Annotated in this window: 93 protein-coding genes, 3 pseudogenes and 1 other annotated feature (1 of these 97 running past the window's edge); of the genes and pseudogenes, 81 read left to right on the top strand and 15 right to left on the bottom strand. The window is 39.0% G+C overall.

Annotated elements, in window-relative coordinates; translation table 11 throughout:
- From rplA to HMPREF3249_RS08775, 9 genes are all read left to right on the top strand, one after another.
- Positions 1–514, top strand: partial view of a 50S ribosomal protein L1 gene (rplA, locus tag HMPREF3249_RS08815; protein WP_003032116.1) — the 3' portion only. Its footprint begins 176 nt before the window's first position; 514 of the gene's 690 nt are visible here — the last part of the coding sequence; the start codon falls outside the window, past its left edge; the stop codon is at positions 512–514.
- A 235-nt stretch (positions 515–749) separates the two neighbouring features.
- Complete coding sequence (acnA, locus tag HMPREF3249_RS08810) at positions 750–3,419, top strand: aconitate hydratase AcnA (protein ID WP_059220510.1); 2,670 nt, start codon at positions 750–752, stop codon at positions 3,417–3,419.
- Positions 3,416–4,534 (top strand): citrate synthase, encoded by a 1,119-nt coding sequence (locus tag HMPREF3249_RS08805; protein WP_059220512.1) that lies wholly within the window; start codon positions 3,416–3,418, stop codon positions 4,532–4,534. The genes acnA and HMPREF3249_RS08805 overlap by 4 nt, the downstream gene beginning before the upstream one ends.
- Positions 4,521–5,723, top strand: coding sequence for an NADP-dependent isocitrate dehydrogenase (icd, locus tag HMPREF3249_RS08800; RefSeq protein ID WP_180363206.1), 1,203 nt, complete (start codon positions 4,521–4,523; stop codon positions 5,721–5,723). The genes HMPREF3249_RS08805 and icd overlap by 14 nt, the downstream gene beginning before the upstream one ends.
- 169 nt (positions 5,724–5,892) lie before the next feature.
- Complete coding sequence (gene pyrH, locus HMPREF3249_RS08795) at positions 5,893–6,633, top strand: UMP kinase (RefSeq protein ID WP_003025453.1); 741 nt, start codon at positions 5,893–5,895, stop codon at positions 6,631–6,633.
- Between the two features lie 3 nt (positions 6,634–6,636).
- Positions 6,637–7,194, top strand: a complete 558-nt coding sequence (frr, locus tag HMPREF3249_RS08790; protein ID WP_003028205.1) for a ribosome recycling factor — start codon at positions 6,637–6,639, stop codon at positions 7,192–7,194.
- Between the two features lie 352 nt (positions 7,195–7,546).
- The gene (cvfB, locus tag HMPREF3249_RS08785) at positions 7,547–8,401 is read left to right on the top strand and encodes an RNA-binding virulence regulatory protein CvfB (protein WP_003028203.1); all 855 of its coding nucleotides are present in this window, start codon (positions 7,547–7,549) and stop codon (positions 8,399–8,401) included.
- A gap of 81 nt (positions 8,402–8,482) precedes the next feature.
- Positions 8,483–9,520 carry a DNA polymerase III subunit delta gene (gene holA / locus HMPREF3249_RS08780; protein ID WP_059220516.1) on the top strand — a complete coding sequence of 346 codons (1,038 nt, stop codon included), beginning with the start codon at positions 8,483–8,485 and terminating at the stop codon, positions 9,518–9,520.
- A gap of 70 nt (positions 9,521–9,590) precedes the next feature.
- Positions 9,591–10,196: a superoxide dismutase gene (locus HMPREF3249_RS08775; RefSeq protein WP_022525198.1), complete on the top strand. Its 606-nt coding sequence runs from the start codon at positions 9,591–9,593 to the stop codon at positions 10,194–10,196.
- Between the two features lie 273 nt (positions 10,197–10,469).
- On the opposite strand, the gene HMPREF3249_RS08770 is transcribed toward HMPREF3249_RS08775, so the two are convergent.
- Complete coding sequence (locus HMPREF3249_RS08770; protein ID WP_059220519.1) at positions 10,470–11,831, bottom strand: bacteriocin secretion accessory protein; 1,362 nt, start codon at positions 11,829–11,831, stop codon at positions 10,470–10,472.
- Positions 11,832–11,841: 10 nt separating this feature from the next.
- A complete protein-coding gene (locus tag HMPREF3249_RS08765) occupies positions 11,842–13,992 on the bottom strand; it encodes a peptide cleavage/export ABC transporter (protein WP_059220521.1) in 2,151 nt (716 codons plus the stop codon).
- Positions 13,993–14,239: 247 nt separating this feature from the next.
- Here HMPREF3249_RS08765 and HMPREF3249_RS08760 point away from each other — a divergent pair, with 247 nt between their 5' ends.
- The 10 genes from HMPREF3249_RS08760 to HMPREF3249_RS08715 all read left to right on the top strand — a co-directional run bounded on the left by HMPREF3249_RS08760 (position 14,240) and on the right by HMPREF3249_RS08715 (position 24,212).
- On the top strand, positions 14,240–14,524 hold the full coding sequence (locus HMPREF3249_RS08760; RefSeq protein ID WP_059220523.1) for a bacteriocin immunity protein: 285 nt from the start codon (positions 14,240–14,242) through the stop codon (positions 14,522–14,524).
- A gap of 181 nt (positions 14,525–14,705) precedes the next feature.
- Positions 14,706–14,957 carry a hypothetical protein gene (locus HMPREF3249_RS08755; protein WP_022525199.1) on the top strand — a complete coding sequence of 84 codons (252 nt, stop codon included), beginning with the start codon at positions 14,706–14,708 and terminating at the stop codon, positions 14,955–14,957.
- 51 nt (positions 14,958–15,008) lie between these two features.
- Entirely contained in the window at positions 15,009–15,338 is a 330-nt protein-coding gene (locus HMPREF3249_RS08750) for a hypothetical protein (RefSeq protein ID WP_003028191.1), read from the top strand.
- 214 nt (positions 15,339–15,552) lie between these two features.
- A complete protein-coding gene (locus HMPREF3249_RS08745; protein WP_081317633.1) occupies positions 15,553–16,611 on the top strand; it encodes a serine hydrolase in 1,059 nt (352 codons plus the stop codon).
- A gap of 136 nt (positions 16,612–16,747) precedes the next feature.
- Positions 16,748–17,434 carry a Crp/Fnr family transcriptional regulator gene (locus tag HMPREF3249_RS08740; protein WP_003040250.1) on the top strand — a complete coding sequence of 229 codons (687 nt, stop codon included), beginning with the start codon at positions 16,748–16,750 and terminating at the stop codon, positions 17,432–17,434.
- A gap of 308 nt (positions 17,435–17,742) precedes the next feature.
- Positions 17,743–18,972, top strand: a complete 1,230-nt coding sequence (gene arcA / locus HMPREF3249_RS08735) for an arginine deiminase (protein ID WP_059220525.1) — start codon at positions 17,743–17,745, stop codon at positions 18,970–18,972.
- A gap of 23 nt (positions 18,973–18,995) precedes the next feature.
- Positions 18,996–20,012: an ornithine carbamoyltransferase gene (gene argF / locus HMPREF3249_RS08730; protein ID WP_003040268.1), complete on the top strand. Its 1,017-nt coding sequence runs from the start codon at positions 18,996–18,998 to the stop codon at positions 20,010–20,012.
- Positions 20,013–20,165: 153 nt separating this feature from the next.
- On the top strand, positions 20,166–21,113 hold the full coding sequence (arcC, locus tag HMPREF3249_RS08725; RefSeq protein ID WP_059220527.1) for a carbamate kinase: 948 nt from the start codon (positions 20,166–20,168) through the stop codon (positions 21,111–21,113).
- Between the two features lie 237 nt (positions 21,114–21,350).
- The gene (locus tag HMPREF3249_RS08720; RefSeq protein ID WP_021001459.1) at positions 21,351–22,853 is read left to right on the top strand and encodes a YfcC family protein; all 1,503 of its coding nucleotides are present in this window, start codon (positions 21,351–21,353) and stop codon (positions 22,851–22,853) included.
- Positions 22,854–22,877: 24 nt separating this feature from the next.
- Positions 22,878–24,212 carry a dipeptidase gene (locus HMPREF3249_RS08715; RefSeq protein ID WP_049533616.1) on the top strand — a complete coding sequence of 445 codons (1,335 nt, stop codon included), beginning with the start codon at positions 22,878–22,880 and terminating at the stop codon, positions 24,210–24,212.
- A gap of 142 nt (positions 24,213–24,354) precedes the next feature.
- On the opposite strand, the gene HMPREF3249_RS08710 is transcribed toward HMPREF3249_RS08715, so the two are convergent.
- Together HMPREF3249_RS08710 and queA are read right to left on the bottom strand one after the other, a co-directional pair.
- A complete protein-coding gene (locus tag HMPREF3249_RS08710; RefSeq protein WP_003037450.1) occupies positions 24,355–24,828 on the bottom strand; it encodes an arginine repressor in 474 nt (157 codons plus the stop codon).
- A 10-nt stretch (positions 24,829–24,838) separates the two neighbouring features.
- Positions 24,839–25,867, bottom strand: a complete 1,029-nt coding sequence (gene queA / locus HMPREF3249_RS08705; RefSeq protein ID WP_070867568.1) for a tRNA preQ1(34) S-adenosylmethionine ribosyltransferase-isomerase QueA — start codon at positions 25,865–25,867, stop codon at positions 24,839–24,841.
- 306 nt (positions 25,868–26,173) lie between these two features.
- On the opposite strand from queA, the gene HMPREF3249_RS08700 reads away from it, so the two are divergent.
- The 14 genes and pseudogenes from HMPREF3249_RS08700 to HMPREF3249_RS08635 all read left to right on the top strand — a co-directional run bounded on the left by HMPREF3249_RS08700 (position 26,174) and on the right by HMPREF3249_RS08635 (position 43,285).
- Positions 26,174–26,881 carry a glucosamine-6-phosphate deaminase gene (locus HMPREF3249_RS08700; RefSeq protein ID WP_059220529.1) on the top strand — a complete coding sequence of 236 codons (708 nt, stop codon included), beginning with the start codon at positions 26,174–26,176 and terminating at the stop codon, positions 26,879–26,881.
- 116 nt (positions 26,882–26,997) lie between these two features.
- Positions 26,998–28,371: a DUF1958 domain-containing protein gene (locus tag HMPREF3249_RS08695; RefSeq protein ID WP_059220530.1), complete on the top strand. Its 1,374-nt coding sequence runs from the start codon at positions 26,998–27,000 to the stop codon at positions 28,369–28,371.
- A 76-nt stretch (positions 28,372–28,447) separates the two neighbouring features.
- Positions 28,448–29,617 (top strand): MFS transporter, encoded by a 1,170-nt coding sequence (locus HMPREF3249_RS08690; protein ID WP_059220531.1) that lies wholly within the window; start codon positions 28,448–28,450, stop codon positions 29,615–29,617.
- Positions 29,618–29,911: 294 nt separating this feature from the next.
- Positions 29,912–30,898: pseudogene (locus HMPREF3249_RS08685) on the top strand (6-phospho-beta-glucosidase); the annotation flags it as partial.
- A pseudogene (celB, locus tag HMPREF3249_RS08680) lies at positions 30,892–31,188 on the top strand (PTS cellobiose transporter subunit IIC); the annotation flags it as partial. The pseudogenes HMPREF3249_RS08685 and celB, both read left to right, overlap by 7 nt.
- 88 nt (positions 31,189–31,276) lie before the next feature.
- Positions 31,277–32,302 carry a competence protein CoiA gene (locus tag HMPREF3249_RS08675; RefSeq protein WP_049533611.1) on the top strand — a complete coding sequence of 342 codons (1,026 nt, stop codon included), beginning with the start codon at positions 31,277–31,279 and terminating at the stop codon, positions 32,300–32,302.
- A complete protein-coding gene (gene pepF, locus HMPREF3249_RS08670) occupies positions 32,254–34,056 on the top strand; it encodes an oligoendopeptidase F (protein ID WP_059220533.1) in 1,803 nt (600 codons plus the stop codon). Before HMPREF3249_RS08675 ends, pepF begins: the two co-directional genes overlap by 49 nt.
- A 1-nt stretch (position 34,057) precedes the next feature.
- Positions 34,058–34,741, top strand: coding sequence for an O-methyltransferase (locus tag HMPREF3249_RS08665; protein ID WP_059220535.1), 684 nt, complete (start codon positions 34,058–34,060; stop codon positions 34,739–34,741).
- A gap of 106 nt (positions 34,742–34,847) precedes the next feature.
- The gene (gene prsA, locus HMPREF3249_RS08660; protein ID WP_059220537.1) at positions 34,848–35,786 is read left to right on the top strand and encodes a peptidylprolyl isomerase PrsA; all 939 of its coding nucleotides are present in this window, start codon (positions 34,848–34,850) and stop codon (positions 35,784–35,786) included.
- A gap of 138 nt (positions 35,787–35,924) precedes the next feature.
- Complete coding sequence (locus tag HMPREF3249_RS08655; RefSeq protein ID WP_180363204.1) at positions 35,925–36,494, top strand: LURP-one-related/scramblase family protein; 570 nt, start codon at positions 35,925–35,927, stop codon at positions 36,492–36,494.
- A gap of 54 nt (positions 36,495–36,548) precedes the next feature.
- Positions 36,549–39,167 carry an alanine--tRNA ligase gene (gene alaS / locus HMPREF3249_RS08650; RefSeq protein WP_059220539.1) on the top strand — a complete coding sequence of 873 codons (2,619 nt, stop codon included), beginning with the start codon at positions 36,549–36,551 and terminating at the stop codon, positions 39,165–39,167.
- Positions 39,168–39,619: 452 nt separating this feature from the next.
- The gene (locus HMPREF3249_RS08645) at positions 39,620–40,954 is read left to right on the top strand and encodes an SPFH domain-containing protein (protein WP_059220542.1); all 1,335 of its coding nucleotides are present in this window, start codon (positions 39,620–39,622) and stop codon (positions 40,952–40,954) included.
- Between the two features lie 49 nt (positions 40,955–41,003).
- Positions 41,004–42,089, top strand: a complete 1,086-nt coding sequence (locus HMPREF3249_RS08640) for a TFIIB-type zinc ribbon-containing protein (protein ID WP_059220544.1) — start codon at positions 41,004–41,006, stop codon at positions 42,087–42,089.
- Positions 42,090–42,106: 17 nt separating this feature from the next.
- Complete coding sequence (locus HMPREF3249_RS08635; RefSeq protein ID WP_049533604.1) at positions 42,107–43,285, top strand: TPM domain-containing protein; 1,179 nt, start codon at positions 42,107–42,109, stop codon at positions 43,283–43,285.
- 91 nt (positions 43,286–43,376) lie between these two features.
- On the opposite strand, the gene HMPREF3249_RS08630 is transcribed toward HMPREF3249_RS08635, so the two are convergent.
- The 5 genes from HMPREF3249_RS08630 to HMPREF3249_RS08610 form a co-directional block, all read right to left on the bottom strand.
- Positions 43,377–43,781 carry an ABC transporter ATP-binding protein gene (locus tag HMPREF3249_RS08630; protein WP_049533603.1) on the bottom strand — a complete coding sequence of 135 codons (405 nt, stop codon included), beginning with the start codon at positions 43,779–43,781 and terminating at the stop codon, positions 43,377–43,379.
- A gap of 62 nt (positions 43,782–43,843) precedes the next feature.
- Positions 43,844–45,082, bottom strand: coding sequence for an aminoacyltransferase (locus tag HMPREF3249_RS08625; RefSeq protein ID WP_049533602.1), 1,239 nt, complete (start codon positions 45,080–45,082; stop codon positions 43,844–43,846).
- 12 nt (positions 45,083–45,094) lie between these two features.
- Positions 45,095–46,309: an aminoacyltransferase gene (locus HMPREF3249_RS08620; RefSeq protein WP_059220546.1), complete on the bottom strand. Its 1,215-nt coding sequence runs from the start codon at positions 46,307–46,309 to the stop codon at positions 45,095–45,097.
- Positions 46,309–47,118, bottom strand: coding sequence for a sugar-phosphatase (gene yidA / locus HMPREF3249_RS08615; protein WP_059220547.1), 810 nt, complete (start codon positions 47,116–47,118; stop codon positions 46,309–46,311). The genes HMPREF3249_RS08620 and yidA overlap by 1 nt, the downstream gene beginning before the upstream one ends.
- Complete coding sequence (locus HMPREF3249_RS08610; RefSeq protein ID WP_059220549.1) at positions 47,108–48,427, bottom strand: HD domain-containing protein; 1,320 nt, start codon at positions 48,425–48,427, stop codon at positions 47,108–47,110. The genes yidA and HMPREF3249_RS08610 overlap by 11 nt, the downstream gene beginning before the upstream one ends.
- Before the next feature lie 208 nt (positions 48,428–48,635).
- Here HMPREF3249_RS08610 and HMPREF3249_RS08605 point away from each other — a divergent pair, with 208 nt between their 5' ends.
- Both HMPREF3249_RS08605 and HMPREF3249_RS08600 read left to right on the top strand, forming a co-directional pair.
- The gene (locus HMPREF3249_RS08605) at positions 48,636–49,022 is read left to right on the top strand and encodes a YwiB family protein (protein ID WP_059220551.1); all 387 of its coding nucleotides are present in this window, start codon (positions 48,636–48,638) and stop codon (positions 49,020–49,022) included.
- A 367-nt stretch (positions 49,023–49,389) separates the two neighbouring features.
- Positions 49,390–52,083: a cation-translocating P-type ATPase gene (locus HMPREF3249_RS08600; RefSeq protein WP_070867567.1), complete on the top strand. Its 2,694-nt coding sequence runs from the start codon at positions 49,390–49,392 to the stop codon at positions 52,081–52,083.
- An 85-nt stretch (positions 52,084–52,168) separates the two neighbouring features.
- Here the strand turns inward: HMPREF3249_RS08600 and HMPREF3249_RS08595 are convergent, their stop codons facing one another.
- A complete protein-coding gene (locus HMPREF3249_RS08595) occupies positions 52,169–52,459 on the bottom strand; it encodes a hypothetical protein (RefSeq protein ID WP_003040284.1) in 291 nt (96 codons plus the stop codon).
- Positions 52,460–52,655: 196 nt separating this feature from the next.
- On the opposite strand from HMPREF3249_RS08595, the pseudogene HMPREF3249_RS09565 reads away from it, so the two are divergent.
- Both HMPREF3249_RS09565 and HMPREF3249_RS08590 read left to right on the top strand, forming a co-directional pair.
- Positions 52,656–52,829 (top strand): annotated as a pseudogene (locus HMPREF3249_RS09565) (winged helix-turn-helix transcriptional regulator); the annotation flags it as partial.
- A gap of 151 nt (positions 52,830–52,980) precedes the next feature.
- The gene (locus tag HMPREF3249_RS08590; RefSeq protein ID WP_003039899.1) at positions 52,981–53,781 is read left to right on the top strand and encodes a DUF2785 domain-containing protein; all 801 of its coding nucleotides are present in this window, start codon (positions 52,981–52,983) and stop codon (positions 53,779–53,781) included.
- Here the strand turns inward: HMPREF3249_RS08590 and HMPREF3249_RS08585 are convergent.
- Positions 53,778–54,635: a metallophosphoesterase gene (locus HMPREF3249_RS08585; protein WP_059220554.1), complete on the bottom strand. Its 858-nt coding sequence runs from the start codon at positions 54,633–54,635 to the stop codon at positions 53,778–53,780. The genes HMPREF3249_RS08590 and HMPREF3249_RS08585 overlap by 4 nt on opposite strands.
- A 112-nt stretch (positions 54,636–54,747) precedes the next feature.
- Here HMPREF3249_RS08585 and HMPREF3249_RS08580 point away from each other — a divergent pair, with 112 nt between their 5' ends.
- The 4 genes from HMPREF3249_RS08580 (at position 54,748) to ftsX (ending at position 58,567) form a co-directional block, all read left to right on the top strand.
- On the top strand, positions 54,748–55,551 hold the full coding sequence (locus HMPREF3249_RS08580; protein WP_003040372.1) for a Cof-type HAD-IIB family hydrolase: 804 nt from the start codon (positions 54,748–54,750) through the stop codon (positions 55,549–55,551).
- Positions 55,552–55,755: 204 nt separating this feature from the next.
- Positions 55,756–56,851 (top strand): peptide chain release factor 2 gene (gene prfB, locus HMPREF3249_RS08575; RefSeq protein ID WP_100069422.1). Its coding sequence is split into 2 segments (ribosomal slippage): positions 55,756–55,827 and positions 55,829–56,851, totalling 1,095 coding nucleotides; the frame shifts between segments, so codons are not numbered across the junction.
- Positions 56,852–56,955: 104 nt separating this feature from the next.
- On the top strand, positions 56,956–57,648 hold the full coding sequence (ftsE, locus tag HMPREF3249_RS08570; protein ID WP_003025346.1) for a cell division ATP-binding protein FtsE: 693 nt from the start codon (positions 56,956–56,958) through the stop codon (positions 57,646–57,648).
- Positions 57,641–58,567 carry a permease-like cell division protein FtsX gene (ftsX, locus tag HMPREF3249_RS08565; RefSeq protein ID WP_003037328.1) on the top strand — a complete coding sequence of 309 codons (927 nt, stop codon included), beginning with the start codon at positions 57,641–57,643 and terminating at the stop codon, positions 58,565–58,567. The genes ftsE and ftsX overlap by 8 nt, the downstream gene beginning before the upstream one ends.
- A 92-nt stretch (positions 58,568–58,659) precedes the next feature.
- On the opposite strand, the gene HMPREF3249_RS08560 is transcribed toward ftsX, so the two are convergent.
- The gene (locus tag HMPREF3249_RS08560; protein WP_003040025.1) at positions 58,660–59,295 is read right to left on the bottom strand and encodes an MBL fold metallo-hydrolase; all 636 of its coding nucleotides are present in this window, start codon (positions 59,293–59,295) and stop codon (positions 58,660–58,662) included.
- A gap of 136 nt (positions 59,296–59,431) precedes the next feature.
- On the opposite strand from HMPREF3249_RS08560, the gene HMPREF3249_RS08555 reads away from it, so the two are divergent.
- The 7 genes from HMPREF3249_RS08555 to ezrA all read left to right on the top strand — a co-directional run bounded on the left by HMPREF3249_RS08555 (position 59,432) and on the right by ezrA (position 69,300).
- Positions 59,432–61,894: a bifunctional DnaQ family exonuclease/ATP-dependent helicase gene (locus HMPREF3249_RS08555; protein WP_059220556.1), complete on the top strand. Its 2,463-nt coding sequence runs from the start codon at positions 59,432–59,434 to the stop codon at positions 61,892–61,894.
- A gap of 121 nt (positions 61,895–62,015) precedes the next feature.
- A complete protein-coding gene (locus tag HMPREF3249_RS08550) occupies positions 62,016–62,996 on the top strand; it encodes a YeiH family protein (protein WP_059220558.1) in 981 nt (326 codons plus the stop codon).
- Positions 62,997–63,043: 47 nt separating this feature from the next.
- Positions 63,044–64,276: an FtsW/RodA/SpoVE family cell cycle protein gene (locus HMPREF3249_RS08545; protein WP_059220560.1), complete on the top strand. Its 1,233-nt coding sequence runs from the start codon at positions 63,044–63,046 to the stop codon at positions 64,274–64,276.
- A gap of 12 nt (positions 64,277–64,288) precedes the next feature.
- Positions 64,289–64,837, top strand: coding sequence for a DJ-1 family glyoxalase III (locus tag HMPREF3249_RS08540; protein WP_059220563.1), 549 nt, complete (start codon positions 64,289–64,291; stop codon positions 64,835–64,837).
- Between the two features lie 128 nt (positions 64,838–64,965).
- The gene (locus HMPREF3249_RS08535) at positions 64,966–65,529 is read left to right on the top strand and encodes an HAD-IA family hydrolase (protein ID WP_057489595.1); all 564 of its coding nucleotides are present in this window, start codon (positions 64,966–64,968) and stop codon (positions 65,527–65,529) included.
- Positions 65,530–65,541: 12 nt separating this feature from the next.
- Entirely contained in the window at positions 65,542–67,488 is a 1,947-nt protein-coding gene (gene gyrB, locus HMPREF3249_RS08530) for a DNA topoisomerase (ATP-hydrolyzing) subunit B (RefSeq protein WP_003025329.1), read from the top strand.
- Between the two features lie 87 nt (positions 67,489–67,575).
- Entirely contained in the window at positions 67,576–69,300 is a 1,725-nt protein-coding gene (gene ezrA / locus HMPREF3249_RS08525; protein WP_003028089.1) for a septation ring formation regulator EzrA, read from the top strand.
- A 218-nt stretch (positions 69,301–69,518) separates the two neighbouring features.
- Here the strand turns inward: ezrA and HMPREF3249_RS08520 are convergent, their stop codons facing one another.
- Positions 69,519–70,532, bottom strand: a complete 1,014-nt coding sequence (locus tag HMPREF3249_RS08520; RefSeq protein ID WP_049533592.1) for a lactonase family protein — start codon at positions 70,530–70,532, stop codon at positions 69,519–69,521.
- Between the two features lie 352 nt (positions 70,533–70,884).
- Here HMPREF3249_RS08520 and HMPREF3249_RS08515 point away from each other — a divergent pair, with 352 nt between their 5' ends.
- The 6 genes from HMPREF3249_RS08515 to budA all read left to right on the top strand — a co-directional run bounded on the left by HMPREF3249_RS08515 (position 70,885) and on the right by budA (position 78,015).
- Positions 70,885–71,541 carry a response regulator transcription factor gene (locus HMPREF3249_RS08515; protein WP_049533591.1) on the top strand — a complete coding sequence of 219 codons (657 nt, stop codon included), beginning with the start codon at positions 70,885–70,887 and terminating at the stop codon, positions 71,539–71,541.
- Positions 71,538–72,914: a sensor histidine kinase gene (locus HMPREF3249_RS08510; RefSeq protein ID WP_049533590.1), complete on the top strand. Its 1,377-nt coding sequence runs from the start codon at positions 71,538–71,540 to the stop codon at positions 72,912–72,914. Before HMPREF3249_RS08515 ends, HMPREF3249_RS08510 begins: the two co-directional genes overlap by 4 nt.
- Positions 72,915–73,063: 149 nt before the next feature.
- A complete protein-coding gene (locus HMPREF3249_RS08505) occupies positions 73,064–74,242 on the top strand; it encodes an AI-2E family transporter (protein ID WP_059220565.1) in 1,179 nt (392 codons plus the stop codon).
- On the top strand, positions 74,229–75,455 hold the full coding sequence (locus HMPREF3249_RS08500; RefSeq protein ID WP_081317640.1) for a tetratricopeptide repeat protein: 1,227 nt from the start codon (positions 74,229–74,231) through the stop codon (positions 75,453–75,455). The genes HMPREF3249_RS08505 and HMPREF3249_RS08500 overlap by 14 nt, the downstream gene beginning before the upstream one ends.
- An 82-nt stretch (positions 75,456–75,537) precedes the next feature.
- Entirely contained in the window at positions 75,538–77,202 is a 1,665-nt protein-coding gene (gene alsS / locus HMPREF3249_RS08495) for an acetolactate synthase AlsS (protein WP_059220569.1), read from the top strand.
- 93 nt (positions 77,203–77,295) lie between these two features.
- Positions 77,296–78,015, top strand: a complete 720-nt coding sequence (gene budA / locus HMPREF3249_RS08490) for an acetolactate decarboxylase (protein ID WP_059220571.1) — start codon at positions 77,296–77,298, stop codon at positions 78,013–78,015.
- A gap of 523 nt (positions 78,016–78,538) precedes the next feature.
- Here budA and fbp62 read toward each other — a convergent pair.
- A complete protein-coding gene (fbp62, locus tag HMPREF3249_RS08485; RefSeq protein ID WP_059220573.1) occupies positions 78,539–80,188 on the bottom strand; it encodes an Rqc2 family fibronectin-binding protein Fbp62 in 1,650 nt (549 codons plus the stop codon).
- A gap of 118 nt (positions 80,189–80,306) precedes the next feature.
- Positions 80,307–80,543: a binding site (T-box leader), on the top strand.
- A gap of 131 nt (positions 80,544–80,674) precedes the next feature.
- On the opposite strand from fbp62, the gene trpX reads away from it, so the two are divergent.
- The 3 genes from trpX to HMPREF3249_RS08470 are packed head-to-tail and all read left to right on the top strand — an operon-like array spanning position 80,675 to position 83,333.
- Entirely contained in the window at positions 80,675–81,679 is a 1,005-nt protein-coding gene (trpX, locus tag HMPREF3249_RS08480; protein ID WP_003028040.1) for a tryptophan ABC transporter substrate-binding protein, read from the top strand.
- A 32-nt stretch (positions 81,680–81,711) separates the two neighbouring features.
- Entirely contained in the window at positions 81,712–82,578 is an 867-nt protein-coding gene (locus HMPREF3249_RS08475; protein WP_003028041.1) for an ABC transporter permease, read from the top strand.
- Positions 82,575–83,333, top strand: coding sequence for an ABC transporter ATP-binding protein (locus HMPREF3249_RS08470; RefSeq protein ID WP_049533584.1), 759 nt, complete (start codon positions 82,575–82,577; stop codon positions 83,331–83,333). Before HMPREF3249_RS08475 ends, HMPREF3249_RS08470 begins: the two co-directional genes overlap by 4 nt.
- Before the next feature lie 15 nt (positions 83,334–83,348).
- On the opposite strand, the gene HMPREF3249_RS08465 is transcribed toward HMPREF3249_RS08470, so the two are convergent.
- Complete coding sequence (locus HMPREF3249_RS08465) at positions 83,349–83,690, bottom strand: hypothetical protein (protein WP_049533583.1); 342 nt, start codon at positions 83,688–83,690, stop codon at positions 83,349–83,351.
- Positions 83,691–83,777: 87 nt separating this feature from the next.
- Here HMPREF3249_RS08465 and HMPREF3249_RS08460 point away from each other — a divergent pair, with 87 nt between their 5' ends.
- From HMPREF3249_RS08460 to HMPREF3249_RS08345, 24 genes are all read left to right on the top strand, one after another.
- The gene (locus HMPREF3249_RS08460; protein WP_003025304.1) at positions 83,778–83,990 is read left to right on the top strand and encodes a YdbC family protein; all 213 of its coding nucleotides are present in this window, start codon (positions 83,778–83,780) and stop codon (positions 83,988–83,990) included.
- A gap of 196 nt (positions 83,991–84,186) precedes the next feature.
- Entirely contained in the window at positions 84,187–85,080 is an 894-nt protein-coding gene (locus HMPREF3249_RS08455) for an ABC transporter ATP-binding protein (protein WP_049513659.1), read from the top strand.
- A complete protein-coding gene (locus HMPREF3249_RS08450) occupies positions 85,077–86,291 on the top strand; it encodes an ABC transporter permease (protein WP_003028048.1) in 1,215 nt (404 codons plus the stop codon). Before HMPREF3249_RS08455 ends, HMPREF3249_RS08450 begins: the two co-directional genes overlap by 4 nt.
- A gap of 121 nt (positions 86,292–86,412) precedes the next feature.
- Complete coding sequence (gene rexB / locus HMPREF3249_RS08445; protein WP_059220576.1) at positions 86,413–89,685, top strand: ATP-dependent nuclease subunit B; 3,273 nt, start codon at positions 86,413–86,415, stop codon at positions 89,683–89,685.
- Positions 89,682–93,362, top strand: coding sequence for a helicase-exonuclease AddAB subunit AddA (gene addA / locus HMPREF3249_RS08440; protein WP_059220579.1), 3,681 nt, complete (start codon positions 89,682–89,684; stop codon positions 93,360–93,362). Before rexB ends, addA begins: the two co-directional genes overlap by 4 nt.
- A 520-nt stretch (positions 93,363–93,882) precedes the next feature.
- The gene (gene glgB / locus HMPREF3249_RS08435) at positions 93,883–95,793 is read left to right on the top strand and encodes a 1,4-alpha-glucan branching protein GlgB (protein WP_003028051.1); all 1,911 of its coding nucleotides are present in this window, start codon (positions 93,883–93,885) and stop codon (positions 95,791–95,793) included.
- 3 nt (positions 95,794–95,796) lie between these two features.
- Positions 95,797–96,939 carry a glucose-1-phosphate adenylyltransferase gene (locus HMPREF3249_RS08430; protein WP_057489607.1) on the top strand — a complete coding sequence of 381 codons (1,143 nt, stop codon included), beginning with the start codon at positions 95,797–95,799 and terminating at the stop codon, positions 96,937–96,939.
- Positions 96,929–98,068 carry a glucose-1-phosphate adenylyltransferase subunit GlgD gene (glgD, locus tag HMPREF3249_RS08425; RefSeq protein ID WP_003028053.1) on the top strand — a complete coding sequence of 380 codons (1,140 nt, stop codon included), beginning with the start codon at positions 96,929–96,931 and terminating at the stop codon, positions 98,066–98,068. Before HMPREF3249_RS08430 ends, glgD begins: the two co-directional genes overlap by 11 nt.
- A complete protein-coding gene (glgA, locus tag HMPREF3249_RS08420) occupies positions 98,065–99,495 on the top strand; it encodes a glycogen synthase GlgA (RefSeq protein ID WP_049533577.1) in 1,431 nt (476 codons plus the stop codon). The genes glgD and glgA overlap by 4 nt, the downstream gene beginning before the upstream one ends.
- A gap of 24 nt (positions 99,496–99,519) precedes the next feature.
- Entirely contained in the window at positions 99,520–101,916 is a 2,397-nt protein-coding gene (locus tag HMPREF3249_RS08415) for a glycogen/starch/alpha-glucan phosphorylase (RefSeq protein WP_049533576.1), read from the top strand.
- A gap of 331 nt (positions 101,917–102,247) precedes the next feature.
- Complete coding sequence (locus HMPREF3249_RS08410; protein ID WP_003025282.1) at positions 102,248–102,448, top strand: F0F1 ATP synthase subunit C; 201 nt, start codon at positions 102,248–102,250, stop codon at positions 102,446–102,448.
- A 39-nt stretch (positions 102,449–102,487) separates the two neighbouring features.
- A complete protein-coding gene (gene atpB, locus HMPREF3249_RS08405; RefSeq protein WP_003028057.1) occupies positions 102,488–103,201 on the top strand; it encodes a F0F1 ATP synthase subunit A in 714 nt (237 codons plus the stop codon).
- A 14-nt stretch (positions 103,202–103,215) separates the two neighbouring features.
- A complete protein-coding gene (gene atpF, locus HMPREF3249_RS08400) occupies positions 103,216–103,710 on the top strand; it encodes a F0F1 ATP synthase subunit B (RefSeq protein WP_003028058.1) in 495 nt (164 codons plus the stop codon).
- Positions 103,710–104,246, top strand: a complete 537-nt coding sequence (locus HMPREF3249_RS08395; protein ID WP_003028060.1) for a F0F1 ATP synthase subunit delta — start codon at positions 103,710–103,712, stop codon at positions 104,244–104,246. The genes atpF and HMPREF3249_RS08395 overlap by 1 nt, the downstream gene beginning before the upstream one ends.
- A gap of 15 nt (positions 104,247–104,261) precedes the next feature.
- Positions 104,262–105,767: a F0F1 ATP synthase subunit alpha gene (atpA, locus tag HMPREF3249_RS08390; protein ID WP_003028061.1), complete on the top strand. Its 1,506-nt coding sequence runs from the start codon at positions 104,262–104,264 to the stop codon at positions 105,765–105,767.
- 15 nt (positions 105,768–105,782) lie between these two features.
- On the top strand, positions 105,783–106,661 hold the full coding sequence (locus HMPREF3249_RS08385) for a F0F1 ATP synthase subunit gamma (RefSeq protein ID WP_003028065.1): 879 nt from the start codon (positions 105,783–105,785) through the stop codon (positions 106,659–106,661).
- 34 nt (positions 106,662–106,695) lie between these two features.
- Entirely contained in the window at positions 106,696–108,102 is a 1,407-nt protein-coding gene (gene atpD / locus HMPREF3249_RS08380; protein ID WP_003025268.1) for a F0F1 ATP synthase subunit beta, read from the top strand.
- A 10-nt stretch (positions 108,103–108,112) separates the two neighbouring features.
- Positions 108,113–108,532 carry a F0F1 ATP synthase subunit epsilon gene (locus HMPREF3249_RS08375; RefSeq protein ID WP_003028068.1) on the top strand — a complete coding sequence of 140 codons (420 nt, stop codon included), beginning with the start codon at positions 108,113–108,115 and terminating at the stop codon, positions 108,530–108,532.
- 100 nt (positions 108,533–108,632) lie between these two features.
- A complete protein-coding gene (locus HMPREF3249_RS08370; protein WP_018543445.1) occupies positions 108,633–108,863 on the top strand; it encodes a DUF1146 family protein in 231 nt (76 codons plus the stop codon).
- 38 nt (positions 108,864–108,901) lie between these two features.
- The gene (gene murA / locus HMPREF3249_RS08365; protein WP_003028071.1) at positions 108,902–110,182 is read left to right on the top strand and encodes a UDP-N-acetylglucosamine 1-carboxyvinyltransferase; all 1,281 of its coding nucleotides are present in this window, start codon (positions 108,902–108,904) and stop codon (positions 110,180–110,182) included.
- Positions 110,175–110,351 carry a DNA-directed RNA polymerase subunit beta gene (locus HMPREF3249_RS08360; RefSeq protein ID WP_003028073.1) on the top strand — a complete coding sequence of 59 codons (177 nt, stop codon included), beginning with the start codon at positions 110,175–110,177 and terminating at the stop codon, positions 110,349–110,351. Before murA ends, HMPREF3249_RS08360 begins: the two co-directional genes overlap by 8 nt.
- Before the next feature lie 98 nt (positions 110,352–110,449).
- On the top strand, positions 110,450–111,295 hold the full coding sequence (locus tag HMPREF3249_RS08355; RefSeq protein WP_049533575.1) for a DNA/RNA non-specific endonuclease: 846 nt from the start codon (positions 110,450–110,452) through the stop codon (positions 111,293–111,295).
- A 289-nt stretch (positions 111,296–111,584) separates the two neighbouring features.
- The gene (locus HMPREF3249_RS08350) at positions 111,585–113,321 is read left to right on the top strand and encodes an ABC transporter ATP-binding protein (protein ID WP_049533574.1); all 1,737 of its coding nucleotides are present in this window, start codon (positions 111,585–111,587) and stop codon (positions 113,319–113,321) included.
- Between the two features lie 9 nt (positions 113,322–113,330).
- The gene (locus HMPREF3249_RS08345; protein ID WP_049533573.1) at positions 113,331–115,100 is read left to right on the top strand and encodes an ABC transporter ATP-binding protein; all 1,770 of its coding nucleotides are present in this window, start codon (positions 113,331–113,333) and stop codon (positions 115,098–115,100) included.
- Positions 115,101–115,343: the final 243 nt, after the last annotated feature.

Here is a 115,343-nt window from a genome sequence, read left to right as displayed (position 1 = left end):
CCGTGGTGCAATGGTTCTTCCAAACGGAACTGGTAAAACCCAACGTGTGCTTGTTTTTGCACGTGGTGCAAAAGCAGAAGAAGCAAAAGCTGCTGGTGCAGACTTCGTTGGTGAAGATGACCTCGTTGCAAAAATCAACGGTGGCTGGCTTGACTTTGATGTCGTAATTGCTACACCTGATATGATGGCACTTGTTGGACGTCTTGGACGTATCCTTGGACCACGTAACTTGATGCCAAACCCTAAAACTGGTACCGTAACAATGGATGTTGCTAAAGCGGTTGAAGAATCTAAAGGCGGTAAAATTACTTACCGTGCTGATCGTGCAGGGAACGTACAAGCTATCATTGGTAAAGTTTCATTTGATGCTGATAAGTTGGTTGAAAACTTCAAAGCATTCCACGATGTGATTGCAAAAGCTAAACCGGCTACAGTAAAAGGAACTTACATGACAAATCTTACTATCACCACTACTCAAGGTGTGGGTATTAAGGTTGATGTTAACACACTTTAATTTAGAATCTAAAACTCTATCTTCGGATGGAGTTTTTCTTTTGATAAAATCAAAAGCGTTGGATTGATGAATTCATCGCTTTTTTATGCTTTGGATTTTTTGGCGAATACATATGTGAAATAGTAAGTAAAAACCGGTAATGTTATATTTTCTTACATATTTTTATAAAAACTATTGCATGAATTTTCGTAAAATTGTATAATATAAAATAATTATTCCTAGCGGGAGGTTTCTCATGGTAAGATACAAATCTATATTATATCAAGGAAATCAAGAATATAGCTATATTGATCTCGAAAAAGCGGCATTAGATATGGGTGGAAACTTAGACAGTCTTCCTTATTCTATTCGCATGTTATTAGAAAGTCTGTTGCGAAAAGAAGATGGTGATGCTGTAAGAAAACATCACATAGAAAATCTAATGCACTATCAAGCTGTTAAACCGAAAGGTGAAGTGCCCTTTAAACCAAGTCGTGTTATTTTACAGGACTTTACGGGAGTACCAGTTGTTGTTGACTTGGCAAGTATGCGCAATGCAGTTGTAACAAATGGGGGAGACCCAGAGCTTATCAATCCTGAAATTCCTGTGGATTTAGTTATTGACCATAGTGTGCAAGTTGATTGTTATGGCTGTGAGACTGCTTTGAAAGAAAATATAACAAAAGAATTTTCACGTAATAATGAGCGGTATGAATTTTTGAAATGGGCTGAGCAATCTTTTGATAATTATCGTGCAGTTCCACCTGCAACTGGGATTATTCACCAAGTTAATATTGAATTCCTTAGTGATGTTGTTATTGAAAAAGACGGCATGCTTTATCCAGATTCAATGTTTGGAACAGACAGTCATACAACAATGATCAATGGAATAGGGGTTCTTGGTTGGGGAGTTGGAGGAATTGAAGCAGAAGCTGCTATGTTGGGAGAAGCCTCCTATTTTCCGATTCCAGAAGTGATTGGTGTACACTTAGTTGGGGAATTGCCCAAGATTGCAACGGCAACAGACTTAGCTTTAAAAGTAACGCAACGATTACGACAAGAAAATGTAGTTGGAAAATTTGTGGAATATTTTGGGGAAGGACTAGCAACACTTAGTTTGGCAGACCGCGCAACAGTTGCAAATATGGCGCCAGAATATGGAGCAACCTGCGGTTACTTTCCTATTGATGAAGAGACACTTCGTTATATGCGACTAACAAATCGGAAAGAAGAACATATTGCGTTAACGAAGCTCTATGCTCAAAAGAATCATCTATTTTATGATGAAAAAGTGGAGCCAATTTATTCAAAAGTTGTTGAGATTGATTTATCCACCATTGTTCCAAGTATTTCTGGTCCCAAACGGCCACAGGATTTAATTGAATTGACAAATGCTAAGCAAGAATTTCAAGCGAGTCTTATCCGAGAAGCGGGTGTTCGAGGTTTTGGTTTGCCGAGAGAGGAATTGAGGAAAACAGCGACGGTATTGTTTGACGATTATGAAGAAGAAATTAAAACGGGTCATGTCGCTATTGCAGCAATTACTAGTTGTACCAATACCTCCAACCCATATGTCTTAATGGCGGCAGGCTTAGTAGCTAAACATGCTGTGGAAAAAGGATTGCGTGTTTCAAAGACAGTCAAAACATCACTTGCACCAGGCAGTAAGGTTGTTACGGCCTATTTGAAGGAGAGTGGTCTCCAAGTCTATCTGGACAAATTAGGTTTTAATGTTGTTGGATATGGCTGCACCACTTGCATTGGCAATTCTGGAAATTTGTTACCAGAAGTGGCAAAAGCAATTACGGATACGGATTTACTTGCTAGTGCAGTCTTATCAGGTAATCGGAATTTTGAAGGACGAATCAATCCTTTGGTTAAAGCAAATTTTTTAGCCAGTCCGCCACTGGTGGTCGCTTATGCTTTAGCTGGGAATACAAATATTGATTTAACAAGTGAACCGCTTGGATATGATAGAAATGGACTACCTGTTTACTTCATGGATCTTATGCCAAATCATGATTTGGTAGCAGATTATGTACAAAAATACGTTACCAGTAGTTTGTTTAAAAAAGAGTATGAGCATGTTTTTACTGATAGTGAAAAATGGAATCAAATTCCAACGACAAAATCGAAAATCTATCACTGGAATCAAGCTTCTACTTATATACAAAATCCTCCTTACTTTGATGGCTTGGAAGATGATACAAGCATTCAACCGTTGAAAAATCTAGCTGTTTTAGCAAAATTTGGAGATACAATTACGACAGACCATATTTCTCCAGCAGGAAATATTGCTAGAAATAGTCCAGCAGCATCATATTTAGAGGAACATGGTGTAAGCTATCAAGACTTTAATTCTTATGGTAGTCGTCGCGGGAATCATGAAGTGATGATGAGAGGCACCTTTGCCAATATTCGGATAAAAAATGAACTAGCAGCTGGAAAACTTGGTGGTTATACAAAGTATAAGGGTGAACTGATGCCGATTTATGAGGCTGCTATGTGTTATAAGAAAGAAAAAGTGGATACGATTATTTTGGCAGGTCGCGATTATGGTATGGGTTCTAGTCGTGATTGGGCAGCTAAAGGAGCAAATCTTTTGGGTGTTAAAGTGGTTTTAGCTGAAAGTTTTGAAAGAATTCACCGCTCCAATTTAGTCATGATGGGCATTCTTCCTCTTCAATATTTGGACGGCGAAAATGCTCAAAATCTTGGATTAACTGGAAAAGAAACGTTTGATATTCAATTGCCGAAAGAGCCACAGGTAGGGCAAATCATAACGGTTATTGCAAAAGAAGGCGATCGAATCACACGATTTAAAGCACGTCTTCGTTTTGATGCAGACGCGGATATTCGTTATTATGAAAATGGAGGGATTTTACCAATGGTGGTTAGAAAGAAATTGCAAGAGGTGAAACAATGACACAAAGCAATGGTTTAAAAGATACGATTGCCTGTGAGACTCGTATCAGTCAGATTATAGATGATACTCTTTCTTATGCAGGCTATAATATTTCCGAATTGATGGAGAATAATGCAAGTTTTGAAGAAGTCATTTACCTACTTTGGAATTTGCGTTTGCCAACTCAGATTGAATTGAAACATTTTGTGAACGATTTACGTGCCAATTATGCCATTAGTGATGCGGTGGAACAATGTATTCTCATCCAATCGCGCAAGCATCTGCATCCAATGAGTGTATTGCGTTCTACAGTTAGTCTTTTAGGAGTTTATAATATCCATGCCGAAGAGACGTCTCTAGAAGCAACTTATGAACAAAGTATTCAATTGATGGCTAAGATTCCAACGATCATTGCAACATTTACAAGGTTGAGATTGGGACAAACTCCGATTGAACCGAGAAAAGATTTAGGATTTGCGGCGAACTTTTTATATATGCTAAATGGGCAGGAACCAACAGAATTAGAAATTCAAGCTTTCAATCGTGCTCTGGTTCTTCATGCAGATCACGAGCTAAATGCTTCAACTTTTGCAGCGCGGGTATGTGCTTCCACTTTAACCGATATTTATTCTTGTGTGACGGCGGCAATCGGCGCTTTAAAAGGGTCACTTCATGGAGGAGCCAATGAATGCGTCTTTGACATGTTAAAGGAAATTAAAGCAGAGGGCGATACGAATGCATATTTGGATCGAAAATTAGCCTCACATGAAAAAATCATGGGCTTTGGTCATCGTGTTTATAAAACACAGGATCCTCGTGAAAAATATTTGCGAGAAATGGCAGAGGAATTGACAAAGGGGACAGAAAAAGAAATTTGGTACCAGATTTCAGAAGAAATCGAACGTTATATGAAGCACACCAAGCATTTAATACCGAATGTAGATTTTTACTCAGCAACGGTTTATCATGTTTTAGGTATTGACAGTAGTATCTATACATTGATTTTTGCAATGAGTCGGGTATCTGGCTGGATTGCTCACATTCAAGAGCAACGCAAAAATAATAAGTTGATTAGACCTCGCTCTCATTATGTTGGCGCTCAAAATTTACATTATATTCCTATTGGGAGGAGATAAAATGGCAGAAAGAATTCGTCTTGTGAATAAGCAGTTGCTAGTTCCTGATAATCCCGTTGTCCCTTACATCGAAGGTGATGGAATTGGGCATGACATTTGGGAAAATGCACAGCTTGTCTTGGATAAAGCAGTGGAGATAGCTTATAAAAGCAGTAGAAAGATTTTTTGGAAAGAGATATTGGCGGGAGAAAAAGCCTTTCGTTTGACAGGAGAATGGTTGCCAGAAGAGACTTTAACGACAATCCAGCATCATTTAGTTGCGATTAAAGGTCCTCTTACAACTCCTGTTGGTGGTGGCATTCGTTCTTTAAATGTTGCCTTGCGTCAAGAACTAGATCTCTACGCTTGTGTACGTCCCGTACGGTATTTTGCGGGCGTTCCTAGCCCACTACGACATCCTAAAAAGACGAATATGACAATTTTTCGTGAAAATACCGAAGATATTTATGCAGGAATTGAATGGGAAGGTGAGTCTGATGAGGCTCAACAAGTGATACAATTTTTACAAAAGGAAATGGGAATTGATAAAATTCGTTTTCCGAAGACGAGTGCTATTGGCATTAAACCAATTTCACGCCAAGGAAGTGAACGGTTGATTCGTGCAGCGATCCATTATGCTCTATCTGCCAATGTAAAAAACGTAACTCTGGTTCATAAAGGGAATATCCAAAAATTTACAGAAGGTGGTTTCAGAAAATGGGGCTATGAGCTTGCAGAGAAGGAGTTTGCAAAGGAATTAGCAGCTGGGAAATTGATTGTGACAGATGTGATTGCAGATAATTTTTTACAACAAATTCTATTAAATCCTGAAAAATTTCAAGTAGTAGCTTTGACAAATTTGAATGGAGATTATGTTAGTGATGCTCTGGCTGCTCAAGTTGGCGGCATTGGTATTGCTCCTGGAGCTAATATCAATTATGAAACAGGTCATGCTATTTTTGAAGCAACGCATGGAACGGCTCCTGATATCGCAAATCAAAATAAAGCAAATCCTTGTTCACTCTTGTTGTCTGCCTGCATGATGTTTGATTACATTGGGTGGTCCGAAGCTGCGCAAGTTATTATAAAAGCGATTGAAAAAGCGTTAGCACTTCAAAAGATGACAGATGATTTTGCTAGTCAGATAGAAGGTGTTCCTGCGCTTTCAACGAGTGATTTCACTCAGGTTTTATTAGATTTTTTAGCTTAGGTTCTGATTTTTACACATGAAACAAATCGTGGGACTCTATCTTCGGATGGAGTTTTTTAAATCCTGTGAGTGTTACTTTTTCCTCGAAATTTTTATTTTTTACAGAATTTGACTATATAAAAATCTCAAAATATGGTAAAATAGTACAGATAAAATAAGGAGAATAAAAATGGTAGCCCCGAAATATAAACGTATTTTAATCAAATTATCAGGTGAAGCTCTTGCTGGTGAGAAAGGGATCGGAATTAACATTTCAACCGTTCAAAAAATGGCAGAGGAAATCAAGGAAGTACATGATTTAGGTATTGAAATCGCCCTTGTTATCGGCGGTGGAAATCTCTGGCGTGGAGAGCCTGCGGCAGAAGCAGGAATGGATCGTGTGCAGGCTGACTACACAGGAATGTTAGGAACAGTCATGAATGCCTTGGTTATGGCGGATTCACTTCAACAAGTGGGGGTGGATACGCGCGTACAGACAGCGATTGCTATGCAGCAAGTAGCAGAACCTTATATTCGTGGACGCGCTCTGCGACACTTGGAAAAAGGACGTATCGTTATTTTCGGTGCTGGAGTTGGTTCTCCCTACTTCTCAACAGATACAACAGCTGCCCTTCGCGCGGCTGAGATTGAAGCTGATGCAATTCTTATGGCAAAAAATGGTGTAGACGGCGTTTATAACGCTGATCCTAAGAAAGATAAGACTGCGGTGAAATTTGATGAATTAACCCACCGTGACGTGATTAACAAAGGCCTTCGTATCATGGATTCAACAGCTTCAACTCTTTCAATGGATAATGACATTGACCTTGTTGTCTTTAATATGAACGAACCTGGTAATATCAAACGCGTTGTCTTTGGTGAGCAAATTGGAACAACCGTTTCAAATAATGTAGAAAAAGAAGAGGAATAATTTATGGCAAATGCAATTGTAGAAAAGGCGAAAGAAAGAATGACACAATCACACCAAAGTTTGGCGCGTGAATTTGGCAGCATTCGTGCTGGTCGTGCGAACGCCAGCCTTTTGGATCGGATTTCAGTTGAGTATTATGGAGTGGAAACTCCACTCAATCAAATCGCGTCTATCACGATTCCTGAAGCGCGTGTCCTTTTGGTGACGCCGTTTGACAAATCTTCTATCAAGGATATTGAGCATGCACTCAATGCTTCTGACCTTGGTATTACTCCTGCGAGTGACGGTACAGTTATTCGTTTGGTTATTCCTGCTTTGACAGAAGAAACTCGCCGTAATCTTGCTAAGGAAGTGAAGAAAGTCGGCGAAAATGCTAAAATTGCTATTCGTAATATCCGCCGTGACGCCATGGATGAAGCTAAAAAGCAAGAAAAAGCAAAAGAAATTACTGAAGATGAATTGAAAACACTTGAAAAAGATATTCAAAAGGTGACAGATGAAGCAGTTAAGCATATTGATGAAATGACTGCCAGCAAGGAAAAAGAATTGATTGAAGTGTAAGCTTTTCTCTATATGTAGTAAAAAATAGAAAGCAAAGAGAATGGGACAGAAATCAGTCGTTTCCTAGAAACTTGATTTTGTCGTCCCATCTCCGTAAAGTCGAGTAGGGCTGTAAAAGTTGATTGATCAATGAGTTAGAGCTCACTCAGTAGTGATTGATTAGGCACTAAAGTGCCATTAATTGTGTATGGGAAACTCTAGTTGACTAAAGTCAACATAGTTTCTCCAAACTACTGCGTCTTAGAAATGATAACTATATAAACAAAGGAAGCTGAACACTTTTGTTCCAGCTTCTTCTTTTGAAGTGGGAAGACATGTTTCATATCTACTTCAAACGATAGAAAGATAAAAAATGAATACAAATCTTGCAACATTTATAACAGGTCTTGTAACCGATGAAAATGATCGTTTTTACTTTGTCCAAAAAGACGGGCAAACGTATGCTTTAGCTAAAGAAGAGGGTAAGCATCAGTTGGGCGAATCGGTCAAGGGCTTTGCCTACAGCGACATGAAGCAGAAACTTCGCTTGACGACTCTTGATGTAACAGCGACCCAGACGACTTTTGGCTGGGGAACAGTGACTGATGTTCGCAAGGACTTAGGTGTTTTTGTTGACACAGGACTTCCAGATAAGCAAATTGTAGTGTCTCTTGACATTTTGCCAGAAATAAAAGAACTTTGGCCTAAAAAAGGCGACTGCCTCTATATTCGTCTGGATGTAGACAAAAAAGATCGCATTTGGGGGCTTTTAGCCTACCAAGAAGATTTCCAGAAATTAGCTCGTCCAGCTTATAATAATATGCAAAATCAAAATTGGCCGGCTATTGTTTATCGTTTGAAGTTATCTGGAACCTTTGTCTATCTGCCTGAAAATAATATGCTGGGCTTTATCCACCCCAGCGAGCGTTACACAGAGCCGCGTTTAGGTCAGGTCTTGGATGCGCGTGTCATTGGTTTTAGAGAGGTGGATCGGACTTTAAACCTTTCGCTCAAACCTCGCTCTTTTGAGATGCTGGAAAATGACGCCCAGATGATTCTGACTTATCTGGAGACCAATGGTGGCTTCATGACCCTCAATGATAAGTCAGCTCCGGAGGACATCAAGGCTACTTTCGGTATTTCCAAGGGACAGTTTAAGAAAGCTCTTGGTGGACTCATGAAAGCTGGTAAGATTAAGCAGGATGTGACTGGGACGGAGTTGGTTTGAGATACTAATCTATCTTATTTTTAAGATTTTTGATAGAATAAAAGGTATGTTAGAAAAGAAACCTCATAAAAGGAGGTCATTGTGTTAGCGATTGAAGAGATTAAAACAGTAAATGTGACAAATTTACCTAATCTGACAATTTTGACTGGTGATGATACAGGGCAATTTGAATTGATGAAATCACAATTTTTACGTCAAATTCAATATGATGCTGCAGATTTAAATATGGCTTACTTTGATATGAAAGAAGCCGTTTATCCAGATGTGGAGATTGATCTAGTGAGTTTGCCCTTCTTTTCTGAAGAGAAGATCGTCATTTTGGATCATTTTTTGGATCTGACAACAACTAAAAAACGCTATTTGACGGATGATGAGCTAAAATCTTTTGAGCAATATTTGGAGAATCCTGCAGATACAACGAAATTGGTCATTTTTGCAGAAGGGAAGTTGGACAGCAAACGACGAATTGTAAAGCTGCTCAAACGGGATGGCAAAGTGTTTGAAGCAAGTGAGCCCAAAGAACAAGAATTACGCACCTACTTTAGTAAGCAAGTTCAAGAACAGGGGTTAGAACTTCGTTCGCAAGTTTTAGAAGAATTGCTTATTAAGTCTGGTTCCGATTTTAGTGAAATTAGTAAAAACTTAGCTTTTTTAAAGGATTATAAAAAAGATGGCATCATTACAAGCGATGACATTGCTGAAGCAATTCCAAAAACTTTACAGGATAATATTTTTGATCTTACCCAGATGATTTTGCAGCAAAAGGTAGATGCAGCGAGAAGCTTGGTACGAGATTTGACCTTGCAAGGTGAAGACGAAATCAAGTTGATTGCGATTATGCTGGGACAGTTCCGCATATTCACACAAGTGAAAATTCTCTTTGAAAATGGACGTAACAAAAGTCAGATTGTAGCGGATTTGTCCAGTTATTTGGGACGAAAGGTGAATCCTTTTCAAATCAAATATGCTTTGCGTGATGTGCGTTCTTTACAGCTTGATTTTCTGAAAAAAGCACTTGCTTGCTTGATTGAAACAGATTACCAAATCAAGTCTGGAGTTTATGAGAAAGGTTACCTCTTTGACTTGGCTTTATTAAAGATTGCTACCCACAACTTATAAGCAAATAAGTTGAAAATTTTGTTGGTCTACGTTATCATTTTCATATAAAATGAAAAAGGGGAACAAACCAATGGCAATTATTTTACCTGATCTACCTTATGCTTACGATGCTTTGGAACCATATATTGATGAAGAAACGATGCACTTGCATCATGACAAACACCACAATACTTATGTCAATAATGTAAATGCGGCTCTGGCAAAACACCCTGAAATCGGTGAGGATTTGGAGCAACTTTTGTCAGATGTAGAAACCATTCCAGCGGATATTCGTCAAGCTGTTATCAATAACGGTGGTGGTCATCTCAACCATGCTCTTTTCTGGGAATTGATGACACCAGAAAAGACAGAGCCGTCAGCAGCATTAGCAGCAGACCTTGAAGCAACATTTGGTTCATTTGAGGACTTCAAAGCAGCATTTACAACAGCTGCGACAAGTCGCTTTGGTTCAGGTTGGGCTTGGCTAGTGGTCAATCCAGACGGCAAATTAGAAGTGACTTCAACTGCTAATCAAGACACACCAATCTCTGAAGGAAAGACACCAATTTTAGGAATTGATGTTTGGGAACATGCATACTATGTGAAATACCGCAATGTTCGTCCAGATTACATCAAAGCCTTCTTTTCAGTCATCAACTGGAACAAGGTCAATGAATTGTACGTAGCAGCAAAATAAGGTGTGCAATGAGATAGAAAAAACGAATCTGATAAGGTTCGTTTTTTCTGTTATAGTAAAATTACCTATAAATTTTTTCCAAATAAAACCAGATTTGTTGTTTGAGGAAATTCAGAGAATGATTGTTTGTTCTGTCAATCACGCCAAAAACGAGATAATGATTTTTAAATAATAGCTCATAATCAATATTTTCTCCGACAATAATAATTTTTCCTCTTTGTAAAATGTCTTATCATATAAGACAATCTTCTGATGAGTAAAATCCTTAAACAGTCATTCGACATTATTGAGCAGTTTATCTTTGTAGTAATGAAAGAATGATTTTTTCGCAATGACACTCGTTACTCGTCCTTGCAAACCGTACTTCAAGATCTGGCTATCTTTTTTAGATACGGAAGCTTTTGCAGTGATTTTAAACAGGTTTCCCTGTTTTGTTTCAGTAGCAGAAGTGTCAATGCTATTAATTTTACCGATAATAGTGATTGTCTGATTTCCAATTTTTTCTAAGATAAGTCGGGAAGTTTGTCCCTTTTTTAAATTGGTCATATAGGCTGAAGGCACGTAATAGGTGATAAGAACTTCTTTTGTTTTCGTGATATCTGGATAGATCTGAGCAATTTCCGTTCCTTTGGGGAGTAAAGACTTCCCTTTGAGCGCACTGCTGATATGAAGAATCCCTGTTTCGGGAGCAGTCAGTTGATTATTTTGAAGTTGAGCATTTGCTTGGTTCAATTGATTTTGCAAATCGGTAATTTGGGTCGTAAGGCTTGTTAACTGTTGGTCTGCTGTTTGGATAAATTGTGTGCGAAGCACCTCAATTTTAGTCGAAAGGCTATTGTCATAGGTTGTTGCAGTTCCAGTACCAGCTTTTTGAATCTTTAGATTGGCTAGGGAAGATTTGAGGTTGGATATATTCGTATTAATCTGAGATAGGTATTGATTTGTAGTTGACGGATCAGGTTTGACTTGATATTCATTTTTATATAGGTTAAAGGTTGCTTGATGAGGATTATTTTGGGGCAAATTTGAAGCGTTGCTAGAAATGGCATGATACAGTTCATGATAATCATTCATTTGTTTTGTTAATTCGTTCATTTGATCATCAATAGCAGCAATCGTATGGTTGGTTAAAGAAGCTTGTTTACTGACTTCGATATTGCTTTTTGAAATTCCTAATGATAGATCCTGCGATTGCTTGATAAAATTGTTAAAAGTATTAGCATAGCCAAATTCATCTTCACCCGAAAAAAGATTTATCCCTTGATGCAAACTCGATTTAAGTGTTTCTATGCCAACTTTTTGTCGTTGATAAGTTGCAAGTTGAGTTTTAATAGCTGTTTGTTGAGAGACTTCCATATTTTTTGCATATTGAACCAACAACTCTCCTTTGGTGACGGTCTTATTTTCAGCTAAATGATTGGTCAGAACCGTATTGTCACTGGTTGACTGAATCATGGCAATGACTTTCGTTGGTGTGATTTCGCCAATGGATTTGACAGTCACTTCTTTTTGCCCGACAAAGGAAAAGAGGACAAGAAATAGAACGAAGAATGCCAAAGGCAGAATGAGAACAGTCGCAAAGTTGTGGTATCTTCGATGATAAAATTCTGCACTTTTAAACAGATTGGGATTCATAATTTACTCCTTATTTATTAAATAGATGATAATAAAAACCTTTTCTTCCTATCAATTCAGTATGAGAACCAGTTTCAATCACTTTTCCTTGGTCGAGGACAATAATCTGATTTGTACGCTTTGAAATGCTGAGACGATGAGCAACAAAAATAATGGTTTTGTCGGGTAATTTCATGAGATTATCAATGACCTTTTTCTCTGTTAAAACATCTAATCCACTCGTTGCTTCATCTAAAATGAGAATAGGAGATTTCGTCAGCAGAGCGCGTGCAAGTGCAATTCGTTGCTTTTGTCCACCAGATAATCCAGCTCCGTCAGACAATTCTGTCTGGTATCCCAGAGGCATTTGTTCAATGTCTGAGCGGATTTCTGCAATTTCACAAGCACGAAGAATGTCTGATTGAGAAACTGCTTGATTGGCTCCTAATGTGAGGTTTTCTAGAATGGAACCGCTAAAGATGTAAGCTTGCTGAGGCAGGTAGTTGATATATTGCCGAAGAACTTTCCTGTCAATCGTCTTGAGTTCATTTCCATTGAGGCGAATTTGCCCTTGATAAGGCTCATAAAAATGAACAATCATCTTAGCAAGTGTTGTTTTTCCCGAACCGCTGACGCCGACAAGACTAATTTTATCTCCCTTCTTGATAGTCAAACTAATATCTGATAAAGTATCTCGTCCAAAGCCGTATTTATAGGAGACGTTATGGAAAGTAATGTCTCCAGCTAAGAATTTTTTCTCCGTAAGGACTTGCTTGGTTTTGAATTCGGATTCTACCAGATAAACTTCATTCAGTCGATGATTGGCAACTTTAGCTGATTGCAGTTTGGTTTGAAGATTGATGATACTTTCAAGCGGACTAGTAAAGTATGAAAGGAGAGCATTGAAAGTAATCAGCTGACCAATTGAAATCTTTTGAGACATGACTAAAGAAGCTCCAACCCAGAGAATGACCACATTCAAAATAAATTGTGCTCCTTGTTTGAGTGCTGTCTGCATAATAGAATATTTACTTAATTTGAAAGTCTTATCCAGATAATCAACAAACTCGCTATCAATCTTTTGGTAACGGCTTTCTTCGCTGGTTAAAGATTTAATGGTTTCAATTCCGTTGATATCTTCGATAATGGCAGAATTTACCATAGCATTGCTTTGCATAACATCGTTATTCATTTTTTCAAAAGGCTTCATAAAAGCAAAAATAATGAGAGCGTAGATAGGAATTGCAAGCAAGGTGAGTAAAAAGAGATTGGCATTTTGCAGTAAAAGAATACTGCCGACAATCATCACAATGGACAAATCAAGAAAGAGAGACAGGATAGTTGAAGCTAGAGCATCAATAATGGAGTTGGCATCTGTAAAACGAGAAATAATCTCCCCAGTGCGTCTCGTCGCAAAAAAGGACATTGGTAATTCAAAAATATGCCGAATATAAGACAAAATCACATCAATTGTTAATCGTTGACTGAGAACTGTTAGCAGGTAGTCTCTTGAAAAACTCATCATTTGCTGTAAGATGTAGGCAATGATAAGCCCAATTGAAATAATCCCAAGAGTTGATTTCATCTGATTTGGGATGTATTCGTCCAAAACACCTTGCAGATAATAGGAGCCCACAATGTTGATGAGGGTCACGAGCAAACTAGCTAAGACAATATAAAAAATCAAAGAACGCTGTTTAAAGATGAGTGGTAAAAAGCTAGCAAGCCCGTTCTTCTTATCCTTATGAGGTTTATAGCTAGGTTTCGGTGCGAGAAAGATAGCAACACCAGTCCAATCTTTTACAAATTGTTCTTTGCTAATCTTAGTTATTTTGACAGTTGGATCAGGATCACCGATAAGCAAGTGCTTTTTCTCGTTTTTATAAACGACATAATAGTGCTGAAGATTGCCATTCTTGTTGACATGTACGATGAAAGGATAGGGAAGCTCTTCTGTATCAAACAATGTCATGTCTGCTTGGATTGGTCGGGTTTCAAAGCCCATTTCTTTTGCTGCTTTGACAATTCCAAGTGCAGTTGTCCCTTCTTTGTCTGTCTTTGCGAGCTCTCTCAAGTGTGCTAAAGAATAATTTGAATCATAGTATCTAGCAATGGAAGCCAGAGCAGCAATACCACAATCTCTAGCATCTATTTGCGGAACAAATGATTTTTTAAAATTCACTATAATGTTTTCCTTTCGTTTTGTAATGTTATTTTCTCAAAAAGCGCAAGAAAAAGAGCATTTTAATCTTAAATGGTCGTTCTGATGTCTTAAATGATTAAAAAATACCATTCAAGATGTCAAAGCTACTGTTTAAGAATTTAATATTTACAAAACCAAGAAAATGGTTATACTTAAATTATGTTCAAGATAATTTCAATTGAACAATTTTAAAAGTCAATTTTATAAATTGAAAGAGGAAAATCTGATGGTAGAGATAAACTGGTTTTCAGGTGGCAAAGAGAGACGAGATGAAGCAGTCACTATTATTGACGAGCTGCTTTCAAATTTGACGAATCCCGATTTGAAGAAAGTCTTGTTATCTTATCGTGAAGAGTTGAAAAAGCAGGAAATAGCAACTCCATTTATATTAAGTCGTATGAATCTTGCTCTTTCTCAAAAGCTGATTGAGAAGAATATTCGTTTATCAGAGGTTCAGTCTAATCAGTTGAAGAGATTAAGAGGTTTATCAAATATACGGTATATATTTTAACCTAGCTAATACAAACCTATATAAAAATGTATTAGAACACGAATAATAACTTTTTCATTGCTTCATATAGACAGTTTGATTTGTAACAATAAATAGCAATCTCTTAGTGATATGATTAATTACGTCTGTGAAATGATGTACTGGAAACGTAAAAGATGAGATGATTAGAAAGTAGGAATATATGACTTATTTAAAGAAACTACAACTATGGATTTTAGGTGGCTTAATAGGAACCTTGCTTTTAGACTATTGGTCACACGATTTAAAGCAGCTTTATGCTATTGTTGCGACTTATGTGATGAGTTCAGTCTATACATTTATCTGCATAAAAATATTGAAGTTTAATGAGAGGCTCACATTGCTGTCGGCTGTTATGTTGTCGGTTGTAGTGATGATTGTTTGCTTATATTTTTTACCTCAATTTATCCTATAAAAATGGAAGACTTTTATTAAGGTAAGAATAAATCAAAAAGTGGAGAATACCATGAAAGCAATATATAAAAATCAAGTAGCTGATGTTTGGAAAATTGGCAAAGAAACTGAACAGCCTGATTGGGTGAAAGAAGCTTTTGCTAAAAATTATTTATATTGGTTGGATGATCATCTTCGGATTTTAATGGCAGGACTAAATCCTTCTACGCTAGAAAATTTAAAAATTGGCGCACTTGGAACAGTAGGCGGTGGATTTGCTGGTTATGGCATGTATGTGCTAGGGTATATTGATGATTATTTGGATGTAACCAATCACCGAGTCGTCTCTCAAAAAACATTTGAAAAAGAGTATCATGTTCAAGAAAATTTTAAAATAAATTGATTTTTTATCACTTTTTAGCAGACTAGCTGAGATAGTTTTACCATTCAGGGGATCAGAGCTATCATTTGGGATTTTTTTAAATGAACTAGAATTATTAGTTTATACTGTATATATACAATAAAGGAAGTTGAAAATAGTTAATGATTCTGTTTATCATATCTTGTTATTTTTTTATTCTTCCTATATAATGAGGTATATAAGTTAGGAGAAGTGCGTGAGTAAAAAGACAATAATTCTTTGTTTGATTGGTTGCTTTATGATATGTGGTGTGTTGGTGTTAAGTGCTGTGCACTTTGGGCAAGCTAGAAAGCCACATCATACGAAGGTAGCTAAAAGTTACACAGTTAGTCAAGAAAAGAAAAAAAGTTCGTCAAAAGAGTCGAAACCAGCAACTACTCGTGTTCCAACAAAAAGTATGGAAGAAAAGCAGAAAGTCATGGAAGCTGATTTGCCGGTAATGGGAGCTTATGGTTTGTATTATGATTATGCCAATCTAAATTTGGTTCAAGTCGTACAGGCGTATCTAGATGAGATGGGAATTGATCATTCACAAGTTGCATTTTCTTATAAGGATTTAACGAGTGGGCAAACCTATGCTATGAATGAGACGCAGCCGATGACAGCAGGCTCAACTTACAAATTGCCATTAAATATGTTGGTCGTTGATGAGGTAGAAAAGGGAAATTTATCACTAACCGAGCGGTTTGATATTACACATACTCGCTATGAATATATCGGTGAACACAATAATTACGTAGCGGCATTTAATGGGACAATGAACATTCCTGAGATGCAGGAATACTCTCTTCTCTATTCTGAAAATACACCTGCTTATGCTTTAGCGGAACGCTTAGGTGGCTTGGATAAAGCCTATACGATGTATCAGCGCTATGGAAAAGGAAAGGGCGAGATTAAGACAATCAACCAACAGAATCAAACAACGACGGATTATTATATTCAGGTTTTGGATTACCTTTGGAAACATCAGGAAAAGTATAAAGATCTTTTGTATTATATCGGTGAATCTTTTCCAAACGAATACTATAAACGATATGTAAGAGACATTCCAATCTACCAAAAGCCAGGTTATGTTGCAGAGGCATTAAATGTAGATGCAGTTGTGTGTGAGGAAAAGCCTTATTTGATTGCCCTTTATACAGCAGGATTGGGAGGAACGACTTCAGAGAGTGATGAAATCAGTGGTGTTGGTATTACGCAAGTTGGGCAATTGGCCTATGTCATCAATGAATGGCATCGAGTGAATATGAATTAAGATACATATATTTATGTGGCAAAGGACACGTTGTAAAAAGAACAAATTTCAGAAAAATGTAAGGGCTCTCTTTAAGATTGAAGCCCTTTTGTGTTATAATAAGAGCAGAATGTAAAAAAAGGATCACAAGGATATCATGATTAACAAAGAGCATTATCGTTACATTAGGGAACATCCTGCTTTTGAAAATTTACCAGTTGAATATTTTGATAAAATAGCGGTTGAGATTCAATTTCGTAAAGTACCAAAAGGACAAATTATTTTCTTTTCTGGAGACAAACGAGAGCGACTTTTTTTGATTTATAAAGGCTATGTTCGGATTGAACAGTACGACCAGACAGATTCATTTAATTACATTGATTATGTGAAAGAAAATACCATGTTTCCTTATGGTGGTATGTTTGAAGATAAAGATTATCATTATTCTGGGATTTCTGTGACAGATTTAGAATACTTTTCGATTCCTGTTGACTTGTATGAATATTATTCTAAGCAAACTATAAAGCAAACGTTATTCATTACACATAAGTTATCGAATATTTTGCGTTTCCATGAATTACGCTTGCGAAATTCTGTTTTAGCGAGTGCGACAGAGCGAGTTATCCAAGCGATTTCTATCTTGTGTATTGATTTTTGCCAAGATAGAGATGATATTCCTTTTGCACTTAGTATGAAAGAACTAGCTAAACTAGGTGCAACTACTCGTGAAACAGTTAATCAAGTGTTGAAAAAATTAACAGAAGAAAACATTATTCAATATCATCGTAAGAAACTTATCTTTTTGAATAAAGAATACTTTTTAAAATATTTTGAAGATATGTAATGCAAAAGAGGGCGAATTGTAGTAGAAAACGCAATTTCTTGCCCTCTTTTTCATTTAGACAAATATGAGCTTAAGAATTTGATTAATTTCTAAAAAATAATTATTCATAAAACCAATAAAATGCATAAAATATTTATAGAAAGCGTTTTATTTTGAAATAATATTAGAATTTCTTTTAAAAAAAGCAAAGGATTTGGCATTTTGAATGTACAATTGATTGTGAAAGCGCAAACAAAAGATATTACAATATAACATGTAAATAGAACTTAAGGAAACTTAAGTCACAAAGAAAAAGAGGAGGACATAAGATGTCTACACATCCTATTCATGTTTTCTCAGAAATAGGAAAACTGAAAAAAGTTATGCTACATCGTCCTGGTAAAGAGTTGGAAAACTTGATGCCGGATCACTTGGAACGTCTGCTTTTTGACGATATTCCATTTTTGGAAGACGCTCAAAAAGAACATGATGCTTTTGCAGACGCTCTTCGTAAAGAAGGTATTGAAGTTCTTTACCTTGAAAAGTTGGCCGCTGAATCATTGACTTCTCCAGAAATTCGTAACGAATTTATTGAAGAATATCTTGATGAAGCAAATATCCGTGGGGCACAAACCAAAGTTGCCATTCGCGACATTCTTCATGGTATAGAAGACAACCTTGAATTGGTTGAAAAGACAATGGCAGGTTTCCAAAAAGCAGAATTGCCAGAAATTCCTGAAGAAGCTAAAGGCTTGACAGACTTGGTAGAATCCGACTATCCATTTGCTATTGACCCAATGCCAAACTTGTACTTCACACGTGACCCATTTGCTACAATTGGTAATGCTGTGTCATTGAACCATATGTACTCAGATACACGTAATCGTGAAACACTTTATGGTAAATATATTTTCAAATACCATCCAGTATATGGTGGCAATGTTGAATTGGTTTATAACCGTGAAGAAACAACTCGTATCGAAGGTGGAGATGAACTCGTTCTTTCTAAAGATGTCCTTGCAGTAGGTATTTCACAACGTACAGACGCAGCATCTATTGAAAAACTTTTGGTCAATATCTTTAAGAAGAATGTTGGCTTTAAGAAAGTGATTGCATTTGAATTTGCTAATAATCGTAAATTCATGCACTTAGATACAGTCTTCACAATGGTTGACTATGACAAGTTCACGATTCACCCAGAAATTGAAGGCGACCTTCGCGTTTACTCTGTTACTTATGAAAATGAAAAACTTCATATTGCAGAAGAAAAAGGCGATTTGGCTGAATTGTTAGCTAAGAATCTTGGTATTGACAAAGTTCATTTGATTCGTTGCGGTGGCGGAAATGCTGTTGCAGCTGCTCGTGAACAATGGAACGACGGTTCAAACACTCTTACAATCGCTCCAGGTGTGGTAGTGGTATATGACCGTAACGTTGTTACCAACAAGATTCTTGAAGAATATGGACTTCGTTTGATTAAGATTCGCGGAAGTGAATTGGTTCGCGGTCGTGGTGGACCTCGTTGTATGTCAATGCCATTTGAACGTGAAGAACTTTAAGATTAGAAAGAGGAATAATTAGAATGACAAACTCAGTGTTCCAAGGACGCAGCTTCTTGGCAGAAAAAGATTTTACACGTGCAGAATTAGAATACCTTATTGGTTTAGCAGCTCACTTGAAAGATTTGAAAAAGCGCAATATTGAACATCACTATCTAGCAGGTAAAAATATTGCTCTCTTGTTTGAAAAAACTTCAACTCGTACTCGTGCAGCTTTCACAACAGCAGCGATTGACCTTGGTGCTCATCCAGAATACCTAGGAGCTAATGACATTCAGCTTGGTAAGAAAGAATCTACTGAAGATACAGCTAAAGTATTAGGACGTATGTTTGATGGGATTGAGTTCCGCGGATTCAGCCAACGCATGGTAGAAGAATTAGCAGAATTCTCAGGTGTCCCTGTATGGAATGGTTTGACAGACGAATGGCATCCAACTCAAATGCTTGCTGACTACTTGACAGTTCAAGAAAACTTTGGTCGTTTGGAAGGCTTGACTCTTGTCTACTGTGGTGACGGACGTAACAACGTTGCAAACAGCCTTCTTGTAACGGGTGCTATCCTTGGTGTAAATGTTCATATCTTTTCTCCAAAAGAACTCTTCCCAGCTGAAGATATCGTGAAATTGGCAGAAAGATATGCGAAAGAAAGTGGCGCACATGTCTTAATTACTGACAATGCAGATGAAGCTGTTAAAGGTGCAGATGTCCTTTACACAGACGTTTGGGTATCTATGGGTGAAGAAGACAAATTCGCAGAACGTGTAGCCCTTTTGAAACCTTACCAAGTAAATATGGACTTGGTTAAGAAAGCTGACAATGAAGATTTAATCTTCTTGCACTGCTTACCAGCTTTCCATGATACAAATACTGTCTATGGTAAAGATGTTGCTGAAAAATTCGGCGTTGAAGAAATGGAAGTAACTGACGAAGTATTCCGCAGCAAATACGCTCGCCAATTTGACCAAGCTGAAAACCGTATGCATACTATTAAAGCAGTTATGGCAGCAACCCTTGGTAATCTTTATATTCCAAAAGTATAATTTAAAACCAAAACCGTTTACCAACAGCTATGAGGGCTGCGACTAATAGCTTTAGTCCAGTCCTCATTTTTAATAGTGCTCGTTTCTATTGTTATTACTAAATACTAAAATAGAAACATAATACAAGAATAACTCTAAGGAGGCTCATTATTTATGGCAAATCGGAAAATCGTTGTGGCTTTGGGAGGGAATGCCATCCTTTCATCTGATCCGTCAGCAAAAGCACAACAAGAAGCATTAGCAGAAACAGCAAGTCATCTTGTAAAATTGATTAAAAATGGTGACGACTTGATTATCACTCATGGAAATGGACCGCAAGTTGGAAATCTTTTATTGCAACATTTAGCGGCAGATTCTGAAAAAAACCCATCGTTTCCGCTTGATTCGCTCGTTGCAATGACAGAAGGAAGTATCGGCTACTGGTTGCAAAATGCTCTTCAAAATGCTTTACGTGAAGAAGGTATTGAAAAAGAAGTGGCTTCTGTTGTGACACAAGTCGTGGTTGACAAAAATGACCCAGCTTTCACAAATTTGAGCAAACCAATCGGACCATTCTACACAGAAGAAGAAGCAAAAGCAGAAGCTGAAAAGAGTGGAGCTACTTTCAAAGAAGATGCTGGACGTGGCTGGAGAAAAGTGGTTGCTTCACCAAAACCAGTTGGAATCAAAGAAATTGAAACCATTCGTACGCTTATCAATGCTGGCCATGTCGTTGTGGCTGCTGGTGGTGGCGGCATTCCTGTTATCAAGGAAGACAATGGTCATCTTGCAGGCGTAGAAGCAGTAATTGACAAAGACTTTGCTTCACAATGTCTGGCTGAATTGGTCGAAGCAGATCTTTTCATTGTTTTGACAGGTGTCGACTATGTTTATGTCAACTACAATAAGCCAGATCAAGCTAAGTTGGAGCGTGTCAATGTAGCTCAATTAGAAGAATACATCAAGCAAGAACAGTTTGCACCAGGAAGTATGTTGCCTAAAGTGCAAGCAGCTATTGCCTTTGTAAATGATCGACCAGAAGGCGAGGCTGTCATTACTTCTCTTGAAAACTTAGGTGCTTTAATTGAGTCTGAAAGCGGAACGATTATTGAAAAGGGATAACAGAGTGTTATCATTTATAGGTTTAAGACTGTAATAAAACTTTTTAAAACAATGTTGGTGTTTCCTATTTTTAGATTTGCTTTCTTTTGATCTATTTTACTGTTGTGAAATGATAATTTTTTTGGAAATTACTAGTTTTTTCCAGATGAATATGTTAAAATATAGTCAAAGGAAGCGCTTTCTGAAAATGGGATTCGGTTAAATTTTTACAATTTGTTACATTTAGGAGGAAAACAAATGAGTGAAAAAGCAAAAAAAGGGTTTAAGATGCCGTCATCTTATACCGTTTTGATGATTATCATTGCCATTATGGCAGTATTGACCTGGATTATTCCAGCTGGTCAATATGATGCTGATAAGTCTGGTAATCTAATTACAGGAACCTATAAGACTGTTGCTCAAAATCCGCAAGGGATTTGGGATGTCTTAATGGCTCCAATTCGTGCTATGCTTGGGAAAGAACCAACTTCAGCAGCAATTGATGTTGCCTTCTTTATTCTGATGGTTGGTGGTTTCCTTGGTGTTGTCAATGAAACAGGTGCCCTTGATGTAGGGATTGCTTCTATCGTGAAGAAGTACAAAGGCCGCGAAAAGATGTTGATTTTAGTCTTGATGCCTCTGTTTGCTCTTGGCGGATCCACTTATGGTATGGGTGAAGAAACCATGGCTTTCTATCCACTTCTTGTGCCAGTTATGATGGCAGTAGGATTTGATAGTTTGACCGCGGTAGCTATTATCCTTCTTGGTTCTCAAATTGGATGTTTGGCTTCTACTCTGAATCCATTTGCTACAGGTATAGCTTCTGCGACAGCAGGTGTAGGTACTGGTGACGGTATCGTTCTTCGGTTAATCTTCTTTGTTGTGATGACAGCTTTAGGTACTTATTTCGTATATCGTTATGCAGATAAGATTCAAAAAGATCCTACAAAATCTTTGGTTTACAGTCATCGTGAAGAAGATTTGAAGCACTTTAATGTAGATGCAGTTGCTAATGTAGAATCCACTCTTAGCAAGAAACAAAAACAAGTGTTGGTACTCTTTGTCTTGACCTTTGTTCTCATGATTATGAGTTTCATTCCATGGACAGACTTGAAGGTAACTATTTTTGAAAGTTTCAATAAATGGTTGGTTGGACTTCCGTTCATTGGTAAGATTGTTGGTAGTTCAACATCTGCTTTGGGTACTTGGTACTTCCCAGAAGGGGCAATGCTCTTTATGGTAATGGGTATCATCATTGGTTTTGTTTACCGCATGAAAGAAAGCCGCTTTATCACTGTCTTTATCAATGGTGCGGCTGATCTTCTAAGTGTTGCGCTTATCGTAGCTGTTGCTCGTGGTATTCAAGTTATCATGAACGACGGTATGATTACAGCTACAATCCTTCACTGGGGTGAAGTAGGACTGAAAGGTCTATCATCTCAAGTATTTATCGTATTGACTTACATTTTCTATCTGCCAATGTCATTCCTTATCCCATCAACATCTGGTCTTGCCAGTGCAACAATGGGTATCATGGCACCTCTTGGAAAATTCGTCAACGTTCCAGCAAGTTTGATTATCACCGCTTACCAATCTGCTTCTGGTCTTTTGAACCTTGTTACTCCAACATCTGGTATCGTTATGGGGGCACTTGCTCTTGGACGTATTGATTTGGGTACTTGGTGGAAATTCGTTGCAAAATTGGTTGCAGGAATCTTTGTAGTAAGTATTCTACTTCTTATTTTAGGAACGTTCTTATAATAGGAAAATAACGAGGTGTTCTTTATGAAACAATTTTTAACTGAAGAAATTAAGTCTGATTATTTAGAATCGCTGAAAACAATCGTTTCCTACCCATCAGTTCTTAATGAAGGAGAAAACGGAACACCTTTCGGACAATCTATTCAAAACGTCTTAGAAAAAATGCTAGAGATCACTAGGAGTTTAGGTTTTAAAACTTACATTGATCCTCAAGGCTATTATGGATATGCAGAAATCGGTCAGGGAGAAGAACTCCTGGCCGTTCTCTGCCATTTAGACGTTGTTCCTGCGGGAGATTTGTCTGATTGGGAAACTCCTCCATTTGAAGCGACGATAAAAGATGGTTGGATACATGGGCGTGGGGTTCAGGACGATAAAGGTCCGTCCCTAGCTGCACTTTATGCTGTTAAAGCACTGATGGATGCGGGTGTGACATTTAACAAACGGATTCGTTTTATCTATGGTACAGACGAAGAAACGCTGTGGCGCTGTATGGCTCGTTACAATGAGCTAGAAGAAACAGCAACACTTGGTTTTGCGCCTGACTCATCTTTTCCATTAACCTATGCCGAAAAAGGATTGCTGCAAATTAAATTGCATGGTCCTGGTTCACAAGCGCTTGCTATCGAGGCAGGAGAAGCCTTTAATGTTGTACCTGCAAAAGCAAGCTATACGGGAAATTTAGCAGATTCGTTAGAAGCAGAGTTAAAAAAAGCTACATTTGAATATGAACGGTCAGGCGATACAGTCACTGTCATCGGTGTTCCTAAGCATTCAAAAGATGCGGCTGAAGGAGTGAACGCCATTGTACGTTTGACTACAGGACTAAATCCGCTTGTTCAACACTCTGCCATTCAATTTATCGCTGAAGTAGTTGGGGAAGATGCCACAGGCAGCCGCTTGTTTGGTGAAATTTCAGATGAGCCTTCAGGAACCTTGTCCTTCAATATCTCTGGATTAACCATAAATCCAGACAAGTCTGAAATTCGGATTGACATGCGGATTCCAGTTCTTGCAGACAAAAATAAATTAGTACAAGAATTAAGCCAAATTGCTGAAAAATATCAATTGCGTTATGAAGAGTTTGACTATCTTGCACCATTATATGTGCCGCTTGATAGTGAATTGGTCAGCACGTTAATGGCTGTCTATAAAGAAAAAACCAATGATGACAGTCCTGCTGTATCCTCTGGTGGTGCTACATTTGCTCGCACCATGCCAAATTGCGTGGCCTTTGGTGCACTTTTCCCTGGTGCTTTGCAAACAGAACATCAAGCTAATGAACGAACTGTGATTGAGGATTTGTATAAAGCAATGGATATCTATGCTAAAACGATTTATCGCTTAGCTGTAGAATAGTTAGAAGAAAGTAGAAGTGAGAATGAACTTGTAAATTGTACAAGAATTCATTTTTCACCTGGCTAGTAGTTAATTATTAAGACAATACGGTATTACTAACTAAAATAAAGCTACGACTGGATAAAAATCCAGCCATAGCTTTTTAATCTTTACTAAAGAAGAACGGGGGTGCAAATTGTTTTAATTTGTTAAAACAGTCTTGTGCTTTTTGATTGTCCTCGCAGATAATCAAGCAGACATCATCACCGCAGACCGTTGCGACAATTTCGGAAAATTCTAGAGCATCTAAGATAGAGCCGAATGATTGTGCCAATCCAGGAAGAGTTTTCATGACAACTTGATGTTGAACAGGACGCAACATAATCAAGGCATCTTCCATATAGAGACGCAGCCGTTTTTCCCAGCGTGAAGGTGCCATGCTATTGATAATATAATAAGAAATATCTGCTTCGTGTACTTTTACTAAGTTCAAAGCTTTAATGTCTCGAGAAAGTGTGGATTGCGTCACTGTAACGCCATTTGCTGAAAGCAAATCTTGTAATTCTTGTTGTGTGTGAATTTTTTTCTCTAGGACAAGCGAGCGAATGAGTCGATGACGACTTTCAATTTTATTCATATTTCACCTATTATTTTATAAACATGGCATCGCCAAAACTGAAAAAGCGATATTTTTCATCAATGGCATGCTGATAAGCAGAGAGCACTAATTCTCTGCCCGCAAATGCTGAGACGAGCATGACAAGAGTGGACTTAGGTAAGTGGAAATTGGTAGAAAAGGCATCCACCACTTTCCAATCATAACCTGGTTTGATAAAGATATTGGTCCAGCCAGAGTCAGCTTTGATTTCCCCATTAAATTTTGAACCGATTGTCTCCAGTGTACGGATAGAAGTTGTTCCAACTGCAACGACACGATGTCCACTAGCTTTAACTTGTCGAAGCGTGTTAGCTGCCTCTTCAGACAATGTATAGAATTCTGAGTGCATCTCGTGTTCGTCTACATTATCTACAGAGACAGGACGAAAGGTTCCTAGCCCGACATGAAGCGTCAGATAGACTAATTTCACACCTTTGGCTTCAATCTGAGCCAGCAGCTCTTTGGTAAAATGAAGCCCGGCAGTAGGAGCAGCAGCTGAGCCATTTTCTTTAGCATAAACAGTCTGATAGCGCTCACGGTCTTTTAGCTTTTCATGAATATAAGGCGGTAAAGGCATTTCACCGAGACTTTCAAGCACTTCTAAGAAAATGCCTTGGTAATGGAAACGTACAATTCGTCCGCCGTGTTCTAATTCTTCTAAAACAGTTGCTGTTAAGCGTCCGTCGCCAAAAGATATAGCTGCTCCGACTTTTAAGCGCTTGGCTGGCTTCGCTAGCACTTCCCAATCATCCCCTGCGATGTTTTTCAACAGTAGTAATTCAACATGTCCGCCTGTTTCAGGTTTTTCACCATGAAGGCGTGCTGGTAAGACGCGCGTATCATTCATAACCAAAGCGTCTTCTGGATTTAATTGGTCGATAATGGCATCAAAGTGAGTATCTTCCATTTGACCAGTTTCGTGATTGACTACTAAAAGGCGGGAAGCATCTCGCTTTTCTAAAGGTGTTTGTGCGATTAACTCTTCTGGTAAATGAAAGTCAAAGTCAGCAGTATTCATACATTCTCCTTAAGCTGTAAATAAAATCCATAATGAATAACAAGAAGCAATAAGTGGCAGGCACATGAGTAAAATACCTAAAATCAGTAAGGTATAATGCCACATTCGCTTGGTTTTGAGAAGGAGTGCAGTTATGACAAAAGCAACTCCTAACAAAAATAAACAGAATAAATAGACTAACATTCTTCTATTATAACACGATTTTTCTTGCAAACAAGCTCGTACTCTTTAAAAAGGAATAAATTCTCTTGACAAAAATTGGTCTATACCATATAATGTAATTAAGTAAAGAAAAGGGGGTTAGCGATGAGAATTATTCAAGTGGAAAATCAAGTAGACGGTGGTAGAGTAGCTTTTGAATTATTAAAAGAAAAATTAGCGAAAGGAGCTAAAACGTTAGGCTTAGCGACAGGTAGCAGTCCTTTGAGTTTTTACGAGCAAATTGTTGAAAGTGATCTTGACTTGACAGATTTAACAAGTGTGAATTTGGACGAGTACATCGGGCTAAGTGGAGAAAATCCTCAGTCATATCGCTATTTCATGCAGGAGCATTTGTTTGATAAAAAACCATTTAAGGAAAGCTTCTTGCCAAATGGTGTTGCAGAAAATGCGGAAACAGAAATCAAACGCTACAATCACGTTCTGGCAGAGCATCCTGTTGATTTGCAAATTTTAGGAATTGGCACAAATGGTCATATTGGTTTTAATGAGCCGGGAACGAGTCTTGACAGTACGGTTCATGTAGTGGATTTGGAGCAATCAACCATTGAAGCCAATGCTCGTTTCTTTGACAAGATAGAAGATGTGCCAACTCAAGCTTACTCAATGGGCATTCAAAATATTCTCAATGCAAAGTCCATTATTTTATTTGCTTATGGTGCTTCAAAAGCAAAAGCGATTGCAGGAACCGTGGAAGGACCGATTACAGAAGAACTACCAGGAAGCGTCCTTCAAAAACATGAAGATGTTGTCATTATCGCAGATAAAGAAGCTTTAAGCATTTTGAAAAAATAAGCATCTATTTCCTATCTAATTTTTAGGTAGGTTTTTTGACATTTTGGAAAAAGTTCGTTATCTTATGAATAAAGTGTGTTATACTAGAAGATAAGTGAAAACTTAGGAGGATTCTAGTGAAAAAGCTGTTAGCTATTATTTGTCTTTTTGTGTTGTATGTGGGAGTAACTGCTGCTCGCGCAGATGAGTTGGTTGATATGGCACAAAAAATGTATCCAAACGAGAAGATCAATCCAATCAATCGACCTAAATCGTCCTTGATTGTAGATGCTAATACGGGAAACATTCTTTGGCAAGACAATATTGATGAAGTTCGTGATCCTGCCAGTATGAGCAAATTGATGACCTTGTATTTAGTTTTTGAAGCAATTCAGCAAGGAAAGTTGAGCGAAAATACAGTTATCAAAGCAACACCACGTGATGAAGCAATTGCCAAAATTTACGAAATTTCCAACAATAAAATTGTGGCAGGAGTAGATTATACTGTTTCTGAATTGATTACGATGACAGCTGTTCCATCTTCAAATGCGACAACTGTCATGTTAGCCAATTATTTATCTAACAATGATCCAGATACATTTTTGGATATGATGAATGCCAAGGCAAAAGAATTGGGTATGACCAATACAAAATGGTTCAATGCTAGCGGAGCTGCAGCTGTTTCTTTCAAAGGCTTGTATACTCCACAACGGTATGATAACAACGCAGCTAATCAGACAACAGCGCGCGATTTAGCCATTTTAGGATACCATTTCGTCAAGAATTATCCAAATATTTTAAATTACACCAATAAACCAGTCGTAACGGTGAAAAAGGGAACGCCGTATGAAGAAACCTTTGAAACCTATAATTACTCACTTCCCGGTGCCAAATATGGCATCGAAGGCGTCGAAGGTTTAAAGACGGGGTCAAGTCCACGAGGAGCTTTTAATTACATCGCAACGATTAAACGAGGTAATCAGCGTTTGATTAGTGTTGTCATGGGAGTTGGAAATTGGGCTGATCAAGATGGAGAATATTATCGTCACCCATTTGGGAATGCTTTGATCGAAAAAGCCTATGCTGATTATGAATATAAAAAAGTTTTTAATGCTGGTGAGCGAAAAATCAATGGAAAGACCTATAAATTATCAAAAGATTTCTATGCCACAGTGAAAAAAGGAACTGCAGCAAAAACGGTTGTGGAAAATGGAGTATTGAAAAACGAGAATGGTTTGGAACAACTTTCTTCGCTCATTTCGAACGGAGAACATGTTACAGAAAAAGGAAGAACAACTAAAAACAGTACAGCTAAGTCAACTGTAAAAACTGCAACAGCAAAGTCTAGTGGAAAAAGTTTGAAGCGATTCTTTTTAGATTATCACATTCTGGTCGCAGTTCCGTTGCTCATTCTTTTGCTCATTGTCGTTTTTGAAGCAACGAAACGTAAGCAAAGAAGAAAACAGCGTACAACTAACGATACACAGCTATCTCGTCGTCAGAAACGTTAATCACTCATTGCAAAATAGAAAGCTCGATTGATTTATCCAATCGAGCTTTGTCACCTTTTTAGGGAGAAGGAAAATCATGTTTAGGAAATTTCAGAATAGCTATTTCGCTTATTTTTTAATGTATAATTTTTATTTTTTATCGTACTCATTGTTTTCAACTTTAATTTCTGTTTATATGTTGGATAAGGGGTACTCAGCTAGTCAAGTTTCACTTGTTGTCTCTGCCTCATTCTTTTCTTCTATGATTGTTCAGCCACTCATGGGGATTTTAAACGATAAGATTGGCATTAAAAAAGTGACCATTTATAGTTTTCTTCTGATTAATATAGCTGCAATATTTTTTATGCAAGCCAATAATCTTTTATTGTTGACAGTCTGGTATAGTGCTGTTTTAATGTTGGTCAATGGAGTCAATCCTGTTATGGATGTGTTGGCTGCTAGAAGCCCTTATACTTATGGGAAAATCCGTATCTGGGGTACTTTTGGTTATGCAATGGGCTCACAATTAGCAGGATTGATTTATAAATTCATCTCACCGCAAGCAATTTTCATCGTGTTTATCGGTATGATGTGTGTGAGTATTCTTGGGGTATTTGGGATTGACCCAAAACATAATCAAGGTTCAAAAAAAGCCACACAAATGAAAAATGACTCTTCTATTGGGAAAATTTTCAAAAACAAAACATATTTGTTTTATCTTCTTATCGTGGCACTCTATTCTGGAGTTGGAAATACAGGGCATACATATATCCCTTCTATGCTAGAGCATAGCGGTTTAAGTGTTAATATGGCGACAACTGTGGTAGCTATTTCTGTAATTTGCGAGTCGCCATTGATTTTCTTTTCTTATCTTTTTATGGATAAGGTTCCAATTAAAAAATTGCTCTATATTCCTTTGGGAATTTTGCTTTTACAGTATGTGATTTATGGATTGGATTTGGGGCTTACTTCCAAGATTCTCTTAACTTTAATGTCAAAGCATGCTACAGGTATGTTGTTGATTATGGTGACTTTGAAGATTGTCGCTAACATAGTAGATGAGAATTATTTGGTCACAGCTATTGCTTTGGTGCAGACAGCGCGCAATTTGGGAACCATTCTTATTCAAAATATTGCAGGAGATATTATTGATAAATCTGGCTATGAAATGATGAGTTTTTTCTTAGCTGGTGTAATGGTTCTAGTGCTTGTTTTAGCTTTCTTTTTGAAAGTACCAAACAAGTCAAATCAGAAATTGTTTGGTTAAGAGAAGTATAAAGGGACTGGATTTTTTCCAGCCCCTTTATTAAGTACTTTGTTACTTTTGATGTTTGAATGAAAAGAGGCATGTACAGATAATGGAATCAATAGCTCGATAGATAGCTAAAAATGATAGTCTAATAGTAAAAGGTGATATTAAATCAAGGGAAGTTCCGTTTATTAAAGTCTACCTATAAATACGAATCTATCATTTTTCCGCATTATTGTGGCAAAAATATAGATTTTAAAAGCGCTTTCTTAGATGTATAATGAAAATATCAAAATCAGGAGGACTTTAGATATGTCAACTTTTAAAGATGGATTTCTCTGGGGTGGAGCTGTTGCGGCACATCAACTGGAAGGTGGCTGGTAGGAAGGTGGAAAAGGTATCAGTGTGGCGGATGTTATGACCGCAACTCGTCACGGAGTGCCTCGGGAAATTACCCCAGGGGTCCTAGAAGGCAAGTACTATCCTAACCATGAGGCCATTGATTTTTATCATCGTTACAAGGGAGATATTGCTCTTTTTGCAGAGATGGGCTTCAAGTGTTTCCGGACTTCTATTGCCTGGACGCGGATTTTCCCTAAAGGAGATGAAATAGAGCCTAATGAAGCTGGTCTGCAATTTTATGATGACCTTTTTGACGAATGCCTCAAGTATGGTATTGAGCCTGTTATCACTTTGTCTCACTTTGAAATGCCTTATCATTTGGTAACTGAGTATGGTGGCTGGAAAAACCGTAAAGTGATTGACTTCTTTGTACGCTTTGCAGAAGTTGTTTTTGAGCGTTATAAGGATAAAGTCAAATACTGGATGACTTTCAATGAAATCAACAACCAAGCTAATTATCAGGAAGATTTTGATCCCTTCACCAACTCCGGGATTGTTTATAAAGAAGGCGATGATCGCGAAGCAATCATGTATCAGGCTGCTCACTATGAGTTAGTAGTTTCTGCGCGTGCAGTTAAGGTTGGTCACGAAATCAATCCTGACTTCCAAATCGGTTGCATGATTGCCATGTGCCCTATTTATCCGGCTACTTGTAATCCAAAGGATATTCTTATGGCTATGAAAGCTATGCAGAAGCGTTATTACTTTACAGACGTGCATGTCTTTGGTCGATATCCTGAGCATATTCTCAAATACTGGGAAAGAAAGGGAATCAAGGTGGACTTTAGCAAGCAGGATCAGGAAGATTTGCTGGCGGGCACTGTTGACTATATTGGCTTTAGCTACTATATGTCCTTTGCTATTGACTCCCATCGGGAAAATAATCCTTACTTCGACTTGTATATAATCCAATATTGACCGTTCCATTTATTTTGGCTCCCATCGTCTCTGCTTCGATTGGTTACTGGTCTGTTCAACTTGGACTAGCTGGTAAAGCGATTGCCCAAACACCATGGCCAACACCTATTGGTATTGGAGTATACGTTGGTTCAGGTGGTAATATTGGTGCCTTTGTGGTTGCACTTATCTGTGCTCTGGCTGCCTTTGTAATTTGGTATCCATTTATTAAGATGTATGATACTAAGTTGTACAAAGAAGAAATGAACGGTGCTGAAGCGATTCAATAAATTTGTTTCCCCTTATAAAAGATTTGAGAAACTTTTTCGGAAGTTTCTCTTTTTTGCGAATAATTTCAGTAAAAGGGGAAAATAATTTATGCTAATAGCTTGTCAGGAAAATGGGAACCTACTAAATGCTGTGGAAGATACGGTAAATCCGCTGGATAAATTTCTCTGTCCAGCTTGTTTGGAGGCGGTCCGTTTTAAAAAAGGAAGAGTCATGCGACCGCATTTTGCTCATATTTCTTTAAAAGACTGTCATTTTTATACGGAAAATGAAAGCGCAGAACACCTGAATTTGAAAGCTGCCTTGTTTACTTGGGCCAGAAAGTCTAATCATGCAGTTCAAGTGGAAGCGTATTTACCTAAATTGCAACAAATTGCAGATCTGTTAGTAGAGAAACAGATTGCGCTTGAAGTTCAATGCAGTTCGCTGAGTCAAAAGCGCTTAAAAGAGCGTACGGACAGTTATCATCAGCACGGTTATCATGTTCTTTGGCTATTAGGAAAGAAACTTTGGCTGAAAGATTCTTTAACTAATTTACAAAAAGATTTTCTTTATTTCAGTCAAAATATGGGCTTTTATCTGTGGGAATTGGATGATAAAAAGCAGGAGATTCGGCTCAAGTATCTGATTCACGAAGATTTGCATGGTCGAGCTCAATATAAGGTCCAGTCTTTTCCTTTTGGTCAGGGCAGCCTTTTGACTGTTCTGCGAACGCCCTTTCAACGGCAGGAGATGACCAGTTTTTTAGCAAAAGAGGATAAAAATATTTGCCGTTATGTTCGTCAACAGCTCTATTATCAACAACCTAAATGGATGAAATTACAGGCAGAATTGTATCAAGCGGGTGATAATTTATTGACTAAAACGGCTAGTGACTTTTATCCGCAGGTTCAGCCTGTTCGTGCCAGCTCTTTTTGTCAGATTTTTCAAGACCTCACACCTTATTACCAACAATTTTCAGCTTATTATGAAAAAAATAAAAATCTCCAAATTCTCTATCCCCCAGCTTTTTATGCAAAGATTTTTGGCAATATTTATGATAGAATAGGAAGGACGGAGGAAATTTTATGGCAAAACAAAGAAATGAAATTGAAGAAAAATACACTTGGGACCTAACAACGATTTTCCCAACAGATGAAGCTTTTGAGGCAGAGTTAAGTCAAGTTTCAAAAGAATTAAAAGGAGCCAGCAGCTTAGCAGGTCATCTTTTGGATTCGGCTGATAGCCTTTTAAAAACAACAGAAATCCAATTGGACTTAATGCGTCGCATAGAAAAGCTCTATTCCTATGCTCACATGAAAAATGACCAAGATACGCGCGTGGCAAAATACCAAGAATACCAAGCCAAGGGTATGGCTATTTATAGTGAATTCGGACAGGCCTTTGCTTTCTATGAACCAGAATTTATGGCAATCACAGACGAGCAATATCAGACTTTCTTAACTGAAAAGCCTGAATTGCAAATCTATCAGCACTTCTTTGATAAGCTACTGCAAAAGAAACCTCATATCCTTTCTCAGCGTGAGGAAGAATTGTTGGCAGGTGCTGGTGAAATCTTCAGTGCTGCGGGTGATACTTTTGGAATTTTGGACAATGCCGATATTGTCTTTCCAACCGTACACGACGAAGAAGGAAATGAAGTGCAATTGACGCACGGAAATTACATTAGTTTAGTGGAGTCGAAAAATCGTACAGTCCGCAAGGAAGCTTATGAAGCGCTTTACAGCGTCTATGAGCAATACCAACACACTTATGCTAAGACACTCCAAACGAATGTTAAAGTTCATAATTATAATGCCAAAGTTCGTAATTTTTCTTCTGCGCGTGAAGCTGCTTTGTCTGCTAACTTTATTCCAGAAAGTGTTTATGATAGCTTAGTGTCTGCGGTCAACAAACATTTGCCACTCTTACATCGCTATATTGCGCTACGTGCAAAGATTTTAGGTCTTTCTGATTTGAAAATGTACGACCTCTATACACCATTGTCAGAAGCAGATTACAAATTTACTTATGAGGAAGCCTTGACGAAAGCAGAAGAAGTCTTAGCTATCCTTGGAGAAGATTATCTAAGTCGAGTAAAAGAAGCCTTTTCAGATCGTTGGATTGATGTTTATGAAAACCAAGGCAAGCGCTCTGGGGCTTATTCTGGTGGTTCTTACGATACCAATGCTTTTATGTTGCTCAACTGGCAAGATACGTTGGACAATCTTTTTACGCTGGTTCATGAAACTGGTCACAGCATGCATTCCAGCTACACTCGTGAAAATCAGCCGTACGTTTACGGAGATTATTCTATTTTCTTAGCTGAGATTGCTTCTACGACCAATGAAAATATCCTTACGGAGAAATTATTGGAAGAAGTAGATGACGATCAAACCCGCTTTGCGATTCTGAATCATTTCTTGGACGGTTTCCGTGGAACTGTTTTCCGCCAAACTCAGTTTGCCGAGTTTGAACATGCCATTCACAAAGCTGACCAAGAAGGTCAAGTCTTGACGAGTGAATTTTTGAATGATTTGTACGCAGGTTTGAATGAAAAGTATTATGGTTTGACGAAAGAGGACAACCCACAAATTCAATACGAATGGGCACGGATTCCGCATTTCTACTATGATTACTATGTTTTCCAATACTCAACCGGTTTCTCAGCTGCTTCTGCCTTAGCTGATAAGATTGTTAACGGAACGCAAGAAGATAAAGAGAAGTATCTCAACTACTTGAAAGCAGGAAATTCTGATTATCCGCTAAATGTCATTAAAAAAGCTGGTGTAGATATGGAAAAAGAAGACTATCTCAATGCTACCTTTGCAGTCTTTGAGCGTCGTCTTGATGAATTTGAAGCACTCGTAGAAAAGTTAGGATTGGCATAAAATGGTCGAATCCTATAGTAAAAATGCTAATCACAATATGCGTCGTCCCGTTGTCAAAAAAGAAATCGTCGATTTTATGCGGACACGGCAAAAACAAGTTTCGGGCTCTTTAAAAGAGCTCGAAACTTTTGCTCATGCAGAAAATATTCCCATTATTCCTCATGAAACAGTTGCCTATTTTCGTTTTCTATTAGAAACTTTACAGCCAGAAAAGGTTTTGGAAATTGGAACAGCCATTGGCTTTTCAGCTCTTTTAATGGCAGAACATGCACCGCAGGCTCAAATTACAACGATTGATCGCAATCCAGAAATGATTGCTCTTGCTAAAGCGAACTTTGCTAAGTTTGATAAGCGCAAGCAAATTACATTGCTGGAAGGTGACGCAATGGATATTCTTCCTAGTTTGAAAGATTGCTATGACTTTGTCTTTATGGACTCTGCTAAGTCCAAATACGTTGTCTTTCTGCCGGAAGTTCTGAAGCGCCTTGCTTCAGGAGGGATTATCATCATAGATGATGTTTTTCAGGGTGGTGATATAGTGAAAGACATTAAGGAAGTGCGTCGAGGTCAACGAACTATTTATCGAGGGTTGCACCAATTATTTGATAAAACACTAGATCAACCTGACTTGACTGCAACTTTGTTGCCTCTTGGTGACGGCATTCTAATGATTAGAAAAGAATGAGATTCTTAATATTTTCCTAAACTTTCAAAGTTTTTAGGAAAATTTAAGATATTAAATCTATTTTATGGTACAATAAGAAAGTGAATTAAAAAAAGGAGTTTTCATAATGAAGAAAAAAATTCTAGCAGGAGCTATTACGCTTTTGTCAGTTGTAACATTAGCGGCGTGCTCGCAAGCTGGTGGTAAAGATATTATCACAATGAAAGGAAATACAATCACTGTCAATGATTTCTATAACAAAGTGAAAAATAATGCAGCCGCTCAACAAGTACTTCTCAATATGACCATTCAAGAAGTTTTTGAAAAGAGCTATGGTAAACATGTTACAGAAAAAGAAGTCAATGAAACGTTCAATAAGAGTAAGAGCACTTACGGAACTGCTTTCCAACAAGTATTGGCAAGAGCAGGATTGACGGAAGATACTTATCGTGAACAAATCAGAACCAATAAATTGGTCGAATATGCTGTCAAAAAAGCAGCTGAAAAAGAATTGACAGATGCAAATTATAAAAAAGCATACGAATCTTATACACCAGAAGTGACTGCTCAAATCATCAAAGTGGATAACCAAGACAAAGCAAAAGAAATATTGGAGAAAGCAAAAGCCGAAGGTGCTGATTTCGGACAGATTGCCAAAGAAAATTCTACAGATAAGAAGACAAAAGATAAGGGTGGCGAAGTGAAGTTTGACTCGGCTTCAACAGATGTTCCAGATGCTGTTAAAAAGGCTGCTTTTGCTCTTGAAGCAAACGGTATTTCGGATGTTATCACCGTTAAATCATCAACCTATTCTTCAAGTTATTACATTGTGAAACTAAATAGTAAGTCTGAAAAATCAGCGAATTGGAAAGACTATAAGAAACAACTGAAAAATGTTATCTTGACACAAAAGCAAAATGATCGAACCTTTATCCAAAAAATTGTTGCCAAAGAATTACAAGCAGCCAATATTAAAGTGAAAGATCAAGCTTTCCAAAGTCTATTCTCACAATATGTCAAGTCAGATAGCAAATCAACATCTAGTTCGTCATCTTCATCAAAATAAGTTGACGAAAAGCTCATAAGTGAGTATAATAGGACTATTGAGAATTGATTTTTGACCTCTTAGCCCAGAGAATTGGCGGTGCTGCAAGCCATGTAAGAACAAAAATCATGCTACTCAAAGAAAAAAATTGCATACATAATGAGAATGACAAGTTCATTGAATGAAGGTGGTACCGCGGTTTTTCGCCCTTCGTCTAGTGGACTTGTCTTTTTGCGAGGGATCGTCATGAAGACCTATCTTGTAAAACAAAAATTTCGCTTTGGTGGTGAGAAGTTTGACATCAAAGACGATCGTGGAAACATTGATTATCAAGTAGAGGGGAGCTTTTTAAAAATTCCCAAAACCTTTACGATTTATGATGACAAGGGTGAAGTAGTCAGCCAAATTCAAAAGACTGTGCTAACCTTCTTACCTCAATTTGAAATTCAATTGCGCAATGGTTCGAGTTTTTATATCCGTAAAAAGCTTACTTTTTTACGAGATAAATATGAATTTGATAACTTAGGTCTGCGCATCGAGGGGAATATCTGGGATTTGGAATTTCGTCTGCTGGATGCGCAAGGACAAGTGATTGCAGAGATTTCAAAAGAGCTCTTGCACCTGATGTCCACTTATCAAGTTGTAATTTATGAAGATGCCTATGCTGATTTAGTCATCTCTTTGTGTGTGGCTATTGACTATGTAGAAGCTTTTGAAAGTAGTTCTTAAAACTCACATGGGCAATAGAAAAATAAGTTTGAGAAATGTTTTAAGGAGAAGAAAATGAAACAATTATCAAGTGCTCAAGTACGCCAAATGTGGCTAGATTTTTGGGCTTCAAAAGGTCATGCTGTCGAACCGTCTGTTAGTCTAGTACCAGTCAATGACCCAACCTTGCTGTGGATTAATTCTGGGGTTGCAACGTTAAAGAAGTATTTTGATGGGACTATTATTCCAGAAAATCCACGGATTACCAATGCGCAGAAAGCGATTCGGACGAACGATATTGAAAATGTCGGAAAAACAGCGCGGCACCATACCATGTTTGAAATGTTAGGAAATTTTTCTATTGGTGATTATTTCCGTGATGAAGCGATTGAATGGGCTTTTGAGCTCTTGACTAGTCCTGACTGGTTTGATTTTCCAAAAGACAAGCTTTACATGACTTACTATCCAGATGATCATGATTCTTATAATCGTTGGATTTCAGTTGGTGTCGATCCAAGCCATTTGATTCCAATTGAGGACAATTTCTGGGAAATTGGGGCAGGACCTTCTGGGCCCGATACAGAAATCTTCTTTGACCGCGGGGAAGCATTTGATCCTGAACATCAAGGACTTCGTTTACTTGCAGAAGATATTGAAAATGATCGTTACATTGAAATTTGGAATATTGTTTTGTCTCAATTCAATGCTGATCCAGCTGTTCCACGAAGTGAATACAAGGAGTTGCCTCACAAAAATATTGATACGGGTGCAGGCTTAGAGCGTTTAGTGGCTGTCATCCAAGGGGCAAAAACAAATTTTGAAACAGACCTCTTTATGCCGATTATTCGTGAAGTAGAGAAATTATCTGGTAAGAATTACAATCCAGACGGTGACAATATGAGCTTTAAGGTCATTGCAGACCATATCCGCTCTCTGTCATTTGCTATTGGGGACGGCGCACTTCCAGGAAATGAAGGGCGGGGCTATGTTCTGCGTCGTTTGCTCCGTCGTGCTTCGATGCATGGTCAAAAATTAGGGATCAATGAGCCTTTCCTTTATAAACTCGTTCCAACTGTTGGAAAGATTATGGAAAGCTATTATCCAGAAGTGCTTGAAAAGCAAGATTTTATCGAAAAAATCATCAAAAGTGAAGAAGAATCCTTTGCTCGCACGCTTCATTCAGGTCAACACTTTGCACAAAGCATTGTAGAAGAGTTAAAGGCAAAAGGACAGTCTGTTATTTCAGGAACGGATGTCTTTAAACTGTATGATACTTATGGTTTCCCAGTAGAATTGACCGAAGAAATTGCTGAAGAAGCTGGTATGACAGTAGACCGCGAAGGCTTTGAAGCTGCCATGAAAGAGCAGCAAGAACGCGCACGGGCTAGTGTTGTTAAAGGTGGATCTATGGGCATGCAAAATGAAACCTTGCAAAACATTACAGCTGAAAGCCACTTTAACTATGAAAAAGAGGCTTTATTTGCGAAGTTGGTTGCGATTGTGGCAGCTGACGAAGAAGTTGAAGAAGTTTCAACTGGGAAGGCTTACCTTGTTTTTTCAGAGACACCATTTTATGCTGAAATGGGGGGACAAGTGGCAGACCATGGACACATTTTTGACTCTGAAGGTCAACTCATTGCCCAAGTTGTAGATGTTCAAAAAGCCCCAAATGGACAACCGCTCCATACGGTAGAAGTGGTAGCACCACTCACGCTAAACCAAGAATATAAGCTTGAAATTGACCACAATCGTCGTCATCGTGTTATGAAAAATCACACAGCGACACACTTACTTCATGCGGCTCTTCACAATGTTTTAGGTAAACACGCAACGCAAGCAGGCTCTCTTAATGAAGTAGAATTTCTTCGCTTTGACTTCACTCATTTCCAAGCAGTTACAGCAGAAGAACTACGTCGCATTGAGCAAGAAGTCAATGAAAAAATCTGGGAAGCCATTGACATCAAAACGATTGAAACAGACATTGATACGGCTAAAGAAATGGGAGCAATGGCTCTCTTCGGTGAAAAATACGGCAAAGAAGTTCGTGTGGTGACAATTGGAGATTATTCTATTGAGCTGTGTGGTGGTACTCACATGAAGAATACTTCTGAAATTGGTCTTTTTAAGATTGTCAAAGAAGAAGGAATTGGCTCAGGAACTCGTCGCATTCTTGCGGTAACCAGCAAAGAAGCATTTGAAGCGTATCGTCAGGAAGAAGATGCTTTGAAAGCTATTGCAACGACATTGAAAGTCCCACAAATGAAAGAAGTATCACGTAAGGTTGAAGCCTTGCAAGAACAACTTCGCCAATTGCAAAAAGAAAATGCTGAGCTGAAAGAAAAAGCCGCCGCCGCTGCTTCAGGTGAAGTCTTCAAGAATGTTCAGGAAGCTAATGGACACAGCTTTATTGCCAGCCAAGTTTCTGTATCTGATGCGGGTGCTCTACGCACTTTTGCAGACACTTGGAAACAAAAAGACTATTCAGACGTTCTTGTCCTTGTGGCAGCCATTGGTGAGAAAGTGAATGTTCTTGTGGCTAGCAAAACAAAAGATATTCACGCTGGCAATCTAATCAAGGAACTTGCTCCAATCGTAGCTGGTCGTGGTGGTGGTAAACCAGATATGGCTATGGCTGGAGGAAGCAACCAAGCAGCTATTCAAGAATTACTTACAGCTGTTCCTGAAAAATTGTAATGTCATATTACTTTAAGCGAGATAGATCTGTGCTTGTCTCTACAAGGATTTCAAAAAATGAAATCTAAGAGAGTTGCATAAAAATCATACAAAAAACGAACAGTTTCGATTTTCTGTTAGTCAGACCGTCGGAATTATTCGTTTTTTTATTTGTACGATTAAGTCATGGTGTTTTATAAAGACTTTTTGACTGAAAAAGATAGTTATTCCAATTTCCTTACGATTCACTTATATTTTTGATAGTTACAATTTTATAAAAATATGGTAAAATGGTTTTGAAGATAAAGCGCTTTCATACAGCTAATCGTGTTGCGATAAAAAGACAGATATTGCTAGTTAGCGTATGATTTTTTGTAAAAATTCACAAATTTATGACAAAGGAGATGATGTCGTTTAGTAGTACAGTTTAAGGTAGCGGGAACATGTTTTTTAAAGAGAGAAAGGAGATTCTTATGGGACTCATTAAAGCAGGAATTGGTGCCGTAGGCGGCGTATTGGCTGATCAATGGAAAGAATTCTTTTACTGTGATGCCATGGACAAGTCTGTCATGGTGGTCAAAGGACAAAAGCAAGTATCTGGACGTTCATCCAACACGAAAGGTAACGACAACATTATTTCGAATGGTTCTGGAATTGCTGTTGCAGACGGTCAGTGTATGATGATTGTCGAGCAGGGAAAAATTGTTGAAGTCTGTGCCGAGCCTGGTCAATTCACTTATGACACGTCTAGCGAGCCTAGTATTTTTACAGGTAATTTAGGCAATTCCATTAAGGAAACTTTTAAACAAATTGGAAAACGTTTCACTTATGGTGGTGATACAGGCAAAGATCAACGTGTTTACTATTTCAATACAAAAGAGCTGATTGATAATAAGTTTGGCACACCAAACCCAATTCCATTTCGTGTGGTGGATTCAAAAATCGGCTTAGATGTAGATGTTTCTGTCCGTTGCTCTGGTGTTTATTCTTATAAGATTGCAGACCCACTTCTTTTCTATACCAATGTCTGTGGCAATGTGGAAAAAGAATATTTGCGTGAAGAGTTAGAATCACAACTGAAAACAGAATTTATCAGTGCTCTTCAACCAGCATTCGCTGCATTGTCTGATTTAGAATTGCGACCAAATCAAATCGTTAGCCACAATACAGAACTTGAAAATGCCATGAATGAAGCGCTCTCTAGCAAATGGGGAGAACTGCGTGGCTTGAAAGTCATTAGTGTAGCTCTTGGTTCAGTAACTCTTCCAGACGAAGATGCTGAAATGATTAAGCAGGCTCAACGTGTGGCTATTATGAAGGATCCAACCATGGCAGCGGCTACCTTAGTTGGTGCGCAGGCAGATGCTATGAAAGCAGCGGCTGAAAATCCAGGTGGTGCGATGACTGGCTTTATGGGAGTAGGAATGGCAGCGGGCGCAGGCGGTATGAATGCTCAAAATCTTTTTGCGATGGGACAAGAGCAGGCCGCTAGTCAGCAAACGCAAACAGCGAGTGCAGCCTCTCAAACCCAAACTACTACGGATAAATGGACTTGTCCAAATGGACATGAAGCTTCAGGTAAATTCTGTCCTGAATGCGGTTCACCAAAACCTGTGAGTGACAGCTGGACTTGTACTTGTGGGACTATCAATAATGGTAAATTCTGTTCAAACTGTGGTCAACCGAAACCAGAAACCCGCCGTCAATACCGTTGCAGCAATTGTGGCTGGCAACCAGAAGATGCTTATAATCCACCTAAATTCTGCCCTGAATGTGGCAATATCTTTGATGAAAATGACCTTGTTTAAAACTTTTCTAACTATCTCATAGTTCGATGACAGTAGAAAGGAGATCATCATGGCTGATTTACAAGAATATAAATGTCCAAATTGTGGTGGTGCTCTTGAATTTAATAGTTCAATTCAGAAAATGAAGTGTCCTTATTGTGATTCCGAATTGGATATGTCAAGTTTGAAGGAATTGGATGAACAATTAAAAACCCAGACCGATGAAAATATGACTTGGAGTACGCAAGCTGGTGGTGAATGGGATACAGGCGAGATTGATCAACTGTCAGTTTATGTCTGTAAATCTTGTGGTGGTGAAATTGTTGCTGACGAGTCAACAGCAGCCACTTCCTGTCCATTCTGCGATAATCCTGTCGTTATGATGGGACGTTTTGCTGGTGATTTAAAGCCAGATTATGTGATTCCATTCAAATTAGATAAAAAGGCAGCAAAGGCGAGTCTGAATAAGCATCTCATGGGGAAACGTCTCTTGCCAAAAGTTTTTAAAGACCAAAATCATATTGATGAAGTAAAGGGGGTTTATGTTCCATTCTGGCTTTTTGACACAGAAGCAGATGCGGATGTTCATTATAAAGCAAGCAGGATTAGAACATGGAGTGATAGTGAGTATGACTATACCGAAACAAGCTATTTTTCAGTTATTCGTTCCGGTCAGTTAGCGTTTGAACATATCCCAGTAGACGGTTCAAGTAAATTGGATGATCAATTAATGGAATCCATTGAACCCTTTGATTTTTCAGAAGCTGTTGATTTTCAGACAGCTTACCTAGCAGGATACCTAGCAGATAAATATGATGTCGGAGCCGAGGAGAGCATTACTCATGCTAACAACCGTGTCAAGCAAAGCACGGAGGAAGCCTTTGAAGACACAGTTACGGGGTTTTCTACTGTTACCCCAGAATCTTCGAATATTCGCTTGATAAATGGTTCAACTAAGTATGTTCTCTATCCAGTTTGGCTCTTAAATACGACTTGGAAGGGCAAAAAGTTTGTCTTTGCGATGAATGGTCAGACTGGTAAATTCGTCGGAGATTTGCCCTTAGACAAGCAAGCTTATAGACGTTGGCTAATTGGACTGGGCGTGGCGGCAAGTTTAGTTAGTTATGCGGCTGTATGGATGATTCACTTACTGTAAGAAGGGAGGATAAGATTATGTTGAAGAAATTCATAATTTTACTGACAACTCTTCTTCTCTCCTTTCTCATGATTGGGACTGTCTGTGCAGAAGAAACCAACTATATTCGTGATGAAGTCTCAGCCTTTTCAAGCAAGGAAATAACAGAGATTAACAAAGCGGCTAAAGCTATTGAAGAACAATATCATTTTAAAGTTTACTTTTTGGCAGCAAAATCAGTAGGTGAAGGTGGTATTTTGGCCTATGCTGAAAAGGTTTATCAAGAATCTGCAGGCACAGCTGAAGGTATTCTCCTTGCTGTTGATAAAGAAAAAAATGAATGGATCCTATATTATGCTGGAAACGCTAAAGAAAAGCTAGGCGCAAAGAGTGATGACATACTTTGGCAAGCTTTTGATAGTGGGAAAAACAACTATAGTGGTGTTCGATATTATCTCAATAAGGTAGTCAAATTGCTAGATACATCAGCTAATAAATTACTTGTAGATGATGCTGATTTGCTGAAGCCAAAGCAAGAAAAGGCCCTGTTAGCAAAGCTCAAAGACATTAGTCAGCGCCAAAAATGCGATGTCGTTGTTGTGACCGTCAAGAGTCTGGAAGGAAAGAGCGCCCAAGACTTCGCAGATGACTACTTCGACTACAATGGCTACGGTCAAGGAAAAAACCACGATGGGGTGCTTTTCTTAATCAGTATGGCAGAACGGAAGTGGCATATTTCAACGACGGGCTACGGCATCACTGCTTTTACCGATGCTGGCTTAGACTACCTATCAAAGCAGTTCTTACCTGATTTAAAAGATGGTGACTACAATGCTGCTTTTACAACCTACGCTGAGCAGTGTGATGATTTCCTCACTCAAGCACGAAAAGGACAGCCTTATGATGTAAAAAATCTCCCTAAGGAGCCCTTAAGTTGGTACTGGATTCCAGGAGCATTGGCTATCGGCTTTGGTCTCGCCTTTCTCATCGTAACAGGAATGAAAGGTCAGCTCAAATCTGTTTATTATAAAACCGGAGCCGCTGATTACATCAAGAAAAATAGTCTCCAGATTACCAATGCTCAAGAATTCTTCCTCTACTCAAATGTAGATAAGAAAGCAAAACCGGAGCCTAGCAGCTCCAGTGATTCTGGGGGTAGTAGTACACATACATCTTCCTCAGACAGAAGTCACGGGGGTAGTGGCGGAAGTTTTTAGATGGATAATAGTGGAAGTTTAAAAAGGTCAGGATAGTTATGCTGGCCTTTTTATTACACTTTATTTTACAACGGGGCGAATTTTAAAATTTTCAAACGATGTTGTCCACAATAATTTTATTTCTAGGGGAATTCAACGAGGAATGGTAAAAACTATCAATTTGCTTTACATCATTTTCCAAGTCAGAAAGAATATCTTCATTTGACAGTTGACTTTTATACAAAAAAGTAGCAAACATCTTTCCTTTTATATTCGTATTGAAGTCTGCAATGATTTTTGCATAGAAATAGCGTTTGCCTGCCAAACCTAAGACAATCAGCATATTTCCAAGAATTCCCAACATCAAGATTTGCCAGAGAATTTTTAGATTTTTCGTTTGAAAATTATCAATAATCATCCGAACGAGCGTTGGGTTTAAAACTGAATCAATCCATGTCGGCACGATAAACAGAAAGTAAATCGCTAGTAGTTTTTTTGAAATAAATCGTTTCAGCATATTTGATAAGTCCTATCTAAAATACGAATATTTAAAAACTCTCAAAAAGCTGTTTGAGAGTTTTAAGCGCGCCGTAGCAGTTTTTTAATCAAACTGAGAATTTTAAATTTTAATGGCTGTGGATAATAGCGGAAAGTGCCCATTTTACGAACAATGTAACCATTGAAGTTTTGTTTGAAACGGAGAACGCCGTCAGACCCGTCGAAAATTCCAGTAATACCAAGAAAATTATAAAAAGGAATACCTCGCTTGATAGCTTCTTTCATGACGTATTCTTGGAGAAGCGCTGGAGCATAAAATTTGTTAAATTCAGGATAGGAACCACTAAAGAGGTAAGTTGCCTCTTGTGGTGTGTACAGGAAAAGGCTGCCTGCAAGAACTTGGTCTTCTGTTCCATATTTATCTATCAATTCTTGCGCTTCGGCTTTGCGTGTTTCAAAACTTTCAAATTGGCTAGAGAATTCACGCAGTTGATTGTGTTTTTTCTCTGACTGAGGATTTTTTTCTAAATCCGCTTTTAATTTTTGAATTTTTTGTTTTAGTTTTTCTTGATCATGTTGCAGATGTTGCAAATAATCTTGAAAATTAAGCGTTGCAATCATGAAGTCCGCTTGATTGCCAAAAGCATCATAGAAATCTTGATAATAATCTAATGATTTATCGCTATATTCACGACGTTCGGAGGTGGCAGAAGTGATTTCCTTGAAAATATTTAATTCGTCTCTCTTCAATTTTTTTAGTTGAATGCCGAAAGTATTCGCTTTTTTGACGGTTGATTTGCCATTTTTGCTGAAGGATTTGATGAGGTCTTTTTCGGTAAGACCTGCCAGATCTTTGACATAGTGCCAATCAGGTTCGCCACCTGGATAACCTGTCTGCAAGCCATCAAATTCATAACCTAAGTCTGTCAAATCTTTTATCAATTCTGTTTTTTCGAGCGAAGTAGGCTGTCCATTGCTGTCAAATGTTTGATAAGTTTCATAAGGTTTGACAACTAGCTCTAAAGCACCATTTTCTTTGGCATAGGTCTTGAGTTCACGGTAAAAGTGTTGCAGGTCGTGAGGATTTGTTGAAACAGGACCGCAATTGATTTCCATGTGAAGTCCGCCTGTCATGGGCATACTGTAGAGCACAGCTGAAACAGTCACTTCATCAAGTTCATTTGTGTGACCGACATATTGGCAAGTAAAACCGCGTTTCGCTAAGAGCTTTTCCATTTCTACTGTTTGCATAAAAGAACGTTGAGCGCAAGACGCGCTATGGTTTACAAATTCTTCCTGACTAAGTTGTCTGAATGTCATACGATTCCTTTCTTAGTGTTTGCTGCGGAATTTCTTTCTCAAAGTATAAGCAAGGTTAGAGAGATGATAGAGTGGATTGGTTGGCAAGTTAAACTCTCCGACAAACTCTTCAATAGTTGGATTGAACTTGGACTTAAAGTGATAAAGTCCGCCGTCTAAATCATTTTCAACACCGCCCATGTTTTGCCAGTCCGCTCCACGGTCGAAGGCGTGCTTTGCTGTTTCATACCAAGTGAGGAGAGCTGGCTGGTAGCGGCGGTACTCTTCATCCATTCCAGCATAGATATTTTCAGAGGTAGCTCCATATTCTAGAACCAATGTTCCAGAGAGAGGAACATTGGTTGTTCCCTGTGCTATTTTTTCTGACAAGAAATTCATTTCTTCTTGCAGTCGTTTTTGTTCTTGCTTGTTATTTTCAATTTTACCGGGCTTAGTTTTTTCAGTGAACTTGCTGGCTTCTTTTTCAGCCTTAACTTTTTGAGCTTGGAGACTTTCCAGACGCTCGTTTAAGTCAATGCTTGCAAGTGTGATATAGGAATGCTCAGGATAAGTATCCAGCAGTTTTTGATAGTAATCCTGCCCGCGTAGATGAATGCTTTTCCGATTCTCTGTTTTTTTCATTAAAGCAGAGAAATCATCCAAAAGCTCTTTGCCACCAAATTGGACTTGAATACCTTTGTTGCGTGCGGTGCGAATGGCTTGACGTGTGCTCTTCGATAAAAGTTCTTCGCTGAAATTGTCCTTATAAATATTTGCTTGAAAACGTGGTTGAATCGTTTCATCAAGTGATTCTGTCCGTCCCACCCAAATCGCTCCAGCTTTCTGGAGATTTTGAATCACGTCAAGTGTTTCTTGCTGTTCTTTTCTGTCTTCTCCAATTTGAGCCTGCACGAGGAAAAGACTCGGATCAAACTTGATAAAAAGAGCTTTTTTAGTTTTAGCAAATTGTTTCAAGGAATTCAGGACAAATTGCAGTAATTCCTGATCATGATAATCCATAATAGGACCGCGAGGAATATAAAGCATAGTCATACCGAGCGGTAGAGGCTTGATGAGAATGCTAGCAGAAGCCACTAATTGGTCATTTTTGTAAAAGCCAATTCGTTCATTGTCCCAATTATCTTTGACCTTTGCCCAAGAAGCACTTTGAAGCAAGTTGGTTTGAGAACTTGCCTTAACAAAATCATCGTGTTCTTGAGCAGAAATTCCGATTTTATAAGTGTACATTAGTTTAAAACCCACTCTCTAATAGCGTATGCAACGCCGGATTCATCGTTTGATTTGGTAATGTATTTGGCGATTTTTTTCAGTTCATCGGTTCCATTTTCCATTACAACAGGATTTCCCACGACTTCTAGCATAGAACGATCATTTTCTTCGTCACCAATCGCCATAGTTTCTTCTTTTGTCAATCCTAATTTTTCTGCCAGATGCACGACTGCAGCTCCTTTGTTGACATTTTTTTTGACAATTTCTAAGTAAAAAGGTGCAGATTTCACGAGTGTGTACTTGTCGTACAATTCTTTTGGAAGTTTGGCGATTGCTTGATCCAAAATTTCTGGTTCGTCAATATACATGATTTTGACAATTTCTTTATCTACCATTTCTTCTGGAGTGCGGTAGTAGACTGGCATATTGACCAGCCCAGCTTCATAAACGGTGTATTTTCCAATGTTACGGTTAGCAGTATAAATACCGTCTTTAGTGATAGCGTGCATGTGAACCCCTAGCTTGCGACTGAGGCATTCGATATCCAGATAATCTTCATAGGACAAAGGTTCTTTGATGTATTCTTCCCCAGTGACTGTATCTTGAACCAGCCCGCCATTGAAGGTAATGACATAATTACCTGGCTCATTTAGATGTAATTCTTCGAGCAAATTTCTCACTCCTGGAATGGGACGTCCGGTTGCAATGACAATCTTTACTCCAGCAGCTTTGGCATCTTGTACAGCAGAAAAAACTTCTGATGTGACTTCTCTTTTGTTGTTTAATAAAGTTCCGTCAATGTCAACGGCAATTAGTTTAATGTTCATGTTCGTGTGATTCTCCATAAATAAATTGATCGTTTTTGATATACGACAAGAAAGTCTTACTATTTTCACTAAAAAGTCCAGCTTCTTTTAGCATTTCTTTTGGAAAATAGAAACGGTTGTCGCCATGCCTTGTACCTGCTAATGTTTCGACGATAGGGGATAAAGTGGATAACTCAGCGAGGCTACCATCCTTTTGGATAATTTCAATCTGAGTGCGTGGTTTTTCGACATCTGGACGATAAAAATCATAAGGCAGATCAAAATTGCGGTGAATAGCGGTATAGTAGTCAGGATCAAAACCGACTTCTGCAACCAAATCCCGCATAACATTCAGATATTTCTCATTTTCTTTTGAAAAAATAATGGATTTAAAGACTTTGCGGTTGATGAAACGCTGTGCCAAGTCAGATAAAATCGTATCAGGGCTTGTCATCCAGACCTGGAAATAAGTATTCATCACGCCGTCATCCAAAGCAAGATAATCTTTTAAAGTCACTCTTTTTTCAAAGAAAGGAATAAGGTTGGGAGAAGAGAGCGCAAAATAGTCTTTCTGTTTTGCGTAGAGAAATTTCGCTCGCTTGAGCAAGTTTTGCAAGAGCACTTCCATTGCCCGACTAGCAGGGTGAAAATAAACCTGCATATACATCTGGTAGCGACTGACGACATAGTCTTCCACGGCATGCATACCATTGCGTTTGAAAGCGATACCATTTTCAACAGGACAAATAACGCGCAAAATCCGTGTTAAATCAAATTGCCCATAAGAAGCGCCTGTGTAGTAGGAATCTCGCAAGAGATAGTCCATGCGATCGACATCAATCTGACTGGAAATGAGCTGCACCACCTGTTTGTTTGGATAGGTGTGATTGATAATGCTGGCTACTTTTTCCGGAAAATCAGGCGAAACTTGAATGAGAACTTGGTTAATCTCTGTTTCAGGGTTTGTGATAATCTGGCGTGTAATTTCCTCGTGGTCAGTATCAAAGAGACGCTCGAAAGTATGTGAATAAGCACCGTGACCTACATCGTGCAAGAGCGCTGTTGCCATGACAAGTAAGCTTTCATGACGATCCCAAACCTCTGGATATTTTTCGTCAAATATCTTTGTGATTCGTCTTGAAATTTCATATGCTCCGAGGCAATGCGAAAAACGGCTGTGCTCGCCTCCGTGAAAAGTATAGCCGGAAGTTCCTAACTGTTTAATGCGGCGCAGTCGTTGAAATTCTTTGGTGTTTATTAAATCATAGATGACTTGGTGATCCACATGAATGTAATTGTGGACGGGATCACGAAATACTTTTTCAATCATGGCTCTATTATACCACATCTCGTCTAGCAGTCCAAATAACAAAGTAGTCTATAAACTCTTAAAATAGCGATTCAAACTTGCTGTTTTAATTCAAAAATTCTCCCATTCAGAGCTATGGTAAAATAAAAGTATAAGAAAAAATGGGAGAAATATTTTTGATTTTCTGCTAAAATGAAAAAAGAAATAGGAAGACGAGGAAATTTGAAGAGTGAAACTTAGAATCCAAAATCGAATTCAAATAGATGAGCAAGTAGAGCAAATTGACCAAAGTTACGATGTAGATTGGACTCAAAAAGGCGCTTATCATTATTTATTGTTTAAAAATGAAGAAGGAGAGAAGGTTGTGCTGAAGTTTCATGATGAAGAACTGGTCATGACACGCTTCTCCACTCCTAAATCCTTGATGCGATTTATCAAAGAGGGAGAAGCTTTGGTTGGGATTCCGACACCAATAGGCATGCAGCAATTTATCACGAAAACAAGCCATTACCAAGTTGATTTGAAAAAGCAGACACTTGAACTTCATTATCAATTGAGAACGCCTGACGGCGAGCGAACTTTTGCGGATTATCAAATGGAAATTTCGTGGAGATAGAAAGATATGAAAAGAATCCTTCCTAGTTTAGTGACCGCGGCTATTTTCATTCTCAGTAGATTTATTTGTTTTTTTATAACGAGAGGCGATAGGTTCTTTGACCTAGCAGGAACAATCGTCATAGCGATTATTTTATTTATTGCGTCTTGTTATCTGTTCGGCAAAATAGATAGAAATTGAACTTTTTTTGCTTGAAAAAATTGAAGAATTTGGTATAATAAAAACACTCAAGGGAGTAGCTAGCGGGATATCCGTTACAAGGTCGTCAATACGAAAGCAATTTCCGGCCTTGTATGAAACAGCGAGACTTGTTGCAATAAACAGGTCTCTTTTTGTTTGTCAAAAAGGGATCAAAGGAGGAAATAGTTTGTCAAAAGAACAAAAACGCCAAGCGTTTTATACGCAAGGTTCGGAGGAAGTTTTAAAAAATTTAGAAACTTCTGAGCAAGGTTTATCAAGCAATGAAGCCGCTAAGCGTTTAAATGAATACGGACGCAATGAACTGGATGAGGGAGAGAAAAAATCTCTTCTGATGAAATTTATCGAGCAATTTAAGGATTTGATGATTCTTATTTTGCTGATTGCGGCTATTCTTTCGGTTGTGACTTCAGGTGGTGAAGATATTGCGGATGCCATTATTATTTTAGCCGTTGTCATCATTAACGCTATTTTTGGAGTTTACCAAGAAGGAAAGGCAGAAGAAGCGATTGAAGCGCTCAAATCCATGTCTAGTCCAGCTGCGCATGTGCTGCGTGACGGACATGTGACAGAAATAGACTCAAAAGAACTAGTCCCTGGAGACATCGTTATGCTTGAAGCGGGGGACGTGGTTCCTGCCGACATGCGTCTTTTAGAGGCAAATTCTTTAAAAATTGAAGAAGCGGCTCTGACTGGTGAATCCGTTCCAGTTGAAAAACATTTGACTGTTGATGTAGCTGCTGATGCAGGTATTGGCGACCGCATCAATATGGCTTTCCAAAATTCAAACGTCACGTATGGACGTGGAATGGGTGTCGTTGTCAATACAGGTATGTTTACAGAGGTCGGTCATATTGCTGGTATGCTCCAAAATGCTGATGAAACAGATACCCCACTCAAGCAAAATCTAAATGGTCTTTCAAAAGTGCTGACCTATGCGATTTTAATCATTGCAGCAATCACTTTTGTGGTCGGCGTATTCGTTCAAGGAAAAGACCCGCTGGGCGAATTGATGACATCAGTCGCACTTGCTGTAGCAGCGATTCCAGAAGGACTTCCTGCTATTGTGACCATTGTATTGGCACTTGGCACACAAGTTTTGGCGAAGAGAAATTCCATTGTTAGAAAGCTCCCTGCAGTTGAGACGCTTGGCTCGACTGAAATTATTGCTTCTGATAAGACGGGGACCTTGACCATGAACAAGATGACGGTTGAAAAAGTCTTTTATGACGGCAGTTTGCATGAAGCAAAACAAGATATTGACCTTGGACTCGACTTACCGTTGCTACGTTCCGTTGTACTTGCTAATGATACTAAAATTGACCAAGACGGGAAACTCATTGGTGACCCAACAGAAACAGCCTTTGTTCAGTATGCACTTGATAAAGGGTATGATGTTAAAGCTTTCTTAGAGAAATATCCTCGTGTCGCAGAATTGCCATTTGATTCTGATCGTAAGCTTATGTCAACCATTCATCCTTTGCCAGATGGTAAATTCTTGGTTGCTGTAAAAGGTGCGCCAGATCAACTTTTAAAACGTTGTGTGGCTCGTGACAAGGCAAGCGATATTGCGCCGATTGATGAGGCAACGACTCAGTTAATTAAGGAAAATAACTCAGGTATGGCCCATCAGGCTTTGCGTGTTTTAGCTGGTGCCTATAAAATTATTGATGAAATTCCAGAAAACTTAACATCTGAAAATCTTGAAAATGATTTAATTTTCACAGGTATGATTGGGATGATTGACCCTGAACGCCCAGAAGCTGCTGAAGCTGTTCGAGTGGCTAAAGAAGCAGGTATTCGTCCAATTATGATTACAGGTGACCACCAAGACACAGCGGAGGCTATTGCTAAACGCCTTGGAATTATCAATGATGATAGTAAAGACCATGTCATGACTGGTGCTGAGCTTAACGAATTGTCAGACGAAGAGTTTGAAAAAGTTGTTGGTCAATATTCTGTCTATGCGCGTGTATCTCCTGAGCATAAGGTGCGGATTGTTAAAGCATGGCAACGTCAAGGTAAGGTGGTTGCTATGACAGGTGACGGTGTAAATGATGCACCAGCCTTGAAGACAGCCGACATCGGTATCGGAATGGGGATTACAGGTACAGAAGTGTCGAAAGGTGCTTCTGACATGATTTTGGCTGATGATAATTTTGCAACGATTATCGTGGCTGTTGAGGAAGGACGGAAAGTCTTCTCTAACATTCAAAAGACCATTCAATACTTGCTTTCAGCCAATACAGCAGAAGTGTTGACGATTTTCCTTGCAACTCTTTTTGGCTGGGATGTGCTGCAGCCGGTTCATCTTCTCTGGATTAACCTTGTGACAGATACTTTCCCAGCTATTGCTCTGGGGGTTGAACCTGCTGAGCCAGGTGTGATGACTCATAAACCGCGTGGTCGTAAGTCTAGCTTCTTCTCAGGTGGCGTCATGAGTTCGATTATTTATCAAGGGCTTTTGCAAGGTGCTTTGGTACTCGGTGTTTATGCTTATGCTTTGATGAATCCTGTCCATGTTGGTGACATGAGAGCCATTCATGCGGATGCGTTGACCATGTCCTTTGCAACGCTTGGACTAATCCAGCTTTTCCATGCCTTTAATGTAAAATCTGTTTATCAATCACTTCTAACAGTTGGGCCGTTCAAATCTAAAACTTTCAACTGGTCTATTCTTGTTTCATTCATTTTATTGGCTTCTACCATTTTGGTTGAGCCACTAGAAGGAATTTTCCATGTAACAAAATTAGACTTTTCACAATGGGCAGCCGTTCTCATTGGAAGTTTCTCCATGATTATCATCGTGGAAATTGTTAAATTTGTTCAACGTAAATTAGGAATGGATAAAAATGCCATTTAAGACAGAAAAGTCATCTTTGGGTGGCTTTTTTAATTGTCAAACTATAATAAAAAATTGCCGTGAATACGACAATTTTAAGTCCTTATTACAAGCCATAAATACGAACATCTGGATCTTGTTTCCAAAGTGGTTGAAGTCCAACAAAAACATCATTTTTGAACATATCACTTTGTAGATAATTTTGAGCGTGCTCAACAGAGTCAAAACCATGTAAAACTTGCACATCTTCTGTGCGAATAAGTAAGTTCTTGCTCACAGCACCTTCGATAGTATCTAGAAATGGTTTGCGATAGTCATTATAAACTTTCGCTGCGGCGGGACGGTTTTCATCCGAAATATCTAGAGTGATTTGTAAATGTGCTTTAACTTGAGACATAGTATTAAGTCTCCTTGTCTCCTTTCATTTTATTTGAATTTATTATAAAATAGTGCTATTTTAAATGCAATACGTTACCAAATTAGTGAGTAACTAACTATTTTGTAAGGAGGCAGATATGTATCAACGAAAAATCGAAAGAAAACTCCGCTGTCCATTAGAGTATGGGTTAGATATCTTTTGAGGAAAATGGAATTCGCGCATTATTTGTATTCTTTTTATCAAAGGTTCATTGCGCTATAATGAACTAAAAGCAGAAATGCTAGATATTACAGATACTGTTCTCTCTAGAACTTTGAAAGAATTAATGCAAAATAATATGGTGGAAAGACGACAATATAATAAAATCCCTATGCGCGTTACTTATTAGTTGACAGAAAAAGCAGAGCCTGTGATACCAATTTTTGAAATGATATGTCAATGGTCAAAAAAGTATTTAGCGCCTGATGATATTAATAATAGTATTTGTGGACAGTTTCCTAAACAGGATGGTGAGTTCTTCATCTTAGCCGAGGAATAAAATGGTAAGAATAAAAGATAGTTTACAGCAGAAGTTACTTGATAATCAAGTGCGTTATGAAAGGGAAGAAATTCTTTGGATGTTAGATTATATCGGTCATCCTGATTATAAAATACGAGATGAGTTAATTTTTGTTACTCTAGCTAGAGCCATACAAGAGCAACTATTTACAAAGGAACAGTTTGATTTTGTAGCGATTGAGGCTCTAAAACGACAAGGACTCTTGTATAAAAAAGAAGAGATTGGTCAAGCGACTCTGACTCGATCTTTTACGGCTTTATTATTAGCTAATTTGCTAAATGCGGATGCTAAGAAAAATTCACTTTATTTTAAAAGACTTTCTAGTCAGCAAAGAATGGCTCTATTTGAACAAGGAATGTCTTATTTGCTGTATGAAAATGATAGGACTGGCTATTCTGAAGAATATGGTTGGGTTCATGCCTTTGCTCATGGTGCAGATCTTTTAGTTGAGATTATTTGTCACCCAGATTTTCCTATAACACGAGTAAATGAAGTTCTACAAGTATTAGAAAAGATTTTTAAAAGAGTGAATTGGCGTTTTATCAGTGATGAGGACTGGCGTTTGGCACGAGTCATCTATCAGGCTGTTTTAAATGATAGACTCTCACAAACCAGAGTTGCAGCTTGGTTAACTTCACTTGACTTTCCACTAAAAAATTCAACAGACTTCTTACAATTTTCTAATGCTCGTTCATGCTTGTTAGAAGTTTATCTTCAGTTAGACAAAGAAAAAGCTCTCTCAGACGAGCTAAGAGAAGCTATTCAGTTGTTTTCGTACTAAATATCAAAAATGATAAGTGCATCTTCTAGTTCTTTTTGGAGGTGCTTTTTCTTATATGATTGGAAAAGAGATAAGTTTTTTACTGCATTATAGCGTTTGTGGAGACGGTACATTTGAGATATTTTGTATTGAGGATAATCCTCGAAGAATTGTTGGGTCAACTGCCATTCGCGGATGTAACCAAGAGGTCTTGTATGATAGCAGACACCGTCAATCATTCGAGCGGAGTGGCGGTGGTGAAGATGACCAAAGATAACATCTTTCACACCATATTTGACAAAGAGATTATGAAAGGCTTGACTGCCCAGAAAAGCATTAAAGCGCTGAAAATAAGGGTGATTGTAAAGAAAATCTTTGTGAGGAACAAAATGCATAGCTAGGATAATAGGACCATTCAGAGAAGCCAAAATTCTCTCAAGTTGTTCTAGGGTCTGTTGAGTGAGTATAGGGTCATCAGTGTTGCGGTTCAATCGTCTATCAAACCAGAAAAATTGCTTGGTTCGTTTGTGTTCTTCAAGTGTTTTTTCAGGAAAGAAGCCATAGTCATACCAACCTGCTAGGCTAATAAACTGAGTCGGTCCAAATGATTGTACATTGAAATTGTGCTGTTGAATGTCGTCTTCAGTCATTCCTAGCATGTCATGATTGCCTAAATTGTAAGAAACGGAGAAGGATTTTTTGAGTTTTTGTAAAAAAGGCAAACTAATGTGTTCAAAATCATTAGACAGATCCCCTGCAAAGTGAATGTGGTCAACTTTTTTCTTTTTTAGTAAATCAATCAAAATGGTGATGTCTTCATCGGTAAATTGGTTTGAATCCAAATGAAGATCGCTCATAAATGCTAAATTTGTCATGCTCCTAGTGTAGCATAATTAAGGTAGAATGAAAGAAATAAACATTTTCGTCAGAAATCGTAGGAAAGTTTAAGCCTTTTGGTGTAAAATAGAAGTAAGTGGAGGTCTGCAGATGATAAAATTAGTAGCATTTGACATAGACGGTACATTTCTTCGCTCTGACAATACCTATGATGTGGAGTGCTTTGAGAAAATTTATCGAGCATTGCAAGACAAAGACATAAAAGTGGTCGTCATTTCAGGCAATCAGTATGCTCAACTGGCTTCATTTTTTCCAAAACATCAGGAGGAGTTGATCATTGTTTCAGAAAATGAAGCACTAATTTTTGAGGGTGATAAGCTATTACGAGAAGCAAAAATTGCTAGAACAGAGCTTGAAAAAGTTTTAGATGTGCTTGTGTCAGGAGACTTAGAAAATGCAACAACTCTTTGCGGACTTCATTCTGCTTATTTGCTCAAGTCAGCACCCAAACAGTACAAAGAAGAAATTGCAATTTATTACCATGCATTGAAAGAAATTTCTAATTTTCAGGATTTGCCAGAAGATGATTTTGTCAAATTAGCCTTATTGGTGCCAGAAGAAAAAACAAACCAACTTCTTGAAAAGTTGAATCAAGCTACTGGTCAACTCGTTCAGGCAGTTTCAAGCGGACACGGTTCAATTAATATTATTCAAAGAGGTGTTCATAAAGGCTCTGCTCTTGAATTCCTTAATCGGCATTTTGATATTTCACCACAGGAGATGATGGCTTTTGGCGACGGTGGAAATGACCTAGAAATGCTAGCTTATGTAGGTCACAGCTATGCGATGGCAAATGCTCCTGAAAAGGTCAAGAAAACAGCAATGTATCAAGCACTAAGCGATCAAGAATCAGGCGTTTTAGAAATTCTAGAGCGAAAGGTTGTAAAGAGGTGACTATCATGAATGTCATTTTGACGTATCTAACCTCTTAATATTTTTAGCCAGACGGCAACCTATCTAACAATCATGTAACAAAGAACGAAATTTCTTGATTCAGAATTAGAAATTTTATACAATAACTATTATTGGACTCTGTCAGAAATTAGAAAAAAATACTGACTTGTGATATAATAAAATGATATGTGAAAAGAGGTAAGTATGGATATTTCAGAAATTCGTCAAAAAATTGACGCAAATCGTGAAAAATTAGCTTCTTTCAGGGGGTCTCTTTGACTTAGAAGGCCTGGAAGAAGAAATTGCAATCTTAGAAAATAAGATGACAGAACCTGATTTTTGGGATGATAATATTGCGGCGCAAAAAACATCTCAAGAATTAAACGAACTCAAGCAAACCTATGATAACTTCCAGCAAATGGCTGATTTATTTGACGAATCAGAGATTTTGCTTGATTTTTTAGCGGAGGATGATTCTGTACAGGAAGAGTTGGAAGAAAAATTAGCAGAGTTGGAAACAAAAATGACCAGCTATGAAATGACACTCCTCTTGTCGGAACCTTATGATAATAACAATGCTATCCTTGAAATTCATCCAGGCTCTGGTGGAACAGAAGCTCAAGACTGGGGGGATATGTTGCTGCGGATGTATACACGCTTTGGCAATGCTCATGGTTTCAAGGTTGAAGTATTGGACTATCAAGCGGGAGATGAAGCGGGGATTAAGTCTGTTACCTTGTCTTTTGAGGGTCCTCATGCCTATGGTTTGTTGAAGTCTGAAATGGGAGTTCATCGATTGGTACGCATTTCGCCATTTGACTCAGCTAAACGTCGTCACACTTCTTTTACTTCAGTGGAAGTCATGCCGGAGTTGGATGACACGATTGAAATTGAGGTGCGAGACGAAGACATCAAGATGGATACTTTCCGTTCCGGTGGTGCCGGCGGACAAAATGTCAACAAAGTTTCAACTGGTGTTCGTTTAACCCACATACCAACGGGAATTGTGACACAATCCACTGTTGACCGCACACAATATGGAAACCGTGATCGGGCAATGAAATTGCTTCAAGCGAAACTCTACCAAATGGAGCAAGAAAAGAAAGCAGCTGAAGTGGATTCCTTAAAGGGAGACAAAAAAGAAATTTCTTGGGGAAGTCAAATTCGCTCTTATGTCTTTACTCCTTACACGATGGTCAAAGATCATCGGACAGGCTTTGAAGTCGCACAGGTCGACAAAGTCATGGATGGAGATATTGATGGCTTCATCGATGCCTACTTGAAATGGCGGTTAAACTAAATATTAAATTTACGAGAGTGGCATAGACAACTATAATTGCAATGCAATCATGGTCACTTCTCCCACTCCCTCAACTATCTTACGAAAGGAACTCTTAACAATAAATGTCAATTATTGAAATGAGAGATGTTGTCAAAAAATATGACAACGGGACAACAGCCTTGCGTGGTGTGTCCATTGAAGTAGAGCCAGGAGAATTCACCTACATTGTAGGACCTTCTGGAGCTGGGAAATCAACTTTTATTCGATTATTGTATCGTGAAGTGAAAGTTGATAAGGGAAGTCTGCAAGTTGCTGGCTTTAATCTTGCTAAAATTAAAAAACGTGATATTCCAATGTTGCGTCGTAATGTTGGCGTCGTTTTCCAAGATTATAAATTGCTACCCAAAAAGACGGTGTATGAAAATATCGCTTACGCCATGGAAGTTATCGGTGAGCGTCGTCGCAATATTAAAAAGCGTGTTATGGAAGTGCTGGATTTGGTTGGTTTGAAACATAAAGTTCGCTCTTTTCCAAATGAGTTATCAGGTGGTGAGCAACAACGGATTGCCATTGCACGTGCGATTGTGAACAATCCTAAAGTTTTGATTGCCGATGAACCGACAGGGAATTTGGATCCAGATAATTCGTGGGAAATCATGAATCTACTGGAGCGAATTAACCTGCAAGGGACGACTGTTCTAATGGCGACCCACAATAGCCAAATTGTAAATACTTTGCGTCACCGCGTTATTGCCATCGAAAATGGTCGTGTGGTGCGTGATGAAGCAAAAGGAGAATACGGATACGATGAATAGTAGATTTTTAAGTCACCTGCTTGAATCGCTCAAAAGTTTGAAGCGAAATGGTTGGATGACAGTTGCTGCGGTCAGCTCCGTGATGATTACACTAGGGTTAGTCGCAATCTTTGTGTCAGTCATTTTAAACACGGCGAAGCTAGCAACAGATATTGAAAATAATGTGCGGGTTATGGTCTATATGCGACCAGATACAGCGGACAATGAAGAGACCATTACAAAAGAAGGTCAAACAGTCAAAAATGAGGACTACCATAAGGTATATGATGCCCTCAACAAAATGTCAAATGTGAAATCAGTAACATTTTCTAGCAAGCAAGAACAATTAAAGAAACTAACAGAAGTCATGGGTAAAGATTGGAAACTCTTTGAAGGAGATGCCAATCCCCTGCATGACGCTTATATTGTCGATACAACTGACCCCAAATACGTTACCTCTGTAGCAAACAATGCGAAGAAAGTGGAAGGGGTCTCTGAAGTAGAGTACGGTGGAGCCAATACAAAACGTATTTTTGCGTTAGCTAATTTTATCCGTACGTGGGGAATTGTAGGAGCGCTCCTCTTAGTCTTTATTGCTGTTTTCTTGATTTCAAATACTATTCGGATTACGATTATTTCGCGCAGTCGTGAAATTCAAATTATGCGTCTGGTGGGAGCAAAAAACAGTTACATTCGAGGTCCGTTCTTGTTAGAAGGAGCTTGGATTGGCTTGCTTGGAGCAGTTGTTCCAGCTGGCTTGGTCTATTTTATTTACGAAATGGCCTATAAGTCATTTAATCCATCTCTTGCTAGTCAAAATCTTTCAATGATTGTACCCAAAACCTTTATTCCATTGATGATTTCCTTCCTTTTTGTAGTAGGAATTATCATCGGAGCATTTGGTTCGGTTCTCTCAATGAGACGATTCTTGAAAATTTAAAAAAGAAGTGATAATAAAAACCCTATTGAACCCTGATCCGAAAGTTAGACAGAAAAATCTAACTTTTGAGATGCAGTTCATTTAGGGCTTTTTTAATGCAAAAATGGATTAAACATTTTTTCATGAACAATGGTGGTTTGAGGACCATGACCAGGGTAAACATCATAATCAGGCAAGGTCAGCAACTCGTTTTTGATGCTAGAAATGAGTTGTTCTATATTTCCAGTATAGAGGTCCGTTCGACCAATTGATTCGCAGAATAAAGCATCGCCAGTTAAAATAAAGTGCTCGTTAGGAAAGATGATTGAAACACCACCGATTGAATGTCCTGGTGTTGGTACGACGTAAAAATAAAAATCATCTAGACTGTAAGGACTATGATAGTCAAAAAAGACATCGGCAGGCTGGAGAATGATGTTATCAATATCTTGGTGGCGAGCTAGTCCAGATAGATTATACTCCGGAGTGTAAAGCCAAGTTGCTTCACTTTCAGAGACATAGACAGGTGGATGTCCAAAATGTTGACGAACTAAATCAACACTCATAATATGATCGTAATGAGTATGGGTCAGCAAAATAGCTGTAATTGGCTTATTGATTTCTTGGATTTTTGCTACAATTTTATCCCAGTCACTACCTGGATCAACTACGATAAGATGATGCTCATTTTCTAAATAATAAGTATTTTCGTATGCTTGAGCGTTTAAAGTTTTATGAATCGTTATCATGAGAACTCCTTTCACTTCATAGTTTAGCAAAAAATATGAAAAATGACATAAAAGAAATATTAAGTTATTTATCAAGGGAAAATAAGGAATAAAACGTGATACGAAATAGTTGGATTTATGGTATAATTTTTCTAATATGACACAAGAAAAAAGAAAATATGCTGTGGTGGATTTAGAGGCAACGAGTGCCAGCAGCAACGCCAAGATTATTCAAGTCGGGATTGTGCTGATTGAAAATGGTCAGATTGTTAAAACTTATGAAACCGATGTGAATCCTCATGAGAAGCTGGATTCTCATATTTGCCAATTAACAGGATTGACAGACAAGCGATTGAGAAGGGCGCCAGACTTTTCTCAAGTAGCTCGTGAGATTTATGAGTTGATTGAGGATGCCATTTTTGTGGCTCATAATGTGAAATTTGATGCTAATTTATTAGCAGAAGCCCTCTTTTGGGAAGGATTTGAATTAGTGACTCCGAGGGTAGATACAGTAGAGCTTGCGCAAGTCTTTTTCCCAACGTTTGAAAAATACAATCTAGGAATATTATGTGAACAGTTAGACATTCCTTTGAAACATGCGCATACAGCGCTTGCAGATGCCTCAGCAACGGCTACATTATTTTTAAAAATACAAGAAAAAATTCAAAAACTTCCAAAAGAATTGGTAGAGTATTTGTTGAAATTTTCGGATAGTTTGATTTACGAATCACGCTTAGCGATAGAAGATGCTTTTAACCAAATGTCGGACATAACTTGCCGTGATTTGATGAAGTGGCAGGGAATTTTTCTTCGAAAAAGTCAAAAAATCCAAAAAGCGAGGAAATTGTCCAAAAATTTCACTCACAACATCAATTTGCTGGATTTAGAGGAGCGAAAAGAACAAGATGAGTTTGCACATGATGTGGAACAGGCTTTGAAAAGTCAGCAACCAAGTTTTTTACAAGCTCAGACAGGTTTAGGCAAGACCTATGGTTACTTGCTTCCTGCTTTGGCTCAAACGAGCAAGCAAATTCTGGTAACAGTTCCTACGAAAGTGTTGCAGGACCAGATTGTGGCAAATGAAGGACAAAAGTTAGAAGAAATCTTTCATCTTTCTGTTCATAGCTTGAAAAGCCCTGCCAATTATTTGAAGCTTGACTTCTTTTATGACAGTTTGCAGCGGGTAGATGACAATCGTTTGGTCAATCGTTGCAAGATGTTGCTTTTAGTTTGGCTCACAGAAACAGAATCTGGTGATTTGGATGAAATTGGTCAACGACATCGCTATCAGACCTATTTTCAACAGGTGCTTCATGATGGAAAATTGAGCAAAAAATCCCTCTTTTATGGTGCAGATTTTTGGCAAAAAGGTCAAGAAAAGTCCAAACGCAGTCGTGTATTAGTGACCAATCATGCTTATTTTTTGACGCGGTTAGAAGATGATAAATCCATTCTGGAGAATCGGCTTTTGATTGTGGATGAAGCTCAGAAGTTGTTTTTGGCTTTGGAAAATCTCTCTCGAAAATCCCTCAATATGACAAAATGCTTGCAACAAATTCAATCGGAACTTGAAACAACAGGTACCATTTTGCAACGTCGGTTAATAGAGGATATTCAATTTGAATTGACTCATGCGATGGAACAATTCCAATGTTACAAGAAGAATGAGCTAACGAAAGAAACTTGTTCCAAACTTCGACAAGATTTATCAGAGTTAGATCAAAGCACTCTTGCTGATTTACGCACTATTTTTGCCACAAAATATGACCAGTTCTGGTTAAAAGAAGAGCAGTTCGATGATTATCGAGTGACGATGTTGGAAGCCGCTTGCCTAGAAGTGCTAGATTTTCGAGCTTTGCTGCCTGAAGAAGTTCAAGTCTTATTCGTTTCAGCCACGCTTGAAATCAGTAAAAAAGTGCATTTAGCGCATTTACTTGGTTTTGAAAATGCGCCATTTTATCAGTTACCACAAAAGCAGAAACATCAGCAGAAAATATGGTTGGATAAGAATTTTCCAAATGTTGTAGACTTGGATGTGGACACTTATGCAGAATTGATTGTCAAATGGGTTCATAAATTAGCTACTCAGGAAGTTCCAATTCTCGTTTTATTCACATCGAAAGCGTTGTTGTTAGCTGTTTCGGAACGTTTGCGCTTGCCACACTTAGCCCAGTATAAGAATGGTGAAGCGGCTAATATTAAACGACGTTTTGACAGAGGGGAAACGAGTATTTTACTAGGGGCGGGCAGTTTTTGGGAGGGAACAGATTTCTCTAGTCAGAAGCAAATGATTGAAGTCATTACACGAATTCCATTTGATAATCCGAGCGATTTCTTTACGCAAAAACTCAACCGCAAATTGCGGCAAGAAGGCAAGAATCCTTTTTATGATTATAGCTTGCCTGTTGCTATTTTACGCCTAAAACAGGCTTTGGGGCGTACAATTCGACACCAAGAGCAGCAGTCAGCAGTCGTTATTTTAGACAATCGCATGTTAACCAAACGTTATGGACGGCAAATTCAGACAGCCTTGGAAAAAATTGCTCCAATATCCGTCACAAGTATGAAAAAAATTCCAACAGAAATTGAGCAATTTTTGAAGAAGAAGGAAACGGTGTAATTTTACCCCATTAGAAAACTCAGTTCACTTTTTAACTGAGTTTTTTGCTAAAAATGGTAATTTCCTCTGCTGCTAGTTTTAAATTTTGTTATAATAGAAACACAAAGAAAGAAGGTTCAATATGTATCAAAAATATCTTCCAGGGATTGGTTTTGCTTTTGTATTAGCGGCAGTAGCAACCGTCTTGGGAAATTTATTCCCCTTGATTGGCTCTAGTGTTTTTGCCATTCTTTTGGGAATTCTAGCTAATAATCTTTTTCATATAAAGAAGACTTATCATGCTGGTCTAGCTTATTCAGGTAAGAAATTACTGCAATATTCCATTATTTTGCTGGGGTTCAGCATGTCCATTGGCCGTGTCTCTGCTACAGGCATCTCCTCTTTAAAAATTAGCATTTTAACTATACTGATTGCTTTTATTTCAGCTTATGTGGTAGGACGTCTGCTGGGAATGGGTAAAGTTCTAACCACTTTAATTGGATTTGGAACGGCTATTTGTGGTGGTTCTGCCATTGCAGCAGCTTCACCGATTTTAGAAGCAAAAGATGAAGAGATTGCTTTATCTATTTCCACAATTTTCTTCTTTAACATTTTAGCGGTCTTTATTTTCCCATTTTTGGGACATTTGATGCATATGAATGATGCGACATTTGGAACTTGGGCAGGAACAGCTATCAATGATACATCATCTGTTGTAGCAGCGGGTTATACTTACAGTCAGTCAGCAGGAGATTTAGCAACGATTGTGAAGCTTAGCCGTGCTTTAATGATTGTACCAGCCTGTCTTATCTTTGCAGGAGTCCGATATTTACGCTCAAAAAGCAGTCATCAAAAAGTTAATTTAAAGAAAATTTTTCCTTGGTTTATTTTGTGGTTTGTCATGGCGTCTATTGTTACTAGTGTTGGGATTTTTCCAAGTTCGTTCGTTCCTGCAACGAAGTTCTTGTCACAATGGCTCATGGCAATGGCTCTTGCTGGAATTGGTGCGAGAGTATCCTTTGGGCAATTTAGAAAAGCAGGTGCAGCGCCACTATTGACAGGAGCCTTTGCTTGGTTCGCGGTTGCTGTATCTAGCTTAATCATTCAATACTTTTTCTCATAAAAGTGCTTTAAAAGTGACTGACATTTATTACGTATGTTGGAGGAGATATGCCTTATCAAAAACGCTCGATTGATTCGCGAGTGGATTATAGTTTAATATTACCAGTATTTTGTTTGCTTTTCATTGGCGTTATGGCCATTTATATTGCTGTTAGTCATGATTATCCAAAAAACGTTTGGCCAATTGTAGGACAACAGATTGCTTGGATTGCTCTAGGGACAGTTATCAGTCTGGTTATCATGCTATTCAAAACAAAATTTCTTTGGCAAATAACGCCATACTTATATGTATTTGGCTTAGCGTTGATGCTGCTTCCGCTCATTTTTTATAGTTCAGAATTAGTTGCTTCGACAGGAGCGAAAAACTGGGTAACTATAGGGCGTGTCACCTTGTTCCAACCGTCTGAATTTATGAAGATTTCCTATATTTTGATGTTATCGCGAGTTGTTGTCAATTTTTTACAGCGCCATAAAGATAGAGAGCGAACGGTTCAATTGGACTTCTTACTGATTTTTGAGTTAGCCCTTTATACCTTACCCGTTCTGATTTTATTGGCATTGCAGAGTGACCTAGGGACAGCATTAGTCTTTATCGCAATCTTTTCAGGAATTGTCCTCTTATCAGGTGTGTCTTGGAAAATCATTGTACCAGTTGTTTTGACCGTTCTGGTTGTAGGCGGTGGCTTTTTACTTATCTTCATTTCAAAAGACGGGCGAGCTTTTTTGCACCAAATTGGGATGCCAACTTATCAGATCAACCGTATTTTGGCTTGGCTGAATCCGTTTGACTACGCTCAAACCACTACTTATCAACAGGCACAAGGTCAAATAGCAATTGGTAGTGGTGGTCTCTGGGGACAAGGGTTTAATGTATCCAATCTATTGGTGCCTGTACGTGAAAGTGATATGATTTTTACTGTCATTGCAGAGGATTTTGGTTTTGTCGGTGCAACGGTTGTGATTGCCTTGTATCTGCTCTTGATTTATCGCATGCTAAAAATTACGCTGAAATCAAATAATCAATTTTACACATATATTTCAACCGGTTTCATCATGATGCTGCTCTTTCATATTTTTGAAAATATAGGAGCAGTAACAGGGATTTTGCCTCTAACAGGGATTCCACTTCCATTCATCTCCCAAGGTGGCTCTTCCATTATTAGTAATTTAATCGGGGTCGGGCTCTTGCTTTCGATGAGCTATCAGAATAATCTCACAGATGAAAAAAAGATACGCTATCCTCAAAGACGTAAAAAAGTGGTTTTAAAACGATTAAAATAAAGGAGAAGAAAAATGACAAAAGTAGCTGTTATGTTAGCCAATGGCTTTGAAGAAATTGAAGCATTGACTGTTGTGGATGTTCTTCGCCGTGCAGGAATCCTATGTGACATGATTGGATTTGAGAAAGCGGTAACAGGTTCTCATGGTATTTCAGTTCAAGCAGATAAGGTTTGGGCTGGAAAGTTAGAGGATTATGACTTAGTGGTACTGCCGGGAGGAATGCCTGGTGCGACAAATTTGCGAGATGATGATCGTTTGATGTCAGCTCTACAAAAGATGCAGGAAGAAGGCAAGTGGATAGCTGCCATTTGCGCAGCACCGATTGCACTCAATCGTGCAGGTATTTTAAAGGACAAACAGTTTACCTGTTACGATGGTATCGAGTCAGACATTGATTCTGGCATTTATATCAAGCAAACCGTCGTTGTTGATGGGAAAGTGATTACTAGCCGAGGACCTGCAACTGCTCTAGCTTTTGCTTATGAGTTGGTTCATCAGTTAGGCGGAGACAGTGAGCAGCTTGCAACGGCGATGCTTTACAATGACGTTTACGGTAATTGATTGTCTATGATACTAAAACTTATTTGGAATGATCCAAGTAAGTTTTTTTATGAAAATTCATGTCTAAAATAGGCTTTCCTATCTGTTTTAACAGCCATTTTTTACAAAAATATGTTATAATAAAAGGTATGGATTATCAAGATTATATTTGGGATTTAGGGGGGACTCTCCTCAATAATTACGAGACGTCAACGGCTGCATTTGTAGAAACGTTAGCTGGTTTTGGGATTCAAGCTGCCCATGATGATGTTTACAAGGCGCTAAAGATTTCAACTCCTTATGCAATTGCTCAATTTGCGCCCAATACCCCTCATTTTTTACAAACTTATAAAGAAAATGAAGCGAGAGAGTTAGCTCATCCAGTATTGTTTGAAGGTGCTGCAGACTTGCTCAGAAATATCGTTGTACAAGGAGGGCGTAATTTTCTGATTTCTCATCGGAATGATCAGGTTTTAGAGATTCTTGATAAAACAGGGATTTCAGGCTACTTTACAGAAGTGGTGACTTCTAATCGTGGTTTTAAGAGAAAGCCAAATCCTGAGTCAATGCTGTATTTAAAAGATAAGTATCAGATTGAGAATGGGTTAGTCATCGGAGATCGCTCAATTGACACAGAAGCGGGTCAATCAGCTGGCTTTGCAACTTATCTCTTTGATGATATGGAAAATCTCAAGAAATTTATAAAAATATAGAAAAGGAATCGTATGTCAGAAGAAAATAAAGAACTGCAAGCACAGGATTATGATGCCAGTCAAATTCAGGTTTTAGAAGGTTTGGAAGCTGTCCGAATGCGTCCAGGGATGTATATTGGCTCAACTTCAAAAGAAGGACTGCATCATCTTGTTTGGGAAATTGTAGATAACTCAATTGATGAGGCATTAGCTGGTTTTGCAACACATATTCAAGTATTTATTGAGAAAGACAATTCGATTACCGTTGTTGATGACGGTCGTGGAATCCCTGTAGATATTCAAGAAAAAACAGGTCGTCCTGCGGTAGAAACTGTCTTTACCATTCTTCATGCTGGAGGAAAATTCGGTGGTGGCGGGTACAAGGTATCTGGAGGATTGCATGGTGTCGGATCTTCCGTGGTTAATGCTCTTTCTACTCAACTTGATGTTCGGGTTTACAAGAACGGTCAGATTCATTTTCAAGAATACCGTCGCGGGCACGTCGTAGCGGATCTGGAGATTATTGGCGAGACCGATCGCACAGGAACAACTGTTCATTTTACACCAGACCCAGAAATCTTCACAGAAACGGTTGAATTTGATTTTGAAAAATTAAATAAACGGGTGCAAGAACTAGCATTTTTGAATCGTGGCCTGCGAATTTCTATTACCGATAAACGGGAAGGTTTGGAGCAAACAAAAGATTACCATTATGAGGGTGGGATTGCTAGCTACGTCCAGTATATCAATGAAAATAAAGATGTTATCTTTGAAAATCCGATTTATACAGACGGAGAAATGGATGATATTACTGTTGAAGTAGCTATGCAGTATACAACAGGCTATCACGAAACTGTCATGAGTTTTGCAAATAATATCCACACTCATGAAGGTGGGACGCATGAACAAGGTTTTCGTACAGCGCTCACACGTGTCATCAATGACTATGCCAAGAAAAATAAGCTTCTGAAAGAAAATGAAGACAACCTGACTGGTGAAGATGTCCGTGAAGGATTAACAGCTGTTATCTCTGTAAAACATCCTAACCCACAGTTTGAAGGACAAACAAAGACGAAACTTGGAAATAGTGAAGTTGTTAAAATTACTAATCGTCTCTTTAGCGAAGCTTTCTCAGATTTCCTTTTGGAAAATCCTGCGGTTGCTAAGAAGATAGTAGAAAAGGGAATTTTGGCGTCCAAGGCTCGGATTGCAGCCAAGCGTGCACGTGAAGTGACTCGCAAGAAATCAGGTCTTGAAATTTCAAACTTACCAGGTAAATTGGCAGATTGCTCCTCTAATGATCCACACGAAACAGAATTGTTTATCGTGGAAGGAGATTCAGCTGGTGGTTCAGCCAAGTCTGGTCGAAATCGGGAGTTTCAGGCTATTTTGCCAATTCGCGGTAAGATTTTAAATGTTGAAAAAGCTAGCATGGATAAAATTTTAGCCAATGAAGAAATTCGTAGTCTCTTTACCGCAATGGGAACAGGCTTTGGAGCGGATTTTGATGTGAGCAAAGCTCGTTATCAAAAATTAGTCATTATGACCGATGCCGATGTTGATGGTGCGCATATCCGAACCCTTCTTTTGACGTTGATTTATCGTTATATGAAGCCTGTTTTGGAAGCAGGTTATGTCTATATTGCTCAACCGCCTATTTATGGTGTGAAAGTCGGCAGTGAAGTGAAAGAATACATCCAGCCCGGAGCCAATCAAGAAGAAGAGCTACAGTTGGCATTGGAGCGTTATTCTGAAGGGCGTTCTAAACCAAGTATTCAACGTTACAAAGGCTTGGGAGAAATGGACGACCACCAACTTTGGGAAACAACGATGAACCCAGAACATCGCTTAATGGCGCGTGTCTCAGTCGATGATGCAGCAGAAGCGGACAAGATTTTTGATATGCTAATGGGTGACCGTGTAGAACCTCGCCGTGAATTTATCGAAGAGAACGCCGTATATAGTACATTGGACGTTTAAAAAAATCTGAAAAAATTCACATTTACCAAGAAAATTATGATATAATAATCATGATTATTTTCAAGTAATATTTTGAAGGAGTTTTACATGTCTAACGGACTAATCGTACTAATTATAGTGATAGCAGTTCTCTTGATTGTTGCTTACATAACTGCTGTCTTATTAAGAAAAAGAAATGATGCCTTGCTTGCTAAGTTAGAAGATCGCAAAGAAGAACTTTATAATCTTCCTGTAAACGATGAAGTCGAAGCGGTTAAAAACATGCATTTGATTGGACAAAGTCAAGTGGCTTTTCGTGAATGGAATCAAAAATGGGTTGACCTTTCTTTAAATTCTTTTGCAGACATCGAAAATAACCTCTTTGAAACGGAAGGTTACAATAATTCGTTTCGGTTTCTAAAAGCAAAGCATGGTATTGATAAAATTGAGAGCCAAATTGACTTGATTGAAGAAGATATTACTGCTATTCGCAATGCACTTGCTGAATTAGAAAAGCAAGAGTCTAAAAATAGCGGTCGTGTCTTGCATGCTTTGGATTTATTTGAAAAGTTGCAAGTGTCTGTGGCAAATGATACAGAAAGTTATGGCTCAGCGCTTCCTGAGATTGAAAAACAATTAGAGAAAATTCAATCTGAATTCTCTCAATTTGTAACTTTAAACTCATCAGGAGACCCTGTTGAAGCAGCGGAAATTTTGGATAAAACAGAAGATCACATCCTTGCTTTAACGCATATTGTTGAAAAAATCCCAGAGCTTGTATCAGAATTAGATCAAAAGTTACCAGAACAGTTAGAAGATTTGGAATCTGGTCATCGCAAATTGCTAGAATCTGGTTATCATTTTATTGAAACTGATATTGAATCTCGCTTCCAACAGCTGCATACTAGTTTGAAACGCAACAGTGAAAACATTGCCAGTTTAGAATTGGACAATGCACAATATGAAAATACGCAAATCCAAGAAGAAATGGATGCTTTATATGACATGTTTAATCGTGAAATCAAGTCACATAAAGTAGTTGTCAAATTAGTTAATAGTTTACCAGGTTATTTAGGTCATACAAAAGAAAACAATCAAAATCTTTTGACAGAGATTGCCCGCCTTTCAAAATTGTATCTCTTGACAGAAAGCGATACGAATCATGTTCGTCGACTTCAAAGTGAACTTTCTAGCTTAGATGATGTTGTTTTAGAAGCGATTGAAGATTCTTCAGAAAGAAAACAAGCTTATTCTGTTCTTCAAGAAAATCTTGAAACCATTCAAAAACGTGTGAAAGAAATTGAAGATGAGCAGTTAGTGTTGAGTGAAAAATTGGCTAAAATTGAAAAAGATGATGCCAATGCTCGACAAAAAGTTAACATTTATATCAACAAATTGCATACGATTAAGCGTTATATGGAAAAACGCAATTTGCCGGGTATTCCACGGAGCTTCCTGACCACTTTCTTTACTGCAAGTGATAACACAGAAGCTTTAGTAGCAGAATTGGAACAGTATCGTGTCAATATTGAATCAGTAAATCGTATGTTAGAGATTTTGACAAATGATATGAATGAACTGGAAAATGAGACTTACCGGATTGTTGAAAATGCTACTTTGACAGAGCAGTTGTTACAATATTCAAATCGCTATCGTTCATTTGATGAAGGAGTTCAAACTGCCTTCAACCGTGCACTAGAGATTTTTGAAAATGACTTTGATTATCAAGCATCGTTTGAGGAGATCTCGCAAGCATTGGATGTAGTAGAACCTGGTGTAACCAATCGTTTTGTTACATCGTATGAAAAAACGCGAGAAAATATCCGATTTTAAATTAAAACAATAAAGAGACAAGGTTTCATTCCCTTGCCTCTTTTTATTATGTTCTTTTCGTCAGTATCGTGATGTTCGGTATAAAATTGGCGACTAAAGCAAGACGGTCGTGCTCCCTAATACAATTACTTGCAAACGAATAGAATCTGGGAAGATGACATATAAGACAACAAAAAATCCCAACCATAGGCGATTGGGATTAGTCTCTTAAGAAGAGATTAATGAGTAAAAGCAACACAAACACCTTCTGGAACAAAGAAATCATGTGATAATTCTGTTAATTTTCCTGTTTCTGGGTCACGTTTGAAGACAGTCGCATTGTCTGAGTCTTGATGGGCTGCGATAATATACTGTTGATCTGGTGTAATATTAAAATCACGTGGATTTTTTCCATTAGTTGGTACGAATTCTACAAGTTCAAGTGTTCCATCTCCTGCTACTTTGTAAACAGCGATTGAATTATGTCCGCGGTTGGAGCCATAAAGGAAGCGACCGTCAGCAGATAGGCGAATAGCAGCTGTTCCATTAAATTCTGAAAAGTCTTCTGGTAAAGTGGAGATGGTTTGCAGGCGTTCAAATTGACCATCTCCATCGTAAATTAAAACTTCAATAGTAGAGTTTAATTCACAAATAAGATAAGCAATTTTGTAGTGAGGGTGGAACACAATATGACGTGGACCAGCGCCAGATGTCGCATGATAAGTCTCTAATCGATTTAGGCGTCCATAATCACTAATTTCATATGTCACAACTTCATCAGTTCCTAAATCACACGTAACCAGATACTTATCGGGTGTTAAATCTGCAAAATGCACATGAGCAGCAGCTTGGTTTTCATGAGGACCGTAGCCGATATGAACATCAGAATCAACTAATTTAAGGCTACCATTTTCTTGTCGTCTATAAACTAATACTTGTCCTTTATGGTAGTTTGCCCCGTAGACAAGGCTTCTTGCTTCATCTACACTCACATAGCATAGAGGAGCACCTTCGGCCACAACGTGATTGAGTAACTGTCCCGCTTTATTAAAGGCTGCAATGCCTCCCTCACCGTGTTCAGTTCCGACAGAATATAGGTTCTGTTGCTTGTCAAAAGCTAAATAAGTAGGATTTGGCTCTTTTGCAATAAGTGTTAAATTTGCCAGTTCTCCTGTGCTAGTATCAAAATCAGCTTTGTAAATTCCTTCTGAGCTACGACGTGTATAAGTTCCAAAATAAACTGTTTGTGTCATCATTCACCTCGAAATATTTGATACTTTCATTATAACACAAAAAGAGATGAAATGGTTTTCACAAATGAAAGCTGCTGTCAGTTTTATGATGAAAAAATAGATAAAAAATAGATTCGAGATAGGATGGGAACAGATGACTTTGATACAATAAAAATAGATTTGCGGGTGGTGGCGCTAACAATCAGGGTTGTCTGTTTGACTTCTGAAAAATGTTTAGTTTTTTGGGAAGAAAGTTTTTATCCTGCATCACGGTTCAATCTTTGTAAGTTCACTATTTTGTTGTATAATAAAAGTAATCTTTACATTGATTAGCAGTCATTTAATTTTATATCTATATTTTAAGGAGTAAGAAATGCATAAGATTTTAGTAGTAGAAGATGACACTACGATTAATCAAGTGATTTGTGAATTTTTGAAAGAAAATCATTATGAGGTGACACCAGTTTTTGACGGGGCAGAAGCCCTACGTGAATTTGAGGAAAAATCGTTTGACCTCATCATTCTGGACGTTATGTTGCCCTCTATGAGCGGTCTGGATGTGTTGAAGGAAATCCGGAAGACGTCGCAGGTACCAGTTATGATGTTAACTGCACTAGATGATGAATATACTCAGCTGGTCAGCTTTAATCACCTTATCAGTGATTATGTTACCAAACCATTTTCGCCACTTATTTTGATGAAACGCATTGAAAATATTTTCCGGAGTACTGTGACAGAATCAGAGATTGTCATTGGAGACTTACGTGTTTCAATTGACGATTGTACAGTTTATTGGCAAGAAGAGAAAATGTCTCCTACTAAAAAAGAATATGAAATTATCCAAGCTTTAGCTCAAAGAAAAAATCATTTGGTGACTCGGGATCAATTGATGAATACAATTTGGGGTTATAGTGAACTGGATAGCCGTGTTTTGGATAACCATGTAAAAAATATTCGGAAAAAAATTCCTGGAATACCTCTTAAAACGATTACTGGTATGGGTTATCAACTTGGAGGAGAAGAAGAGTGAGAATTGCTAAAAAGCATTTTCTTTTGACAGGAACAATAATTTTTATTATCGTGACAACGGTTTTAACAACACTCTATTTTGTGATGCCTGTTTATTATGAGCAAGTCAAGCATCGAGAAGCTAAAAGTGAGTTCTTTCAGATTGCTCAGCAAGTTCAAGGAAAACCGTCAGATGATATAGGAAAGCTTTTAAGTGACTACAATCGAAAGAATACACGCGTCTGGTTTAGTATATTAGATGCGAAAGGAAAACTTATTTATCCACATATTGATTTAGCTAATGAAAAGGGAGAATTCCAATTAACAATTTTACCTTCTGACATGAGTTTGAAAAATCAAACTAAAAGTATGAGCAAGAAGATAAGAACGGCAGAAGGGACCACATTGACCTTACGTGGGGAATATTCGCTCCAACCAATATCGGATGCTACTTACGTGTTGTTAAGTCTTTATCCTTATATCTTATTCTTTTCGTTAACGTTAGGTGGTATAGTGGCTTTTCTTTATAGTCGATTTGCAACCAAACGCATTACAGATATTTCAGAGAGCACGCGAAAAATGGCAACTCTTTCTCCAGATGTGGCTTGTCCTGTCAAAGGGCGGGATGAAATATCCACACTTGCTCAAGATATTAACACTCTTTATCAAAATCTGTTGATGAGTATTGAAGCTTTGCGATTGGAAAATGAAAAAGTGGCTGAAAGCGAGCGGGAGAAAGCAGAATTTCTACGGATGACTTCTCATGAGCTGAAAACGCCGATTACCAGCATGATGGGAATTGTGGATGGTATGATTTACGGTGTTGGTGACTTCAAAGATAAAGATAAATACCTGCATAAATGTCGTGAAATTTTGGAAGAGCAATCAAAACTTGTACAGTCTATCTTGGCAATTTCTAAGATTGAAATGCGAATAGAAGCTGAAGAAGAGGACTTTTCACTTAATCAGCTCTTGGAGGAAAACTTGAGCAGCTATAAAATGTTAGCTGATGTGAAAGGCTACCAATTTACTGTACAGTTAGAAGAGTTTCAAGTGCATGGCAACAAGACTTATTTGCTGAAAGCTATTAAAAATTTACTAGATAATGCTTTCCATTATACAGTAGCTGGCGGAGAGATTCTTTTAATGATTAAAGACAATCAGTTAATCATTGAAAATGATGCGGAACATGTGTTGGATGAACAGCAAATCCAGCAAATATTTCAGCCATTTTATCGTCCGGATTACAGTCGTAACCGCAAAGATGGTGGAACAGGTCTGGGACTCTTTATCGTGCAACAGATTTTGGAAAATCATCATTTGCACTATCTCTTTGAAGCTGTTGATGACAAACGAATGCGGTTTACAATTTTTTTCTCAGATAAAGAAAGCTAAAAGTGGGAATCTGTTCATGAATTGAATGGATGACCGCTTTTTGTGTTTGACTCGAGCGTAAGAAGGAAATTCATAAAGGACTACCCTTTCTTCAAGAATTTTTTAGTGAAAAATGCTACAATGAGATAAATAAAGAAAAGGATGTCTGTATGGAACACAAAAAGAAGGATTTCAGCCTATCATGGTTTTTTCGGTGGTTTTTAGACAATAAGGCAATCACTGTTTTTTTGGTGACCTTATTGTTGGGGTTGAATATTTTTGTATTAAGCAAAATTAGTTTTATTTTTATTCCTGTTCTAGAATTTATCGGAGTTATCATGCTGCCGGTGATTTTAGCAGGGCTTTTGTATTATCTCTTAAATCCAATTGTAGATTTTATGGAGAAACATAAGATCAATCGTTTAGTTGCGATTACGATTGTTTTTATTTTGATTGCATTGCTCTTAATTTGGGGCTTGGCTGTAGCAATTCCAAGTTTGCAACATCAGATTGTGAGCTTTGTAAGGAATTTACCAGCTAATTTGCAAAAGTCGAATAAAATCATTCAAGATTTTTTGGAAAATCGAATTTCTGATGATGTCAAGCCTCAATTGGAAGAAATTGCGAATAATTTTTCAGATCAAGTGACAGCTTGGGCGAGTAATTTTTCATCGAAAGCAGTGAATTGGGTGAGTACCTTGATTAGTACGGCTTCGCAAGTGATTGTAGCCATTATCATCATGCCTTTTATCCTTTTTTATCTTTTGCGAGATGGAAAAAACTTAAAATCTTATTTGACAAAATTCATGCCAACTAAGTTTCGTGAACCAGTCGGACAAATTTTGACAGATGTCAATACGCAGCTTGCCAATTACGTTCGTGGGCAAGTAACTGTAGCTATTATCGTAGCGATAATGTTCATCATTTTCTTTAAAGTAATCGGGCTTCGCTATGCAGTGACACTTGGGGTGACGGCAGGGATTTTAAATTTGATTCCTTATTTGGGAAGTTTTCTAGCTATGCTGCCGGCTCTTGTTCTGGGGTTAATTGCTGGACCAATTATGCTCTTGAAAGTCATTGTGGTCTTTATTGTAGAGCAAACGATTGAAGGGCGGTTTGTGTCGCCATTAATTCTCGGTAGCCAATTGAACATTCATCCAATCAATGTTCTTTTTGTCCTTTTGACAGCGGGATCTATGTTTGGTATCTGGGGCGTTTTACTGGGAATTCCCGTTTATGCGTCTGCAAAAGTTGTGATTGCTGCTATTTTTAATTGGTATAAGAAAGTCAGCGGCTTGTATGAAGAAGAATTGGTAGATGAAACAGGAGAAGAAATTGAACAACAGTAAGAAAATGGTCGCTTCTTTGCAAAAGCAGGATTTGGCGCATGCCAATAAATATTTTGAAAGAGCTCTAACAAATGATACAGAGGAAGAATTACTTGAATTAGCCGACTACTTAGAAAGTATCGGCTTTTTCCCTCAAGCGAAGCGAATTTATGAAACATTAGCTCCTCATTATCCAGAAGCCTACATCAGTTTGGCGCAGATTGCTAGTGAAGATGGACAAGTGGAAGAGGCCTTTGCCTATCTGGAAGAAATTACTTCTGATAGTGACTGGTATGTGACAGCACTCTTGGTCAAAGCCGATTTGTACCAAATGGAAGGGTTGCCGGACGTTGCAAGAGAAAAATTAGCCGAGGCAAAGCAATTGTCTGACGAGCCGTTAGTGACTTTTGGCTTGGCTGAAATAGATTTTGAATTGGGAAATTTCAATCAAGCTATTAAAGAGTATGCTAGCTTAGACAATCGCCTGATTTATGAGCAGACGGGTGTTTCTACTTATCAGCGGATTGGCGTTTCCTATGCAAGTTTGGGGAAATTTGAAGTGGCGATTGAATTTTTGGAAAAAGCTTTAGAGATTGAATACGATGATGCTGTAGCCTTTGAATTAGCGACTATTTTATATGACCAGAAAGAATATCAAAAAGCTAATCTATACTTTAAGCAAATTGATGCGATTTCGCCGGAATTTGAAGGTTATGAGTATGGTTATGCTTTGTCGCTTCATGCAGAACATCAGACAGAAGAGGCATTGCGCCTCACGCAGCAGGGCTTGTCGAAAAATCCATTTGATACACGTCTTTTGTTGCTAGCTTCGCAGCTTTCTTATGAACTTCATGATGAGCAAAAGGCAGAAGATTATCTTTTGAAAGCAAAAGATAATGCGGAAGACTTGGAAGAAATTGCATTGCGTTTGTCTAATCTTTATTTAGAGCAAGAACGTTTTGATGAAGTTTTAGAATTTGAGGAGCAAGACGATAATGTACTGACTAAGTGGAATATTGCGCGTGCCTATCAGGCTTTGGAACAGACAACAGCAGCTTTGGAGCGCTATCGTCTGTTGCTTTCGGATTTAAAGGAAAATCCAGAATTTTTAGAGCAATATATCTATTTGCTTCGTGAAATGGGGGAATTTGAAGAAGCAAAACACCAAGCAGAGTATTATCTTCACTTGGTTCCAGATGATGTGGGGATGCAGGAATTGTACGATAGTTTGTAAAAAGAATAACAAGCACAATCCTATAAGACGCATGGGAATTATGATATAATGATGAGCGTGATATTCAGGAAGGACGAAGAAAATGACTGAAAAATTTGGTGCTGATCTAATTGTAGATAGTTTAATTAATCATAAAGTGGATTATGTGTTTGGGATTCCGGGTGCAAAGATTGACCGTGTGTTTGATACCTTAGAGGACAAAGGTCCACAACTGATCGTGGCTCGTCATGAACAAAATGCTGCTTTTATGGCGCAAGGAATTGGGCGGATTACAGGAGAGCCAGGTGTCGTGATTGCAACCAGTGGACCAGGTGCTTCAAACTTAGCAACGGGATTGGTTACTGCGACCGCAGAAGGGGATCCTGTACTAGCTTTAGCCGGTCAGGTCAAACGAGCTGATCTTCTCAAACGTGCACATCAGTCCATGGATAATGCTGCACTGTTTAAGCCGATTACCAAGTATTCTGTCGAAGTGCAAGATGGCAATACTCTTTCAGAAATTATTGCCAATGCTTATCGTCATGCCAAGTCAGGAATGCCGGGGGCAAGTTTTATCTCCATTCCACAGGATGTGGTGGATAGTCAGGTTCGTGTGAAGGCTATTAAACCGTTGACGGATCCGCAACTGGGTTCTAGTTCAGTGGCTGACATCAACTACCTAGCGCAAGCGATTAAAAATGCTGTGTTGCCCGTTCTTCTCTTGGGGAATGGCGCTTCAAGTGCCAAAGTGACGGCTTCTATTCGTCAGTTATTGGAGCAAGTACAGTTGCCTGTTGTGGAAACATTCCAAGGGGCTGGGATTGTGTCTCGTGAATTGGAAGAAGCTACGTTCTTTGGACGTGTCGGACTGTTTCGCAATCAGCCGGGTGATATGCTCTTGAAAAAATCTGATCTAGTCATCGCTATCGGCTATGATCCGATTGAGTATGAAGCACGCAACTGGAATGCTGAAATTTCTGCCCGCGTCATTGTGATTGACGTAGAGCCAGCAGAGATTGATACTTACTTCCAACCGGAGCGGGAGCTGATTGGAGATATTGTAAATACTTTGGATTTATTGCTGCCAGCGATTAACGGCTATCAATTACCAGAAGGCTCGCGGGAATATCTGCAAGTGCTGCGAGATAAAATGGACGGTGATGTGAAATTTGACCGCAGCCAAATTGAAAAAGGTTGCCTACACCCGCTGGATATTGTCGAAGTTTTGCAGGAAAATACGACAGACGATATGACAGTTACAGTAGATGTGGGTACGCATTATATTTGGATGGCACGTTATTTCAAGAGCTATGAACCAAGGCATCTGCTTTTTTCAAATGGGATGCAAACGCTAGGTGTAGCATTGCCTTGGGCAATTTCAGCAGCCTTGGTTCGTCCTAACACCAAGATTATTTCTGTGTCTGGAGACGGTGGCTTCCTCTTTTCGGCTCAGGAGCTAGAGACAGCGGTTCGCCTGCACTTGCCAATTGTTCATCTCATTTGGAACGATGGTCATTATAATATGGTGGAATTCCAAGAAGAAATGAAATACGGTCGTTCATCTGGAGTAGACTTCGGAGCTGTTGATTTCGTTAAATATGCAGAGAGTTTTGGTGCGAAAGGATTCCGAGCAACATCTCCAGCAGAATTAACACAGTTGCTCCAAAAAGCCTTAAAGGAAAATGGACCGGTTATCATTGATGTGCCAGTGGATTACAAGGACAGCAGCACGCTGGGAGAAACGATTTTACCAGATGAGTTTTATTAAAGAAGAAGTGGGAAAGAACTCGAAATTGTTAAAAGAGTTCGTTTTTCCACTGTTTTTTCAAGGAAAGATAGTAAAAATTGCCTAGGAGGAGAAATGGCAGAGCTTGTAACATTATTTCACTACAATACTTTGGGGGCTTTGATGGCGGGGCTTTACAAGGGGACGATGACGATTGAAGAATTGCTTCAACATGGCGATTTAGGGATTGGTACTTTAGACTCTATTGACGGAGAGCTGATTGTGCTTGACGGTAAGGCTTATCAAGCCAAGGGAATAGGAGCAAGTCCTGAAGTGATAGAGGTTTCAACAGATATGACGGTTCCTTATGCTGCAGTGGCTTTCCACCAAGCAGAAGTGCGTTTTCGTCAGGACGTTGAGCTAAGTGATGAAGCGTTGAAGAAGCGCATAGAAGCTAGCTATGTCGGGGAAAATCTTTTTCACTCAATCAAGATTCATGGTGAATTTAGCAGCATGCACGTGCGCATGGCTCCAAAAACCTCTCCGGGAAAGAAGTTCGCAGAAATCGCAGCTCATCAGCCTGAGTACCAGGTAGAACACATTTCGGGAACAATCGTTGGCTTTTGGACGCCAGAGCTGTTTCACGGTGTCAGCGTAGCTGGTTTTCATCTTCATTTTCTATCTGATGACCACCAATTCGGCGGACATGTCATGGATTTTGTCATGAAAAATGGAGAGGTTGAAATCGGAACGATTGCAGCATTGGAGCAGCGTTTTCCTGTTCAAGACCAAGAGTTTCTCTCTGCCAAATTGAATGTGGCAGAGCTAAAGGAAGATATTGAGAAATCGGAATAAAAGGCGGCGGGGTAGGTTTAAGAGACTTACATACACCTTAAATAGTCTGAAATAGAATACAAAGGTTGGAATTCAGTTTCCAACCTTTTTTAGGTCTGTCGCCCCGATCGACGGAGAGAATGAGACTTGGGTTAGCCTGTCGCCCCGGTCGATGGAGAGAATGGGAATTAGTTTAAACTGTCGCCCCGGTCGAAGAAGTGAACGAGACTTGGTTTAATCTGTCGTCCTGGTCGACGGAGTGATAGGAATTGGTTTAAGCTGTCGCCTCGGTCGACGGAGAGAATGAGAACTGGTTTAATCTGTCGTCTCGGTCGACGGAGAGAATGGGAATTAGTTTAAACTGCCGCCCACGTCGACGACCTATCTAAGAACTGGTTCACTCCGTCTGAGGGTCGGATAGTTTGTCAGAAAAGTGATTCACTCCGTCTGAGGGTCGGATAGATTGTCAGAAAAGTGCTTCACTCCGTCCGAGGGTCAGACGTACGAAGAGTTGTCAGAAAAAGGTGCCGATTAGCGGACATCTTTACATTTTCATAGATTTGATTTTGGCTTCATCGGGAGTGACCCGCAGGGTCTTTTGTCCAGTATAGGTCACAAAACCGGGCTTGCCACCGGTTGGCTTATTGAGCTTTTTGACTTCAATCATATCCACCTGAACGAGATTGGACAGTCTTGCCTTAGAAAAGTAAGCAGCCAGCTCCGCAGCATCCGTCTTGACCTCATCACTTGGTTGCAGATTGCCTGTGATGACCACGTGGCTGCCGGGAATGTCTTTTGCATGGAACCAAAGCTCCTCTTTTTTAGCCATTTTAAAAGTCAACTCGTCATTTTGCAAGTTGTTTCGACCAACCAAAATAATCGTCTTACCGTCAGTTGCCAAGTATTTTTCTGGTTTCTTTCGTTTTTGAATTTTCTCACGCTGGCGTCGGCGAATAAAACCGGTCTGAATTAACTCTTCTCGAATTTCTGTAATTTCTGTGAGATTAGCTTGCGACAAAGCTGTTTCCACACTCTCCAAATATTGAATGGTTTCTTTAGTTTCTTCAATCAGTCCCGTTAAATGCTTGACCGCTTCTTTCAGCTTTTGGTATTTCTTAAAATAGCGCTGAGCATTTTGGTTAGGGGTCAAAGCTTTATCCAACACAATAGTAATTTTCTCGCTTGTGTAGTAATTGTCCAGTTCTACTTGGTCTTGATTGTTTGGAACTTGGTGCAAAAAAGTAGTGAGGAGCTCTCCTTTTTGGCGAAATTCCTCCGCATTTTCAGTCGCGACTAATTCCTGCTCTTGTTTTTTTAATTTCTTGCGATTTTTTTCTAATTCATTCTCCACTCGATGAATCAGTTCACTGGCTTGCTGATTAACACGGTCGCGTTCCGCCTTGTCTTGATAGAAAGCATCTAACAATTGTGATAAACTAGGAAATTCTTTTTGACTATCCGCAAAAAGAATGGGCGCAAAGGATTTGGTTGTCAGATGAGCTTGTGTGGGACTGGCAAAGAAAGCACGGAAGGTTTTTAGTTTCTCACTCGTTAAGCGCTGACTGAGCTCGGTCGCTGTATCGCGCCCCAAGCCTTGGAACAGCTTTTGTAAAGAACGAGCTGATAAATCCTCTGTCTGGAGAATTTCAAATAACTTTTCGTCAGAAATCGTAAACGGATTGCGACTGCCTGTTTGAGGTGGAGCGACATAGGTCGAGCCCGGCAGAATCGTGCGGTAACTATTCTGCGAGAAGCCAACATGCTTAATGGCCTCAATGATATTACTACTTGCCTTGTCCATTAAGATGATATTGCTGTGTTTACCCATGATTTCGATGACTAGAGTTGCTGCCACGCTATCTCCAATTTCATTTTTATTGGAGACAGAAATTTCTAAAATTCGATCATTCTCGATTTGTGAAATGTTTTCAATTGTAGCGCCTTGTAGATATTTTCGCATAACCATGATAAATGTGGTGGGTACTGCTGGATTTTCAAAGGCGGTACGGGTTAGTTGAATGCGACTAAAAACAGGGTGAGCAGACAAGAGCAATTTGTGATTTTGCCGATTGCTGCGGATTTGCAGCACTAATTCCTGCTCAAAAGGTTGGTTGATTTTTTGAATGCGACCATATAGCAACTGTTGCCGCAATTCCTCTGTCATGTGGTGTAAAAAAAATCCGTCAAAGGACATGGTTTTCTCTCCTTGAATGATACTAAAGAAGATTATAACAAAAAATAGCAAGAAAAGGTTGGAAAATTATTGTCAGAAAAGTTTGACAAAACACTTGACATTTGTTTCAGAAACATCTAAAATAATATCAAATTAGAAAAGTAATAAAATAGTTGTTGGCAGAGAGCTTGTGGTTGGTGAAAACAAGCAGCAGCGTTTTATGAAATTGGGCTAATGGATAGAAGTTGAATTTGAAACGATAAAAATTCGGTGAGCACACCTTACAGTGCAACTTGTTGTTAGACAAGATTGAGATGTGGGATAAGTCTATTATTTTTCCCATAATTGAGGTGGCACCGCGATTTACGCCCTCACACAGGATGAACTGTGTGTGGGTTTTTCTTTTATTGTTTCAGTCTCGTTAATGGAGGTAAAAATATGTTGAAACGATGGCGACTCTGGCTTTTACTTGAATAAAAATTAGAAAATACGAAATGGAGAACAGATATGAAAAACAAACGGTTAATGGGAATGATTGCTCTTTTGGTGGTATTAGTTGTCGGAGGCATTATTTATTCTAGTGTAAATGGCGAGAAAGCACCGAAGACAAACAATACAACCAAAACAGTAAAAGTTGGTGTGCTGCAATATGTCAGTCATCCGTCACTTGATTTGATTTATAAAGGGATTCAAGAAGGATTGGCGCAAGAAGGTTATAAAGGCAAGAAGATCAAAATTGACTTTATGAATGCAGAAGGTGACCAAAGTAAAGTGGCAACGATGAGCAAGCAATTAGTTGCCAATGGCAATGACGTGCTGATTGGAATCGCAACGCCTGCTGCTCAAGGTTTGGCTAGTGTAACGAAAGACAAGCCAATCGTCATGGGAGCAGTGACCGATCCAGTTGGGGCGAATTTACTAAAGGATTTGAAAAAGCCGGGAGGCAACATTACAGGTGTGTCTGACCACAACCCAGCTCAACAGCAATTGGAGCTCATCAAACAATTAACACCGAATGTGAAAACAATCGGCGTCCTTTATTCAAGCAGTGAAGACAATTCAAAAACGCAGGTAGAAGAATTTACAGCTTTGGCTGAAAAAGCAGGCTATAAAGTGCTTCCTTATGCTGTACCTTCTACCAATGAGATTGCTTCAACCATGAATGTGATGACAGGAAAGGTAGATGCTATTTGGATTCCAATTGACAACACCATTGCTTCAGCTTTTTCAACAGTCGTTTCCAGCAATCAAACGGCTAAAAAACCAATCTATCCAAGTGCGACAGCTATGGTAGAAGAAGGTGGTCTGGGTTCAGTGGTTGTCGATCAAAAAGATCTTGGAGTGGCGACTGGAAAAATGACGGCGAAAATTTTGAAGGGCGCTAAACCAGCAGACACAGCTGTTGAAATCTTTGCTACTGGCAAATCAGTTGTGAACAAAAAAGTGGCTGCTCAGCTAGGAATAACAATTCCAGATGATGTTCTGAAAAAAGCAGGACAAGTCATTGAGTAAAGCTAGTATATTTTAAAGGTTAGGACAACAGTATGATACTTTCAATTGTCTCACAAGGACTTGTTTGGGCTATTTTAGGCTTGGGGATTTTTATGACCTTCCGCATTTTAAACTTCCCTGATATGACAACAGAGGGCTCTTTTCCATTGGGCGGAGCAGTAGCAGTTACGCTGATTAGTAAGGGAATCAATCCTTTTCTGGCAACTGCTGTTGCCATTCTGGCTGGCTGTCTGGCAGGCATGGTAACGGGGCTTCTCTATACTAAGGGGAAAATTCCTACTCTCCTTTCGGGAATTTTAGTCATGACTTCCTGCCATTCGATTATGCTTATGTTAATGGGGCGGGCTAATCTTGGACTTCTTGGAACGAAGCAAATTCAGGACTTTCTACCGTTTTCTGGCGAATTAAACAATCTTCTGACAGGATTGATTTTTGTCAGTTTGGTAATTGTAGCATTGCTTTTTTTCCTAGATACAAAATTGGGTCAAGCTTATATTGCCACGGGTGATAATCCTGATATGGCAAGGAGTTTTGGCATTCACACAGGACGAATGGAGTTAATGGGTCTGGTGCTGTCTAATGGTGTCATTGCCCTAGCTGGTGCCCTTATTGCCCAGCAGGAAGGTTATGCGGATGTCTCGCGCGGGATTGGTGTCATTGTTGTGGGGCTTGCCAGTCTCATTATCGGAGAGGTGCTTTTTACCAGCCTGACATTGGCAGAACGCCTATTGACGATTGTTGTCGGCTCTATTTTCTATCAATTCCTGATTTGGGGCGTGATTGCGCTTGGCTTTAATACCAGCTATCTTCGCCTTTATAGTGCGGTTATCTTGGCAATTTGTCTCATGATTCCGACTTTCAAAAATAAATTCTTTAAAGGAGTCAAGTTAAGCAAATGACAGCAATTGTAGAATTAAAAAACGCGACAAAAATTGTCAACACAGGTATTGAGGAAGAAAAAGTTATTTTAAATGATGTTTCACTGGATATTTTTGAGCATGACTTCATTACGATTTTAGGCGGAAATGGGGCAGGGAAATCCACGCTTTTCAATGTCATTGCAGGAACATTACCATTGACGAGTGGCAGCATTTATATTCTAGGTGAAAATGTGACCAATTATTCACCAGAAAAACGGGCTAAGTATCTGTCACGCGTTTTTCAAGACCCAAAAATGGGAACAGCTCCGCGCATGACGGTGGCAGAAAATCTATTGATTGCTAAATTTCGTGGTGAAAAACGCCGTCTGGTGCCACGTTGTCTGAGCCATTATCGCAAAGAATTTCAGGAGACAATAGACAAAATCGGCAATGGCTTAGAAAAACATTTGGACACACCGATTGAATTTCTCTCGGGTGGGCAAAGACAGGCTTTGAGTCTTTTAATGGCGACTCTCAAACGCCCTGAGCTGTTGCTTTTGGATGAACATACAGCAGCGCTTGACCCCAAAACCAGTGTGGCATTGATGAGTCTGACAGAAGAATTTGTGAATCGTGACCAACTGACTGCTCTCATGATTACCCACCATATGGAAGATGCTCTCAAATACGGAAATCGCTTGATTGTCATGAAAGACGGACAAATTATCCAAGATTTACATCAAGAAGAGAAAGCGAAAATGACGATTGCGGATTATTACAGCTTATTTGAATAAAAGAATTCCAATCTCCTAGCTGAGGTTGGAATTTCTTTTTTGCGCTTCTCTGATAGTATTTGGAACCAGACGAATCCGCTTAATATCTGAAATACGAATAATCGTTGACATACTTTTCTGGAAGTTTTTAACAATCAATTGCTGGCGCTCTTTGTCATATTTGACAATATCACCAGTAAAACTTTTATCTGAAAAAATGACATGCACACCTGATTTTTTTTGCAAAGCTATTTCAATCGTCTGCAAAATATTGGCGTTGTCTTCCTCTACCTCTTGTGTATCCTTTTTGTAATTGATAAATTCACTTGCGCGCTCTAAAATCATTTCGAGAAATTTTTTCATAGCTAAATTCTCCATAACTTGTTACAATATATTATATAACAAACTCGCTAAAAAAGTAAATTTTTTACGAATAAATCAAGAAAGAAGAAAAAGGAGACAAAAATGTCAGAATTCAAATTTGAGATAGAAGAAAAGTTATTGGTGTTGTCAGAAAATGATAAAGGCTGGACGAAAGAGCTGAATCGTGTGAGCTTCAATGGTGCGCCAGCCAAATACGATATTCGTAGTTGGAGTCCTGACCATACAAAAATGGGGAAAGGGATTACGCTCTCCAATGAAGAATTTCAAGTACTGGTAGATGCCTTTAAGGCTTAGAAAATTACAAATAGAATCAAGGCAAGAGAGTGAGAGGCAGTCGCACTGTGGGCAATTGTTGATGGCTCTCTTTTTGCTGTAGAAAATAAGGAAATTTTACACAAAAACTTGAAAATACGCTTTCAAAATGTTATACTATTAAATATAGAGATTGTATATATACATATAGTGAGCTTAGAATTTTAGGAGGTTTAGGATGCTTGAAATTCAGAAGTTAGAAAAAAGTTTTGGGCAAAAACAAGTACTATTTGGTGTTGATTTCAGGGCTGAATCAGGACAAATCCTCGGTCTGATCGGAAAGAACGGTGCTGGGAAAACAACGATTTTCCACAGTATTCTGCGTTTTTTAGAATACAGCGGAAACATTACATTTGATAAGCAACCGATTTCTCAGGAGACCTATCGGAAAATTGGTTATTTGCCAGAAGAGCGAAGTCTGATGCCTAAGTTAACCGTTTATGAGCAAGTGCGGTATTTGGCAAATTTAAAGGGAGTGCCAAATGCGGTTGTGAAAGAAAAATTGCCTCAGTGGATGGAGCGCTTGCAAGTCAAAGGAAAAGTGACTGATAAAATCAAGAGCTTGTCCAAAGGGAATCAACAAAAAGTGCAGTTGATTATCACACTTTTGCATGAGCCAAATTTGATTATCCTAGACGAGCCATTTAGTGGTTTGGATCCTGTCAATACCGAGATTTTGAAACAAGTCATTATTGAGGAAAAAGAGCGAGGAGCAACCATTATTTTCTCTGACCATGTGATGACCAATGTGGAAGAATTGTGTGATGATGTTGTCATGATTCGTGATGGGAAAGTCATTTTGGATGGCAGCGTGCAGGAAGTTCGTAATCAATATGGCAAAACACGTCTGTTTGTGTCTAGCTCGCTGTCTCAAACGGAATTAGAAGCACTTCCTCATGTGACGAAAGCCAGCCTAACCAATCAAGGAACATGGCGTTTAGTCTTAGATGACGAAGCGGCTGGTAAGGAATTGTTTGACTTGCTGACTAAAGGACAATATATTGAAACTTTTGACCAACAAGCTCCAACAATTGATGAAATCTTTAAGTTAGAATCAGGGGTGGAAGTATGAAACAGACTTTAATTGTTATCAAAGAAACCTATCTTCGTCATGTCAAGTCATGGAGTTTTGTCTTTATGGTCATATCCCCTTTTATCTTTGTAGGATTGAGTTTAGGTGTTGGCTACCTTTCTTCTATGTCAAGCAGTAATTCTAGTCGGGTCGCAGTTGTATCAAACAATGTTCAAGTGAAGGAAGTTTTGAAAGATACTAAGAATCTGGATATCAATTATAAAGATGAAGCAACAGCTAAGAAAGCTGTAAAAGATGGCGATGTTGGTGGATATTTGCTAGTATCAGAAGCAGAGGGGCAAATCAAGGCAACTTATTTTGCAGATACGAGCATGAGTAGTGCTACAAAAATTGAAATTACACAGAAACTGATGCAGTTGCAACAGGTTGCAAATATTAGCCAAGCTAATTTATCAGCTAATCAAGTGAAGCTACTTTCAAGAGCTATTGATTTCAAAGAAAAGATTGATGAGAAGAAAGAAGCGAAGAAGGCCACTCAAACGATTGTCGCAACAGCAATTGGTTTTATGCTTTACATGATTCTCCTTGTCTATACAAGCTCCACTGCTCAAGAAATTGCAAGCGAAAAAGGGACGAAGATTATGGAGGTTATTTTCTCCAGTATCAAGGCATCTGAATATTTTTATGGTCGAATGGCTGGAATTTTTGCAGTTATCTTGACCCATGTGGGTATTTATGTAATCGGCGCTGTGCTGTTGCTTGCTTTTTCAGACCAGATTTCTTTTGTAAAAGAATTCTTAGATGCCAATCCAAATCTGATGAAGCATTTGGGAGAGGCAATTTCCTTTAATACCATTGCTTTCATCACCTTGAGTGTCTTTATGTTTGTGGTTTTATCTGCCTTTTTAGGCTCAATGGTAACGAGGATTGAAGACGTTGGGAAAGCTGTTCAGCCTGTTGTGATGCTGATTATTTTGGGATTTTTGGGAGTGACGGCTCTTGGAAACGCTGGTGACACGATCTTGTTGAAAGTTGGTTCTTATATTCCGTTTATTTCGACCTTCTTTATGCCCTTCCGTGCCATTAACGGTTATGCAAATGGGCTAGAAGCTTGGATTTCATTTGCCATTGCCTTTGTCTTTACCTTAGGAATGACAGTTTATATCGGTCGGATTTACTCCAGTTTAATTTTACAAACAGATGACATTGGCATTTGGAAGAGCTTCAAAAAAGCTTTAGCTTATCATTAAAAATCGTTCTCCACAAGTATTCTTGTGGGGATTTTTTTTCTTGAAAAGGTATGTAGTCAATCGCTGTTGAAAAACTTTAAAAATGATATAATAGGACTATATTTTGACAAAAAGGATGCTCATGAAATTACTTTATACGGATATTCGCAATCCCTTAACAAACATTCTAACAGAAGAAGCAGAGCGTTTAGCACAAGCAGGCAAGCGCGTGTTTTATATTGCACCCAACTCTCTTTCATTTGAAAAGGAAAGAGCCGTTTTGCGTCTTTTAGAAAACCGTGCTTCATTTGCCATTACGGTGACACGTTTTGCGCAGATGGCGCGTTATTTTGTCCTCAATGATGTGCAGCAAGGCAGACCATTAGACGATATTGGTTTGGGAATGCTCTTTTATAAGGTCTTATCTGAAATGGAAGAGCATGATTTGCAGGTGTACGGCGGCATTCGGACGGATGCGCAGTTTATTCAGCAATTGGTTGAGCTTTATCATGAGTTGCAAGAAGCTCAAATGACTGTTGCAGACTTGGACTATCTGGATGAAGACGAGAAAAAAGCAGATTTAATCAAGATTTTACAAGCTGTTATGCATCAGCTGAATCAGAGTGAATTTACTTCTGAGTCAAATATCATGGCCTTTGCCAATCACATTATAGCAGCTGATGTAGATAAAGAATTGCAAGGATTGGCTTTGGTCATTGACGGTTTTACACGGTTTTCTGCTGAGGAAGCTTATTTGGTAGAGCTGCTACATCGTAAAGGTGTGGAAATCGTCATTGGTGCTTATGCAAGTGAAAAAGCTTATCGTGCGACTTTTCGAGAGGGCAATCTCTATCAGGCTAGCGTGGATTTCTTGCGCCATTTGGCAGATAAATATAAGGTAAAACCTGAATATAGACCGTCAATACAGCCAGATGATGCTTTTGGAAAGATTTCAAAACTGCTAGAAAGCCGCTATGATTTCTCAGATGTTGAGTTGGAATTGACGGAGCAAGACCGCTCGCATGTACAGATTTGGTCGACTGTCAATCAAAAAGAAGAACTGGAATATGTGGCAAAGAGCATTCGCCAGCGAGTTCATGACGGTGCTCGCTACAAGGATATTCGCGTTCTTTTGGGAGATGTAGAAGCCTATCGTTTGCAGTTAAAGACGATTTTTGATCAGTATCAGATTCCCTTTTATCTGGGGCGAAGCGAGTCTATGGCACATCACCCTTTGGTGCAATTTATCGAATCTTTAGTGCGTTTGAAACGCTATAATTTTCGGACGAAGGATTTGCTCAATCTTGTGAAGACAGGTCTTTATGGTCGTTTAACGCAAGAAGAGCTGGATTTGTTTGAGCAATATATTCGCTTTGCGGATGTAAAAGGGATTAGTAAATTTTCTAAAGATTTTACTCACAATCAGCATCAAAAATTTGACTTGATTCACATCAATCAATTAAGAAAAAAAATAGTCACTCCGCTCTTGGAATTTTTCAAATCTCGCAGTCAAACAGCGACAGGTCTGCTTCAGAAATTTCATCACTTTTTGACAGAGATTGCTTTTTCTCAGAATTTTGCTTCTTTAGTAGATTTTACGAACCTGCAAGACCAAGAAAGACAAGAAGAAGTCTGGAAGGCTTTTTGTCATGTTTTGGAACAATTTGCTAGTGTCTTTTCAGCTAATAAGGTCAAGCTAGATGATTTTTTGGCTTTAGTGCAGTCAGGAATGCTGTTATCCAATTATCGGACTATTCCAGCAACAGTAGACGTTGTGACCGTTCAGTCTTATGATTTGATCGAGCCTTTGTCAAGTCCTTTTGTCTATGCTGTTGGTTTGACTCAAGACTATTTTCCAAAAATTGCGCAAAACAAGAGCCTCTTGTCAGATGAAGACCGATTACGATTAAATGAAGCAACTGATGAGCATTCGGAGTTGCTGATTGCTGCTCAGGAAAATCTCCAGAAAAATCGTTTTGTCGCCTTGTCACTTCTGAATGCTGCAACGGAGAGGTTGGTGCTCTCTACTCCTCAGATTGTCAATGAAATAGAGAACAACATTTCTCCATATTTGTTAGAATTGCATGAACGACCAATTGAGCTGCCGATTGAAGTGAAGCGTCCGCAGGCAACAAGTGATGATATTGGAACTTATCGAGCTCTGTTGGCGAGGGTTATTGAGTTAAATCAAGGGGATATTGATCGGGAGTGTTCTCTGACGGAGAAAGAGCAGACTTTTTGGTCAGTAGCTGTGCGGGTTCTGCGCAAAAAATTGGAAAGCGAAGGCATCTCGATTCCTAATGTAACGTCAAGCCTTACAACAGAAACTTTGTCAGAACAGACTTTGCAAGCTCTTTATCCGCCTCATCAGGCATTTCTACTGTCGGCTTCAGCTTTGACAGAATTCTACCGCAATCAATATGCTTATTTTTTGAAGTATGTCTTGGCTTTGCAGGAAGAAATGACGATTCACCCAGATGCGCGCAGCCATGGAAATTTTCTGCATCGTGTGTTTGAAAAAGTCATGCAAGAGCAGTCTAGTGAGCCATTTGATAATCGCCTAGAAAAAGCCATTCAAGAAACCAGTCAGGAGGCAGAATTTAAAACTCTTTATACAGAAAATGCAGAAGCCTTGTTTGCTCACGAAGTCTTGCTGGACACAGCGCGTGCGACAGGGCGTGTTCTAGAAAGAAATGATTTAGTAGAAACCATTCAAGAAGAAGCTGTTTTCGGTCAAGAAGAAACAAATGTTCTAATCTTGTCAGACGGACGCAACCTTCAAATTCGAGGGAAAGTTGACCGGATTGACCGTTTGAAGATAGATGGCAGTCTAGGCGTTGTTGACTATAAATCAAGCGATACGAATTTTGATTTTCAAAAATTTTTCAATGGCTTAAATTCTCAATTACCTACCTATCTAGCAGCTTTGAAACAAGAGTCGTGGATGAATGAAGAAGCGCATGCTTTTGGTGCTATGTATCTGCAGATGACCAATCCACTTGTGCCTTTAGCCAAGACGAAGTCGCAAGGCGACGCTGTCAAAGAAGCAATGAAGAACCTAGAATACAAAGGTCTGTTCTTGTCTGATCAGGCTCGTCAGCTGAATGGTTTGTATGATAAAAAGAAAGTGAATCTGTTGAGTCAAGAGGAATTGGAGACATTGTTGGCTTATAATGCACTCTTGTATCGCCGTGCTGCTGAGCAGATTTTGGCAGGGCATTTTTACATCAATCCTTATACGGAGAATGGCAAAAGTATTGCACCTTTTGTGGAGCAGTACAAGTCCATTACGGGATTTGAAGCGAACCTTCACCTCTCTAGCGCTCGCCGTTTGGTTAAGTTAGATAGCCATCCGACAGGTGAAAAAAAACGTCAAGCATGGATAGAAAAGATGAAGGAGGAGTTAGAAAAATGAAGCAAATTCCATTTTTGAGTCAAGCAGAGATTCGTGCTTTGCAGGATCAAGAAGCACAGTCTGACAAAGCTCAAAAACGTACACCAGAGCAAATCGAAGCCATTTACTCCTCCGGTCAAAATATCCTTGTATCTGCTTCTGCAGGCTCAGGAAAAACCTTTGTTATGGTGCAGCGGATTATTGACCAAATTCTGCGGGGAGTTCGCATTGACCAGCTCTTCATTTCGACTTTTACCGTTAAAGCAGCCAGTGAATTAAAAGAGCGCTTGGAGAAAGAGTTATCCAAGGTCTTGAAGGCAACAGATGATGAGGAGCTCAAACAGCACTTGGCGCAGCAATTAGCCGATATTCCGAATGCCGACATTGGAACCATGGACTCTTTTACCCAAAAGGTCCTCAATAAATATGGTTATCTCCTAGAATTGGCGCCAAATTTTCGCATTTTGCAAAATGCGAGTGAGCAGTTATTGCTACAAAACGAAGTTTTTGAGCAAGTTTTTGAAGACTTCTATCAATCTGATCAGGCAACTTTGTTTAAAAAATTAGTCAAAAATTTTACAGGTCAGAGGAAAGATTTGCTTGGTTTTCGAGAGCAGGTTTATAAGATTTATGCTTTTTTGCAATCCACCAGTAGCCCAATCGAATACTTAGAACAAGATTTCTTGAAAGCTTACGCTCATGCGGATTTCCAAGAAGAAAAAGCGCAACTTTTAGCACAAACAAAAGAAGCCCTTTTTGACCTAGAAGAATTTTTCCAGTATCATTTGGCGAATGAAGCCAAGGAATTTCCCAAAGCAAAATACCTTGAAAATGTGCAGCGTGTGCTTGATTGTCTGGCAAGTTTACAAGGGCATTCCTCTGAGGAAGCCTATCTCACAACGCTCAATAACATTGTAGAAATATCGCGTGCCAGCAATGGAAAAGCCTTGACGAACAGCGGACGAAAAGAAGAATTAAAAGAAATTATTAACGCCTATAACGAAAAACGCAAAGAAAAAATTCAAGTTTTACGAGATTTGGCAGATCAATTTTATCGCTTTGAATTTCAAGTGACCTATCATGAGGAAGCCAAGGAAATCTTGCTTGTCTTGCAGCAATTTATGAAATCGTTTGTGACAAGCTATCTACAACGGAAAAAAGAAGAAAATACGTTTGAATTTGCAGATATCAGTCATTTTGCCATTCAGATTTTAGAAGAATTTCCTGATGTGCGCCACTTTTATCGGACAAAATACCATGAAGTCATGGTGGATGAGTATCAAGATACCAACCACACGCAAGAGCGGATGCTAGAACTGTTATCAAATGGGGGTAATCGCTTTATGGTGGGGGATATTAAGCAGTCTATTTATCGTTTTCGTCAGGCTGATCCGCAGATTTTTAATAAGAAATTTAAAACCTATCAAGACGATAGCCAGCAAGGGAAATTGATTGTTTTGAAGGAAAATTTCCGCAGTCATGTGGAAGTCTTGGAAGCCACGAATGATGTTTTCAAACGTCTCATGGATGAGGAAGTGGGAGAAATTGATTATAATGAAACGCATTATCTGGTAGCTGGAAATCCTGCTAAAAAAGCACCAAATCCACAATATCAGACGGAATTTCTCATTTATGACGGAACGCTTGAGACGGATAATGAGGAGAATGACAAGGATGTTTCTTCTGTTTCTGCAGGAGAAGTAGCGCTGGTCATTAAGGAAATTATCCGTCTGCACAATGAGGAAAATGTCCCATTTGAAGATATGACATTGCTAACGGCTTCGCGGACGCGCAACGATGTGATTTTATCTGAGTTTGCCAAATACGGTATCCCAGTCGTTTCCGACGGTGGCGAGGACAATTACCTTCAGTCTGTAGAAGTCATGGTGATGTTGGATACGTTGCGTACGATTAACAATCCGCTCAATGATTACGCTTTAGTGGCGCTCTTAAAGTCACCAATGTTCACCTTTACTGAGGATGAATTGGCTCGTTTGGCCTTGCAAAAAAAGGTGACAGAAGCTACTTATGTTACTCATCAAGAAAATCTCTATGAGAAATTGAAAAACACTTTGAGTGGACACGGCCAACATCCCGAACTCATCACACCTCCTCTTTTAAAGAAAATCCAGCAGTTTCAAGAAATACTGCTAGATTGGCGAGAGTTTGCAAAAATAAATTCGCTCTATGATTTGCTTTGGAAAATCTATCAAGACCGCTTTTATTATGACTATGTAGGAGCCCTACCAAATGGCGCAGGGCGTCAAGCGAATCTCTACGCTCTTACTTTGCGAGCAAATGACTACGAAAAGATGAGCTTTAAAGGTCTATCTCGTTTTATTGGGATGATTGACAAAATATTGGAAACACAGAACGATTTGGCGAGTGTCGTCGTTGCGGCTCCGAAGCATGCAGTCCGCTTGATGACAGTTCATAAGAGCAAAGGTTTGGAATTTAAATATGTATTTTTGCTTAATACGGATAAAGCCTTCAATCGTAAGGATAGCAGCTCTGCCTTGATTCTCAGTCGTCAAAATGGCGTCGGTATCAAGTATGTCGCGGACGTAGCGGTAGATGTAACTGATAAGTTGGCGCCTAATCATGTTCGTTTGTCTATCGATACTCTTCCTTATGTGCAAAATGAGCGTGAGATTCATTTGGCGAGTATTTCTGAGCAAATGCGTCTGCTCTATGTTGCTATGACGCGGGCAGAAAAAAAGCTATATCTGGTTGGCAAAGGTCGTCAAGAAAGCTTGGAGAAAAAGACCTTCCCTGCTCCTGAAAATGGTCGTTTAGCAGCCTCCATTAGGCGAACTATGACAAGTTTTCAAGACTGGATTTGGGCTTTGCAAACCGTCTTTAAGAATGATGACTTAACCTTTTCAACCCGATTTGTGACGGATAGCAATTTAACAAGTGAGAAAATAGGTCAGCTAAAGCTGAAGGAACGGATTGTCGAGGAGAACTTAGCGCACAATCGCCAGTCTGAGGATATTCGCAGGGCTTTGGATATTTTGGAAAATGTGGACAGGCTAAATACTCAGTATCGAGCTGCCATCCATTTGCCAAGTGTTCGGACACCGAGCCAAATCAAGAAATTTTATGAACCGGTCATGGATACAGACGGCGTTGAAATTATGGAGAAAAAAACTCCAGATTTTATTGGAAAAACTTCTTTTGAACTACCAGACTTTGCTAAAAAAGCCCCTGTTACAGGAGCGCAAATCGGTAGTGCTATCCATGAACTGATGCAGCGTATTCCTTTGGATCAAGCCCCTACGATAGTTATTTTGAGAAAAGTTTTAAAACAGGTTCAGGCAGAAGAAAGTGTTAAAAAGAAGATTGATTTGCAAAAGATAGCTGGTTTCTTTGAGACAGAGCTTGGTCAACTGCTCTTGAAGCAGGCGGATAAAGTTTATCGTGAAGCTCCTTTTGCTATGTTAAAGCAAGATCAAGCGAGCGGACAGGATTTTGTAGTACGTGGAATTTTGGACGGTTATCTACTGTTGACGGACCGAATCATTCTCTTTGATTATAAGACAGATCAATATACAAATCCAAGTGAATTAGTGGATCGCTATCAAGCACAATTATCACTTTATGCTGAAGCTCTTCGTCGTTCGTATGGTATTGAAAAAATAGAAAAATATCTAGTGCTGCTAGGCGGAGTTCAACTTCAAGTAGTAAAAGTAGACTAGATAAGATTTTTAGAGAATTGGGCTGATGAATGCTCCCAATTCTTTTTTACAAAAATAGAATCCTCTATTTCCGAATATTTGAGTTGTAAAAAAATAAAAAAGTTCACAAATTAGCTGGTTTTTTAGAAAGAGTTATTGAAAATTTCAGAAAAATACGGTAAACTAGTATGTAACCAGACGATGGAGGAATGATATTTGAAATTATATCCTGTTGTTGCAATTCAATCTTATAAACTAAATCAAAAGGCGACTTTGTGTGGCCTTTTTTGTAAAGCTGTCTAGACCTTTATGAAAATTTTCATTTAAAAAAGTTTACTCTTTTATCGACTATTTAGTAGGAATGGAATGAAAAGTTTAAAATTTTAACAAAATCTAGTTATTTTTGCTAATAGTGGGCATTATTTGAAGAAATGTTCGGTTTTGAGAATTTTTTGTAATAATAATGGAAATTTACTTGAAAAGCAATAGGAAAAATAGTAAAATAGAATCATAGAAAACGCTTACAAAACGAGGTGAAAAAATGGATAGACAAGAAGCATTGAGAACTTTTACCACAGGTGAAAATTTCCATTTGCAGCACTATTTGGGGGCTCATCAAGATGAAGTAGATGGGCAAAGTGGCTATACATTTCGTGTATGGGCACCGAATGCTCAGAGTGTGCATCTGATTGGAGACTTTACCGACTGGTATGAAAATCAAATCCCTATGGCACGTAATGAAGGTGGCGTATGGGAAGTGTTTACGGATTTACCTAAGGAAGGAGACATTTACAAATACAACATCAAACGAAGTAGCGGGCAAGAAATTTTGAAAATTGATCCGCTGGCAGTTTATTTTGAAAAACGTCCTGGTACAGGTGCAGTAATTCGGACGATTCCAGAAAAGAAATGGAAAGATGGTCTATGGTTAGCTCGCAGAAAACGTTGGGGATTTTTCTCACGTCCAGTGAATATTTACGAAGCTCATGCAGGTTCCTGGAAGAAAAATGAGGATGGTAGCCCGTATTCATTTGCTCAATTAAAAGATGAACTGATTCCTTATTTGGTTAAAATGAATTATACTCATGTGGAATTCATGCCACTAATGGCGCATCCACTTGGATTGAGCTGGGGTTATCAGCTAATGGGATATTTTGCACTTGAGCACACGTATGGAACGCCTGAAGAGTTTCGTGATTTTGTTGAAGAATGTCATGTCAATAATATCGGAGTTATTGTTGACTGGGTGCCGGGTCATTTTACTATCAATGATGATGCCTTGGCTTATTATGACGGTACACCTACGTTTGAATATCAGGATCATGACCGTGCCCATAATTACGGCTGGGGCGCTCTCAATTTTGACTTAGGAAAGAATGAAGTGCAGTCTTTCTTGATTTCTAGTATCAAGTTTTGGATTGACTTTTATCACTTAGACGGAATCCGCGTGGATGCTGTTAGCAACATGCTCTACCTAGATTATGATAGTGGTCCATGGCAACCAAATATTGACGGGGGCAATCGCAACTACGAAGGCTATTACTTCCTTCAACGCTTGAACACGGTTATCAAACTGGCTCATCCAGATGTCATGATGATTGCAGAGGAAAGCACGAGTGATACAAAGATTACAGGTATGGCAGAAATGGGTGGTCTTGGATTTGACTACAAGTGGAACATGGGCTGGATGAATGACATTCTGCGCTTCTACGAAGAAGACCCAATTTACCGCAAGTATGATTTTAATCTAGTAACCTTTAGTTTTATGTATGCTTTCTCTGAAAATTTCTTACTGCCATTCTCTCATGACGAAGTGGTGCATGGTAAGAAGAGCCTCATGCATAAGATGTGGGGAGACCGCTACAATCAATTTGCTGGTCTGCGAAATCTCTATACATATCAAATGTGTCACCCAGGTAAGAAATTACTTTTCATGGGTAGTGAATGGGGACAATTCTTAGAGTGGAAATGCGAAGAATCTTTGGAATGGCGTGATTTGGCTGATGATATGAATGCCAAGATGCAGCATTTCACTTCTCAGCTCAATCAGCTTTATAAAGAAAATCGTGTTTTATGGGAAAATGACTTGAGTTGGGACGGTTTAGAGATTATTGATGCGGATAATACAGATCAAAGTGTGCTTTCCTTTATTCGGAAAAATGACAAGGGAGATATGTTAGTTTGCGTCTTTAATATGGCTCCGGTAGAGCGCAAAGACTTTACCATTGGTGTTCCGGTAGCAGCCATATATGAAGAAATTTGGAATACGGAATTAGAAGAATGGGGAGGTGTGTGGAAAGAGCACAATCAAACGGTTCAGTCTCAAGAAGGCTTGTGGAAGGATTATCCTCAGACGTTGACCTTTACTTTGCCAGCATTAGGGGCAAGTATTTGGAAGATTAAACGTCGTGTGAAATCAGCAAATGTAAGTAAAAAGTCCAAAAAGGAGTAACAAATGAAGAATGAAATGCTAGCTTTGATTCTTGCCGGTGGGCAAGGAACGCGTCTTGGAAAACTCACTCAAAGTATTGCCAAACCAGCAGTACAATTTGGTGGACGTTACCGTATCATTGACTTTGCTTTGTCCAATTGTGCGAATTCAGGGATTCATAATGTTGGTGTCATTACTCAATATCAACCATTAGCTTTGAATAGTCATATTGGGAATGGCTCTAGTTGGGGACTTGACGGCATTAATACAGGAGTATCCATTCTCCAGCCTTACTCAGCAAGTGAAGGAAATCGTTGGTTTGAAGGAACGAGCCATGCGATTTATCAAAACATTGATTATATTGATACTATCAATCCTGAATATGTCTTGATTTTGTCTGGTGATCACATTTACAAAATGGATTATGATGATATGCTTCAGTCTCATAAAGATAACAATGCCAGCTTAACAGTGGCTGTTCTAGATGTCCCTCTGAAAGAAGCCAGTCGTTTTGGTATTATGAATACAGATGCCAATAACCGCATTGTCGAATTTGAAGAAAAACCGGCTGAACCTAAGTCTACAAAAGCTTCTATGGGAATTTATATCTTTGACTGGAAACGCCTGCGTACTATGCTGGTAGCTGCTGAAAAGAGCAATGTAGATATGTCTGACTTCGGTAAGAATGTTATTCCAAATTATCTTGAATCCGGCGAAAGTGTCTATGCTTATGAATTTAAGGGATATTGGAAAGATGTTGGAACGATTGAATCTCTCTGGGAAGCTAATATGGAATATATCGATCCCAATAATGCCTTAGATAGCCGTGATCGTCAATGGAAAATTTACTCACGGAACTTGATTTCCCCACCAAACTTCCTTGGAGAGAACGCTCATGTTGAAGATTCTTTGGTTGTGGACGGCTGTTTGGTAGATGGCACGGTTAAACATTCGATTCTTTCTACGGAAGCTCAGGTGCGTAAAGATGCAGTTGTAGAAGATTCTGTTGTTATGAGTGGAGCTATCATTGGTCAAGGAGCAAAAATCAAACGTGCTATTATCGGTGAAGGAGCTATCATTTCTGATGGTGTAGAAATTGATGGAACAGACGAAGTACAAGTTATCGGATACAATGAGAAAGTGGGGGTACCATCAGATGAAGATTGATAAATATTCAGCAATTTTAGGAAATACAGTTGGATTTCATGATATGTCTACTTTGACAAGTCATCGTCCAGTTGCCAGCTTGCCTTTTGGTGGGAAATATCGGTTGATTGACTTTCCATTATCCAGCTTAGCAAATGCAGGGATTCGGAGCGTCTTTTGCATTTTCCAACAAGATAATATTAGTTCTGTCTTTGACCATATCCGTTCTGGACGTGAATGGGGGCTGTCTACTCTTTTGAGTCACTACTATCTTGGTATTTATAATACGCGCGTAGAAAGTTCTACTGTTGGTAAAGAATACTACGAGCAATTATTGACCTACTTAAAACGTTCGGGCAGCGATCAAACGGTAGCATTGAACTGTGATGTTTTGGTGAACATCGACTTGAACCAAGTCTTCCACTTACATGGTACAACTGATCAACCGATTACAGTTGTCTATAAAAAATTACCAAAAGAAGAAATTTCCGAAGTCAACGCTGTTTTGGAAATTGATGAAACAGATCATGTGAAAAATCACCATCTTTTTGATGATAAAAAAGATCAGGATTTGTACAACATGTCAACGGATATCTTTGTTGTGGATACACCTTGGCTGATTGAAAAGTTAGAAATAGAAGCACAAAAAGAATTTCCTCAAAAATTACGTTATGTTTTACGTGATTTAGCTACTCAGGAAAAAGCATTTGCTTATGAATATACGGGTTATTTAGCAAATATTCATTCTGTCACTTCGTACTTCAATGCCAATATTGATATGCTTGATTCGCAAAAATTCTATTCTCTTTTCTCCCCAAATCAAAAGATTTATACTAAAGTAAAAAATGAAGAGCCAACTTATTATGCAGTCGGTTCTAAGGTTTCAAATTCTCAATTCGCTTCTGGTAGTATCGTGGAAGGAGAAGTGATTGATTCTGTCATTTCTCGTAATACCCGCGTTAACAAAGGAAGTAGTGTTAAAAGCAGCATTCTCTTCCCACGTGTCCTTATTGGTGAAAATGCTGTTGTAGAAAATGCTATTTTAGATAAGGGTGTTGAGGTTGCTGAGAATGTGACCATTCGAGGAACAGTTGATAACCCAGTTGTCATTAAAAAAGGTGAAAAAGTAACAGAGGATAGAATTCAATGAAAATTTTATTTGTAGCAGCAGAAGGGGCACCTTTTTCTAAAACAGGAGGTTTGGGAGACGTCATTGGCGCTCTCCCTAAATCTCTTGTGAAGGCAGGTCATGAAGTGGGCGTCATTCTTCCATACTATGATATGGTGGATAAAAAGTTTGGCGACCAAATGGAAGACTTGTTCCATTTTGAAGTGAAGGTCGGTTGGCGTGGTCAATATGTAGGCGTGAAACGTACCGTTTTAAATGGTGTGACCTTCTACTTTATAGACAATCAATACTATTTCTTCCGTGGACATGTTTATGGCGATTTTGATGACGGCGAACGCTTTGCCTATTTCCAAATGGCAGCTGTTGAGTTAATGGAGCGAGTGGATTTTATTCCAGATGTTCTCCATGTGCATGATTATCATACAGCGATGATTCCATTTTTGGTGAAAGAAAAATACCATTGGATTCAGGCTTATCATGGTATTCGGACTGTTTTAACCATTCATAATTTAGAATTTCAAGGGCAATTTTCGGATGGCATGCTCTGGGATTTATTCGGAGTGGGTTATGAGCGCTATGCAGATGGAACATTGCGTTGGAATGACTGCCTCAACTGGATGAAAGCAGGGATTTTATATGCAGATCGTGTAACAACTGTATCACCAAGTTATGCACATGAAATTATGACACCAGAGTTCGGTTGCGGTTTGGATCAAATTTTGCGGATGGAGTCGGGTAAAGTCTCAGGTATTGTCAATGGAATCGATACAGATATTTATAATCCAGAAACAGATGCGTTACTGGATCATCATTTTAATAAAGATGATTTATCTGGCAAACTTGCTAATAAGCGTGCGTTGCAGGAAAAAGTTGGTCTACCTGTTCGAGATGATGTACCTTTAGTAGGGATTGTATCACGTTTGACTCGGCAAAAAGGTTTTGATTTAGTTGTGGATCAATTACACAATTTACTACAAGATGATGTACAAATTATCCTTTTAGGAACAGGAGACCCATCTTTTGAGCAATCATTTGCTTGGTTTGGTCAAGCTTATCCAGAAAAATTATCCGCTAATATCACTTTTGATGTGAAATTAGCCCAAGAAATTTATGCAGCTTGTGATATGTTCTTGATGCCGAGTCGCTTTGAGCCGTGTGGATTGTCCCAAATGATGGCCATGCGTTATGGAACATTGCCACTTGTACATGAAGTTGGTGGTCTTCGTGACACCGTTCAACCCTACAATGCTTATGAAGGAACAGGAACTGGATTTAGCTTTAATAATTTCTCAGGTTACTGGCTGAAATGGACATTTGACATGGCTATTGACGTATACCACAATGATAAAGATACATGGTATAACCTTCAAAGACAGGCTATGGAACGCGATTTTTCATGGGATACAGCTAGCCAAGCTTACAGTCATTTGTACCAATCTCTTTATTGATAGAAAGGAGTTTGCCGTTAAGAAATGAAACTAACAAAAGAGCAGTTTCTTCATGATTTTAAGGATATTTTGCATGAAGAACAATTGATTAAAGTAGAAGATGCCACTCCGGCAGAACTGTTTCAAACCTTAGCACGTACAATTCGCAAATACATCACTCCTATGTGGTTGGAGCGACGAAACAAATTAGTAGAAGACAAGCAAAAAATTGCTTATTACTTTTCGATTGAATTTCTACCTGGGCGGATGCTGGAAACTAATTTGCTAAATCTTGGAATCCTCGATGTTGTCAAAGAAGGTTTTGACGAATTAGGTATTGATTTTACAGCTGTAAAACGGGCTGAACACGATATGGCATTAGGGAATGGCGGTCTTGGTCGCCTTGCAGCAGCTTTTATGGATTCGCTTGCAACTACAGGCTATCCGGGATTTGGTAATGGAATCCGCTATCGCTACGGACTTTTCAAACAAAAAATTGTGGACGGTTACCAAGTCGAGTTGCCTGATGATTGGTTTGGTAGTCTAGGAAACGTCTGGGAAACGCGGAAAGATCACGATGTTGTAGATGTCAAAATTTTTGGGAATGTCTATCTTCAAGCCAACAAGGAAGGTCGGATCGTTCCTGTTTATGAAAATTCACAAACTCTTCGTGCAGTACCTTACGACGTGCCACAAATTGGTTTTGAAAATGATACTGTCAACAATCTTCGTTTATGGGATGTTGAAATTCCTGAAGAATATGAACTAGAATATCCAACGATTGAAGCACGCCGCAAAGTGCAAGATATTACGGCTATTTTGTATCCAGATGATTCAAGTTACGAAGGAAAAGAACTGCGCTTGATTCAAGAATATTTCATGACTAGTGCGGGTTTGCAGACGATTATCAAATCTTATCGGAAACAAGGCCTGCCTTTAGAGCAAATTCCTGAAAAGGTATCGGTCCATATCAACGATACCCATCCAGCGGTTGCACCAGCAGAATTTATGCGGCTTTTACTTGATGACTGCGGTCTTGAATGGGCGGACGCCTGGAATGCAACAGTGAAGACGATGAGTTATACCAATCACACCATTCTTTCGGAAGCTTTGGAAAAATGGGACGCGGAACTCTTTAAAAATGTTCTTCCTCGTGTTTACCAAATCATTCTTGAAATTGACAATCGCTATGTTTCTGATATGGCTGCACGCGGTATTGATCCGCAAGTGATTGAAAATACTCGGATTGTCAAAGATAATCAAGTCCACATGGCGCATCTTGCGATTATTGGTGGGCATTCGGTCAATGGAGTGGCAAAACTTCACACAGAGTTGCTCAAAGAAGATACGTTGCGTGACTTTTATGCTATTTATCCTGAAAAATTCAATAATAAAACGAATGGCATCATTCAACGTCGCTGGTTGCAAATTGCAGATGAACCATTGTCAAATGAAATTGATCGTTTAATTGGTAAGGGCTGGCGGACGGATATTCATGAACTTCGCAGACTTTTAGACTACAAAGATGATCGGCAAGTTTTGAGTGAATTTTATAATGTCAAGCAAGAAGCCAAGGCGCGCTTAGCAGTTTTCATCAAAGAATCTACAGGAGTGGAAGTGTCAACGGAAGCTATCTTTGATGTACAAGTGAAACGGCTTCATGCTTATAAGCGTCAATTGCTCAATTTGCTCCATATTCTTAAACTATATTGGGATTTAAAAGACAATCCTAATAAAGATATGGTGCCACGTGTCTTCATTTTTGGTGCCAAGGCAGCGCCGGGTTATCATTTTGCCAAATCTGTTATCAAATTGATCAACGAAGTGGCAAATCTTGTCAATAATGATGAGAGTCTACAAGGCAAGCTAAAGGTTGTTTTCCTTGAAAATTATCGGGTCAGCTTGGCTGAACTCATCATTCCTGCTGCAGATGTGTCAGAGCAAATCTCGCTTGCTTCTAAGGAGGCTTCCGGCACATCTAATATGAAATTCATGATGACAGGTGCCATTACTCTGGCAACTCTTGATGGAGCCAATATTGAAATCAAAGATGAAGTCGGAGATGACAATATTGTAATTTTCGGTATGGACAAAGACGAAGTCTATGACCATTATGCCCGTCATGATTACTACTCACGTGGTGTTTATGAAAGCAATCCTGTGGTTCGCCGTGTGGTGGATAGCTTTGTGGACGGAACTATTCCAAATGTCCGAAATGAAGGTTCTGAGATTTATGAAGCTTTGATTACGCACAATGACGAATACTTCCTTCTGGAAGATTTTGCTTCGTACGTAGCGGCTCAAGAAAAGATTGATCAACTCTATCGTGACAAAGGGAAATGGGCGCGTATGAGCCTTATTAATATCGCAACATCTGATAAATTCACATCAGATGATACGATTGAACAATACGCCAAAGAAATTTGGAACCTAAAAAAGTAATAAGCTAGGGGCTGGGACTTATCCAGCCTCTTTGTTGAAAAAGTGAATTGTAGTTTTTGTCTATATTTAATCGATAAAGATTACCTATAATATACATATATAGGAAAAAATTCGATAATTGGAAATAGCTATTTCTACATCAACAAACTGATAGTGGGATCAAGTTCGTTTTACTACTATTCTACAACCACAATTGTTGCAGGATAGCCTACTTTTTTGGAAATTGAAAGAAATCCGTATAAAACGTTTCCAAAAGACAAAAACATTTGACAAAAAGAATTTTTAGGACTAAACTAAGTAAGTAAATTTTAAACATAAAGGAGAATTCATCATGAATTTAACATTTTTTGGATTATGTCTTGCCTGTATGGGTGTTTCACTCGCTGAAGGGTTTTTAATGGCAAATCTATTTAAATCAGCATCACGTCAGCCAGAAATCATTGGTCAGTTGAGAACACTTATGATCATGGGGATTGCCTTTATCGAAGGTACTTTCTTCGTAACACTTGCGATGTCATTCATCATTAAATAAGAAAAGAAAGTTATCCTTTAGAAAAGGGGGTGGAGTTCGTTGGAAGAAAGTGTAAATCCAACTATCACTTTAGGTCCTGTGACCTTTGATTTGACTCTACTTGCTATGTCTCTTCTAACCGTACTTATCGTATTTGCTTTCGTCTATTGGGCTAGTCGGAAAATGACGCTGAAGCCTTCTGGTAAGCAAAACGTCTTAGAATACCTCTATGATTTTGTCATTGGCTTTACAAAGGGCAATATTGGCGATAAGTATATGAAGAATTACTCTCTATTTATCTTTTCCTTATTCCTTTTCGTTGCAGTAGCTAATAACCTTGGCTTGATGGCAAAAGTGCAGACAACCAAGGGATATAACTTGTGGACATCTCCAACAGCTAATCTTGCATTTGACCTAGGATTTTCATTCTTGATTACCTTGATTTGTCACATTGAAGGGATTCGCCGACGTGGGGTGAAAGCGTATCTCAAAGCTTTTGCGACACCTGCTGGAATGACACCGATGAATATTTTGGAAGAATTCACCAATTTTGCTTCTTTGGCTTTGCGGATCTATGGTAATATCTATGCAGGGGAAGTTCTGTCTGGCTTGTTATTAACTTTGTCACAACAAGCTGCTGCTTGGTATCCAATAGCATTTGTCTTGAATCTTGTTTGGACAGCTTTTTCAGTCTTTATTTCATGTATTCAAGCCTATGTATTTACCATGTTGACATCTATGTATCTAGGTAAGAAAATTAATGGTGAGGAATAGAAGGGAGAAAAGAGATGAATATTACTTTAGGTAGTCTTATTGGGGATTTTATCCTTGTAGCAGGCTCATTTCTTCTGTTAATCGTTTTAATTAAGAAATTTGCCTGGGATAATATTACAAGTACTTTTGAGCAACGTGCCAAAAAGATTTCGGATGATATTGATGGCGCAGAATCTGCTCGTCAAAAAGCAGAAGATTTGGCTCAAAAGAGAGAAACAGAATTAGCAGGTAGTCGTCAAGAAGCGACAACAATTATTGAAAATGCCAAGGAAACTGCCGAGAAAAACAAGGCAGGAATCTTGGCAGATGCAGCTGATGAAGCTGGACGTTTAAAAGAAAAGGCTAATCAAGAAATCGCTCAAACCAAAGCAGAAGCCATGAACAGTATCAAAGGTGATGTAGCCGATTTGACTGTAAATCTTGCTAGCAAAATTTTAGGTCAAAAATTGGATCAAGAAGCTCACAAAGAGCTCATTGACCGCTATATTGACAAGCTAGGAGATGCTTAATGGACAAAAAAAGATATGCGGTAATTGAAAAATATACCACACCTTTTGTCCAACTCGTGATTGAAAAAGGTCAGCAAAAAGATGTTTTTGAAAAACTTCAACAAATCAAAGACATTTTTGACAATACACATTTAGCTGCTTTTTTGTCACATATTGGTGTTGATGATACAGAAAAAGAAAGAAGCCTTCGCTATTTTCAAGGATCTGATTCATCCTTGATTGACAATTTCATTGAAGTTATTATTCATAATCATCGTGAAGATCTTTTTTATGATATTTTAGTAGAAAGTCTTCACCAGCTTGAAGAGATTAGTAATGAATTTGAAGTGACAATCAAATCAGTTCAAGGTTTATCGGAGGAGCAAAAATCTAAAATTATTCCGATTATTGAGCGAAAATTTGGATTGCAGGTCCGTTCTTTAAAAGAAGAACTGGATGCAAGCCTCATTGGTGGCTTTATCATCACAGCTAATAATAAGACAATTGATGCAAGTATTAAACGTCAATTACAAACAGTAAAAGAAAATTTGAAATAGAAAGTGGTGTGAATTTTGGCGATTAACGCACAAGAAATCAGCGCTTTAATTAAGCAACAAATTGAAAATTTCCAGCCAAATTTTGACGTCACAGAAACAGGGGTCGTCACATATATTGGTGATGGAATCGCCCGTGCTCATGGTCTTGACAATGCAATGAGTGGTGAGCTGTTGATTTTTGAAAATGGCTCATACGGTATGGCACAAAACTTAGAATCAACAGATGTAGGGATTATCATCTTAGGTGATTTCACAGATATTCGCGAAGGGGATACCATTCGCCGAACTGGTAAAATCATGGAAGTGCCTGTCGGAGATGCTTTGATTGGTCGGGTTGTTGATCCGCTTGGTCGTCCGGTTGATGGGCTTGGCGAGATTAAGACAGACAAGACGCGTCCAGTTGAAACACCTGCTCCGGGAGTTATGCAACGGAAATCTGTATCAGAACCGCTTCAAACAGGTTTGAAAGCGATCGATGCTTTGGTGCCAATTGGTCGTGGGCAACGGGAATTGATTATCGGAGACCGTCAAACTGGTAAAACAAGTATTGCGATTGATGCGATTTTGAACCAAAAGGGACAAGATATGATTTGTATCTATGTTGCCATTGGTCAGAAAGAATCAACGGTTCGTACGCAAGTAGAAACACTTCGTCAGTATGGAGCGCTGGATTACACAATCGTTGTCACAGCGTCGGCTTCTCAACCTTCACCATTGCTGTTTTTAGCACCTTATGCAGGTGTAGCAATGGCAGAGGAATTTATGTATAGTGGCAAACACGTTTTGATTGTCTATGATGATTTATCAAAACAAGCGGTTGCTTATCGTGAACTGTCACTCTTGCTTCGTCGTCCACCAGGTCGTGAAGCTTTCCCAGGAGACGTATTCTATCTTCATAGCCGTCTTTTGGAACGTTCTGCCAAAGTTTCGGATGAATTAGGTGGTGGTTCTATTACAGCGCTGCCGTTTATCGAAACGCAAGCAGGAGACATCTCCGCTTATATCGCAACCAATGTAATTTCAATTACAGACGGTCAAATCTTTTTAAGCGACAGTCTCTTTAATGGAGGTGTTCGACCTGCTATTGATGCCGGTTCATCTGTATCACGTGTAGGTGGTTCTGCACAGATAAAAGCGATGAAGAAGGTTGCCGGAACCTTGCGTATTGACCTTGCTTCTTATCGTGAACTGGAAGCATTTACCAAGTTTGGTAGTGATTTGGATGCGGCAACGCAAGCGAAATTGAATCGTGGCCGTCGGACGGTAGAAGTCTTGAAACAACCTGTTCATGAACCATTACCAGTTGAAAAACAAGTCGTTATTTTGTACGCCTTGACACATGGTTTCTTGGATAGTGTACCGGTTGATGATATTCTTCGTTTTCAAGCAGAACTGTTTGATTACTTTGATGCTCATCATGAAGACCTCTATGAAATCATTCGTACAACAAAAGACCTTCCAGAGGAAGCAGTCTTAGATGCTGCAATTACTGAATTTATCAATCAGTCTAGCTTCAAGTAAGAATAGAGGTGTCAGATGGCAGTTTCATTAAATGATATAAAAAATAAAATTGCATCCACAAAAAACACCAGTCAAATCACAAATGCTATGCAAATGGTATCTGCTGCTAAGCTAGGAAAGTCAGAAGAAGCGGCCAAGAATTTCCAAATCTATGCTTCTAAAGTCAGAAAGTTATTGACAGATTTGCTTCATGGGCATGAAGTGCAAAATTCCAAATACCACCCTATGTTGATTAGTCGTCCGGTGAAAAAAACAGCCTATATCGTTATTACATCGGATCGTGGCTTAGTAGGTGGTTATAATGCGACCATTCTCAAATCCATGATGGAACTTTTTGCAGAATACCATGATAAAGATGATTTCGTCATCATTTCAATCGGTGGTATGGGCTCGGACTTCTTTCGTGCGCGTGGTATTCAACCAATTTATGAACTACGTGGTTTAGCTGATCAACCAAGCTTTGATGAAGTTCGTAAAATCATTAACAAAACGGTTGAAATGTATCAAAACGAATTATTTGATGAATTGTATGTTTGTTATAATCATCACGTCAATAGTTTGACCAGCCAAATGCGTGTTGAACAAATGCTTCCAATCGTGGATTTGGATCCAAATGAAGCAGATGAAGACTACGTTTTGAATTTGGAATTGGAATCTAGCCGAGATGTCATTTTGGATCAATTATTGCCTCAGTTTGCTGAAAGTATGATCTACGGAGCAATTATTGATGCGAAAACAGCAGAAAATGCGGCAGGAATGACCGCGATGCAGACAGCAACAGATAACGCGAAAAAAGTTATCAATGATTTGACCATTCAGTATAATCGTGCTAGACAAGCAGCTATCACGCAAGAAATTACTGAAATTGTGGCGGGTGCAAGTGCACTAGAATAGTGTCACAGAAAATAAATATAAAGAGGAGAAAAGAATGAGCTCAGGCAAAATTGCTCAGGTTATCGGACCAGTCGTTGATGTTGCGTTTGCAGCTGGTGATAAATTACCTGAGATAAATAATGCACTTGTAGTCTATAAAAATGACGAAAAAAAATCAAAAATCGTCCTTGAAGTAGCTCTTGAGCTTGGTGACGGAGTGGTTCGGACCATTGCTATGGAATCAACTGACGGGTTGACTCGTGGCATGGAAGTCCTAGATACTGGTCGTCCAATTTCTGTCCCCGTTGGGAAAGAAACACTCGGTCGCGTCTTTAACGTTTTAGGAGATACCATTGACTTGGAGGCTCCTTTTGGTGAAGATGCAGAACGTCAACCAATCCACAAAAAAGCTCCAACTTTTGATGAGTTGTCTACTTCATCAGAAATCTTAGAAACAGGAATTAAGGTAATTGACCTCCTTGCACCTTATCTAAAAGGTGGGAAAGTCGGACTTTTCGGTGGTGCCGGTGTTGGAAAGACAGTCCTGATTCAAGAATTGATTCACAACATTGCCCAAGAACACGGTGGAATTTCTGTCTTTACTGGTGTTGGAGAACGAACGCGTGAAGGGAACGACCTTTACTGGGAAATGAAAGAATCTGGCGTTATTGAAAAAACAGCCATGGTCTTCGGTCAAATGAATGAACCACCTGGAGCACGTATGCGTGTGGCTTTGACTGGTTTGACCATTGCCGAATATTTCCGTGATGTTGAAGGTCAAGATGTGCTTTTATTCATTGACAATATCTTCCGTTTCACGCAAGCAGGTTCTGAAGTATCTGCCCTTCTTGGACGCATGCCTTCAGCCGTTGGTTACCAACCAACACTTGCGACAGAAATGGGACAATTGCAAGAACGGATTACATCAACCAAGAAAGGTTCTGTAACCTCTATCCAAGCTATCTATGTGCCAGCCGATGACTACACTGACCCTGCGCCAGCGACAGCGTTTGCTCACTTGGATTCTACAACCAACTTGGAACGGAAATTGGTGCAATTAGGGATTTACCCAGCAGTTGATCCACTTGCTTCTAGCTCCCGTGCACTTGCTCCTGAAATTGTCGGAGAAGAGCACTATGCTGTAGCAGCAGAAGTGAAACGTGTCCTTCAACGTTACCATGAATTGCAAGATATTATTGCAATCCTTGGTATGGATGAATTGTCAGACGAAGAAAAGACTTTGGTTGCGCGTGCGCGTCGGATTCAATTCTTCTTGTCACAAAACTTTAATGTTGCTGAACAATTTACTGGGCAACCAGGTTCTTATGTACCAGTTGCTGATACAGTTCGTGGCTTTAAGGAAATCCTTGAAGGAAAATATGATCATCTCCCTGAAGATGCCTTCCGTGGTGTTGGTTCTATCGAAGATGTCGTTGCTAAAGCTGAAAAAATGGGATTTTAAGAGGTGACCTATGGCTCAAATGACAGTACAAATCGTGACACCTGATGGTCTAGTTTTTGACCACCATGCAACGTTTGTTTCCGTTAAAACTCTTGATGGAGAAATGGGGATTTTACCGCATCATGAAAATATGATTGCTGTTTTGGCTGTCGATGAGGTCAAAGTGAAGCGGATTGATGATGAAGATCATGTCAATTGGATTGCTGTGAATGGTGGAATTGTCGAAGTAGCTGATAATGTAATCACCATTGTTGCAGACTCTGCCGAACGTGCTCGCGATATTGACATCAGTCGTGCTGAAAGAGCAAAATTACGTGCTGAACGTGCTATTGAAGAAGCACATGAAAAGCATTTGATTGACCAAGAACGTCGTGCCAGAATCGCTCTTCAACGTGCCATTAACCGAATTAACGTTGGAACAAGATTATAAAAAAGGCCAATTGGCCTTTTTTATAATGGCTTTTTTGTTATCGGTACATGATTCGTGTCCGATAGTTTGCTCTCATCTATTTTTTTGGTATAATGGGAATATGATTCAGTTAATTTTTACGCTTAGTAGCCATATGATCTTTATTTTTCTTTCATTTCACTTACTTTCTACTGTTGTGAATTGGGAAAAACTATTGAAAGTGAATGCTGACAATGCTTTTAGAATTCGTTTTTTGATTTTATTGCTTAGTATTGCATTAGGCTTTTTGCTCAGCTCTTTCTTCCTCAGTCTCTATACATTAGGACGTGATGTGTTTAATAGCAATTTATAAGATGAGAAAAGTAATAAAATAAGTGTTTTGGAGAAAATATGGATAAAATTATTATACAAGGCAGTTCGAATCCATTAGTTGGTTCGGTTAAAATTGAAGGTGCCAAAAATGCTGTTTTGCCTTTGCTTGCAGCAACTATTCTAGCGACGACAGGGAAAACAACTCTAACCAATGTTCCGGTTCTATCAGATGTGTTTACGATGAACAATGTGGTTCGTGGATTGAATACAAAAGTGACTTTTGAGCAAGAAGAAAACCGGATTACGGTGGATGCTACACAGCCGTTGAGTGAAGAAGCGCCTTATAAATATGTGAGTAAAATGCGTGCTTCAATTGTTGTATTAGGACCTATTTTGGCGCGTAATGGTCACGCAAAAGTTTCCATGCCGGGTGGCTGTACGATTGGAAGCCGTCCTATTGACCTTCATTTGAAAGGTTTAGAGGCAATGGGAGCAGAAATTAAGCAGACGGCTGGATTTATCGAAGCAAAAGCTGACCAATTGCATGGAGCTCATATCTATATGGACTTTCCAAGTGTAGGGGCGACACAAAACATTATGATGGCAGCAACGTTAGCAGACGGTGTGACTGTTATTGAAAATGCAGCTCGGGAGCCTGAAATTGTGGATTTAGCCGTTTTGTTAAACAAAATGGGGGCTAAAGTCCGTGGAGCAGGTACGGAAACATTAACCATTACTGGGGTTAAGGAATTGTCTGGGACAAGTCATAGCGTGGTGCAAGATCGTATCGAAGCTGGAACTTTTATGGTAGCAGCTGCTATGACAGGTGGCAATGTTCTTGTGCAAGATGCTATCTGGGAGCATAATCGTCCCCTCATTGCGAAACTGATGGAAATGGGTGTGTCTGTTACCGAAGAGGACGAAGGAATTCGGATTTGTTCGGATTTATCCAAGTTAAAAGCGGTCAATGTGAAGACTCTTCCGCATCCAGGTTTCCCGACAGATATGCAGGCGCAATTTACAGCTTTGATGACGGTTGCCAAGGGTGAGTCTACCATGATTGAGACTGTTTTTGAGAATCGTTTTCAACATCTGGAAGAAATGCGTCGGATGGGTTTACATTCAGAAATTATGCGGGACACAGCTCGTATCGTTGGTGGTCAAGCCTTGCAAGGGGCAGAGGTGATGTCAACAGACTTGCGTGCGAGTGCCGCGCTGATTTTAACAGGCTTGGTTGCAGAAGGTGAAACAAAAGTAGGACAACTAACTCATTTGGACAGAGGATATTATCAGTTCCATAAAAAGTTGGCTAACTTAGGTGCTTCTATTAAGCGAGTGAAGGAAGAAGACGATGAATAATGATTTGAAATATGTTGGAAAACAAGTCGGAATTGTTCTGATAGTCTTATTGTTGGGTTTGATTTTGTTTGCACTCGGTTTAGTTGTTGGTTATGGTGGAAAAAATCCATGGGCTATTTTATCGCCAGATAAGTGGCAGGAGATTATCAGCAAATTCACAGGACAATAGACAATAATATTGATAGGAAAAAGGGAGTGAGACAGAGGTCGTGATTTCGTAGAAATTGGCTTTGAGTCCCGCTTCCTATTTATTTAAAAGGGGGAGAAATGGCGAGAAAGAAATCCAATCAGAAAGTAGCACAAAGTGTAGCTGGTTTGGTTATAGCACTGGTTCTTGCGCTGGGAGGTTATTCTTTTAGCAATCATCATGGTAGTACGAAGCCTTCTGACAGCACTGCTATTAATCGAAGTATTCGGACGAATCATGCAGCACCCAGTCAAGAATTAGCACAGAGTGTTTTGACAGAGTCCGTTAAACGGCAACTCAAAGGAAAGATTGAATGGAATGGGGCAGGAGCCTTCACAATCAATGAAAATAAAACAACATTGGATGCTAAAGTTGCAAGCGTTCCTTATGCGGATAATAAGACTAAACTCGTCCGAGGTCAGACCGTTCCGACGGTTGCAAATGCTCTTTTATCCAAAACAACTCGCCAATATAGAAGTCGTGAAGAAACAGGAAATGGCTCCACGACTTGGACGCCTGCTGGTTGGCATCAAGTCAAGCATTTATCAGGTGAATACAACCATGCAGTTGACCGAGGACATTTGTTGGGTTATGCTTTGATTGGTAACTTGAAAGGGTTTGATGCTTCGACCAGTAACCCGAAAAATATAGCTGTGCAAACAGCTTGGGCTAATCAAGCAAATACTAGTCATTCTACGGGTCAAAATTTCTATGAAACAAAGGTTCGCAAGGCACTAGACAATAATAAACGAGTTCGGTATCGGGTGACTTTGATTTATGCCAATGAACAGGATTTAGTGCCAGTTGGTTCGCATATTGAAGCTAAATCAAGCGATAGTAGCTTGGAAATGAATGTCTTTGTTCCCAACGTACAGACAGGACTTCGGCTAAATTATCAAACAGGAGAAGTGACCGTTACCAACTAGATTATTGCTAGTGTTGCATTTATATCATCCTTTTGTTATACTATTGTTACATGAGGTCGGACAAAAAGTATCTCAGCCTCTATCTAATTTAGTGATAAGCGAATGACGCAGTAGGTGATTGGACTCTTTATTCGCTTTTCAAGCTCGAAAGAGCACCTAATCACCCTCGCGGGGGTGGGACCACGAACTTAAATTTTTCAAGATAAGTTCTGTCCCACTCCCATTTTGTCTAAAAAGTACGTTAGTGCTTTTTTATTGTGGATTTGTTTTATGAGGAGAAAGGAGAAACATGAAGTATATTTGGTCTTATTTGAAAAAATATCCCAAATGGTTGATGTTGGATTTCTTTGGTGCTGTCTTCTTTGTTGTGGTGAATCTCGGTTTGCCGACTGTTTTGGCACGAATGATTGACGAAGGGATTAATCGAGGAGAGAGCAATCGTTTGTATTATTGGGCAATTGTGATGCTCATTGTCATTTTGCTAGGAGTCTTTGGACGGATTGTCCTTGCCTATGCTGCTGGGAAATTAACGACGAGCATGGTACGTGACATGCGCAATGATGTTTATGATAAATTGCAAGAGTATTCGCATCATGAATATGAGCAAATTGGCGTTTCGTCTTTGGTGACACGGATTACCAGTGATGCCTTTGTTCTCATGCAATTTGCAGAGCAATCCTTAAAAATGGGTGTCGTCACGCCTATGATGATGATTTCCAGTGTGATGATGATTTTTGTCACCAGCCCCTCTTTAGCTTGGATTGTCGCAATTTCCGTTCCTTTTCTCGGCATTGTCGTTTGGTATATAGCAGTCAAGACTCGTCCTTTATCAGAAAAACAACAAAAAACGTTAGATAAAATCAATCAATACGCACGTGAGAATTTAATGGGGCTGCGCGTTATTCGTGCTTTTGCTCGAGAAGAATTTCAAGAAGAGCGTTTTGCTTCACAAAATGACATTTATGCGAATAATTCGAATCGTCTGTTCAAGTTAACTGGTTTGACAGAACCTCTTTTTGTTCAAATTATCATCGCGATGATTGTTGCCATTGTCTGCTTTGCTTTAAAACCACTAGGTACAGGAGATTTGCAAATTGGCGATTTAGTTGCTTTTATCGAATACAGTTTTCATGCATTGCTGTCATTTCTGTTGCTGTCTAGCTTGTTTACTATGTATCCTAGAACTGCTGTTTCGAGTGAACGGTTGAAAGAAGTAATGGAAATGCCCATTTCAATCAATCCAAACGAAGATGGTGTGACTGAGACAGATAGTCATGGTTATTTAGAGTTTGATAATGTTACCTTTGCATATCCTGGTGAAACAGAGAGTCCAGTCTTGCATAATATTTCCTTCAAAGCCAAGCCTGGTGAAACGATTGCTTTTATCGGCTCGACCGGCTCAGGGAAGTCCTCATTGGTGCAATTGATTCCGCGCTTTTATGATGTGACTTTAGGAAAGATTTTAGTGGACGGAGTGGATGTGCGTTCTTATAATCTAAAAGCACTACGGCAGAAGATAGGTTTCATTCCACAAAAAGCTCTGCTCTTTACCGGCACAATCGCAGAAAATCTGCGGTATGGGAAAGAAAATGCTAGTCGTGAGGAATTGGTGCAAGCAGCAGATGTGGCACAAGCAAGGGACTTCATTGAAAGCAAGGAAGAGCGTTTTGAAACGCATTTGGCAGAAGGAGGGAGTAATCTCTCTGGTGGTCAAAAGCAACGTCTCTCCATTGCGCGGGCAGTCGTAAAAGAGCCAGATATTTATATCTTTGATGATTCATTTTCTGCGTTGGACTATAAGACCGATGCCATTCTTCGAAGTCGACTCAAAGAAGTTACGCAAAATGCTACTGTATTGATTGTAGCACAACGCGTGGGAACCATTATGGATGCAGATCAGATTATTGTTCTGGATAAGGGAGAAATCGTTGGTCGTGGAACGCATGAAGAATTGTTGCAAGATAACGATATCTATCGCGAAATTGCTAATTCTCAGCTTAATAGTCAATCACTAACAGAAGAATAGGAGGGAAAGATGAAACAACATAGTTTTATGCGCTTGTGGAGTTACTTAAAAGTTTATAAACTCTCAGTAATCCTTGCTATCTTTTTGAAGGTGGTGAGTATTGTGATGAGCGTGCTAGAGCCTTTTGTACTTGGTCTTGCTATTACAGAATTGACACGAAATGTGCTGGACATAGCAAAAGGAGTCGAAGGCGCCAGTATAAACACAACATATGTCTTTGGAGTAATGGCACTTTACCTTTTGCGTGGTTTGTTCTATGAAATTGGGTCTTACTATTCTAATTATTTTATGACCAATGCAGTGCAAAATACAGTACGTGACATGCGTAATGAGTTGAGTTCTAAAATTAATCAAATTCCAGTTTCTTATTTTGATAAGCATCAATTTGGAGATTTGCTAGGGCGCTTTACCAGTGATGTAGAAACTGTCTCAAATGCGCTTCAACAATCATTCTTACAAGTTGTAAATGCGGTTTTGACCATTACCTTAGTTATCGGAATGGTCTTGTATCTTAATTTTCAACTGGCTTTGATAGTGATTGCTAGCATTCCGTTGACCTATTTGGGGGCAAACTTTATTTTGAAAAAATCACAACCGTATTTTAAAAAGCAAGCAGATACGCTAGGTGTCATGAATGGATTTGTTCAAGAAAATCTAACTGGTTTTAATGTGCTGAAACTCTATGGCCGTGAAGAAACATCTTCAAACGATTTTCGAGAAATCACGCAAAACCTCCAAGAAGTCGGATTCAAAGCTAGTTTTATTTCTGGCTTGATGATGCCAATTTTGAACGCAATTTCAGATTTGACTTATCTGCTTGTAGCAGTTGTTGGTGGTTTGCAAGTCATTTCTGGACAATTAACAATTGGGAACATGCAAGCATTCGTACAATATGTGTGGCAAGTAAACCAACCAATCCAAAACTTAACGCAACTAGCTGGGCAATTGCAGAGTGCTAAGTCTTCGCTGGATCGTGTTTTCCAAGTCTTGGATGAACCAGACGAAGTAACAGATGCGAAAGAGCGGCTGGAACATGATTTGACAGGTCAGGTCAGCTTCAAGCATGTTGACTTTCAATACGTGGAAAACAAACCGCTCATTCGAGACTTCAACTTAGAGGTTAAGCCGGGCGAAATGGTGGCGATTGTCGGTCCAACAGGTGCCGGAAAGACCACCCTCATCAATCTACTCATGCGCTTTTACGATGTAACAGCAGGTTCAATTTCTGTGGATGGTCACGATATTCGCAACTTATCGCGCCAAGATTACCGCAAACAATTTGGTATGGTCTTGCAAGACGCTTGGCTTTATGAAGGAACAGTCAAAGAAAACTTGCGCTTTGGAAATCTGAATGCGACAGATGAAGAGATTGTGGAAGCCGCCAAAGCAGCTAATGTCGATCATTTCATTCGGACGCTTCCAGGTGGCTATAATATGGAAATGAATCAGGAATCCAGCAATATTTCGCTAGGACAAAAACAATTGCTGACCATTGCGCGAGCACTATTGGCAAATCCCAAAATCTTAATTTTGGATGAAGCAACCTCGTCGGTTGATACGCGCTTAGAGCTTTTGATTCAAAAGGCGATGAAGAACCTCATGCAAGGACGGACAAGCTTTGTCATTGCTCACCGCTTATCGACGATTCAAGAGGCAGATAAGATTTTGGTTCTCAAAGATGGACAAATCATTGAGCAAGGAACTCACGAATCGCTTTTAGCTGATAAAGGTTTCTATTACGACTTATATACAAGTCAGTTTGCCAAGAAAGAAGCCTAACGAATAAAGGAGCAAAACAAAACTCCAACGAAACAATAAAAGCACGAACCCTGTCTTGACTAGCAGTTAGCTAATCTGGACGAGTTCGTGTTTTTCTATCCTTAGCGGCACAAAGCTAAAATGCAATTGCTCTGTCTCACAACTATTTTTTGCTAAATCTTCAAAATTGCATCATATTTCTTCCGTCCGCCCGGCGGACGAAGTGAACTAGTTTTGGTTTATAGTGTCAGCCGAGCGGATGGG

It is taken from the genome of Streptococcus sp. HMSC36C04 (assembly GCF_001839535.1).
GTDB lineage: Bacteria > Bacillota > Bacilli > Lactobacillales > Streptococcaceae > Streptococcus > Streptococcus hominis.
Note: the sequence above shows the minus strand (reverse complement) of the source record. Positions and strands in the feature narration are given on the sequence as shown.

Excerpts from the sequence above, each read along its gene's own strand:
- acnA (WP_059220510.1), top strand. The coding sequence starts at position 750 with ATGGTAAGATACAAATCTATATTATATCAAGGAAATCAAGAATATAGC.
- HMPREF3249_RS08805 (WP_059220512.1), top strand. The coding sequence starts at position 3,416 with ATGACACAAAGCAATGGTTTAAAAGATACGATTGCCTGTGAGACTCGT.
- pyrH (WP_003025453.1), top strand. The coding sequence starts at position 5,893 with ATGGTAGCCCCGAAATATAAACGTATTTTAATCAAATTATCAGGTGAA.
- frr (WP_003028205.1), top strand. The coding sequence starts at position 6,637 with ATGGCAAATGCAATTGTAGAAAAGGCGAAAGAAAGAATGACACAATCA.
- cvfB (WP_003028203.1), top strand. The coding sequence starts at position 7,547 with ATGAATACAAATCTTGCAACATTTATAACAGGTCTTGTAACCGATGAA.
- HMPREF3249_RS08775 (WP_022525198.1), top strand. The coding sequence starts at position 9,591 with ATGGCAATTATTTTACCTGATCTACCTTATGCTTACGATGCTTTGGAA.
- HMPREF3249_RS08770 (WP_059220519.1), bottom strand. The coding sequence starts at position 11,831 with ATGAATCCCAATCTGTTTAAAAGTGCAGAATTTTATCATCGAAGATAC.
- HMPREF3249_RS08760 (WP_059220523.1), top strand. The coding sequence starts at position 14,240 with ATGGTAGAGATAAACTGGTTTTCAGGTGGCAAAGAGAGACGAGATGAA.
- HMPREF3249_RS08755 (WP_022525199.1), top strand. The coding sequence starts at position 14,706 with ATGACTTATTTAAAGAAACTACAACTATGGATTTTAGGTGGCTTAATA.
- HMPREF3249_RS08750 (WP_003028191.1), top strand. The coding sequence starts at position 15,009 with ATGAAAGCAATATATAAAAATCAAGTAGCTGATGTTTGGAAAATTGGC.
- HMPREF3249_RS08740 (WP_003040250.1), top strand. The coding sequence starts at position 16,748 with ATGATTAACAAAGAGCATTATCGTTACATTAGGGAACATCCTGCTTTT.
- arcA (WP_059220525.1), top strand. The coding sequence starts at position 17,743 with ATGTCTACACATCCTATTCATGTTTTCTCAGAAATAGGAAAACTGAAA.
- argF (WP_003040268.1), top strand. The coding sequence starts at position 18,996 with ATGACAAACTCAGTGTTCCAAGGACGCAGCTTCTTGGCAGAAAAAGAT.
- arcC (WP_059220527.1), top strand. The coding sequence starts at position 20,166 with ATGGCAAATCGGAAAATCGTTGTGGCTTTGGGAGGGAATGCCATCCTT.
- HMPREF3249_RS08720 (WP_021001459.1), top strand. The coding sequence starts at position 21,351 with ATGAGTGAAAAAGCAAAAAAAGGGTTTAAGATGCCGTCATCTTATACC.
- HMPREF3249_RS08715 (WP_049533616.1), top strand. The coding sequence starts at position 22,878 with ATGAAACAATTTTTAACTGAAGAAATTAAGTCTGATTATTTAGAATCG.
- HMPREF3249_RS08710 (WP_003037450.1), bottom strand. The coding sequence starts at position 24,828 with ATGAATAAAATTGAAAGTCGTCATCGACTCATTCGCTCGCTTGTCCTA.
- queA (WP_070867568.1), bottom strand. The coding sequence starts at position 25,867 with ATGAATACTGCTGACTTTGACTTTCATTTACCAGAAGAGTTAATCGCA.
- HMPREF3249_RS08700 (WP_059220529.1), top strand. The coding sequence starts at position 26,174 with ATGAGAATTATTCAAGTGGAAAATCAAGTAGACGGTGGTAGAGTAGCT.
- HMPREF3249_RS08690 (WP_059220531.1), top strand. The coding sequence starts at position 28,448 with ATGTTTAGGAAATTTCAGAATAGCTATTTCGCTTATTTTTTAATGTAT.
- HMPREF3249_RS08675 (WP_049533611.1), top strand. The coding sequence starts at position 31,277 with ATGCTAATAGCTTGTCAGGAAAATGGGAACCTACTAAATGCTGTGGAA.
- pepF (WP_059220533.1), top strand. The coding sequence starts at position 32,254 with ATGGCAAAACAAAGAAATGAAATTGAAGAAAAATACACTTGGGACCTA.
- HMPREF3249_RS08665 (WP_059220535.1), top strand. The coding sequence starts at position 34,058 with ATGGTCGAATCCTATAGTAAAAATGCTAATCACAATATGCGTCGTCCC.
- prsA (WP_059220537.1), top strand. The coding sequence starts at position 34,848 with ATGAAGAAAAAAATTCTAGCAGGAGCTATTACGCTTTTGTCAGTTGTA.
- HMPREF3249_RS08655 (WP_180363204.1), top strand. The coding sequence starts at position 35,925 with ATGAGAATGACAAGTTCATTGAATGAAGGTGGTACCGCGGTTTTTCGC.
- alaS (WP_059220539.1), top strand. The coding sequence starts at position 36,549 with ATGAAACAATTATCAAGTGCTCAAGTACGCCAAATGTGGCTAGATTTT.
- HMPREF3249_RS08645 (WP_059220542.1), top strand. The coding sequence starts at position 39,620 with ATGGGACTCATTAAAGCAGGAATTGGTGCCGTAGGCGGCGTATTGGCT.
- HMPREF3249_RS08640 (WP_059220544.1), top strand. The coding sequence starts at position 41,004 with ATGGCTGATTTACAAGAATATAAATGTCCAAATTGTGGTGGTGCTCTT.
- HMPREF3249_RS08635 (WP_049533604.1), top strand. The coding sequence starts at position 42,107 with ATGTTGAAGAAATTCATAATTTTACTGACAACTCTTCTTCTCTCCTTT.
- HMPREF3249_RS08630 (WP_049533603.1), bottom strand. The coding sequence starts at position 43,781 with ATGCTGAAACGATTTATTTCAAAAAAACTACTAGCGATTTACTTTCTG.
- HMPREF3249_RS08625 (WP_049533602.1), bottom strand. The coding sequence starts at position 45,082 with ATGACATTCAGACAACTTAGTCAGGAAGAATTTGTAAACCATAGCGCG.
- HMPREF3249_RS08620 (WP_059220546.1), bottom strand. The coding sequence starts at position 46,309 with ATGTACACTTATAAAATCGGAATTTCTGCTCAAGAACACGATGATTTT.
- yidA (WP_059220547.1), bottom strand. The coding sequence starts at position 47,118 with ATGAACATTAAACTAATTGCCGTTGACATTGACGGAACTTTATTAAAC.
- HMPREF3249_RS08610 (WP_059220549.1), bottom strand. The coding sequence starts at position 48,427 with ATGATTGAAAAAGTATTTCGTGATCCCGTCCACAATTACATTCATGTG.
- HMPREF3249_RS08595 (WP_003040284.1), bottom strand. The coding sequence starts at position 52,459 with ATGTCTCAAGTTAAAGCACATTTACAAATCACTCTAGATATTTCGGAT.
- HMPREF3249_RS08590 (WP_003039899.1), top strand. The coding sequence starts at position 52,981 with ATGGTAAGAATAAAAGATAGTTTACAGCAGAAGTTACTTGATAATCAA.
- HMPREF3249_RS08585 (WP_059220554.1), bottom strand. The coding sequence starts at position 54,635 with ATGACAAATTTAGCATTTATGAGCGATCTTCATTTGGATTCAAACCAA.
- HMPREF3249_RS08580 (WP_003040372.1), top strand. The coding sequence starts at position 54,748 with ATGATAAAATTAGTAGCATTTGACATAGACGGTACATTTCTTCGCTCT.
- ftsE (WP_003025346.1), top strand. The coding sequence starts at position 56,956 with ATGTCAATTATTGAAATGAGAGATGTTGTCAAAAAATATGACAACGGG.
- ftsX (WP_003037328.1), top strand. The coding sequence starts at position 57,641 with ATGAATAGTAGATTTTTAAGTCACCTGCTTGAATCGCTCAAAAGTTTG.
- HMPREF3249_RS08560 (WP_003040025.1), bottom strand. The coding sequence starts at position 59,295 with ATGATAACGATTCATAAAACTTTAAACGCTCAAGCATACGAAAATACT.
- HMPREF3249_RS08555 (WP_059220556.1), top strand. The coding sequence starts at position 59,432 with ATGACACAAGAAAAAAGAAAATATGCTGTGGTGGATTTAGAGGCAACG.
- HMPREF3249_RS08550 (WP_059220558.1), top strand. The coding sequence starts at position 62,016 with ATGTATCAAAAATATCTTCCAGGGATTGGTTTTGCTTTTGTATTAGCG.
- HMPREF3249_RS08545 (WP_059220560.1), top strand. The coding sequence starts at position 63,044 with ATGCCTTATCAAAAACGCTCGATTGATTCGCGAGTGGATTATAGTTTA.
- HMPREF3249_RS08540 (WP_059220563.1), top strand. The coding sequence starts at position 64,289 with ATGACAAAAGTAGCTGTTATGTTAGCCAATGGCTTTGAAGAAATTGAA.
- HMPREF3249_RS08535 (WP_057489595.1), top strand. The coding sequence starts at position 64,966 with ATGGATTATCAAGATTATATTTGGGATTTAGGGGGGACTCTCCTCAAT.
- gyrB (WP_003025329.1), top strand. The coding sequence starts at position 65,542 with ATGTCAGAAGAAAATAAAGAACTGCAAGCACAGGATTATGATGCCAGT.
- ezrA (WP_003028089.1), top strand. The coding sequence starts at position 67,576 with ATGTCTAACGGACTAATCGTACTAATTATAGTGATAGCAGTTCTCTTG.
- HMPREF3249_RS08520 (WP_049533592.1), bottom strand. The coding sequence starts at position 70,532 with ATGACACAAACAGTTTATTTTGGAACTTATACACGTCGTAGCTCAGAA.
- HMPREF3249_RS08515 (WP_049533591.1), top strand. The coding sequence starts at position 70,885 with ATGCATAAGATTTTAGTAGTAGAAGATGACACTACGATTAATCAAGTG.
- HMPREF3249_RS08505 (WP_059220565.1), top strand. The coding sequence starts at position 73,064 with ATGGAACACAAAAAGAAGGATTTCAGCCTATCATGGTTTTTTCGGTGG.
- alsS (WP_059220569.1), top strand. The coding sequence starts at position 75,538 with ATGACTGAAAAATTTGGTGCTGATCTAATTGTAGATAGTTTAATTAAT.
- budA (WP_059220571.1), top strand. The coding sequence starts at position 77,296 with ATGGCAGAGCTTGTAACATTATTTCACTACAATACTTTGGGGGCTTTG.
- fbp62 (WP_059220573.1), bottom strand. The coding sequence starts at position 80,188 with ATGTCCTTTGACGGATTTTTTTTACACCACATGACAGAGGAATTGCGG.
- trpX (WP_003028040.1), top strand. The coding sequence starts at position 80,675 with ATGAAAAACAAACGGTTAATGGGAATGATTGCTCTTTTGGTGGTATTA.
- HMPREF3249_RS08475 (WP_003028041.1), top strand. The coding sequence starts at position 81,712 with ATGATACTTTCAATTGTCTCACAAGGACTTGTTTGGGCTATTTTAGGC.
- HMPREF3249_RS08470 (WP_049533584.1), top strand. The coding sequence starts at position 82,575 with ATGACAGCAATTGTAGAATTAAAAAACGCGACAAAAATTGTCAACACA.
- HMPREF3249_RS08465 (WP_049533583.1), bottom strand. The coding sequence starts at position 83,690 with ATGGAGAATTTAGCTATGAAAAAATTTCTCGAAATGATTTTAGAGCGC.
- HMPREF3249_RS08460 (WP_003025304.1), top strand. The coding sequence starts at position 83,778 with ATGTCAGAATTCAAATTTGAGATAGAAGAAAAGTTATTGGTGTTGTCA.
- HMPREF3249_RS08455 (WP_049513659.1), top strand. The coding sequence starts at position 84,187 with ATGCTTGAAATTCAGAAGTTAGAAAAAAGTTTTGGGCAAAAACAAGTA.
- HMPREF3249_RS08450 (WP_003028048.1), top strand. The coding sequence starts at position 85,077 with ATGAAACAGACTTTAATTGTTATCAAAGAAACCTATCTTCGTCATGTC.
- rexB (WP_059220576.1), top strand. The coding sequence starts at position 86,413 with ATGAAATTACTTTATACGGATATTCGCAATCCCTTAACAAACATTCTA.
- addA (WP_059220579.1), top strand. The coding sequence starts at position 89,682 with ATGAAGCAAATTCCATTTTTGAGTCAAGCAGAGATTCGTGCTTTGCAG.
- glgB (WP_003028051.1), top strand. The coding sequence starts at position 93,883 with ATGGATAGACAAGAAGCATTGAGAACTTTTACCACAGGTGAAAATTTC.
- HMPREF3249_RS08430 (WP_057489607.1), top strand. The coding sequence starts at position 95,797 with ATGAAGAATGAAATGCTAGCTTTGATTCTTGCCGGTGGGCAAGGAACG.
- glgD (WP_003028053.1), top strand. The coding sequence starts at position 96,929 with ATGAAGATTGATAAATATTCAGCAATTTTAGGAAATACAGTTGGATTT.
- glgA (WP_049533577.1), top strand. The coding sequence starts at position 98,065 with ATGAAAATTTTATTTGTAGCAGCAGAAGGGGCACCTTTTTCTAAAACA.
- HMPREF3249_RS08415 (WP_049533576.1), top strand. The coding sequence starts at position 99,520 with ATGAAACTAACAAAAGAGCAGTTTCTTCATGATTTTAAGGATATTTTG.
- HMPREF3249_RS08410 (WP_003025282.1), top strand. The coding sequence starts at position 102,248 with ATGAATTTAACATTTTTTGGATTATGTCTTGCCTGTATGGGTGTTTCA.
- atpF (WP_003028058.1), top strand. The coding sequence starts at position 103,216 with ATGAATATTACTTTAGGTAGTCTTATTGGGGATTTTATCCTTGTAGCA.
- HMPREF3249_RS08395 (WP_003028060.1), top strand. The coding sequence starts at position 103,710 with ATGGACAAAAAAAGATATGCGGTAATTGAAAAATATACCACACCTTTT.
- HMPREF3249_RS08385 (WP_003028065.1), top strand. The coding sequence starts at position 105,783 with ATGGCAGTTTCATTAAATGATATAAAAAATAAAATTGCATCCACAAAA.
- atpD (WP_003025268.1), top strand. The coding sequence starts at position 106,696 with ATGAGCTCAGGCAAAATTGCTCAGGTTATCGGACCAGTCGTTGATGTT.
- HMPREF3249_RS08375 (WP_003028068.1), top strand. The coding sequence starts at position 108,113 with ATGGCTCAAATGACAGTACAAATCGTGACACCTGATGGTCTAGTTTTT.
- HMPREF3249_RS08370 (WP_018543445.1), top strand. The coding sequence starts at position 108,633 with ATGATTCAGTTAATTTTTACGCTTAGTAGCCATATGATCTTTATTTTT.
- murA (WP_003028071.1), top strand. The coding sequence starts at position 108,902 with ATGGATAAAATTATTATACAAGGCAGTTCGAATCCATTAGTTGGTTCG.
- HMPREF3249_RS08360 (WP_003028073.1), top strand. The coding sequence starts at position 110,175 with ATGAATAATGATTTGAAATATGTTGGAAAACAAGTCGGAATTGTTCTG.
- HMPREF3249_RS08355 (WP_049533575.1), top strand. The coding sequence starts at position 110,450 with ATGGCGAGAAAGAAATCCAATCAGAAAGTAGCACAAAGTGTAGCTGGT.
- HMPREF3249_RS08350 (WP_049533574.1), top strand. The coding sequence starts at position 111,585 with ATGAAGTATATTTGGTCTTATTTGAAAAAATATCCCAAATGGTTGATG.
- HMPREF3249_RS08345 (WP_049533573.1), top strand. The coding sequence starts at position 113,331 with ATGAAACAACATAGTTTTATGCGCTTGTGGAGTTACTTAAAAGTTTAT.